This is a genomic window from Streptomyces humicola (genome assembly GCF_024436035.1).
Lineage (GTDB): Bacteria > Actinomycetota > Actinomycetes > Streptomycetales > Streptomycetaceae > Streptantibioticus_B > Streptantibioticus_B humicola.
In genome coordinates this window covers 1-101,942 of sequence record NZ_JANFNG010000022.1, presented here as the reverse complement: position 1 = coordinate 101,942, position 101,942 = coordinate 1, and the positions used below count along the sequence as shown (strand labels likewise).

General features: G+C 68.6%; 83 protein-coding genes, 14 pseudogenes and 1 riboswitch. Of the genes and pseudogenes, 48 read left to right on the top strand and 49 right to left on the bottom strand.

The window, feature by feature from the left end:
* Positions 1 to 201: 201 nt before the first annotated feature.
* Positions 202 to 972, top strand: coding sequence for a G1 family glutamic endopeptidase (locus NGB36_RS23915; protein ID WP_255922498.1), 771 nt, complete (start codon positions 202 to 204; stop codon positions 970 to 972).
* 418 nt (positions 973 to 1,390) lie between these two features.
* On the opposite strand, the gene NGB36_RS23910 is transcribed toward NGB36_RS23915, so the two are convergent.
* The 4 genes from NGB36_RS23910 to NGB36_RS23895 all read right to left on the bottom strand — a co-directional run bounded on the left by NGB36_RS23910 (position 1,391) and on the right by NGB36_RS23895 (position 6,403).
* A complete protein-coding gene (locus NGB36_RS23910; protein ID WP_255922497.1) occupies positions 1,391 to 2,677 on the bottom strand; it encodes a Dyp-type peroxidase in 1,287 nt (428 codons plus the stop codon).
* The gene (locus tag NGB36_RS23905) at positions 2,674 to 4,002 is read right to left on the bottom strand and encodes an EfeM/EfeO family lipoprotein (protein WP_255922496.1); all 1,329 of its coding nucleotides are present in this window, start codon (positions 4,000 to 4,002) and stop codon (positions 2,674 to 2,676) included. The genes NGB36_RS23910 and NGB36_RS23905 overlap by 4 nt, the downstream gene beginning before the upstream one ends.
* A 115-nt stretch (positions 4,003 to 4,117) precedes the next feature.
* The gene (locus NGB36_RS23900; RefSeq protein ID WP_255922495.1) at positions 4,118 to 4,984 is read right to left on the bottom strand and encodes an alkaline phosphatase family protein; all 867 of its coding nucleotides are present in this window, start codon (positions 4,982 to 4,984) and stop codon (positions 4,118 to 4,120) included.
* Between the two features lie 426 nt (positions 4,985 to 5,410).
* A complete protein-coding gene (locus NGB36_RS23895) occupies positions 5,411 to 6,403 on the bottom strand; it encodes a phospholipase D-like domain-containing protein (RefSeq protein WP_255922494.1) in 993 nt (330 codons plus the stop codon).
* A 253-nt stretch (positions 6,404 to 6,656) separates the two neighbouring features.
* Here NGB36_RS23895 and NGB36_RS23890 point away from each other — a divergent pair, with 253 nt between their 5' ends.
* The 3 genes from NGB36_RS23890 (at position 6,657) to NGB36_RS23880 (ending at position 9,048) form a co-directional block, all read left to right on the top strand.
* Positions 6,657 to 7,733: a hypothetical protein gene (locus tag NGB36_RS23890; RefSeq protein WP_255922493.1), complete on the top strand. Its 1,077-nt coding sequence runs from the start codon at positions 6,657 to 6,659 to the stop codon at positions 7,731 to 7,733.
* Between the two features lie 126 nt (positions 7,734 to 7,859).
* Positions 7,860 to 8,684: an alpha/beta fold hydrolase gene (locus NGB36_RS23885; protein WP_255922492.1), complete on the top strand. Its 825-nt coding sequence runs from the start codon at positions 7,860 to 7,862 to the stop codon at positions 8,682 to 8,684.
* Positions 8,685 to 8,745: 61 nt separating this feature from the next.
* Positions 8,746 to 9,048, top strand: coding sequence for a phage tail protein (locus NGB36_RS23880; protein WP_255922490.1), 303 nt, complete (start codon positions 8,746 to 8,748; stop codon positions 9,046 to 9,048).
* 129 nt (positions 9,049 to 9,177) lie between these two features.
* Here the strand turns inward: NGB36_RS23880 and NGB36_RS23875 are convergent, their stop codons facing one another.
* On the bottom strand, positions 9,178 to 9,654 hold the full coding sequence (locus NGB36_RS23875) for a hypothetical protein (protein WP_255922489.1): 477 nt from the start codon (positions 9,652 to 9,654) through the stop codon (positions 9,178 to 9,180).
* A gap of 490 nt (positions 9,655 to 10,144) precedes the next feature.
* Here NGB36_RS23875 and NGB36_RS23870 point away from each other — a divergent pair, with 490 nt between their 5' ends.
* The 3 genes from NGB36_RS23870 to NGB36_RS23860 all read left to right on the top strand — a co-directional run bounded on the left by NGB36_RS23870 (position 10,145) and on the right by NGB36_RS23860 (position 12,131).
* The gene (locus NGB36_RS23870; RefSeq protein WP_255922488.1) at positions 10,145 to 10,267 is read left to right on the top strand and encodes a hypothetical protein; all 123 of its coding nucleotides are present in this window, start codon (positions 10,145 to 10,147) and stop codon (positions 10,265 to 10,267) included.
* Positions 10,268 to 10,756: 489 nt separating this feature from the next.
* Positions 10,757 to 11,155: a peptidoglycan-binding domain-containing protein gene (locus NGB36_RS23865; protein ID WP_255922487.1), complete on the top strand. Its 399-nt coding sequence runs from the start codon at positions 10,757 to 10,759 to the stop codon at positions 11,153 to 11,155.
* A 553-nt stretch (positions 11,156 to 11,708) separates the two neighbouring features.
* Positions 11,709 to 12,131 (top strand): hypothetical protein, encoded by a 423-nt coding sequence (locus NGB36_RS23860; RefSeq protein WP_255922486.1) that lies wholly within the window; start codon positions 11,709 to 11,711, stop codon positions 12,129 to 12,131.
* A gap of 527 nt (positions 12,132 to 12,658) precedes the next feature.
* Here the strand turns inward: NGB36_RS23860 and NGB36_RS23855 are convergent.
* The 3 genes from NGB36_RS23855 to NGB36_RS23845 are packed head-to-tail and all read right to left on the bottom strand — an operon-like array spanning position 12,659 to position 13,929.
* On the bottom strand, positions 12,659 to 12,997 hold the full coding sequence (locus tag NGB36_RS23855; protein WP_255922485.1) for a PH domain-containing protein: 339 nt from the start codon (positions 12,995 to 12,997) through the stop codon (positions 12,659 to 12,661).
* A 16-nt stretch (positions 12,998 to 13,013) separates the two neighbouring features.
* Positions 13,014 to 13,241, bottom strand: coding sequence for a hypothetical protein (locus NGB36_RS23850; protein ID WP_255922484.1), 228 nt, complete (start codon positions 13,239 to 13,241; stop codon positions 13,014 to 13,016).
* 58 nt (positions 13,242 to 13,299) lie between these two features.
* Positions 13,300 to 13,929, bottom strand: coding sequence for a DUF3887 domain-containing protein (locus NGB36_RS23845; RefSeq protein ID WP_255922483.1), 630 nt, complete (start codon positions 13,927 to 13,929; stop codon positions 13,300 to 13,302).
* A 533-nt stretch (positions 13,930 to 14,462) separates the two neighbouring features.
* Between NGB36_RS23845 and NGB36_RS23840 the strand changes: the two genes are divergently transcribed.
* The 4 genes and pseudogenes from NGB36_RS23840 to ectB all read left to right on the top strand — a co-directional run bounded on the left by NGB36_RS23840 (position 14,463) and on the right by ectB (position 18,781).
* Positions 14,463 to 15,698, top strand: a complete 1,236-nt coding sequence (locus NGB36_RS23840) for an epoxide hydrolase family protein (protein WP_255922482.1) — start codon at positions 14,463 to 14,465, stop codon at positions 15,696 to 15,698.
* A 121-nt stretch (positions 15,699 to 15,819) separates the two neighbouring features.
* Positions 15,820 to 16,091, top strand: a pseudogene (locus NGB36_RS33880) (DUF4158 domain-containing protein); the annotation flags it as partial.
* Positions 16,092 to 16,210: 119 nt separating this feature from the next.
* Complete coding sequence (locus tag NGB36_RS23830) at positions 16,211 to 16,789, top strand: hypothetical protein (protein ID WP_255922479.1); 579 nt, start codon at positions 16,211 to 16,213, stop codon at positions 16,787 to 16,789.
* A gap of 687 nt (positions 16,790 to 17,476) precedes the next feature.
* Positions 17,477 to 18,781, top strand: coding sequence for a diaminobutyrate--2-oxoglutarate transaminase (gene ectB, locus NGB36_RS23825; protein ID WP_255922478.1), 1,305 nt, complete (start codon positions 17,477 to 17,479; stop codon positions 18,779 to 18,781).
* A gap of 26 nt (positions 18,782 to 18,807) precedes the next feature.
* On the opposite strand, the gene NGB36_RS23820 is transcribed toward ectB, so the two are convergent.
* From NGB36_RS23820 to dpgA, 14 genes are all read right to left on the bottom strand, one after another.
* Positions 18,808 to 19,728 carry a 3-oxoacyl-[acyl-carrier-protein] synthase III C-terminal domain-containing protein gene (locus tag NGB36_RS23820; protein ID WP_255922477.1) on the bottom strand — a complete coding sequence of 307 codons (921 nt, stop codon included), beginning with the start codon at positions 19,726 to 19,728 and terminating at the stop codon, positions 18,808 to 18,810.
* Positions 19,725 to 19,952 carry an MbtH family protein gene (locus tag NGB36_RS23815; RefSeq protein WP_255922476.1) on the bottom strand — a complete coding sequence of 76 codons (228 nt, stop codon included), beginning with the start codon at positions 19,950 to 19,952 and terminating at the stop codon, positions 19,725 to 19,727. Before NGB36_RS23815 ends, NGB36_RS23820 begins: the two co-directional genes overlap by 4 nt.
* A gap of 31 nt (positions 19,953 to 19,983) precedes the next feature.
* Complete coding sequence (locus tag NGB36_RS23810; protein WP_255922475.1) at positions 19,984 to 26,715, bottom strand: non-ribosomal peptide synthetase; 6,732 nt, start codon at positions 26,713 to 26,715, stop codon at positions 19,984 to 19,986.
* A 66-nt stretch (positions 26,716 to 26,781) separates the two neighbouring features.
* Positions 26,782 to 30,723: a non-ribosomal peptide synthetase gene (locus NGB36_RS23805; protein ID WP_255922474.1), complete on the bottom strand. Its 3,942-nt coding sequence runs from the start codon at positions 30,721 to 30,723 to the stop codon at positions 26,782 to 26,784.
* Between the two features lie 60 nt (positions 30,724 to 30,783).
* Entirely contained in the window at positions 30,784 to 32,565 is a 1,782-nt protein-coding gene (locus NGB36_RS23800) for an ABC transporter ATP-binding protein (protein ID WP_255922473.1), read from the bottom strand.
* Positions 32,562 to 34,319, bottom strand: a complete 1,758-nt coding sequence (locus tag NGB36_RS23795) for an ABC transporter transmembrane domain-containing protein (RefSeq protein ID WP_255922472.1) — start codon at positions 34,317 to 34,319, stop codon at positions 32,562 to 32,564. The genes NGB36_RS23800 and NGB36_RS23795 overlap by 4 nt, the downstream gene beginning before the upstream one ends.
* A gap of 79 nt (positions 34,320 to 34,398) precedes the next feature.
* Positions 34,399 to 35,829 (bottom strand): NAD(P)/FAD-dependent oxidoreductase, encoded by a 1,431-nt coding sequence (locus NGB36_RS23790; protein ID WP_255922471.1) that lies wholly within the window; start codon positions 35,827 to 35,829, stop codon positions 34,399 to 34,401.
* A 145-nt stretch (positions 35,830 to 35,974) separates the two neighbouring features.
* On the bottom strand, positions 35,975 to 36,721 hold the full coding sequence (locus tag NGB36_RS23785) for an O-methyltransferase (RefSeq protein WP_255922470.1): 747 nt from the start codon (positions 36,719 to 36,721) through the stop codon (positions 35,975 to 35,977).
* 94 nt (positions 36,722 to 36,815) lie between these two features.
* Positions 36,816 to 37,826: a ParB/RepB/Spo0J family partition protein gene (locus NGB36_RS23780; RefSeq protein WP_255922469.1), complete on the bottom strand. Its 1,011-nt coding sequence runs from the start codon at positions 37,824 to 37,826 to the stop codon at positions 36,816 to 36,818.
* Between the two features lie 112 nt (positions 37,827 to 37,938).
* Entirely contained in the window at positions 37,939 to 39,126 is a 1,188-nt protein-coding gene (locus NGB36_RS23775; RefSeq protein ID WP_255922468.1) for a cytochrome P450, read from the bottom strand.
* A complete protein-coding gene (locus NGB36_RS23770) occupies positions 39,123 to 40,424 on the bottom strand; it encodes an aminotransferase-like domain-containing protein (RefSeq protein WP_255922467.1) in 1,302 nt (433 codons plus the stop codon). Before NGB36_RS23770 ends, NGB36_RS23775 begins: the two co-directional genes overlap by 4 nt.
* Positions 40,421 to 41,764, bottom strand: coding sequence for a (3,5-dihydroxyphenyl)acetyl-CoA 1,2-dioxygenase DpgC (dpgC, locus tag NGB36_RS23765; protein ID WP_255922466.1), 1,344 nt, complete (start codon positions 41,762 to 41,764; stop codon positions 40,421 to 40,423). The genes NGB36_RS23770 and dpgC overlap by 4 nt, the downstream gene beginning before the upstream one ends.
* On the bottom strand, positions 41,761 to 42,492 hold the full coding sequence (gene dpgB / locus NGB36_RS23760; RefSeq protein WP_255922465.1) for an enoyl-CoA-hydratase DpgB: 732 nt from the start codon (positions 42,490 to 42,492) through the stop codon (positions 41,761 to 41,763). The genes dpgC and dpgB overlap by 4 nt, the downstream gene beginning before the upstream one ends.
* 20 nt (positions 42,493 to 42,512) lie before the next feature.
* Positions 42,513 to 43,562, bottom strand: coding sequence for a 3,5-dihydroxyphenylacetyl-CoA synthase DpgA (dpgA, locus tag NGB36_RS23755; RefSeq protein WP_255922464.1), 1,050 nt, complete (start codon positions 43,560 to 43,562; stop codon positions 42,513 to 42,515).
* 389 nt (positions 43,563 to 43,951) lie between these two features.
* Between dpgA and NGB36_RS23750 the strand changes: the two genes are divergently transcribed.
* The 3 genes from NGB36_RS23750 to NGB36_RS23740 are packed head-to-tail and all read left to right on the top strand — an operon-like array spanning position 43,952 to position 46,610.
* Positions 43,952 to 44,989, top strand: coding sequence for a methyltransferase (locus NGB36_RS23750; protein ID WP_255922462.1), 1,038 nt, complete (start codon positions 43,952 to 43,954; stop codon positions 44,987 to 44,989).
* Between the two features lie 51 nt (positions 44,990 to 45,040).
* Entirely contained in the window at positions 45,041 to 45,394 is a 354-nt protein-coding gene (locus NGB36_RS23745) for a hypothetical protein (RefSeq protein ID WP_255922461.1), read from the top strand.
* On the top strand, positions 45,387 to 46,610 hold the full coding sequence (locus NGB36_RS23740) for an ATP-grasp domain-containing protein (protein ID WP_255922460.1): 1,224 nt from the start codon (positions 45,387 to 45,389) through the stop codon (positions 46,608 to 46,610). Before NGB36_RS23745 ends, NGB36_RS23740 begins: the two co-directional genes overlap by 8 nt.
* A gap of 18 nt (positions 46,611 to 46,628) precedes the next feature.
* On the opposite strand, the gene NGB36_RS23735 is transcribed toward NGB36_RS23740, so the two are convergent.
* Positions 46,629 to 47,525: a 3-oxoacyl-[acyl-carrier-protein] synthase III C-terminal domain-containing protein gene (locus NGB36_RS23735; RefSeq protein ID WP_255922459.1), complete on the bottom strand. Its 897-nt coding sequence runs from the start codon at positions 47,523 to 47,525 to the stop codon at positions 46,629 to 46,631.
* A 35-nt stretch (positions 47,526 to 47,560) separates the two neighbouring features.
* A complete protein-coding gene (locus tag NGB36_RS23730) occupies positions 47,561 to 49,210 on the bottom strand; it encodes an LLM class flavin-dependent oxidoreductase (RefSeq protein WP_255922458.1) in 1,650 nt (549 codons plus the stop codon).
* Between the two features lie 520 nt (positions 49,211 to 49,730).
* Here NGB36_RS23730 and NGB36_RS23725 point away from each other — a divergent pair.
* From NGB36_RS23725 to NGB36_RS23705, 5 genes are all read left to right on the top strand, one after another.
* Positions 49,731 to 52,235: an amino acid adenylation domain-containing protein gene (locus NGB36_RS23725; protein WP_255922457.1), complete on the top strand. Its 2,505-nt coding sequence runs from the start codon at positions 49,731 to 49,733 to the stop codon at positions 52,233 to 52,235.
* On the top strand, positions 52,229 to 53,602 hold the full coding sequence (locus tag NGB36_RS23720) for a preATP grasp domain-containing protein (RefSeq protein WP_255922456.1): 1,374 nt from the start codon (positions 52,229 to 52,231) through the stop codon (positions 53,600 to 53,602). The genes NGB36_RS23725 and NGB36_RS23720 overlap by 7 nt, the downstream gene beginning before the upstream one ends.
* A gap of 51 nt (positions 53,603 to 53,653) precedes the next feature.
* On the top strand, positions 53,654 to 53,893 hold the full coding sequence (locus tag NGB36_RS23715; protein WP_255922455.1) for a phosphopantetheine-binding protein: 240 nt from the start codon (positions 53,654 to 53,656) through the stop codon (positions 53,891 to 53,893).
* Positions 53,894 to 53,911: 18 nt separating this feature from the next.
* Positions 53,912 to 55,813: a condensation domain-containing protein gene (locus NGB36_RS23710; RefSeq protein WP_255922454.1), complete on the top strand. Its 1,902-nt coding sequence runs from the start codon at positions 53,912 to 53,914 to the stop codon at positions 55,811 to 55,813.
* 294 nt (positions 55,814 to 56,107) lie between these two features.
* Entirely contained in the window at positions 56,108 to 56,737 is a 630-nt protein-coding gene (locus NGB36_RS23705) for a TIGR03086 family metal-binding protein (RefSeq protein ID WP_255922502.1), read from the top strand.
* Positions 56,738 to 56,894: 157 nt separating this feature from the next.
* On the opposite strand, the gene NGB36_RS23700 is transcribed toward NGB36_RS23705, so the two are convergent.
* Positions 56,895 to 57,197, bottom strand: a complete 303-nt coding sequence (locus tag NGB36_RS23700) for a GH36 C-terminal domain-containing protein (protein WP_255922501.1) — start codon at positions 57,195 to 57,197, stop codon at positions 56,895 to 56,897.
* Between the two features lie 194 nt (positions 57,198 to 57,391).
* On the opposite strand from NGB36_RS23700, the gene NGB36_RS23695 reads away from it, so the two are divergent.
* Positions 57,392 to 57,517, top strand: coding sequence for an ArsR family transcriptional regulator (locus tag NGB36_RS23695; RefSeq protein ID WP_255922453.1), 126 nt, complete (start codon positions 57,392 to 57,394; stop codon positions 57,515 to 57,517).
* A 199-nt stretch (positions 57,518 to 57,716) separates the two neighbouring features.
* Here NGB36_RS23695 and NGB36_RS23690 read toward each other — a convergent pair.
* From NGB36_RS23690 to trxA, 4 genes and pseudogenes are all read right to left on the bottom strand, one after another.
* Positions 57,717 to 58,269, bottom strand: a pseudogene (locus NGB36_RS23690) (transposase); the annotation flags it as partial.
* Position 58,270: 1 nt separating this feature from the next.
* On the bottom strand, positions 58,271 to 59,965 hold the full coding sequence (locus NGB36_RS23685) for an FAD-dependent oxidoreductase (protein ID WP_255922452.1): 1,695 nt from the start codon (positions 59,963 to 59,965) through the stop codon (positions 58,271 to 58,273).
* A gap of 33 nt (positions 59,966 to 59,998) precedes the next feature.
* Positions 59,999 to 60,259 carry a UBP-type zinc finger domain-containing protein gene (locus NGB36_RS23680; RefSeq protein WP_255922451.1) on the bottom strand — a complete coding sequence of 87 codons (261 nt, stop codon included), beginning with the start codon at positions 60,257 to 60,259 and terminating at the stop codon, positions 59,999 to 60,001.
* Positions 60,260 to 60,275: 16 nt separating this feature from the next.
* Positions 60,276 to 60,752 (bottom strand): thioredoxin, encoded by a 477-nt coding sequence (gene trxA / locus NGB36_RS23675; protein ID WP_255922450.1) that lies wholly within the window; start codon positions 60,750 to 60,752, stop codon positions 60,276 to 60,278.
* A gap of 464 nt (positions 60,753 to 61,216) precedes the next feature.
* On the opposite strand from trxA, the gene NGB36_RS34135 reads away from it, so the two are divergent.
* The 3 genes and pseudogenes from NGB36_RS34135 (at position 61,217) to NGB36_RS23670 (ending at position 62,795) form a co-directional block, all read left to right on the top strand.
* Entirely contained in the window at positions 61,217 to 61,381 is a 165-nt protein-coding gene (locus NGB36_RS34135) for a DUF8825 domain-containing protein (RefSeq protein WP_505016748.1), read from the top strand.
* A 123-nt stretch (positions 61,382 to 61,504) separates the two neighbouring features.
* Positions 61,505 to 61,585 (top strand): annotated as a pseudogene (locus tag NGB36_RS33875) (integrase core domain-containing protein); the annotation flags it as partial.
* A 61-nt stretch (positions 61,586 to 61,646) separates the two neighbouring features.
* A complete protein-coding gene (locus NGB36_RS23670; RefSeq protein WP_255922449.1) occupies positions 61,647 to 62,795 on the top strand; it encodes a glycoside hydrolase family 76 protein in 1,149 nt (382 codons plus the stop codon).
* Between the two features lie 665 nt (positions 62,796 to 63,460).
* Here the strand turns inward: NGB36_RS23670 and rpmF are convergent.
* The 5 genes from rpmF to rpmB form a co-directional block, all read right to left on the bottom strand.
* Positions 63,461 to 63,631 carry a 50S ribosomal protein L32 gene (rpmF, locus tag NGB36_RS23665; protein ID WP_255922448.1) on the bottom strand — a complete coding sequence of 57 codons (171 nt, stop codon included), beginning with the start codon at positions 63,629 to 63,631 and terminating at the stop codon, positions 63,461 to 63,463.
* 248 nt (positions 63,632 to 63,879) lie between these two features.
* Positions 63,880 to 64,329, bottom strand: a complete 450-nt coding sequence (locus NGB36_RS23660; protein WP_255922447.1) for a Fur family transcriptional regulator — start codon at positions 64,327 to 64,329, stop codon at positions 63,880 to 63,882.
* A 70-nt stretch (positions 64,330 to 64,399) separates the two neighbouring features.
* Positions 64,400 to 64,585 (bottom strand): hypothetical protein, encoded by a 186-nt coding sequence (locus NGB36_RS23655; RefSeq protein ID WP_255922446.1) that lies wholly within the window; start codon positions 64,583 to 64,585, stop codon positions 64,400 to 64,402.
* Between the two features lie 149 nt (positions 64,586 to 64,734).
* Entirely contained in the window at positions 64,735 to 65,040 is a 306-nt protein-coding gene (gene rpsN, locus NGB36_RS23650; RefSeq protein ID WP_255922444.1) for a 30S ribosomal protein S14, read from the bottom strand.
* The gene (gene rpmB, locus NGB36_RS23645) at positions 65,040 to 65,276 is read right to left on the bottom strand and encodes a 50S ribosomal protein L28 (protein WP_255922443.1); all 237 of its coding nucleotides are present in this window, start codon (positions 65,274 to 65,276) and stop codon (positions 65,040 to 65,042) included. The genes rpsN and rpmB overlap by 1 nt, the downstream gene beginning before the upstream one ends.
* A gap of 86 nt (positions 65,277 to 65,362) precedes the next feature.
* On the opposite strand from rpmB, the gene rpmG reads away from it, so the two are divergent.
* From rpmG to rpsR, 4 genes are read left to right on the top strand one after another with little or no spacing between them, the layout of a single operon-like run.
* Entirely contained in the window at positions 65,363 to 65,527 is a 165-nt protein-coding gene (gene rpmG, locus NGB36_RS23640; protein ID WP_255922442.1) for a 50S ribosomal protein L33, read from the top strand.
* A 6-nt stretch (positions 65,528 to 65,533) separates the two neighbouring features.
* A complete protein-coding gene (locus NGB36_RS23635) occupies positions 65,534 to 65,785 on the top strand; it encodes a type B 50S ribosomal protein L31 (RefSeq protein WP_255922441.1) in 252 nt (83 codons plus the stop codon).
* The gene (locus tag NGB36_RS23630; RefSeq protein WP_255922440.1) at positions 65,782 to 66,936 is read left to right on the top strand and encodes a CobW family GTP-binding protein; all 1,155 of its coding nucleotides are present in this window, start codon (positions 65,782 to 65,784) and stop codon (positions 66,934 to 66,936) included. Before NGB36_RS23635 ends, NGB36_RS23630 begins: the two co-directional genes overlap by 4 nt.
* A gap of 31 nt (positions 66,937 to 66,967) precedes the next feature.
* The gene (rpsR, locus tag NGB36_RS23625) at positions 66,968 to 67,213 is read left to right on the top strand and encodes a 30S ribosomal protein S18 (RefSeq protein WP_255922439.1); all 246 of its coding nucleotides are present in this window, start codon (positions 66,968 to 66,970) and stop codon (positions 67,211 to 67,213) included.
* 271 nt (positions 67,214 to 67,484) lie between these two features.
* On the opposite strand, the gene nicT is transcribed toward rpsR, so the two are convergent.
* Positions 67,485 to 68,624: a Nickel transporter NicT gene (gene nicT / locus NGB36_RS23620; protein WP_255922438.1), complete on the bottom strand. Its 1,140-nt coding sequence runs from the start codon at positions 68,622 to 68,624 to the stop codon at positions 67,485 to 67,487.
* A gap of 289 nt (positions 68,625 to 68,913) precedes the next feature.
* On the opposite strand from nicT, the gene NGB36_RS23615 reads away from it, so the two are divergent.
* The 3 genes and pseudogenes from NGB36_RS23615 to NGB36_RS23605 form a co-directional block, all read left to right on the top strand.
* Positions 68,914 to 69,300 carry an ArsR/SmtB family transcription factor gene (locus NGB36_RS23615; RefSeq protein ID WP_255922436.1) on the top strand — a complete coding sequence of 129 codons (387 nt, stop codon included), beginning with the start codon at positions 68,914 to 68,916 and terminating at the stop codon, positions 69,298 to 69,300.
* Positions 69,300 to 69,629: pseudogene (locus NGB36_RS23610) on the top strand (3-hydroxyacyl-CoA dehydrogenase family protein); the annotation flags it as partial. The gene NGB36_RS23615 and the pseudogene NGB36_RS23610, both read left to right, overlap by 1 nt.
* A 197-nt stretch (positions 69,630 to 69,826) precedes the next feature.
* Positions 69,827 to 70,048, top strand: a riboswitch (cobalamin riboswitch).
* A gap of 153 nt (positions 70,049 to 70,201) precedes the next feature.
* Positions 70,202 to 71,229: pseudogene (locus NGB36_RS23605) on the top strand (5-methyltetrahydropteroyltriglutamate--homocysteine S-methyltransferase); the annotation flags it as partial.
* Positions 71,230 to 71,898: 669 nt separating this feature from the next.
* Here the strand turns inward: NGB36_RS23605 and NGB36_RS23595 are convergent.
* The 3 genes from NGB36_RS23595 to NGB36_RS33870 all read right to left on the bottom strand — a co-directional run bounded on the left by NGB36_RS23595 (position 71,899) and on the right by NGB36_RS33870 (position 74,806).
* Positions 71,899 to 73,869, bottom strand: coding sequence for a tetratricopeptide repeat protein (locus tag NGB36_RS23595; protein WP_308288915.1), 1,971 nt, complete (start codon positions 73,867 to 73,869; stop codon positions 71,899 to 71,901).
* Positions 73,870 to 74,051: 182 nt separating this feature from the next.
* Positions 74,052 to 74,462: a hypothetical protein gene (locus tag NGB36_RS23590; RefSeq protein ID WP_255922435.1), complete on the bottom strand. Its 411-nt coding sequence runs from the start codon at positions 74,460 to 74,462 to the stop codon at positions 74,052 to 74,054.
* 167 nt (positions 74,463 to 74,629) lie between these two features.
* Positions 74,630 to 74,806 (bottom strand): winged helix-turn-helix transcriptional regulator, encoded by a 177-nt coding sequence (locus tag NGB36_RS33870; RefSeq protein ID WP_372509512.1) that lies wholly within the window; start codon positions 74,804 to 74,806, stop codon positions 74,630 to 74,632.
* A 131-nt stretch (positions 74,807 to 74,937) separates the two neighbouring features.
* Here NGB36_RS33870 and NGB36_RS33865 point away from each other — a divergent pair, with 131 nt between their 5' ends.
* A complete protein-coding gene (locus NGB36_RS33865; protein ID WP_372509511.1) occupies positions 74,938 to 75,186 on the top strand; it encodes a hypothetical protein in 249 nt (82 codons plus the stop codon).
* 367 nt (positions 75,187 to 75,553) lie between these two features.
* A complete protein-coding gene (locus NGB36_RS23575; protein WP_255922433.1) occupies positions 75,554 to 76,423 on the top strand; it encodes a PhzF family phenazine biosynthesis protein in 870 nt (289 codons plus the stop codon).
* Between the two features lie 128 nt (positions 76,424 to 76,551).
* On the opposite strand, the pseudogene NGB36_RS23570 reads toward NGB36_RS23575, so the two are convergent.
* Positions 76,552 to 77,586, bottom strand: a pseudogene (locus NGB36_RS23570) (IS256 family transposase); the annotation flags it as partial.
* Positions 77,587 to 78,051: 465 nt separating this feature from the next.
* Between NGB36_RS23570 and NGB36_RS23565 the strand changes: the two are divergent.
* Positions 78,052 to 79,827, top strand: coding sequence for an MOSC and FAD-binding oxidoreductase domain-containing protein (locus NGB36_RS23565; RefSeq protein ID WP_255922431.1), 1,776 nt, complete (start codon positions 78,052 to 78,054; stop codon positions 79,825 to 79,827).
* A 355-nt stretch (positions 79,828 to 80,182) separates the two neighbouring features.
* On the opposite strand, the gene NGB36_RS23560 is transcribed toward NGB36_RS23565, so the two are convergent.
* Both NGB36_RS23560 and NGB36_RS23555 read right to left on the bottom strand, forming a co-directional pair.
* Positions 80,183 to 80,989, bottom strand: a complete 807-nt coding sequence (locus NGB36_RS23560; protein ID WP_255922499.1) for an SNIPE associated domain-containing protein — start codon at positions 80,987 to 80,989, stop codon at positions 80,183 to 80,185.
* An 18-nt stretch (positions 80,990 to 81,007) separates the two neighbouring features.
* A complete protein-coding gene (locus tag NGB36_RS23555; RefSeq protein ID WP_255922503.1) occupies positions 81,008 to 81,142 on the bottom strand; it encodes a hypothetical protein in 135 nt (44 codons plus the stop codon).
* On the opposite strand from NGB36_RS23555, the pseudogene NGB36_RS23550 reads away from it, so the two are divergent.
* Positions 81,132 to 81,443 (top strand): annotated as a pseudogene (locus NGB36_RS23550) (DUF4097 family beta strand repeat-containing protein); the annotation flags it as partial. The gene NGB36_RS23555 and the pseudogene NGB36_RS23550 sit on opposite strands and share 11 nt — an antisense overlap.
* A 60-nt stretch (positions 81,444 to 81,503) precedes the next feature.
* On the opposite strand, the pseudogene NGB36_RS23545 reads toward NGB36_RS23550, so the two are convergent.
* Positions 81,504 to 81,773 (bottom strand): annotated as a pseudogene (locus NGB36_RS23545) (hypothetical protein); the annotation flags it as partial.
* Between the two features lie 658 nt (positions 81,774 to 82,431).
* Between NGB36_RS23545 and NGB36_RS23540 the strand changes: the two are divergent.
* The 6 genes and pseudogenes from NGB36_RS23540 to NGB36_RS33475 all read left to right on the top strand — a co-directional run bounded on the left by NGB36_RS23540 (position 82,432) and on the right by NGB36_RS33475 (position 86,003).
* Complete coding sequence (locus NGB36_RS23540) at positions 82,432 to 82,719, top strand: hypothetical protein (RefSeq protein ID WP_255922429.1); 288 nt, start codon at positions 82,432 to 82,434, stop codon at positions 82,717 to 82,719.
* Between the two features lie 81 nt (positions 82,720 to 82,800).
* A pseudogene (locus NGB36_RS23535) lies at positions 82,801 to 83,184 on the top strand (transposase); the annotation flags it as partial.
* Between the two features lie 407 nt (positions 83,185 to 83,591).
* Positions 83,592 to 83,939, top strand: a complete 348-nt coding sequence (locus tag NGB36_RS23530; RefSeq protein WP_255922427.1) for a DUF1330 domain-containing protein — start codon at positions 83,592 to 83,594, stop codon at positions 83,937 to 83,939.
* 463 nt (positions 83,940 to 84,402) lie between these two features.
* Positions 84,403 to 85,353 carry an SDR family NAD(P)-dependent oxidoreductase gene (locus NGB36_RS23525; protein ID WP_255922425.1) on the top strand — a complete coding sequence of 317 codons (951 nt, stop codon included), beginning with the start codon at positions 84,403 to 84,405 and terminating at the stop codon, positions 85,351 to 85,353.
* Positions 85,354 to 85,516: 163 nt separating this feature from the next.
* Entirely contained in the window at positions 85,517 to 85,855 is a 339-nt protein-coding gene (locus NGB36_RS23520) for a DUF6000 family protein (RefSeq protein WP_308288916.1), read from the top strand.
* Positions 85,740 to 86,003: a DUF6000 family protein gene (locus tag NGB36_RS33475; RefSeq protein ID WP_308288914.1), complete on the top strand. Its 264-nt coding sequence runs from the start codon at positions 85,740 to 85,742 to the stop codon at positions 86,001 to 86,003. The genes NGB36_RS23520 and NGB36_RS33475 overlap by 116 nt, the downstream gene beginning before the upstream one ends.
* Before the next feature lie 57 nt (positions 86,004 to 86,060).
* Here NGB36_RS33475 and NGB36_RS23515 read toward each other — a convergent pair.
* The 5 genes and pseudogenes from NGB36_RS23515 to NGB36_RS23490 form a co-directional block, all read right to left on the bottom strand.
* Positions 86,061 to 86,834, bottom strand: a pseudogene (locus tag NGB36_RS23515) (IS256 family transposase); the annotation flags it as partial.
* Positions 86,835 to 87,565: 731 nt separating this feature from the next.
* Positions 87,566 to 89,012: pseudogene (locus tag NGB36_RS34075) on the bottom strand (IS701 family transposase).
* A 112-nt stretch (positions 89,013 to 89,124) separates the two neighbouring features.
* A pseudogene (locus NGB36_RS23500) lies at positions 89,125 to 89,577 on the bottom strand (transposase); the annotation flags it as partial.
* Positions 89,578 to 89,834: 257 nt separating this feature from the next.
* Entirely contained in the window at positions 89,835 to 90,566 is a 732-nt protein-coding gene (locus NGB36_RS23495) for an alpha/beta hydrolase (RefSeq protein WP_255922421.1), read from the bottom strand.
* 1,253 nt (positions 90,567 to 91,819) lie between these two features.
* The gene (locus NGB36_RS23490; protein ID WP_255922420.1) at positions 91,820 to 92,044 is read right to left on the bottom strand and encodes a ferredoxin; all 225 of its coding nucleotides are present in this window, start codon (positions 92,042 to 92,044) and stop codon (positions 91,820 to 91,822) included.
* 91 nt (positions 92,045 to 92,135) lie between these two features.
* Between NGB36_RS23490 and NGB36_RS23485 the strand changes: the two genes are divergently transcribed.
* Positions 92,136 to 93,305 (top strand): integrase, encoded by a 1,170-nt coding sequence (locus NGB36_RS23485; protein ID WP_255922419.1) that lies wholly within the window; start codon positions 92,136 to 92,138, stop codon positions 93,303 to 93,305.
* Here the strand turns inward: NGB36_RS23485 and NGB36_RS23480 are convergent.
* Positions 93,190 to 94,023 (bottom strand): PIG-L family deacetylase, encoded by an 834-nt coding sequence (locus tag NGB36_RS23480; protein ID WP_255922418.1) that lies wholly within the window; start codon positions 94,021 to 94,023, stop codon positions 93,190 to 93,192. The genes NGB36_RS23485 and NGB36_RS23480 overlap by 116 nt on opposite strands.
* 461 nt (positions 94,024 to 94,484) lie before the next feature.
* Between NGB36_RS23480 and NGB36_RS23475 the strand changes: the two are divergent.
* From NGB36_RS23475 to NGB36_RS23455, 5 genes and pseudogenes are all read left to right on the top strand, one after another.
* A pseudogene (locus NGB36_RS23475) lies at positions 94,485 to 95,114 on the top strand (class I SAM-dependent methyltransferase).
* A gap of 178 nt (positions 95,115 to 95,292) precedes the next feature.
* Positions 95,293 to 96,021, top strand: a pseudogene (locus tag NGB36_RS23470) (helix-turn-helix domain-containing protein); the annotation flags it as partial.
* Positions 96,022 to 96,627: 606 nt separating this feature from the next.
* On the top strand, positions 96,628 to 98,064 hold the full coding sequence (gene ltrA, locus NGB36_RS23465; RefSeq protein WP_255922417.1) for a group II intron reverse transcriptase/maturase: 1,437 nt from the start codon (positions 96,628 to 96,630) through the stop codon (positions 98,062 to 98,064).
* 19 nt (positions 98,065 to 98,083) lie between these two features.
* On the top strand, positions 98,084 to 98,335 hold the full coding sequence (locus NGB36_RS23460) for a hypothetical protein (protein ID WP_255922416.1): 252 nt from the start codon (positions 98,084 to 98,086) through the stop codon (positions 98,333 to 98,335).
* Between the two features lie 374 nt (positions 98,336 to 98,709).
* Positions 98,710 to 99,045 carry a hypothetical protein gene (locus NGB36_RS23455; protein ID WP_255922415.1) on the top strand — a complete coding sequence of 112 codons (336 nt, stop codon included), beginning with the start codon at positions 98,710 to 98,712 and terminating at the stop codon, positions 99,043 to 99,045.
* A 216-nt stretch (positions 99,046 to 99,261) separates the two neighbouring features.
* On the opposite strand, the gene NGB36_RS23450 is transcribed toward NGB36_RS23455, so the two are convergent.
* Positions 99,262 to 100,968: a multicopper oxidase family protein gene (locus tag NGB36_RS23450; RefSeq protein ID WP_255922414.1), complete on the bottom strand. Its 1,707-nt coding sequence runs from the start codon at positions 100,966 to 100,968 to the stop codon at positions 99,262 to 99,264.
* Between the two features lie 344 nt (positions 100,969 to 101,312).
* Between NGB36_RS23450 and NGB36_RS23445 the strand changes: the two genes are divergently transcribed.
* Complete coding sequence (locus NGB36_RS23445; RefSeq protein ID WP_255922413.1) at positions 101,313 to 101,516, top strand: hypothetical protein; 204 nt, start codon at positions 101,313 to 101,315, stop codon at positions 101,514 to 101,516.
* On the top strand, positions 101,513 to 101,776 hold the full coding sequence (locus tag NGB36_RS23440; RefSeq protein WP_255922412.1) for a hypothetical protein: 264 nt from the start codon (positions 101,513 to 101,515) through the stop codon (positions 101,774 to 101,776). Before NGB36_RS23445 ends, NGB36_RS23440 begins: the two co-directional genes overlap by 4 nt.
* Positions 101,777 to 101,942 lie beyond the last annotated feature (166 nt).

Here is a 101,942-nt window from a genome sequence, read left to right as displayed (position 1 = left end):
CCTCTCCGCACTCGCGGGCCAGACGGTGACGCTGAAGTTCACCGGAGCCGAGAAGACCGGAGCGCAGACCTCCTTCGTCATCGACGACACCGCACTCAACGTCAGCTGAGTATCCCGGCCATACCGTCGAGCGGGACCGGACCGATCCCACACGACCGCGGCCGCAGAATCCAGGACCCCCACATCGAAACGAGGAGAGCCATGTCTCCCTTCCGCCGCTCGTTATTCCTGGCAGCCCTCTCCACGGTGCTCGGCGCGCTGCCCCTGACCTCCGCCACGCTCCCCGCACCGGCAGTCACCATGGCTCAAGCACCAATGCACCACATCCCCGGATCCACGCCGTTCTTCATCAGCCACGGACTGAAGAACACCACGACCACCAGTGACAACTGGTCCGGCTACGCGGCCACCGGCTCCACCTACAACCAGGTGTCGACCACCTTCACCCAGCCGTCCGTCAACTGCTCCAAAGGCGACGGCTACTCCAGCTTCTGGGTTGGCCTGGACGGTTACAGCTCCAACTCCGTCGAACAGACCGGCACCGAGGCCGACTGCTCGGGTGGCGTAGCCCAGTACTCGGCCTGGTACGAGATGTATCCCGCCAATCCGGTGACCTACAGCAACCGGGTCAGACCCGGAGACGTGATCATCGAGACGGTCAGCTACGCCTCCAGCACCTACACTCTGACCCTCAAAAACACCACCGAGGGCTGGACGAAAACCACCACCAAACGGCAAAGCGGTCTTTCCCGCTCCTCCGCCGAGGTCATCGCCGAGGCACCCTGGTCCGGCAGCGTCCTACCCCTCGACGACTTCGGCACCGTCCACTTCAGCAACTCCACCGTGAACGGCTCTTCCCTCAGCTCCACCAACCCCGTCGGAATCAACATGGTCTCCGACTCCGGAACCCCGGAAGCCACCATCTCCTCCCTGTCCGGAGGGTCCTTCTCGATCACCTGGAACAGCCTGTAATGGGCCCGTCCGATCGCCTTGACCAATCCCTGGGGCCGTGGGTCGCAACGAAGCCGATCGGCTCGGCCTGACCAGCGATAGCAGGTGCCGCGCCGTATGGCGAGTCCATGGCACGCACGCTCAACACCGGCGGTCGGACATAGGGGCGGGGGCCGTTCGCGGCACCCGCCCCTCTCAGCGTTCGTGCATCCCCGCTCCAGGAGAAGACCGCCATGGGAGCGAGAGGTCGGCCTCAGGCGCAGCACCAGGGCACACAGCACTTCGCCCGCCCGCATCAGGGCGGAGCCGCAGCAGTGGGGGAATCAGCGCGTCGGCAGGTCGAGTGACCAGCCGTGCGGCAAACAGCCCTCACTTGGTTGGCACGCCGGGCGGTTGAGGGTGGCAGAACGGCCGGCAGCCTCAGTCCGCTGGCGCGGATTCAGGCGAACAGGCCGGAGGCCAGGTGGTCGTCGCCGGGACCGCGGACACCGGGGAGGGCGAAGAAGTAGCCGCCGCCGGTGGGCTGGATGTAGTCGGTCAGTGGCTCCCCGGCCAGGCGCTCCTGGACGGCCTGGAACTGCCGCGCGACGTCCTGCTGGTAGCAGCAGAAGATCAGGCCGATGTCCAGGTCGCCCGTGGCGTCGAGGCCGCGGTCGTAGTTGTAGCCGCGGCGCAGGATCTGCTGATCGGCGGTGGCCCTGGTACGAGGGTTGGCGAGGCGTATGTGCGAGTTGAGGGGGATCATCACACCCTGGGGGTCGGCGGCGTAGTCGGGCTTGTCGGACTCCTTGTCCCCGTCGAGTGGGGCACCGGAGTCGCGCCGCCTTCCGATCATGGTCTCCTGCTCGTGGAGTGACACCCGGTCCCAGAACTCGACGAGCATCCGGATGATGCGGATGACCTGGTACGAGCCGCCCTCGGTCCAGATCGGCTCACCGGAGACTCCGCCGCGGGTCCAGATCAGCGCGTCGGCGACCGCCGGATCCGAGACGTCGGGGTTGGCGATGCCGTCCTTGAAGCCCAGTTGGTTGCGCTGGGCGCCGGCGGGGCGCGGCGGGGACTGAAAGCCGTCTGCCTTCCAATCGGCCTGTATCCCCGCGCGGGTGTGCTTGGCGATGTCGCGCAGCGCGTGCATCACGGTGTCGCGGGAGTCCGCGCAGATCTGGACTGAGATGTCGCCGTGCAGTTCGGTAGAGCTGGCCAGGTGGTCGTCCGGGAAGACCGGCATGGGAATGAGGCGGGCCGGCTTGCGGGGGCCGAGTCCGTAGCGGTCGTCGAACAGGGAGGCACCGACGCCCACGGTGACGGTCAGTCCGTCGGAGGGGATCACCGGGCCGAGGGTGCTGCTGTCTGTGGGCGCGGATGCGATGTCGGTCGCGGGGGCGGGGCCGCCCGCGGTCAGGAGGCGGATCCGCTCGGTGAGGGTACGGAACGTCTCGCGAAGGGCCGCCCGGTCGGGGGCGATGGCGCGGAAGGAGACGAAAGCCGCGGCGGCCTGCGCGGGCGTGGTGATACCGGCCTGGTGCGGTCCCTCGAACGGTATCCGGCGCCCTGAAGCCGATTCCGGGGACGCGGCGGTGGCCAGCGTCACGCCGCCGAACGCGGCGGCGCCTGCGGCGCCCACCGTCGCGCCCCGCAGGAACGCGCGCCGGCCGAGCGGGTGCCGGGGGGAGCCGTCCGCCTCCGGGGACGACGCGTCCGATCGGGGGGTGTGCGGATGCGTCATGCGGAAGTCCTCGGGGCGAGCAGGTTGGGTACCGCGGACAGCTGCTCCAGCAGCTCTCCCATGTCACCGTCGATGCGCTGGCGGCGGTCGGCGCTGATACGGCGCAGTGGCGTCCAGGTGCCGTCGGGCGTGCGGAAGGCCGTCACGTCCGCGTCCACGCGCGACAGGTCCTGGTCGATGACCGCCAGCAGGACGGGATCGCGCGGCCGGATCAGCGGCTCGAGGACGTCCAGCACCTGGCGGGTGCCCTGGATGTTGGCGTCCACCGTGGCGAGCGCGGTACCGCTGCCGTAGTCGTCGGCACCGGTGAGCTGGAACTGGAGGGCGTTTTCCAGGATCTCATGGGCGCGCAGCGGCAGGTCGCCCGGATCGACGTCCTCACTGGGAAAGTCCCGGATGAGAGAGGAGACATCGGATACCAGCCGCCGGGTCAGCGGGCGGAGCCGGGAGGCGGCCTGACCGTGCCACAGGCCGTACTCGATGCGGAAGAAGCCGGTCCAGTCCGGCGAGTCCACGCCCTGCGGGTGTCCCTCCGCCGTGCCGTCGATCGCGTCGTCGAAGTCGCCGAAGGCGTTGTACGCGGCGCCCAGCCGCTCGTAGTCGAGGTGGGCGGTGAGCCAGTCGGCTCTGGCGGCGCGCAGGTCGTTGCGGGCGGTGTCCGCGTCCAGGGTGCGGGCGGCCGCGAGAAGCGTGGGCAGCGCGGCGCTGATCCAGCGGCGGTAGGCGTTGACCGGGGCGGTCATGTCCAGGTCGGGCAGCGGCTGGTACCCGGCGACGGCGGTGGAAGTCGTCCCGGTGACGGTGATCCGGCGCGAGGTGCGCACGGTGCCGTCGGAGAACACGCACCGGAAGGCGTAGTGCCCGCCGTTCAGCGTGGTGGTCAGCGGCAGCGTGTGGCGCGGCGCGAGCCACGGGATCTCGGCGTAGACGTCGCCCTTGTCCGGATCCGTCAGGTAGACGCTGACGAAGGCGGCGCGAGCGCGGTCGGTGACGGAGAACGCAAGCGGGCCCGCTGGCAGCTGCGCGGCGGGTGTGCCGCATGCCGTGGTGTCGACGGCGAGGGACCTACCGTCCGGTGCGGATCCGTCGAGGGCTGCAGCCAGTCCCGCACCCGCTGCAATGGCGGCCGCCACGAGCCCGGCCAGTCCGGCGCGGCCGCGCAGCCAGGCGCTTCGTCCGGCGCTACGCCGTACGCTTCGCCACACGCGCGAGAGGCCCCGGGTGCGCTCGGGGCCTGGGCCTGGGCCCGCGTCCGCGGCGGCGCCGTCCGCCTCGGCCGGGCGGCCGTCGGCGGCCGGGGGCTCTGCCGGCGCTGGGGTGCGCATGGCGTTCGTCGGTTCCTCTCGGGGCTGCGACTGCAATGGCGGGTGTGTGGCAGGGGGCCGGCCCGCCCCACCTCGCGATGGGTGGGGTGGGCCGGGTGGTGCGGAGTGCTTCGGGTCAGTTCCAGATGTCGTTGATCGTCGCGGCGCCGTTGCTGTTACCGACCTTGGCGAGGCCATACCACTGCTCCAGGGTGGCGAGCATGTTGTAGTGGTTGATGGTCTCGCTGTACTGGCCGGTCTTGACGTTGGCGCCATAGAAGATCGTGGGGATCTGGTTGTTCTCGGTGCTGTCGTCCTCGTCCCAGTCGACGATGAGCAGGCTGTTGTTGTTCTTGGCCCACGTCGCGTACGCCGACATCTTGTTCTGCAGCCAGGTGTCGGCCTGGGCGATCGTGCCGTCGTGCATGTCGTCGTTGAGGTTCGGGATGACGAACGACAGCGTCGGCAGGGTGCTGTAGTCCGTCGGGAACGACGTGAAGGGCACCGAGTCCGACGCCGGGACATTGCTGTAGTTGATCCACGGTGAGTGCTTGCGGGCGTACGCGCCGGAGGTACACACCGTCGAACCGGTGCTGGGCAGGTCCTCCGAGTAGCCCTTGAAGGTGTAGCCGGCGCCGAGCAGTTCAGAGCCCAGGTTGGCGGTGGTCCCCTCGCTGACGGGGCACTTGTCGGACGTCAGCCCGAAGGTGCTGCCGCCGAACAAGGCCATGTAGTTGGGCTCGCTGGGGTGGGTCACGGCGAACGACGACGTCATCAGCGCGCCCTGCTGAGCGAGCGAGTTCATGTACGGAGCACTGGAGTTGCCGATGATGTCGGAGTACGAGTGGTTCTCCTCCATCACCACGACCACGTGCGAGGGAGTGGTGAAGGCCGCGGGCCGGGCCTGGGCGGTGGAGCTGTGCGGGTACAAGGTGGTGGCGACGATGGCGCCCACTGCCACGAGCGCAGCGAACGGCAGGGTGAAGCGCGGCCTGATACGCATCAATTCTCCACAGACGCGAGAGGAAGCCGGATGGGAGCGCACTCCCACCACGGCAGGACGGCTACAGCGGTGGAATATTCCGCGTCCCAGGGGCAGCTGGGCCGTCTCCTCGGCGGCGTGAACGTGAACTCTTGGTCAACGATTGCCCTGTTGGATGCCTGTCCTGCGTAAAAGCCCGGATTCGGGCCCCTTATCTGCGCTGTTCGCTGCGGGACGGTCCCCGGCGGCGCCTCGCCGTGCGCGAGCTGGTCACCCCCAAGGCGAGCAACCCCAACCACGTCGCGGCACACGGTAAGAAGGCACTGGACCAGCTCTCCTTGTTCTTCGAGGACCGGCTCAATGGACGGTGAACTCAAGGCACTTACACGAAGTCACTGACACGTCCCGGCCTCCGTACCGGTCAGCAGCCGGCGCCCCAGTGGTCGGTCACGACCAAACCGTGCCGCCCGAGAAGTCGTTGGCTATTACCTTCTGGACACCGTCGGCGATCTTGGTGTCGTTGAGGATGATGCCCAGCTCGCGGTTCTTGTTGAGCGAGGTGTCGGAGAAGTTCTCCGATCCCACGAAGACCTTTTCGTTCGACGTGCCCTGGTCGGCGACGATGGCCTTGGCGTGGATGTACAGGGGCGCCGAGGCCGCGTACGTGCTGACCTTCACGCCTGCCGAGGTGAGGGTGTTGAACTCGCTTGCGTAGGTATTGCCGGAGTTGGTCATCACCACCTCCACCTTGGCTCCGCGCCGGACGGCCGCGGAGAGGGCGCAGACCACGTTCGTGTCACCCATCTCCTGGTTCTCCACGTACAGGTTGCTCTGCGCGCCCTTGATCAGGGCGAGGAGCTGGGACTGGGAGTCGGTCGGGGACCACACCAGGTGGTGGCCGTCGCCGGGGGTGACGGACTTCGTAGCGTAGTCGGCGTTGAAGACCTTCACGATCGCCGCGACATCGGCGCTGTCGGTGTCGGTCACGCTGTAGTTGCGGTCCGCCGTGTAGTACTGCGACGTCATGTTGCCGCTCATGATGACGGCCTGGGTGCCGTCGATGACCATGGTCTTCTCGTGCGTGAAGTAGTACGTGCTGCTCGACCACACCACTCCGACGCCGTTGTTCTTCAGGTACGTGTACGTGCTGGAGTTCGTGGACCTCCTGCGCTGATCCAGGATCACACGGACCTTGACGCCCGCCTTCTCCTTGGCCACCAGGTCTTTCTGAGCGGTGGTGTCGACCAGTTCGTACATCGTCAGGTCGATGCTCTGACGGGCCGAGTTGATCAGGTCGTAGATCGGCTGGATGCCCTGATCGGGCTGGACGATCAGGGAGTACGTGCCGGAGGCGGCGTGCGTTGTTGGGGCGATCAGGACGAGGGCCGCGGAGGCGGCGACGGTGCCGGTTGTCAGCCGTGCTAACGGGATACGGCGCATGCTTCCTCCTGTGTGGGGGGTGAGGAGCCTTGCGTACAGCGCGGACATGACAACCGTATTGCTGGACGCCGACATGTAAATGACGCGCGTAGAGTCTTGGCTCGGGCTTTACCCGACTCTCCGGATCGTTCCGCGCCCCTAAGGGCGCCTTAGCTAAGGGACTCGACCACCGGCTCCGGCGGCCCGGCCACTGTGTGCACGTGGAGGCACCGGCCTCCCGGCAACAGCGGATTGCCGTAGATTGGGGGCTCCCATGCAAACGCGACGCGCACTCACCGCGGCCCTCACCGCCGCAGCCCTGGCCCTATCGCTTCTGCTCTTCATCGCGATAGCCAGCACCAAACCCCGCGTCCCCGCCTCCGGCGGCGTCAGCTATACCATCCCCACGCTTGCGGGAGCCGCCAACAACCTCGCGGACGGCTTGGATCTCGCTGTGAACATCGGCGCCGGCCCGAACAAGAGCGTCGAAATCGACACCGGCTCGCTCGGGCTCGTCGTCGCGCGCAGCGCCATCGGTCCCAAGGCGGTCGACACCGGCAAGAAGGGCTACATCGAGTACACCAGCAGCGGAAAGATCCTGTCAGGCGAGTACTTCATCGCATCGGTCACCTTCCAACGACCCCAGGCAGCAGTGACGACCATTCCCATCCGGATCCTGGGCGTCACATCCAGCAGCTGTGCAAGCGGCTACCACAGTTGCACACCCGATGACGACATCAACCGGATCGGCATGCTCGGGGTCGGCTACAGCGAATACGCCAAGACCGACAGCCCCGCGCCCACGGCAGCGGACAACCCGTTCCTCCAACTCACTGCCATGCACGACGGCATCGCCCGGCCCGGCTACATCATCACGCGCAACAACGTCACACTGGGCCTGACGCCTAACGAGCGCGCCTCGTTCCACACCACGCGGCTGGCGAAGGCACTCCCGCCGAACGGCACGGGCGCCAGAATCTGGTCGATGCCAGGGTGCTTCGCCATCCCCGACTACGGTGACCACGCCCACTGCGGCTCCATCCTGTTCGACACAGGAATCAGCAGGATGATTGTCGGCCTGCCCGCGGCCGAGCGACCAACGGCGCTTGCCACGGCTATCCGCAACCGCACCAGAATCCGGATCGACATTCCGAGCCTCACTCACCCGGCCTTCGGCTACATCACCAGCGTCGGCGACCCGAGTGAACCCATCGCGCCGCAGGGGGAACCGGCCGCGTCATGGGCCGCCGACACGGCGTTCGTCAACACCGGACGCGAGCTGCTCGCCGAGTACGACTACGCGTACGACGCACCCAGCCACAGAGCCGGCTTCAGAAGCGATCCCGAGTAGCCGGCGGCACTCCGGCCTGGCGTGTGTCCGCACACGATCTTTCCGAATGATTCCGCGTCAACCATGCTGGGCAGCACGCTGGACGACAAGACTGACAGACGGTTACCCGCACGAGGGAGAGTCCCGATGCCGACGATCGATGTCAACGGTGCAACGATCGCCTATAGCGACACCGGTGCACCCGCAGACAGGCCGGACGCCCCCACCATCGTCTTCGGGCACGGGCTGCTCTTCAGCAGTTGGATGTTCCGCCCGCAGATCGCGACGTTGCGAGCACACTACCGCTGCGTCACCCTGGACTGGCGAGGCCAGGGTGACACGCCTTCTGCCGAGGGCGGGTACGACATGGACACCCTCACCGCCGACGCCATCGGCGTGATGGAGTCGCTCGGCGTCCCACCGGTGCACTACGTCGGGCTGTCAATGGGCGGCTTCGTCGGACAGCGCATCGCCGCCCGCCACGGCACGTTGCTGCGCTCCTTGAGCCTGTTGGACACCAGTGCGGACGGAGAGGACCCGGACAAGGCGGGCCGGTACAAACTCCTTGCCCAGATCTACCGGTTCACAGGCGTGAGACCGGTGCGCTCGCAAGTGGAGAAGCTGATGTTCGGACCGGCCTTCCGAGCAGACCCAGCGAACGCGGCCGTGATCGAGGAATGGGCCGCCCGGCTCGCCCGTTGTGAGCGGACCGGGATCCGCAAGGCCGTCCTAGGCGTCGCCGAACGCCAGCCTGTCGACGCCGAGCTCGCAAGGATCACGACGCCCGCCCTCGTCATCGTCGGCGCCGACGACATTGCCACTCCGCCCGACAAGGCCGCCCGCATCGCCGCTCGCATCCCCGGTGCCCGCCTGGAGATCGTTGCCGAGTCGGGCCACTCAAGCACGCTTGAACAACCACAGGCGATTACCGAGTTGCTGAGCGAGTTCCTGGCCACCGTCGACCGGGGGTGAGTCCTGCCGGCGGCGGACAGGGGTCCCGTGGGCGGATGACAGCACGAGTACCGGGCAGCTTTTGAACACCAAGCAGCCCGGAGCGGCCCGGTCGGGCGAGGTCACGATCACGCGAGGCGTGGACAAGAGCAAGGCATTCACTGACTGGGTCAAGCGATCCTTGGTCGAGGGGAATGTTGACGGGGCGCGTCAGAACGTCACCATCACGGTGATGGATCGAGCGAAGAAGCCGGTGAAACGGATCCACCTGAGCAATGCCTGGGCCAGTGGATGGGATGGCCCCTCACTTGAGGCTGGGGCGAATGACCCGGCAACGGAGACCGTGACCCTCGCCTACGAAGACATCAAGGTCGAGTCAGTCTGAGCACGGGCACTCCCTGCCGCGACTGTCAGTGGCCGCCCGTACCATGACGGTCGTCCCGCTGGCTGGCTGCCCGGACACACGAGAGGCCGGACCTGTGTAATACAAGGCCCGGCCTCCGCCAGGCGAGGGTCACAGCACGGCGCGACGTGGTGACGGCAGCACGTAGACGCCGAGCGTGTAACACAGCGCCGCAGCCAGGGACAGCAGGGCCATCAGCAGCGAGTGGAGGGGGTGGCCCCCGGCGTCGAGGAAGGAACCGCCGAACATCGCCGACGCGATCACGAACACGGCGCCGAGGAGCGCCCAGAACGCGGTGGCCCACCGCCGGCGCCACACCGTGTAGGCGAGGACGGCGACCGAGATCGGGATCAGCGCCAGGCCGAGGGCGATATGGACGGCGAGAAAGCGCTGCCCCTGTCCCCCAATCGCCCAGCCGAGCCCCGCGGCCGCCCGGGACGGGATGGGAAACCACTGCTGGACCTGCGTCCCGGGGTGGCTGGCCGGCAGCGAGACGTAGAGGTTCACGACCATGCCGATCCCGGCCTCCACGAGCACAAGGACGGCGGAGACGAGGAGGACGGGCCGCAGGAAGCCAGAAGCGGGCACGCACGGCACTGTACTCACAGTCACAGGTCGAGAGGGTAATGCGCTGTCCGCCATATGGGGGGCCGGGCTGTCGAGGGTCTCGGTCTGGGCGGACCCTTCTTGGTCGCTCTGCTGATGCCCGCAACGTGATCTGGCCGGTAGCGGGAAGATCAGCGCCCGGGGTCCTCGTTGACGAGGACCCTTCCGGCCGTCACGCGTCCGCTAGCGGAACGCCCTTCTCCACAATCGGGGCGCGCGCTGCTCGCCAACCGGGTGCGCCACACAGGGTGGAGGGACAGCATGCGGCAGCCGATGGGCCAGGACGGCACCGACGAGCCGACCGGCCACGGCACGCCGTACATCGCTCCCGCAGCCGGGATCGATGCCATGCGCGACGCCACCGCGGTGATCCGCTGCCCTCGCCGCCGGCGACAGCGAGGGATTCCACGCGGTCCCGTTCGGCACCGACCAGCCGCGCCACGTCGCGTGCGCGCTCGCCTCCGTCGCCTACATGGTCATGGCCGGCGCGGGACTCGACCAGGCCGGCATCGCCAAGGTGCTTGACGAGATCAGCACCAGCATCACCGACAGCATTCTGGATCAACCGCGGCCTGACACGCCGCGAGGGAGGTGATGCCAGGATGCCCGAGGGCTTCCGCTAGCGCATCGCTAGCGCGTTCGTCTCGGTCTCTCCCGACACCGAGGGCTTCAAGGAGGAGCTGAAGGCTCAGCTCGATGAGGCCACCGCGGCCCTCGAGGGCAAGGCCAGGGTCACGCTCGACGCCTCCGACGCCTTTTCTGCCTCTGGCACCGTCACGCGCTTCTGCCGTGCTTGGCGCGCGTCCCGCACCGTCGTCATCCGCAAGGCCATTTCCGCAGGTCAGCGTCGGCGGCGGTCCAGGCACACGTCATTTCGCGGGTTCTCGTGGTGCCGCGCACTCCCGTCGGGCAGCCTGGTGGCACCTCGCACGGCACCACTTCGTCTGCTCTCCGCCACAGTTGACGGCGCTACGGGTGTCGGGCCGGGGAGGCCACTCCGTCCATGCCCCGGCCCGGCCATCGCGCATGCATGGCCAATGGGCGGCCGGCGCAGGACAGAACCCATACAGAACCCGGAGTCTTCATGAGACGACGTATCGTCACCACTCTTGCGGCAACTCTTCTCACCGCCGGAGTCGCACTCAGCACGCCAGCGGTGGCCGAGGCAGCCCCGGCCCAGGCGGCCACCGCGAACGCCTGCAGTTACAACTCCACCATCGGCTGGCATTGCGGCTACTACAACGGAACCGCGGAGACCGATGAGTGGAGCACCAATACGGCGGCTGTGAAGGAGATCCAGGACCTGATCAACCAGGAAACGCTGTACTGGGAGAACGGGCACGCGCAGTTGGCCGTGGACGGAAGCTTCGGTCCCGCGACGAAGGCCGCGGTGGAATGGCTCCAGGAGAACTACGGCATCTGCGGCGGGGTGAACGGCAACGTCGGACCCTGCACGTGGAGCTTCCTGCGCTGGAACCCGTGACGGCCGGTCCTTGAAGCCGCTTTGGCCGCGTCGGGGCGCAGACCTGTGATCGGCCCCCAGCGCGCCGACCTGCGCAGTGCAGGAAATGCTGGAGTCGGCGTTTCACCGGGGCCGGGATGTGGATCTTGCCAGGGAGAACCCCCGGCGCGGGCCACGTGGTGAACTTGCGTCCTCCATGCCTTGCGATACGAGTCGAAGGTGTGTGGAGGACGGCCAACAGCCGGCCCTGTCACCGGAATCCGGGACCGCGAGGGCGGGAGCAGTTCAGCACCGACACGGGGCGGTAGCAATGGCCTGGTGATCTCCCGCAGGCTGTCGAAAACAGCTGAACCCACGTGGTCGCTGAGCGTGCGGTCTTCATGGCCGTTGACGTGCGCCACGGTGGCGGAAAGTTTCAAGCGGTGACTATTTTCCGCCAATTGGTGATGAGAGCAAGGCCAATTGGCGGCGAGAACAGGGCGGAATTCTTGTCAGCTCCAGAGCTGTCTGATCGTGATCGCGGGGGCCGATCGTGGCGCCCTGCGGCGCGCACACGAAGGAGGATCATATGAGGATGCCCCAGCGACTCGTGACCGGGGTGGCGGCCTTCGGACTGATCGGGGGCGTGACGGCCGTCGTCGCGGCCCCGGCCGAGGCGGCCGCGGCGACGCCGGCCACGGCCGCCTGTGTATTCGTGAACGGCACGACGGGCGCGGAGGGCACCAACGCGCACGGTCTCCCCGAAATCTCCGGCGGCTCGACCTTCACCAAGCCGGGTACGTCCACCTGCCATGATTTCAACCTGTGGTCGGGCAAGGTCGGCGTCAGCTATGAGGGCTGGCTCTATTACGGCAACGGGAACTGGGGCGCGTGCTCAGCCGGGTATGTCAGGTACTCCGGCGGCTCCATCGTGCTGTGCACCAACGTGGAGGCCGGCACCATCGAGGCTGTGACCTCGACCAACGGTTCCGGCCAGAGCATCGAGATCATGGACTGACCTGATTCAACACGCTGCTCTGGCAGGCCCCGGCCTGCCAGAGCATTGCCTCTCTCTGATCTTCCGCGAACTCAGGTCGCGCTCCACAGTTCGCGGTCGGCCCGCGGCGGCAGGAGTGAGCGCGGGGCCAGCCTTACCGGGGTGCTCCCGGCCAGGCCACCTGGTCGTGCTCGCCCGGACTGAAGTCCGAGTGGTGTCCTACGCGACCTTCTACCAGCGGGACGAGGGATCGCCCGGCAGGGTGAACTCGCGACACGATGCACCGGCTGACCGCAACACCGGGCAAGGACGCTGCCTCCATGTAAAGCGACACATCGCCGTGGGACACGGCCTTTGCCGCGACTCTGAGTGCTGTTCCGGCACATGAGGCATGTGAGCCACTGCCCATGCGGGCTGGGGGCCAGGGCTGGTGCCCTTCCGTCGACCGGCCCCCGGGCTGAGTGGTTCGAACCAGACCACCAACGGGACCGCCCCCGGCCGCACCACCCGCACCCCGTGCCCGGCAAGGCACCCGGTGGCCGGTCGGATTACCTGTCCGTGCTGCGTTCGGCGAGGATGCGCTCGACGGCACCTGGGTCATCTGGGGTGATCGTGGGGCGCACGCGGTGTCCGATATCGATCACGAGCGCCACGTCCTTCCGGGGGCGTTGCGGATCGAGGTTCCACCAGTGGAGGAAGTCGCCCGAGCCCCAGATCCGCCACTTGCGCACCTTGTTCACGCCGGTCAAGGGGAGCTTTTCGACGCCTTGGATCGAGCTGTAGCGGATCCGCTTCGCTCCCCAGGGGTAGTAGCGGCGGATGGTCAGCCCCTGGTCGTCGCAGAGGATCCCGCCGTCCTCGTAGGCGGTCGTGATTTCGTGGTTCATCCGGACCTCCTGGTGTTCACTGTGCGTCCGTTCGTGGAGTGGTGTTCTGACGCCGCCCGAACAGCCAATAGGAGGCTGAGCCGAGGGTGTTCAGGGCGCTGGCCGTCCGCCAGATCCGCTTGTCGCCGCGCACCTGCCAGGCTGCCCTGGTGCGCAGGTCCCGCCACGTGAGTACCGCGGCTGCGGCATGGAGCGTCGCGATGGCGGCGAGGATCCGCTTGTCTGGTTTGCCTTCTGCGGTCATTGATCCTCCGCTCGGTCGGCTGGCCCCGCCTTTTCTGGACCTGGCCCGGGGCGCCGTTTCACGGGGTTTCGGGGGTGAGGATGAAGATTCCGGCGACCTTCTCGTCCGCGTCGAACGCGACCCGGGCCTTCATGTCGCCGGCCTCGTAGCGCAGCGGGATGTCGACGACCGTGTGGTCGCCGATGCGGCGGACGAACGGCTCGCCCTCGCCGAAGCCCTCGAACGCGCCGACGAGGCCAGTGACCGTGGCCAGGCCGTCGCCGCGGACCTCGTCGGTGAAAGCCTCCAGGACCTGTGCGTTGAAGGACTGCCTGGCTTCGTCCATGCGTCCGCCGAGGACGGCCGCGGCGATGGTGGTCGCGCGCTCTGCGGCGTCGGTCATGCGCACAGTCTTGTCCATGGGTTCTCCGGTCCGGGGGTCGATGGGCTTGCCGAACCGCTGGAAGGCGGCTTGGCGGGTGACGCCCAGCAGGTCTCCGATCTCCTGCCAGGTGTGGCCGGCGTCCCGACACTGCTGCACGCACAGCTTGAGCACCCGTTCCGCCAGGTCGTCGACGCTCTGGGCGCGCTGGACCAGGTCGAGGTAGGCAGGTGACGCCAACGGGCTGCCCAGCGCCCGGGCCAGGACCGAGGCATGCTCGGCCAGCAGGGCGCTCAGGGCAGTGAGGGGCGGGGGGGATTCGGCCATGTGTAAAGGATGCCTTTACGGCACCCCCTCTGTCAAGGAGTCCTTTACGTCCGAGTGACTCTCGCGACTCGGGCATGCCGGCTCTGACTTGGATGGCCTGCAGGTCATCCAAGTCCCTGCAGGTCATCCAAGTCACAGACAGAGCCGGGGTTGAGCAGCAGCGGTACAGTGGTTTAACGCTGAGATTGATCACGGTCTAGTCGTGGCCGGATGGCGTTGACACGGTTCGCATACTCACGACAAGCCTTGCGCTGCGCGGGGATTGCCGAGGCGTCGCAGGTTCGTCATCGGGGTCCCTTCCGTGCGGAGGACGGGAGCGTATCTGTCGTTAAACCCTGTCATGAATCGGCATCGGATGTGATTGCGTCGGCGACGCACTTTCGCACCGGAATGTTCTGGTTCGTCGGGCGCTCGCCGTGCCTGTCGTCATTCGATCGTTGCCGACGGGCCGGGCGGCCGGATAATCCTGGCGGAAGCCCATCACGGCTCGGCGCCCAACAGGCCGACGGCACACCCCAGTAAGGAACCACGCGATGAGCATCCCGCTCGCCTTCCCCCTGAAGCCCGTTCCGATCCACGTGTCCGACGAGGTCCTCGATGACCTGCGCGCCCGCCTCACATCGACCCGTCCGCCGCTGGACGAGGGGAATGGGGACTGGTCCTACGGCGTCCCCGGCAGCTATCTCCGTGAGCTGGTCGCCTACTGGCGGGACGGCTACGACTGGCGCAAGGCCGAGGCCGCCATCAACGTCTACGAGCACTACCAGGTGAGCGTCGCCGGTGTCCCGGTGCACTTCATGCGCAAGCCCGGCCGCGGCCCCCGTCCGATCCCGTTGATCCTCACCCACGGCTGGCCGTGGACGTTCTGGCACTGGTCGAAGGTGATCGACCCGCTCGCGGACCCGGGCGCGTTCGGCGGTGACCCCGCCGACGCCTTCGACGTCATCATGCCGTCTCTGCCCGGCTTCGGTTTCCCCGGCCCGCTCACCGGCTTTCCGGACGTCAACTTCTGGAAGGTCTCCGACCTCTGGCACACCCTGATGACCGAGACCCTGGGGTACGAGAAGTACGCCGCCGGGGGCTGCGACATCGGCGGGATCGTCTCCAGCCAGCTTGGCCACAAGTACGCTGACGAGCTGTACGGCATCCACATCGGCTCCGGGCTGCGGCTCGACTTCTTCACCGGCCCCCGGGCCTGGGACTTCGCCCGGAATCGGCCCCTCACCGACGACCAGCCCGCCGATATCCGCGCCCGGATCATCGAGCTGGACCACCGCTCGGCGTGCCACCTCGCCGTGCACATGCTCGACGGCGCCACCCTGGCCCACGGGCTGAGCGACTCACCCGCCGGACTGCTCGCCTGGCTGCTGGAGCGCTGGAACGCCTGGAGCGACAACGGCGGTGACGTCGAATCCGTCTTCACCAAGGACGACCTGCTCACCCACGCCATGATCTACTGGGTGAACAACTCCATCGCCACGTCGATGCGTTACTACGCCAACGCCAACCGCTACCCCTGGACCCCCGCCCACGACCGCACCCCGGTCGTGCAGGCCCCGGTCGGCCTCACCTTCGTCACGTACGAGAACCCGCCCGGCATCCACACCGCCAACGAGCGCGTCCAGGCATTCAAGACCGGCCCGCAGGGCAACTGGTTCAACCACGTCAACGTCAACGCCCACGACCACGGCGGCCACTTCATCCCCTGGGAGAACCCCGACGCCTGGGTGAACGACCTGCGCCGCACCTTTCACGGCCGCAGGCCCTGAACGACCCTGCGGGCTCCTGTGGCGACGGGCCAGGCGAACGTTGCCTGGCGGGGGCGTGTGCGTCGCCTGACCGACCCCTACCACCCGCCACGCCACCTGCCTGCGCACCTCCGCTCGCCGCCTGGCCGGGCAGCTCGGCATCGAGGACGCCTCGTGCGTGAAGCGGTATCGGGAGCGCCGCAGGACGCCGTACGAACACGCCGATGAGGTTCAGCAGCGGTTCAGGCGGCGTGGACGCACGACGAGGGGCCGGTGGCGCTGTTCAACCACGTGGTGACGTGGCTGCGCAAGAACCGGGTGCTGCTGTCGGGCGTCTCGGTACTGGCCCGGCAGGTGTCGGAGGCCCGTACGGCGGCGGAGCGGCGTCTGTACGAGGCGGTGACGCGGGCGGCGCCGCTGACCTGTGACACCGAAGCTTGATGGTTTGCCACTTAAGTTTGACCGGTGTCGTTGTGGCCCCTATGAGTAGAAGGACTCATGACGCCTGCCCCGATGCGGGGGAGGATCAGCGCATGACAATGATCAGGACGACGGGGGTCCGGCGCGGGATGCTGCTGATAGCAGTGCTGGCCATGCTGGCGGCGGGGTGCGGAACACATCGGCCAGGGGACAACGCCGGTGCGGACGGGCCCTCGCGGACCGCGGCGGCGACACCGAGCACGCCGGTGGACTTCCCGTGCCCCGGCGAGAGCCCCACGCTGGCGCCACCGACGACCGCAGACGCCCCGGGCCCGGCCGCGCCGCCCACCGACCACTACGCCGAGAACCACGGCTTCATGGTTCCCTTGCCGCTGCACGGCCGGCACCGCTGCGACGGGCTCGCGGCCGCCGGGCGCGTCGAGGGCGCGCTCGAACCGCTGCGTGAACGCGGTGATTTCGACCCGGAGAGCACCCGCAACGCGCTCACCCAACTCGGCTACCCCGCCAGGAAAGTGCAGACGTACCAGAACGGCCCCACCGGGGTCAGCTTTCTCATCGACGCCTTCCCCCTGTGCGTGGAGGGCACGATGAACCGCGCCTCCACCCTGGCGGACGCCTTCGCCGGCTACCCCGACCACTCCGGCTGCGACCGTCCCACCGGAGGCCACTGACCATCAGCAGCCCCACCAGTCAAACTTCGCCGGCAGGGGCATCCGCCCGCGCCCCGCGGGCTCACGACACCTGGGCCTCCTTCCTGCGGGCCCAAGCCGCCCGCCTGTTGGCTTGCGACTTTTTCCATGCGAACACTGCGTTCGGCCGACGGCTGTACGTGCTCTTTGTCATGGAGGTGGCAACGCGCCGGGTGCACACCCTCGGCATCACTGCACACCCGAACCGGGACTGGGCGACCCAGCAAGTGCGGAACTTGATGACGGACCTCGAAGACCGGCTGGACCGGTTCCGATTCGTCCTTCGTGATCGGGTCGGGAAGTTCTCCGACGCCTTCGACGCGTGCTTGTCGGCGCAAGCGTGCAAATCCTCCTCTCACCGCCGAGATCGCCGAAGGCGAACGCCTTCGCGGAACGCTGGGTCGGCGCCGTCCGCCGTGAGTGCCGTTCGAAGTGGGGAGCCCCACAGGATGAGTTTTTCGGCAAGGGCAACCTCGACGCAAGGAGCTTCGTCACGTCACGGCCCCTGCGCCACCCGATCCGGGCGCGATCGGAAGAGCTCGCTGACAATGCATCGATCCGGTGATCGGCCGAATCACCAACTCTTCGGTACGCTCACCACGTTACCGAAGAGCGGTGAAGCGAGCGGTCTTGGTGGCGGGCGCCGCGCGCCAGGGGGAGGTATCGGAAATGAGTGGCACAGACACGGACTTCCCGGTCGCTGATGCTTCGGGGAGCGCGATTCCCGCAGACCTGGCCAGCCTGGAGTCCGAGGTCCGCAGCTACAGCCGGGCGTGGCCGGCCGTCTTCAGGTCGGCGTCCGGAAGTCGGCTGCGAACCGACACGGGAGACTCGTATCTGGATTTCTTCGCCGGCGCCGGATCCCTCAACTACGGTCACAACAACCCAGTTCTGAAGCGGGCGCTGCTGGAGTACCTCGATGCCGACGGGATCACTCACGGCCTGGACATGATGACCTCGGCCAAGGCGGATTTTCTGCGCGCCTTCCAGGCGAAGGTGCTCGATCCGCGGGGGCTCGATCACAAGGTCCAGTTCACCGGACCCACCGGCACGAACGCGGTGGAAGCGGCGCTCAAGCTCGCCCGCAAGGTGACCGGTCGGCACGCCGTGGCTGCCTTCACGCACGCGTTCCACGGAATGAGCCTCGGCTCCCTGGCCGTGACCGCCGGGCCGAAACAGGCCGGAGCCGGAATACCCGTCGGCCACACCCTGCGCCTGCCCTACGACGGCTTCGGAACTTCCGGAGGATCCGGCCTCGACCTCTTCGAGGAACTGCTCAAGGATTGCGGCAGCGGCGTCGAGGTCCCCGCCGCGGTGATCGTGGAGACCGTCCAGGGTGAGGGCGGAGTGAATGTGGCCTCGGTCGACTGGCTCCAGCGTCTTGCCTCGTTGTGCGAGCGCTGGGAGATGCTCCTCATCCTGGACGACGTGCAAACAGGTTGCGGCCGTACCGGCCACTTCTTCAGCTTCGAGTCCGCCGGGATTCGCCCCGACCTTGTCTGCCTCTCGAAGTCGATCAGCGGCTACGGTCTGCCCATGGCCCTGCTGCTGCTGCGCCCGCAGTTCGACGTCTGGAAGCCGGGCGAGCACAACGGGACCTTCCGCGGCAACAACCCCGCCTTCGTCACAGCGACGGCCGCGTTGGCGAACTACTGGGCAGACAGCACGCTGACGGAGGCGACCGAGCGGAACTCACACCGGATCGGCGAATTCCTCGACCGCATCGCGCGCGCCCATCCGGAGTTCGGCCTCCGGTCCAGAGGCCGAGGCCTGATGTGGGGAATCGCCTTCGACCGGCCGGATCTGGCCCGCTTGATCAGCCGTGAGTCCTTCGCCCGTGGTCTCGTCATCGAGACCTCCGGCGCGCAGAGCCAGGTCCTCAAAATCCTTCCGCCGCTGACCATCACGGAGGCCGAACTGGATGAGGGGCTCGGCGTCATCGGCGACGCGATCGACAAACTGGCCGCGTTCTGAGACCTGCCGGACCGGGCTTCAGCCGTTCATTCGGGGGGATTCGCAGCCGGCAGCCGTACGCATTCGGCGGTCATCATCGACAAGGAGTGCGTTCCCGTTGCGGATGCGATGATCCGGTCCCCGAGTTCGAGCCGACCGCCGGCCGCGCTCTGGACCAGTGTGACGAGGCAGTCCGCGGAGAAACAGTGCCCGAGCTCTCCGACCTGGCCCAGAAGAAGCCGTTCCGCCGGAAATCCCATCGCCGAGGCGAGGAACTTCTGAGAGGTGATCCGGTAGTTTCCGAAGACGAGATATCTGACGTCATCCGGCTTCCCGTCGTCCTGCGCGGCGATGTCGGCGAGACCGTCCACCGCCAGCTTGATGATCGACAGCAGTCCGGGCTCCGCGGTCGCCTTCCCATCGGGCCCGATGTCGGTTCTGGTGGTCATCGCCCCCACCTTGAAGTGGCTGCCCGCCGATTGCTCGAGTTCCCGGGTGACCAGGCAGGACACAGCGCCGTCGCTCAGTACGGACAAGCCGCTGAGCATCATCCGTTCCTTATCGGGTGCCCGGTCGGCCAGGACCAGGAGAACCCGGTCGTGCCGGCCCGAGTACAGGGCGTCCTTCGCCATCTGCAGCGCCGGGATCATATTGCCGCAACCGTAACCGCACACGGCCAGATACGCGATCGTGCTGAGCCCGAGGCGACGCGCGATCTTCTCCAGGGAGGCGGCAGGAGACCGGTCGTTCTCACTCACGTAGACCAGGAGATCGGGCGGGCCCGGGGACTTGGCGAGAGAGCGCTCGCAGACTGCGGCGGCCATGTCCCAGATCTCCCGGTCGCTGACCAGGTAGTCGGCGAGGCCGGAGTCCGGCAAGGTCAACTGGGCGGCCTCGTCCCCGAGTTCCGAGACGGGACGGGGCTCGCCGTGCTCGTAGCAGATGGCAGACAGGTGGATCGCGCTCAACTCGGCCGCCCGGCACTCTCGTCCGACATCGCACGAACCAGGCTCTTCGGTCGCATATCGGTCCAGGCCTGGTCGACGTGCTCCAGGCATTCCGGGCGGCCAGCGGGCCCGAACACCGCCTCCCAGCCGGCCGGCCGCGCCAGGTCCGCGGGCCACAGCGAGTGCTGCCCCTCGGCGTTGACCACGACCAGGTACTGACCGTCGGGATCGTCGAACGGGTTCATCGAATCAGCTCCTTCTCCGACTGCGCGTCTCTCACTGGCCGGCATCTCGCATGCGGCGCAGGCGCGGCTTCGCCGGCGCCGGCTGCGCGGCGAGTGCGCTGCTGAGGCCGGCCACGCTGGGTGTTTCGAACACTGTGCGGATGTTCAGCTCCCGGCCCATCGCGGAACGGATCCGGTTGATCAGCCGGACCGCCAGCAGCGAATGCCCGCCGAGGTCGAAGAAGCTGTCGTCGATGCCGATCCGCTCGACTCCGAGCACCTCCGCGAAGATGCCGCACAGCGCCTCCTCCTCCCGCGTCCGCGGAGCCCGTCCCGGCCCGGTCCTGCGGTACTCGGGCCGCGGCAGCGTCGACCGGTCCAGTTTTCCGTTGGCCGACAGCGGCAGCCGGTCCAGCACCATGACCGCCGACGGCACCAGGTGTTCCGGCAGCAGCGAAGCGGCATGCCGGCGCAGCTCCTCCCCGTCCGTCCCCGCCGCGTCCTTGGGTGTTACATAGGCGACCAGCCGCGGGTCGCCGGGCTGGTCCTCGCGGACGACCACCGCGCACGCGGCGACGTCCGGCCGGCCGGCGAGCACGGCTTCGACCTCGCCGGGTTCGATCCGCATACCGCGGATCTTCACCTGCTGATCCGTCCGGCCGACGAACTCCAGCCTGCCCGCGGTGGTCCACCGCACCATGTCGCCGGTGCGGTACATCCTGCGGCCGGGGAGGTCGGCGAACGGGTCCGGCACGAAGGCCTGGGCGGTGAGGGCCGGCCGACGGAGGTAGCCCCAGCCGACCGCGGGTCCGGCCACGTAGAGTTCGCCAGGTACCCCGGCCGGAACCGGCGACAGGAACTCGTCCAGCACATACAGACCGGTGTTCCTGATCGGCCGGCCGATGGGAACCCTGTTGTCGGCGATCAGGTCCGGCTCGTCGATGACCGCGAGCGTGACGTCGTCGGCGCATTCAGCCGGGCCGTAGGCATTGACAACCGGGATCGAGGGGAAGCGGGCAAGCCAGCGCCGACACAGGTCGGCCGGCAGCGCCTCGCCGGTGACGAGCAGCCACCGCAGCGCGGTCGGTGCCGGCACCGGCAGACCGGCGTCCCACCCGTCCAGCGCTCCGCGCAGCAAGGAGGGCACCACCTGCAGCACAGTGACACCGGCCGCGGACACCCGGGCGAACACCGCCTGCGGATCCCTCACGGTGTCCTCGTCCGGGATGTCCACCCGGCCGCCGACCAGGAGGGCACAGAGCATCTGCCACACCGAGATGTCGAAGGTGACCGGCGCGGTGAACGCGATCCGGTCCCGCTCGGACAGGTCCAGCTCCTCGACCATGGCCAGCAGATGGTTGTGGGCTCCGGCGTGGTCCACCATTGCGCCCTTCGGCCGACCGGTTGAGCCCGAGGTGAAGATCACGTACGCCAGATCCTCTGGGCGATGCACCGTCGGCAACGGCCCGTCGCCGATCGAACCGGCGGGCTCGTCCGGCACGATCAGCCCGGCCGGATCGCCCAGTTCGGCGATGATCTGCTCCGCCTGGGGACGGCGGATCTGTTCCGTCAGCAGGAACCGCACGCCCGCCTCGGTGCACAGCGCGGCGTTGCGCGCCCCGGGTGAGCGGACATCCAGCGGCAGGTAGGCCGCACCGGCGGCGAGCACGCCGAGGAAGCAGGCGATCAGGGGCGCGCCGCGGGGCGCGAGCACCGCGACCGGCTCGCCGCGGCGGACCCCATATGCCGCAAGGTGCCGGGCCACCGTGTCGGCCATGGAGGCCAGTTGCGCGTAGCTCGTCGCGCCGTCGGGGCCGGCGGCGGCCACCCGGTCCGGCGCGGTGGCGGCCAACTCCCTGACTCGGGTGACCACATCCGGCCGCGCCGGCTCGTCTGCGGTAGACCGCCCTTCCGCGAACGGGCGCCGGTGCTCTTCGGGCGTCAGCACGTCGATCCGGCTCAGCCGCAGCCCGGGGTCCTCCGCCACGGACTGCAGGATCTGCTGGAACCGGACCGTCATGGCCTCGGCGGTGGCCTTCCCGAAGAGGTCCGCGCTGTAGCCGAGTTCGCCACGCAGTCCGGCGCATTCCCCGTCGTGGCGGGTGTCCTCGACCAGATCGATCGAGAGGTCGAATTTGGCGTGGGGGTAGGCCATGGGCTCCGCGCTCACATCCAGGCCGGTCAACTCCGGCAGCGCATCGGGAGCATTCTTGAATCCGACCATCGTCTGGAACAACGGATGCCGCGACAACGACCGCGCCGGATTGAGCACCTCCACCAAGTGCTCGAACGGCACATCCTGATGCGCAAAAGCCGCCAGATCCGTCTCCCGCACCCGCCCCAACAACTCCCCGAACGACGGATCCCCCGACACATCAACCCGCAACACCAACGTATTGACAAAGAACCCCACCAGCCGATCCAACGCCTCATCCAGCCGACCGGCCACCGGCGTCCCCACCGCAATATCCACCCCACCACCCAGACGCGACAACAACGCCACCCACGCCGCCTGCACCACCATGAACATCGTCACCCCATGCGCACGCGCCACCTCCCCCAACCGCGCATGCACACCCGCACCCACCACAAAACCAACCACCCCACCCCGATAACTCGACACCGCCGGCCGCACCCGGTCATACGGCAAATCCAACTCCTCCGGCACACCCTCCAAAACACCCCGCCAATACTCCACCTGCCGCGACAACACACTCCCCACATCACCCCCATCCCCCAACAACTCACGCTGCCACACCGTGTAATCCCCATACTGCACCGACAACCCAACCCACCCCGGAACCACACCCCCCACCCGCGCCCCATACGCCTCCGCCAAATCCCCCATCAACACACCCAACGACCACTCGTCGGCGGCAATATGATGCACCACCAACACCAAAACAAACTCACCCTCACCCACCCCCAACAACCACACCCGAACCGGCACCTCACACGCCAGATCGAAGCCCTCGTCGGCTACCGCCGCGATCCGCTCGGCAAGGCCGGATTCCGGGACCTGCTCGACGTGCACGAGCGGAACGGATGATTCGGGGGCGAGCACCTGCTGATACGGTCCGGTATCGCCTTCCGGGTACACGGTTCGCAGGACCTCGTGGCGTGCGCTGAGGTCCGCGATGGCGGCCTGCAGCGCGGCCTGGTCCACTTCTCCCCTGAGGCGCAGGGCGATGGGAATGTTGTACGTCGCGCTGGGGCTCTCCAGGCGGTTGAGGAACCACAGGCGGGACTGCGCGTAGGAGAGCGGGACCCGGTCCGGGCGCATCGTGGGGGCCAGCGCCGGACGGGTCAGGCCGGCGGCACCCGCGGCCCGCTCCGCGAGGGCGGCCGGCGTCGGCGCCTCGAACAGCACCCGTATAGGCAGCTCCAGGCCCAGCTCGGCGCGAATCCGGCTGACCAGGCGGGTGGCCAGCAGTGAGTGCCCGCCCAGCCGGAAGAAGTCGTCGTCGACCGCGACCGCGGGCAGTTTCAACAGCTCGGCGAAGAGGAGGCAGAGTGCCGCCTCGAGCCCCGTGCGCGGGGCGGTGCCCGAGGACTCGATGACAGGCTCGGGCAGTGCGCGCCGGTCCAATTTGCCGTTCCTGGTCAGCGGAAGCCGGTCCAGTTCGACGAATTCGCCCGGCAGCATGTAGTCGGGCAGGCTCGCGGCGAGATGCCGGGTCAGCGCCGACCGGTCCAGTTCTCCGCGCGGCACGACATAGGCGACCAGGCGCTTGAGCCCGAGACGGTCCTCGGCGCCGACCACCGCGGACTGCTGGACGCCGGGGTGCCGGCCGAGTGCCTGCTCGATCTCGCCCAGCTCGACCCGGTTGCCCCGGATCTTGACCTGCTGATCGGTCCGGCCCAGGTATTCGAGCAGGCCGTCGGGCCGTCGGCGCACCAGGTCACCGGTGCGGTACATCCGGGTTCCTGCCGGGCCATAGGGGTCGGCGACGAAGCGTTCCGCGGTCAGGCCGGGCCGGTTGTGATAGCCGCGGGCCAGCTGCGCGCCGGCGATGTAGAGCTCCCCGCGCACGCCCGTCGGCACCGGCTGCAGCCTCTCGTCGAGCACGTAAACCGCGGTGTTCGGGATCGGGCTGCCTATCGGCACGTTCCATGGCCACTCCCCGGGATCCGCGGGGAGCGTGTAGTGCGTCACGAGGTGGCTCTCGGTGGGGCCGTAGTGGTTGTGCAGCGTGCAACCTGGGCGGGCCTCGAAGAACCGCCGCAGTGCGTCCGTCGGCGTCAGCGCCTCCCCTGCCTGGGCGATGTGCCGCAGCCCGGCGAGCGGGAGCCCGGCCGACTCCGCGGCCTCGCAGACCGCGGCCACCACCAGGTTCGGCGCGAATAGCTCGGTGATCCCGCGCCGGTCCAGCCATCGCGCGAACCGCTCCGGGTCCCGCCGCAGGTCCTCGTCCGGGATGGACAGCCGGCCGCCGCCGAGGCCGGCGGTGAGCAGTTCCTGCGCGGAGACGTCGAAGCCGATCGACGTGAACTGGGCCACCCGACCGGTCGGCAGGGCGCTCCCGTGCCAGGTGGTCAGGTTCACCAGCGCCGACCCCGGCATGGTGACGGCCTTCGGCGTTCCCGTAGAGCCAGAGGTGTACATGACGTAGGCCGGATGGTCCGGCCGCAACAGGGCGGTCCGCTCGGCGTCGGAGAGGTCCCAGTCCGGGAACCGGGCCGACTCCGGAGCGTCGACGAGCAGCACCGGGACCGGCGTGTCCCCCAGGCTGGCCGCGGAGGTGCAGCTGAGCACGGCCGAGGGGGATGCGTCCTGGAGCATGAAGGCGATCCGGTCGGCCGGAAGGCTCAGGTCCAAGGGCAGATAAGCCGCCCCGGTCTTCAGCACCGCCCACACCGCGACGACGAGCTCCGGCGAGCGGGGCAGGGCCACCGCGACGATCCGCTCCGGTCCCGCCCCGAGTTGGACGAGCTGACGGGCGAGTTGGTTGGCCCGTGCGTTCAGCTGCGCGTAGGAGACCTCGGTGCCGTCCGACTCCACGGCCGCCGCGGCCGGTGTCCGGGCCACCTGCTCCTCGAACAGCGCCGGCAGGGTAGCGTTCGGGCGATCACCGACGGCACCGCCGACCTCCCCGGCGGTCAGTTGCCGTTGCTCCTCGGGCAGCAGGACGTCGATTCGGGAGACCGATTGACCGGGGTCCGCCGCGACCACCTCAAGGAGCCGGACCAGCCGAGCAGCCATGAGGTCGACGGTGTCGTGGTCGAAAAGGTCGGCGGCGTACTCCAGGAGGCCCTCGATGCCGGCCGGCCGCCCGTCCGCGTCGCGCTGCTCGGCGAATTCGGCCATCAGGTCGAATTTGGCGTGGGGGTAGGCCATGGGCTCCGCGCTCACATCCAGGCCGGTCAACTCCGGCAGCGCATCGGGAGCATTCTTGAATCCGACCATCGTCTGGAACAACGGATGCCGCGACAACGACCGCGCCGGATTGAGCACCTCCACCAAGTGCTCGAACGGCACATCCTGATGCGCAAAAGCCGCCAGATCCGTCTCCCGCACCCGCCCCAACAACTCCCCGAACGACGGATCCCCCGACACATCAACCCGCAACACCAACGTATTGACAAAGAACCCCACCAGCCGATCCAACGCCTCATCCAGCCGACCGGCCACCGGCGTCCCCACCGCAATATCCACCCCACCACCCAGACGCGACAACAACGCCACCCACGCCGCCTGCACCACCATGAACATCGTCACCCCATGCGCACGCGCCACCTCCCCCAACCGCGCATGCACACCCGCACCCACCACAAAACCAACCACCCCACCCCGATAACTCGACACCGCCGGCCGCACCCGGTCATACGGCAAATCCAACTCCTCCGGCACACCCTCCAAAACACCTCGCCAATACTCCACCTGCCGCGACAACACACTCCCCACATCACCCCCATCCCCCAACAACTCACGCTGCCACACCGTGTAATCCCCATACTGCACCGACAACCCAACCCACCCCGGAACCACACCCCCCACCCGCGCCCCATACGCCTCCGCCAAATCCCCCATCAACGCACCCAACGACCACCGGTCGGCCGCAATATGATGCACCACCAACACCAAAACAAACTCACCCTCACCCACCCCCAACAACCACACCCGAACCGGCACCTCACACGCCAGATCGAAGACGCAGGACACCGCTTCGCGCACGGCCTCGTCCAGGCCGTCCGCACCGACCTTGCGCACATGGATCTCGGGGTGGGCGTCGTCCGGGTCCACTATGTGCTGCCGGGGCTCACCATCGACGGTGGGGAACACCGTCCGAAGCGACTCGTGCCGGGTCACCAGGTCGCGCACCGCGTCGGCGAGTGCCCCCGTGTCCACGGCGCCGCGGAGCCGTAGCAGGACCGGCACGTTGTACACCGGGTTCGGCCCTTCCAGCTGGGTGAGGAACCACAGTCGACGCTGGGCGTACGAGAGGGGAAGCGGCTGCGGCCGGTCCACCGGAAGCAGCCGAGGCCGCTCCCCGCCCTGGGCCTCGATCGCCTTGGCGAGCGCGGCCACCGTCGGCGCCTCGAACACGGTCCTGACCGTGATGTCCACGTCGAAGGCGGCCTTCACCTGACTGATCAGCCTGATGGCGTCTATCGACTGCCCGCTGAGATCGAAGAAGTTCTGCTCCCGGCCGATCCGGTCCAGGCCGAGCACCGCGCACCAGATCTGGTGCAGCAACTCCTCGGCGGGCGTCTGCGGCAGGTCCGAGGGGGCGTTCGGGCTGTTCCCGGCCTGCCCAGCGGTGAACTCAGGTATTGCGCGCATCGTGCTTCCCTCGTGTTTCCCCGATCGACCGCTGCGTGGGCCGGACCGGCTCAAGCCGTGCGGACGTCATGGTTTCGGTGGAGTGACGCCACAGCGTGCGGGCGCCGCGGCGGGCCGGGACAGCCGGCCGGAGAGAATCTCGGCGATCACCGCCAGGGCGTCCGGCTCCAGCATCTTGTGGTGACTGCACGGGACCTGCACGGCGTCGATCCGTCCGCCGACGAAGGGCCGCCAGAACCGCTCGGGGTCGAGCGGCTCCGAACGGTCCAGCGTCGCCCCGAAGAAGAGCAGGCTGCCGTGGTACCGGGGCGGCCGGTGATCACGTCTGAGCCTGCGGTGGTGCCGCAGCGACTCCAGGATCCGCCCCAGTTCTTCCGCGGAGAAGCCGTCGAGGCTGCCGAGGGCTTCTTCGAGCATGGCGGTGTGGTCCACCTCGCCCGAGTCCTCGTCCCAGTCCTCGCCCCACTCCGGCAGGCGGTCGCCCCGGGAATCGAAGCCCGGCGAGCTGTCGAGCAGGCACAGCAGGTCCACCTCCTGCCCCGCCGCCTCGAGCCGTGCGGCCATGGCGTGGGCGACCAGGCCGCCGAACGACCAGCCAAGCAGCCGGTACGGTCCCGTGGGCCGGATCGCGCGGATCTGCTCGACATAGCGGTACGCCATCTCCTCGACAGTGGCCGGCCTGACCTCCTCGGAGAACAGGCTTCGGTCCTGAAGGCCGTAGACCGGGACGTCCGGGTCGAGGTGGCGCAGAAGGCTGGTGTAGCCCCAGCTGATGCCGGTGCCCGGGTGCACACAGAACAGCGGCGGGCGCGTCCCGGAGGGGCGCAGTGGCAGCAGGGCGCCGCTGACGGCCGGCCCGGCCCCGACGTCAAGCCGCCGGCCCAGCCCGGCCACGGTGGGCTGTTCGAACAGGTCCCGCAGCCGCAGTTCCACCCCGAGAACCGTCCCGATCCGGGCGATCAGCCGGGCGGCAGAGAGCGAGTGACCGCCGAGCTCGAAGTAGCCCTGGTCCACGCCGACCTGCTCCAGTCCCAGCGATTCGGCAAACAGCTCGCTCAGCAGCTGCTCGACCGGGGTGCCCGGAGCCCGGTAGGCGCCCGGACCCGGCCGGGCCGGATCGGGCAGGGCCCGGTAGTCGAGCTTGCCGTTCGGGGTCAGCGGCAGGGCGGGAAGCACCGTCACCGCCGTCGGGACCATGTACTCCGGCAACTGCTGGCTCAACCCCTCGCGCAGCACCGCGCCGTCCGGCTCCGCGCCGTCCGCGGGAACCACGAAGGCCGCCAGCCACGGGTCTCCCGCACCCTCGTCCCGCGGCACCACGCAGGCCTGGCTCACGGACGGATCGGCGGTCAGCGCGGCCTCGATCTCGCCGGGTTCGATCCGGAACCCGCGAATCTTCACCTGCCGGTCGGCCCGGCCACCGAACTCGAGCACTCCGGAGGACCGCCACCGGGCCAGGTCGCCGGTGCGGTACATCCGCTCGCCGGGCGGCCCGAACGGACAGGCCACGAACCGCTCCGCGGACAGGCCGGGACGATTCAGATAGCCGCGGGCCAGGCCGGCGCCCGCCACGTAGAGCTCACCCAGCACCCCGGGCGGGACCGGATTGAGCCGATGGTCGAGCACGTACAACCGCGCATTGGCCTGAGGCCGGCCGATCGGCACCGGACCGGCCGGCAACTCGCTGTGCGGCTCGACCCGGAACTCGGCGCAGTTGACCGTGGTCTCGGTCGGCCCGTAGACGTTGCGGACCAGGACGTCCGGATACCTTCGGCGCCACGCGTCCAGCATCTCGGCGGTGAGCGCCTCACCGCCGAGCAGCAGTTCACTGCTCGGCGAGTACGCATCGGGCAGCTCGGCCAGCAGCGCGAGATGACTCGGCGTCGCCTTCATGAAGGTGGCGGGGAAGGCACCGATGCGGGCCGTTTCCTCGGGATCCGGGTCGGTGAGCGAGGCCAGCACGATGCAGCCGCCGAGGGTCAACGGGGTCCACAACGCGGTGACCGTCATGTCGAACGAGGGCGACGAGTGCACCAGCGCGGTCCCGGCCACCGCAGGGTAGTTGCGACCGCACCAGGTCAGGTGGTCGACCACGGCCGATTGCGGGACGACCACTCCCTTGGGACGGCCGGTGGAACCGGATGTGTAGATGACATAGGCCGGCAGACCGGGATCGAACAGGACTTGGGGAGCCGTGTCCGGTAGCCCGGTCAGGGTCGCGCGCAGCTCGTCGCCGTCGATGCACAGCTGCGGGACTCCGGCCACGGTCCCGTCTGCGGCGGCGCCCTCGACCTCCTCGACCGTGAGGACGAGTTCCGGACGGGCGTCACGCAGGACGAACGCGATGCGCTCGGCCGGGTACTCCACGTCCAGGGGCAGATAAGCGCCGCCGGCCTTGAGCACGGCCAACTGGGCGACGACCGCCTGGGCCGACCGGGGAATGCGGATCGCGACAAGTTTCTCCGGGCCGACGCCGTGCGCCACCAGCACGTGCGCCAGCCGGTTCGACCAGGCCTCCAGCTCGGCGTAGCTGAGGATCACGGCCCGGTCGATCACGGCCGGCGCCCCGGGCACGCGGGCGGCCTGGGCCGAGACCAACTCGGGCAGCGGCCTGAGCGGGACCGGCGCGGTCGGGCCGTTCCACTCCTCCAGCAGCAGGTGCCGGGTGCCCGGGTCGAGTATGTCCACCTCGCCGATCCGGGTCTGGGGCTCGGCGGCGAAGGCTTCGAGCAGCCGGCTCAGCTGCGCCGCCATCCGTTCGACCGTCTCCCGGTCGAAAAGGTCCGTGGCGTAGCGCAGTTCGCAGTCGAGACCGGCCGGAGCACCCGAGGCGTCGGTCTGCTCGGCGACCGCGAGGGTCAGGTCGAACTTCGAGGACTGCCATGTGACGCGTTCGAAGTCAACCTGGAGGCCGGGCAGGTCGAACCCGGTCTCCTGCACCGCTCCGTCGAAGACCAGCATCACCTGGAACAGCGGGTGCCGGGCGAGTGAGCGCGGCGGGTTGAGCACCTCCACCACCTGGTCGAACGGGAACTCCTGGTGCGCGTATGCGTCCAGGACCCGCCGTCGTACTCCGCCGAGCAGCGCTTCGAAGCCCGGGTCTCCCGATGTGCCGATGCGCAGCACAAGGGTGTTGGTGAAGAAGCCGACCAGCCCCTCAAGCGCCTCGTCGTCGCGAGCGGCGACCACGGTGCCGATGGGGATGTCCGGGCCGGCGCCCAGCCGAGTCAGCAGCGTGGCAAGCCCGGCGAGCACCACCATGAAGGTGCTCGCCTGCGCGCGGTGCGCCAGCCGGACCAACCCATGGTGCGCCTGCGCGCCGATCTCGAACGGGACGCCCTCCCCACGAAAGCTGCTCGCCGTCGGCCTAACGCGGTCCGTCGGCAGGGTGAGCTGGTCCGGCACTCCGGCAAGTTCGTCCGCCCAGAACTTCGACAGCCGCGCGTACTCGCTGTCCGGGGAGGACTCGTCCCCGAGCACCTCCCGCTGCCACAGGGAGTAGTCCGCGTACTGCACCGGCAGGGGCTCCCAGGCAGGGGCCGCGCCGGAGCACCGGGCGGCGTAGGCGATCCGCAGATCGCCGAGCAGGGGTGCCGTGGACCAGCCGTCGCACGCGATGTGGTGGATGACCAGTGACAGCACCGCGTCGCCCGGGGCAAGCAGGAGCAGCTCCGCATGGAACGGCAGTTCCGAGCGCAGGTCGAAGCGGTGCTCGGCGAGCTGTGCCAGCTGCGCGGCGAGGTCGGCCTCGGCCACCGCCCGCGCGGGCACCGGGAACGGCGCCGCCTCCGGGGCCAGCACGTGCTGCTGCGGGACGCCGTCGGTCTCGGAGTAGACCGTGCGCAGGATCTCGTGCCGGCGGACCACGTCGCCCACTGCCGCGATCAGCGCGTCCTGGTCGAGCGCCCCGGTAAACCGCAGGGCCATGGGGACGTTGTAGAGCGCGCTCGGCCCCTCGATCTCGTTGATCAGCCAGAGCCGCCGCTGAGCATAGGACAGAGGAATCACGCGCAAGCCCCTTCACTGCTGATTCTTCCGGTGAGGGCAGAAGCACACTGATGTGCTGGGCTATGCCACACCCGGCGTACTGGGCAGGGCCCCGGTACCCTGCCATGAGGTCCACAACGCGGCGTAGGAGCCGGCCGCGGCGAGAAGTTCCTGGTGCGAACCCGTCTCCACGATGCGCCCCTTCTCCATCACGATCACCCGGTCCGCGTCGTGCGCGGTGTGCAGCCGGTGGGCGATCGAGATCACCGTGCGCCCCGATAGCAGGGCGGCCAGGGAGCGTTCGAGGTCTCTGGCCACCTTCGGATTGAGCACCGATGTCGCCTCGTCGAGCACCAGCGTGTGCGGGTCGCTGAGCAGCAACCGGGCCAGGGACACCTGCTGCGCCTCGGCGGGCGAGATCTCCCTGGTGCCGGTACCGAGCCGGGTGTCGAGGCCCAGTTCGGACACCCAGGTCCACGCGGCGACCGCCTCCAGGCACTCCCGCAGTTCGTCGTCGCTCGCGGAAGGCTTGGCCAACAGCAGGTTGTCCCGGACCGAGCCGTTGAAGAAGTGGTACTCCTGGGTCACCAGGGCGATCTCCGACCGCAGTTCGGAGCGTGGGATGTCGGTCAGCGCCACGCCGCCCCGCGAGACGGAGCCCTTGCGCGGTGGATCGATCCCGGCGAGCAGGCGGCCCAGCGTGGTCTTTCCGGCGCCGGACGGGCCCACGATGGCGATTCGCTCGCCTTCGCGCACGGTGAAGCTGACATCGTGCAGGACGTCGTGGCCGGCCGAATACCCGTAACAGACCTCCTTCACCTCGATGTCCCTCGACGGAACGGCCGGCGCGCGGCGCGGTTCGGCGGAGGCGGCGGACACCCGGAGCTCGTCGGTCCGCTCCTGGGAGACGCCCAGCAGGCGGGCCACGGAGGCGCCGGCGAGCTGAAGCTTGTCCTGGTTGTAGAGGAGCAGATCGATCAGGCCGGCGAGCTGCTGGGTGTAGAGGGTCGCCGCGGTGATCCCGGCGAGCGACACCCAGCTGTGGTCGTAGAAGTAGCCGCCGAGGACGATGGTGGCGACTGTGGGGATCGCGATGGCGGTGTCGGTGACGGGCAGGAACACGGACCGCAGGCTCAACGTGTAGCGCTCGGCTTGGTAGGCGACTCCGATGTCCTCGCGAAGCCGTTGCGCGCGCCAGGAGTTCAGGCGCAGAGACTCGACGGTCCTGGACCCGTTGATCGTCTCGGCCAGGGACTCGGTCGCTTTGGCGTAGGACGCCCGCTCGCGCAGGTAGCCGTCCCGCGCACGGGACAGGTACCAGCGGGCGATCGGCCACAGGATCGGCACCGCCAGCAGGCAGGGGAAGATCATCAGCCAGCCCACCAGCAGCAGTGCACCGAGCATCACCACCATGGTGGTCAGCGTGACCAGCGTGCTGGGCACGTTCGTGCGGGCGGCCTGGGTGAGTGCCTGCACGTCCCGTGTCGAGCGGGTGATCAGATCGCCGACGCCGGCGCTCTCGATCGTGGCCAGCGGCAGGCGGAGGACGTCGCGGACGAAGTCCTCGCGCAGCTCGGCGACGACCTTCTCGGTCAGCCGGGCGGTGTGGTAGTTGGCCAGACTCAGCGTCCCGGCCTGGAGGAGCAGGAAGACGATGATCAACAGCACCATCACGGTGACCCGGTTGATCCCGGACTGCACCTGTTCCACCAGGCGGCCGAGGAGCCACGGAGCGACGAGCCCGCACCCTGCCGTCAGCGCCTGCAGCCCGAGGGCCAGGGAGAGCTGTTTCGGATGCTTGAGGACGACTTTGCGGGCATAGCTGCGCACCGCCTTCCTCGAAGCGACGGGCAGTGCGGTCACGCCAGATCAACCCCTCTTGTCACCAGCGACTCATAGCGCCTGTCCGCCAGCAGACTGTCGTGCGTGCCGGCCGCGGCCACCGTGGAGTCCTCCACGTACCAGACGTTGTCCGCCAGGCTCAGGACGGCCGGGCTGGTGGTGAAGACCACAGTCGTCCGGCCCGCGCGGTTCGCCCGCACCCGCTGTGCCACCTTCGCCTCGGTCAGCGCGTCCAGGGCGCTGGTCGGCTCGATCAGGACGAGGATCTGCGGATCGGCCAGCAGCGCCCGCACCAGCCGCAGCCGCTGGCGCTCGCCGCCGGAGAAGTTCCCGCCGCCGGCCTGCAGTTCGCTGTCCAGGCCCGCCGGCAGTGCCTCGATGATCTCGAGCGCCGAAGCGGCCGCGGCGGTGTCCATCACGCGCTCGGGCGAGGCCTCGTGGGTGGGATCAAGCTCGTCGCTGAGCACGCCGGCGAACAGGTAGTCGTCGTTGCGCACGATCAGCACCCGCTCGCGCACGGTCTCCAGGTGCAGTTGCGACAACGGGGTCCCGGCGATTGTGGCCCCTGACTCGACGTAGCGTCCGAGCCGGTCGCCGAGGGCCGCCGCGTCGGCCGAGGAGGCGCAGGCCACCACGTTGAACGAGCCGGCGGGGAAGGCCAGTCCGGACTCCGGGTCGGCCAGTTCGGCGCGCGCCGCGGGCTCCAGCCCGCCCAGGCCGCCCAGGCCGCCCAGGCCGCCCGGGCCGTCCGGGCCGTCCAGGCCGTCCAGGCCGTCCAGCAGGTTCCGTCCCAGGGCCAGGAACTGTCTGACCCGGTCGGCCGAGACCCTGCCCTGGTTCATGAAGTCGACCGAGTCGGTGATCCAGCGCAGCGGGGTGGCGAGGAAGACGGTGTAACCGTAGAACGCGACCAGCTGGCCGACCTGAAGCTGGCCGGTCAGGACGAGGTGGGCGCCGAGCCAGACCACGGCCAGGGAGAACAGGCCGGTGAGGATGGTCCGCACGCCGGCGACCCCGGCCTGCAGACGTGCGATGTCGGTGGCCATCGCGCGGGTGCGCTGGGACTCCGACCGGAAGAGCCGCGCGTAGTGCTCCTCACCGCCGATGCCGCGCAGCACCCGCAGCCCGCCGGCGATGTCGATGGCGATCCCGGACAACTCGCCCTGCTGCTTTCGTACTTCCTGCTGCTTCCGCCGGACCGGGAGCAGGATCTTGGTGAGCAGCCAGACGATCAGCGGCGTGCCGATCAGCACGATCAGCCCGAGCTGCCACGCGGAGGTCAGCATGATGACGGCGACCACGACGACGGCGACGGCAGCACCGGCGCCCCGGGAGGTCGCTGCCAGCGCGGCACCGATCGGCGTGATGTCGCCGATCCCGATGTTCATCACCTCGCCCGCCGAGATCCGCTCCCGCAGCGTCGCACCCAGATGGGCGGCGTGCCGGTTGACCAGCTGCATCGTCCGGAAGGACGCGCCCATGTTGTTGGCGAAGTCGCAGCGCTCCTGGAGCGTGGTGGTCATCGCCTGGAGCACGACGAGGCCGAACATCACCGCGCCCCAGGTCAGCAGCTCTGACCGGCTGTGGCCGAGGATGCCTCGGTCGATGACGAGACCGGTCACGAGCGGCACGTAGGAACGCGCCAGCATGGTGATGATCCCGTAGACGACGCCGAGTGCGATCGGAGCGCGCAGTTCTCGTGCGAGCCATAAAAAGAGTCGGGAAGGGGCACGGCAGTCTGGTTTCCCCGTGTCACTGAGCGGAATATCACGCATAGGGCCACCAAGATACGTTGTCAAAGCCTGTCATGCCACGGTCGAAAAACCAGCCACACCCCGCTTTCCGGCCCGGCCCTCATCGCCACGCGGCGTAGTAGCGCCGCAGCGCCTCCCACTTCTGGTCGCTCATCGTCACAAGGAATTCCGCGGGAGGCGTGAACTCCGCATCGAGGTCGTTGGCTGTCTTGAGGTACTTCTCGGTCAGCGCTTCCTCGATGATCCCGGGCCACTCGCCGGTGATGTTCCACTTGCGCTCGTAGCCGGTGGCGACCATGTGCGACACGGCGCTGGCCACCACCTGCTCGCGGGTCCCGGGTGCGAGCGGCGCGCGCACGGGGGCGAAGGCGATCAGCTCCCTGACCTGGCCGGCCCCCTTCTCGATCATGTCCGCCATTTCCCGGGCGAGCAGCGGCGACTGGTTCAGGCCGTCGCGGTAGGTGCCGCTCGCCATCCACAGCCCGTCCACGCCGGTGGCTCCGAACAGTGGGTAACCGTCGGCGGGGATCGGCCGGTTGCCGACCTGCGTGGCCACCAGGGCCGCGTCCTCCAGGCCCGTGTGCAGCTGGTCTATGGCGCAGTCGACCAGGAACTTCAGGTCCTTGAGGTCAGCGTTTTCGCGCGGGGTGTCGGAGATGATGTTCGTCGCGCCGAGGTAGAGCATGCCGTCGCCGCGGGGCACGCAGTGCAGGCCGCAGGCGAGCGCCCGGTTGGGCGTCCGCAGAACCGAGCGGGGCAGCGACCGGTCCTTGGTGCGAACGAGCGCGGAGACGCCGTAACCGCTCACCATCGGGGGGACCTTGCGGTGGAGGTCCTCCAGGCCCGCGAGCAGGTCCACCGAGTGCGCGCCCGCGGCCACGATCACATGCCGGGCGGTGAGCGTCTCGCCGTTGGCGAGCACCACGCCCGCCACGGAGTCGCCGTCGGTCACCAGCGAGGTGACCTGCTCCTCGACCACCACGCCCTGAGCCTTGATCAGTGCCGCATCCAGCTTCTCGAAGAGCCGGGCGGTGTTGACGGCGTGCTCTCGCGGCATGAAGAGAGCGCGGAGTGGGCGGAACAGCTCGTTGGGCTCCATCCAGTCGATGCTCTCCGTATCGACCAGCTCGTAGGGCTCGTGATGCTGGGTCAGGGCGGCCTCGATGACCGCGAAGTTGGTCGTGTCGATCGCCGATGTGCCGACGGAGTTCAGGATGACGAAGGTGCCGTCCGCGGTGACCAGTTCGGATTCGTCGCCGGAATAGGCCGAGAGACCCTCCAGCCAATCGGGCCACAGCTCCCGGGCCTGATAGTCCAGGGACAGTTTGTAACGCCCGTGTTCGGTTGCCATCAGCGGCTCGGTCACCTCGCCGAAGCAGCCGAGCATCGCACCCGCCGCGGTCGACGCCGCGTGCCGCCGGGCCCTGCCCCCGATCCGGGCCACGTTGTTCCCCCGGCGGGCCAGCTCGAAGGCTATGGACGAGCCCAGTGCGCCGTTCCCGATGACGATGACGTCGTTGCTCCTCGGCATGGTTGACTGCTCCTCAACTCGATTGCTTGGCTGACGGATCGAAACGCGCTGCCGAGTCGGCACGCCGGGGGCGACCACGCGGGCATGCGCGCACGCGGGCAGTCGGCCCGGGCTGTGGGATGTTCTCGCCTGTCGCGTCGGCGCCTCACGCCTGTGTGAGGACGCCGACCGGATCGTTCGCGGTCCCCTGCGGCCTGAGGTCCTCGGGATCGACGTAGTCCCGGATCCGGCGGATGAGGGTTGTGCTGTTCTGTCCGAACCGGTGCGGCTCGCGGAGATTGGTGACCTCCAGCTTCCCGCCGTCCGGGCCGGCCAGCGATTTCGCGTATTCGAGGACGGCGCGCCCCTGGGGGTAGGTCATCAGGTAATGGATGGCGAGCACCCCGCCGGCCGGATTGATCAACTGCCAGTACTCGCGCAGGAACGCGAGGGTGTCCCACGTGTCGATCCACGCGAAGTCCACCATGCCGAAGCGCTCGCGGACCAGCCCGCTCGAACCGCGCAGATCGGCCTCGACCACCGAGGTGATGCCGGTGAGTCCGCGGTCTTCCAGGACTTCGAGGACTCGCGGCGCCGAGGACGTCGGATCCGTCATGCGGTCGATGCAGACGAGGTGGGGCCGGTAGGGCTCGTCGTAGTACGCGCGGTGCGCCATCGGCTGGAGTTCGGCGCCCCGCGGGTCGTCGAGAAGCGACTTCTCCGACTCGTACGCCGCGAGGTTGTCCGCCAGAGCCTGCGCCAGGAAGGGAGTCGTATAGCCCATGCCCACTTCGAGGACCCGTTGCGGGCGAGTGGTCCGGATGAGCCAGTAAAGGAGGTTCGCGGTGGCGTCCGTGCCCATTTCCGGGACGATCAGTCCGGAGACAGCCCGCATGAACTCGTCGTCGATCACGTGCTCGAACTCCCGCCTCGCAAGACCGATCAGAACACGAACAAGGACACTAATGCGCCGCACGTCGCGGGGACAGTGTTCGCCGGACAGCTGCTCAGGAGGCCGAGGACTGGCGGGTGCCGCGCTGGGCCGTGCGCACTTCCCCGGCCATCGAGCGCCAGCGCTCGGCGCAGGCGAGCAGGAGTTCGTGGACCGTCTCGGCACGGTGTGCGGGCAGGTCGTGCACGATCTGGTCGCGCTGCCTGTCGACGCGGGCGCAGGCCTCGAACATGCGCAGCAGCGTCCGGCCCGACTCGCTGAATCGCAGTGACGGATCCCGGCACAGCGTGTCGAACAGCGCTGCCATGCCCTCGGCGGAGGGGGCCTCGTCCCGGCGCGCCGGGCCGGGGCCCTGGCCGCCGCGCATGCGCGGCGGCAGCGGGTTTGCGTTGCGCAGGATGCGGGTTTTGACATCCGCCGCCGTCGAGGGCGAGATCGCGGCGCGGCGCGCCACTTCCCGGATCGAGTACTCGGGGTTGCCCAGGAACAGCTCCGCGGCCCGCCGCCTGCCCTCGGAACCGTCGACCGGCCGACTCCTGCCGTCCAGGCCGATCGTGGTTGCCGGGGCGGCCGTCCCGCCGCTGCGCCGGATCTCGGCGACCCGGTGCGGCGAGATCCCCGCCACGGCCGCGATCGCCCGGTTGGACCAGTCGGGGTGCATGGCGGCGACCTGCCGGGCGGCATCATGGCGCTCGCCTGCGTTCAGCGGCAGACCGTGCTTCACATTGGCCGCCACCGCGAGCAGGAACGCGTCGTGCTCCGGCCCGTCGAAGAACTTCACCTCGATGGTGCGCCGGCCGTTGAGGACCGCCGCGCGCATCCGGTGCAGGCCGTCGATGACTCTCAGGGATTCCCGGTGCACCAGGATCGGCGGCACCTCGTCGCCGGAGTCGGCGAGCCGCCGGGTATGAGTGACGTCCTCGAGTTGCGTGCGCACCGACAGCGACTCGCCGAGCCGGGCGACGAACACCGTCTCGACCGGGAGCCGGTCGACCGTCTCGAACAGCGCGGCGATGTATCCCGATCCGGTCCGGGCAGGCTCTCCCGATGGCGCGGCCATCCGCATGACAGATTCCCCCTGATGCGTTGTCTGGAAGCGACGGTTCTTGTCAACTTCGGTCTGTGCAGCGGTGTCCAACTGAGCCCGCGCGCCCAGTTGGACACCCGTTTATCCGCGGTCACCACATGACCGGGAGCCGGTGAACGCCGTAGACGCCCATGTCCAGGGCGAGGGGCACCTGCTCGGCCGGGACGGCGAGGGACAGGGCCGGGAAGCGGCGTAAGAGTGCGGGCAGGGCGACGCCCATCTCCACCCGGGCCAGGTTCTGTCCCAGACACTGGTGAACGCCGTATCCGAAGGCCAGATGAGAGGAGGTTCTGCGGCCGAGATCCAGACGGCCGGGGTCGTCGAACACCCGCGGATCACGGTTGGCGGCGGGCAGTGACACGGTGACCGACTCGCCAGCCTTCAGCAGCCGGCCCGCCAACTCCACGTCCTCCAGTGGGGTGCGCGGCACACCGAAGTGGAAGACGGTCAGGTAGCGCAGCAGCTCCTCGACAGCGTTGTCGACCTCACCCGGGTTGGCGACGAGCCGGGCCAGCTGCTCGGGATGGGTCAGCAGCGCGAAGACGGACAGGCTCAGCATGCTCGACGTCGTCTCGTGCCCGGCGGTCAGCAGCAGGGTGCCGATGCCGGCGATCTCCTCCGGGTCCGTCCCGTCCGCGGCGAGCGCGGCGAGCAGACCGTCCGCGGTGGCGGCCGCGTCGCCCTTCGCCAGGCGCCGCAGCAGCACGTACAGCTCGTCCATCGCCCCGGCCGCGTCCTCGGCGCCGGAGGAGAGGCTGAAGAGCACCTCCGTGTAGTGCTGGAAGGCGGCGCGTTCCGCGTAGGGGACCCCGAGCAGCTCGCAGATCATCACCGACGGGACCGGCAGTGAGAAGCACTCCACCAGGTCGGCGGGGCCTGCGCGGCGTTCCATGGCGTCCAGCAGGTCCTCGACGACGGCCTCGATCCGCGGGCGCAGCTCCCGCATCCGGCGCAGGGTGAACCTGCCCGTCAGCAGCCGGCGCAGCCGCGTGTGCTCGGGGGCGTCCATGTCGACCATCCAGCCGGGCAGGGCTGGTGCGCCATAGAAGGGCTCGATGCTGGGCCGGGCGACGGGCGGGCGCTTGAACTCCGAGCGAGCGCTGAAGCGCCGGTCGGCGAGCACGCTGCGGGCCAGCTCGTGACTGGTGACCAGCCAGCCCACGTGGCCGTCCGGGTAGCGCATCCGGCGGATCGGTTCGTCTTCGAGGCAGGCGGTCAGTTCCGGTGGCGGGTCGAACGGGGCGCGGCGCGCAGTGGGGTGCCCGTCGATGCCGGTCATGAGCCGACCTCTCCCTTCACGAATGCGGTCAGCCGCCGCACCCCTTCGTCGATCTGGTCGGGGTCGAGGTAGCTGCACGACAGCCGCAGCTGCCGTTCGCCCGAGCTGTCCAGGTAGAACTGCGCCATCGGCGTCCACAGGACCCCGTACTTCTGCGCCGAGACCTCCAGCAGCGCGGCGTCCGCCGGGACCGGCAGCCGCATGCGGACGAAGAACCCGCCTCGCGGCCGGTTCCATGTGATGCCCGCGGGCGGCAGCTCGCCCAGGTGGTGGTCGAGGGCATCCGTCAGGTGTGTCAGATTACGCCGGTAGAGCGCCGATTTGCGCCGGCCCAACGCAACAAGAGAGCCGCCATGTTGCAGAAGCAGGCCGCCGATGACCGCCTGGCACAGCGGTGAGGTGTTCACCGTGACCACGGTCTTGAGCGTGGCCAGGTCGTCGGCGAGTGGATGCGTGCCGACCTCTCCGGCGACCGGCTGGTCGGCGACCACGTAGCCGACCCGCGCGCCGGGGAAGGCGATCTTGGCGAATGTGCCGATGTGCACCACGCGCCGGTCGGTGTCCAGCGCCTTCAGCGGCGGCAGCGCCTGGTCGGTGGCCGCGGTGAATCCGTAGGTGTTGTCCTCGATGACCAGGAAGTCCTCCTGGCCAGCGAGGTCGAGTAGCTGTCGGCGGCAGGCCGGCGACATCGTCGTGCCACCCGGGTTGGAGAAGTCCGGGGCCACGTACAGCGCACGCACCGACCGGCCTGCCGCCCGGCACGCGCGGCAGGCGGCGGCCAGGCCGTCGAGGTCGATCCCGTCCGGGCTCTCGTCGATGCTCACCAGGTCCAGGTCGAGCAGACGGGCTGACCCGGTGATGCCCACGAAGCAGGGATTGGCGACCGCCAGCACATCGCGGGGCGACGCGAACAGCGCGCGCAGCACCAGCAGCATCCCCTCCTGCGCCCCGGCCGTGATGACCAGGCTCTCCGGGCCGGCTTCGATCCCGTGGTCCCGGCGCAGCGCCTCGCTGACGAGCCCGTTGATGAGACCGCGGCTCGGCCCGTACTCGTACACCCTTCGCCGTGCCTGGCCGGGGGTGGCGCCGAGGGCCACCTCGTGGTCGACGAACCGGTCGACGCAGGCGGTGAGATCGACGCTCTCCAGGGTGTCCGGATGCGGTGCCCCGGGCGCGAAGGAGATGGCCTCCGGGTAACGGCCCATCACCTCGTTGAGGAAGCCCAGCGATCCGAGGAGTGGGTCGCGCAGTGAGCCGTGCAGGTCGGCGGCGTCGAACAAGGCCGTGTCCTCCGTCATCCGCGAGCCTGTGACCGCTGCCAGCGCCGCTCGACCTTGGCCAGGACATCGTCGCTGTACGCCCGGGCCACCTGGGCGACCGCGAACTCGGCCAGATACTCGCGGAAGAGATCCACCGGCTCCTCGGCGAGGTTGAGCATCCGGCGGTTGGTCGCGACGGCCGGAACGCCGAGTTCGCGCACCGCGCGCTCGACTGCGCCGGCCATCTCCCCGGCGGACACGACCTCGTCGCACAGCAGGTCCGCCTGTGGGTCGCCGGCCGCGATCCGTGCGCCGCCGAGGATGATCCGGCGGGCCGGCCGGGCTCCGGTCAGCCGGGTCAGCCGCAGATTGCCCAGGCCCGGCACGATGCCCTCCTCCGCGGCCGGCAGGCTGAAATAGGCGTCCGTCTCGGCGATGACCCGGTCCATCACCAGCAGGAGCTGCATCCCGCCGCCGATGGCGAAGGAGTCGACCGCGGCTACCCACGGCTTGCTGACCGTGCGGTCCGACCAAGCGCCCGGGGCCGGGTCCACCAGCAGACCGCGCAGCATCTTGTGGATGTAGCCGAGTTCGCGGCCCAGCAGGAAGTCGATGAGGGAGATCGCCCCGTTCCGCAGGTCCTTGAGGTTGATGCCGGCGCTGAAGACCCGTCTGCCGTGGTAGCGCGGATGGTCCACCTCTCCGCCGCGCAGCACACCGACCCGGACCTCGTCGTCCAGCAGCGCGAGGTCGACCGCGGTCTCCAGGTCGCGGATCAGCCGGTTGTCCTCGGCGTTGAGGCATCCGGTGTTGCGGAACGTCAGGTACGCGCCATGTCCGATGCGCTCGACCTCGACGGTCCCCAGCTCCACCCGGCCCGTGCGCCGGAAGGTCTCCAGCAGGTCGAGGGCGCACTCCGTGGGGGTGAGCATCGTCTCGACCAGGTGCCGGCCCGCCACCGGCGAGCGCAGCACGGCGCCAGCGAAGACACCCTGGTCGATCTCCCTGCCGTCCTTGTCCGCCTGGATACGGGCGAGTTCTTCGGCCATCTGCGCGCGGGTCGGCACGAGCCCCGGGAACCGGTCGGCCGCCGTGTACACCAGCTCCGGGAGCCGGACCTGGCGGGTGCGGCCGTCGGTGAGCAGGTCGTAGACGGCTTCGGTATGCCGCCCCAGGAAGTCGCGCCTGCAGGCCCGGCAGGCCGCGAGGACCGCCTCGGCCGAGCGCCGCTGAGTTGCATCGCGCCCGGGCCGGGACGGCAGGGCCGCCAGCAGTTCCTCGCCGGCGGCCGCGTACCGCGCCAGTGCCGCGCGGTCGCCGTCCAGGTCTCCGTCGAACTCGGGCGCCCGCGCCCCGAACGCCTCGAACCTGTCGCTCACGACCCGGACCTTTCCGTGGCAGCCAGCGGCAGCTGGCCCGCGGAGCCGCGCAGTCGCCGCAACTCACGGTCGCAGGCGGCCAGATGCGTGCCCACCGCGTCGTCGTACTCGGCCGACGCAGCCTCCAGCAGCAGTTGGCGGCGCACGGCCATCTCCCGGCCCGACAGCCGGCCCGTGAGCACGGTGGCGGTGCGCACCGCCTCGGCTACGTCGTCGTCGACGTGGTCGATGAGGCCCAGGTCCAGCGCCTTGTCCAGCGGGATGTCGGTGCCCCACAGGACGATCTGCCGGGCGCGGGCCACGCCGAGATGCCGCACCAGCCGGTAGACGGACATGCCGGGCCAGAAGTGCTCGTCGTTGACCGGCAGCAGCAGCCGCAGGTCGGAGGTGCCGATGCGGAAGTCGGCTGCGAGCAGCAGGTCCAGGGCCGGCCCGCCGCACGTGCCCTGAAGCATGGCGATGCTGACCGCCGGCAGCCGCTCCAGCCGGCGCACCGCGCGCTCCCACCGGTTGACCTGCTGGACGTCCACCTCTCCGGGCCACTGGCGGCAGTCCGCCGACATCGCGTCGAAGCAGAGCACCACGACGGTCTGCTCGTCACCGCTCTCCGCCCGCGCGCAGACCGTGTTGACGGCCGATGTCAGCTCCGCGACGGACCGCTGCCCGTCGAACCGCACCATCAGGCCGAGTCCGTCGGGCAGTTCGCTGAGTTCCAGTTCCGTTGCCATCGCGGCGGCGATTCCTTCCGTCACCATCCCACCAAGGCCATCTCGATGGTTGATCCCGGTCCCATGGTCATCAGGACGCCGTAGTCGCCCGGTTCGATGCATCCCTCGTCGAGCAGCCGACGGTAGGAGAACAGGAATGACCCGCTGGAGACGTTGCCGTGGTCGCGCAGCACCCCGATGGTGTGCCGCACGTCGTGACGGGTCAGTCCGAGGTTCACCCGAACCGAGTCGATGACCTTCTTCCCCCCGGAGTGCACGATCCAGTGGGCGATGTCGGAGGGCTGCAGACCGGTGCCGTCCAGGAGCCTGGAGAGGGAGAGTTCGGCGTGCGCCCCGACGACGTAGGGCACCTGCGGGTCCAGAGAGAAGCTGAACTTGCCGTGGTCGTCATCCCAGTCGTAGCGCATGGCGTCGATGGCGTCCGGGATGATGCGGCTGGAGAAGCGCAGGATCGCCGCACCGGCCGGATCGCTCTCGGGGTCGGCGGGTGCCGGGGCCGCGCGCACGGCGACGGCCGCAGACCCGTCACCGAAGAGGCTGTTGACGACGGAAGAGCGCATGGTTCCATCGAAGACATAGGCGGCGGAGCACGCCTCGATGCAGACCATCAGCGCGAGATCGCCGGGGTGCGCGCCGGCCCAGCCGGCCACGGCTGTCAGGGCGTTGAGCCCGGCGTTGCAGCCCATGCCGACCACGTCCAGCCGCGCGCAGTACGGTTCGATGCCCAGGGATTTCAGCAGCAGGGCTGAGAAGCCGGGCGTCGCGAACCCGGTCGAAGTGACACAGCACAGGTAGCGGATGTCCGCCACCTCGGCTCCGGCGTCCGCGAGGCATCTGGTGACGGCCTCGCGCCCCATGGCCAGACCGCTGCGCACATGCTTCCGCAGCAATTCCCCCTGGGTCTCGACAACCGGCGAGCCGTCCGCGGCCAGCGGGGGCAGGGTGAGTCCGCGCCGTTCGATGGCGCTGTTCAGAAATACCGATCTCACCCGCGGGTCGGTGATGCCAAAAGTGTCCAGCATTTCCTGCTGGGTGTAGGAGGTATCCGGCCAGGCCGTGCCGACACCCATGATTCTGGGGAATAACTCCCCGGTCTCTTCACCGATTCCCACTGGTGCCGTGCGCCGCGAGTGAACCATCTGTGCCACGTCTCGTCCCCCGCAAAACTCCGTGTCAAGGAGCCCATCGTATTCCCCGAAACGATGCCCGCGCCGGCCGCCGGCAGCCAGGAAATAATCAATTCCGGATCGGGCATCACAACCGCTCATTCATGCAAGCACACGGATTTGACCGTCGCAACGAGTGGCCCATCGTGACCTGCGTCACAGAGGGGCGCCGTTGACGCCCGGCACGCCATTTTCTTAAGATCACGAACGGAGTCCTTTTCGTTATGGCATGACCTTCGCGGCATGGCGGCATGGAGACCGTCATCAAGCCCAACGTTCGATTAAGGACAAACGTGACCAATCCGCACGGGGACGACGATCCCGTTCTGGACCGGTTTCATTTCCTGGTAAACGCACCAGCCCTGTTCAACGCGGTAACCACGGCGGTCGAACTCGGCATCTTCCGCCTCCTCGCCGAGCAGCCAGGCTGCGACGCGGAGCGGATCGGCTCGGCGACCGGCGTCCCGGCCCACCAGCTGCGCGTCCTGCTGCAGGCGGTCTGCACCACCGGGCTGGTGCGCCGCGAGGACGGCGGGTACGTCAACTCCCCGGTCGCGAGCGACCTGCTGGCCTCGGACGCGGAGGACAGCTGGGCGCACATACTGATCGGCTGGAAAGAGATCTACTACCCGGCCTTCGGCCAGATGACCACGGCCCTGCGCGGCGGCACCAACACCGCCCTCGCCGACCACCCCGGCGACGAGCCCACGCTCTATCAGCGGCTGGCGCACAACCCGCAGCTGGAAGCGGTCTTCCACCGGGCGATGAGCGCCTTCACGCTGCGCTCGGTCGACTCGCTGGTCTGTCAACCGGAGTTCGCCTCGGTGCGGCACCTGCTGGACGTGGGCGGCGGCGACGGCACCACGTCGGCCCGGCTCGCCGCGCGCTACCCCGGCCTGAAGTGCACCGTGTTCGACATGCCGAGCGTCTCCCGACTCGACCGGGCAGCGACGAGCTTCCCCGACCGGGTCGATCTGCACCCCGGCGACATGTTCCAGGACGACTTCCCCGGCGGCACCGACGCCGTGCTCTTCAGCCATGTGCTGGAGATCTTCTCCGAGAAGGAGATCATGCACCTGCTGGGCAAGGCGTATGACGCCCTGCCCGCGGGCGGACGGGTCCTCGCCTACGGCTACAACGTCTCCGACGACGAGACCGACGGCATCTTCGGCGCCCGCCTCGGCCTGTACTTCAACGTGCTGGCCAGTGGCCGCGGAATGGCGTACCCGGCCCGCGACTACGAGGAGTGGCTGCGCCGGGCCGGCTTCAACGACGTGCGGACGACCGCCGGACTCTCGTACGAACACGGGCTCAGCACCGGGACGAAGTAGCGCCGGATCGGCCACGGCAGTGATCTCGACAGAGTGACGGGGGCTGACGGGATGCCTGACACATCTTCGCACGACCGCAAGCGAGTGCTCATTGTCGAACCGACGACCTCGGCGTTCGACCTGATGTACGCGGCACACGACCTCGGGCTGGAAACCGTGGTCGCCTTCTACAACCGCGAGGAGCGCGTCCTGCCGGACCGGGTGCTGACCGCCGTCGACGTCCTGGAACGCCTGCGAGAGGCCGACTTCGTCCAGGAGGTGAGCATGACCGCCGGACCGGGCGACACGCTGCAGCCGTACGGAGACTTCCGCTGCCGGCTCGGCTGCGCGCTGTTCGTCGCCGACGCCTACCCCGAGGCCCTGGAGCGCCGGGCCCGCATCGAGGACATGGTGCGCTGTGTCTGACCACCGCATTCCCCAGTATCTGGTGATCAACCGTTTCGACGATGAATGCGGTCACTACCAGAGGTTCGCCGCCGGTATCGACTGCAGGCTGGCCTTTGTGACGCTGCCTGCCGGGCTGCCGGTCATCGACCGCTCGGCCGCGCTCGACACCGTCGTCGTCGACAGCCTCGGCCACGACACGCTGCTGGCCAAGGCGGAGGCGTTGATGGCCAAGCACGGGCCGTTCGACGGCGTGGTCGGCATCTCCGAGCGCGACGTGATCGCCACCGCCCGGCTGCGCGCGGACCTCGAAGTCCCCGGCTGGCGTGAGGACTTCGTCCGCCGGTTCAAGGACAAGCCGACGATGAAGCAGGCGGTCGCCGCGGCGGGGCTGCGGGTGCCCGCCTTCGTGGCACTGGACGAAGGCAGCAGCGCCGAATCCGTGGCCGAGGCCGTCGGGCTCCCCCTGGTCCTCAAACCCAGGGCGGAGGCGGCCTCCCGCGGCGTCGTCGTCATCGAGGACCTGGAGGAACTGCGCACCGCGTTGAAGGACGTGGACCGGGCCGACCACCAGTGCGAGGAGTACGTGTCCGGCACGGTGCTGCATATCGACGGCATCCGCCGCGGCGGCGGCTTCCACTTCGTCAGCGCGTCCGCCTACCTCAACACCTGCCTGGACTTCGCCCACGGCCTGCCGATGGGCTCCGCCGTCATCGACCCGGGCCCGCGCGCCGACCGCGCCGTGGCCTTCACCGCCGGGTGCCTGGACGCGCTCGGGCTCGACGACGGTCCATTCCACCTGGAACTGATCGAGGCGGACAGCGGCGAACTGGTCTTCCTGGAGGTGGGTATCCGCCCCGGCGGTGCCGACATCCCGACGATCCACCGTGACCTGTTCGGCATCGACCTGTTCGCCGAGGCCTTCCGCGTCACCCTCGGGCTGCCCCCGGCGACCGACCCCGCCCGACTGCCCCAGCCCAGGGGTGGCGGCTGGGTGGCCGTTCCGGAACCCCGCCCGCTGCCCTCCCGGGTGGTCTCGCGCACACCGCTGCTCGACCTGGTCCCGGAGGTCTACGGGGAGATCCTTCCCGAGGTGGGCCGGGTCTTCACCGGGGACGGGGGCTACGACCACATCGGCGGCCGCTTCCTGCTGCGCGCCGCCGACAGCGCCGGCGTGGAGGCGGCGGCGGCCGAGGTGATCAGACGTTACCGGCTTGTCGCGGAACCGGCACGCTGACGGACGGGTCCGGGCACGTCACAGGGTGCGAAGGGCGATCGTCGACCAGGAGGACGGGCCGGTCGCCGCGGCGAGCAGCCGGCTGCCGGGTGCGAGCCCACCGGTCGTGTACTGCTCGTCCAGGGTGACCAGGATGTCGGCGGAGAAGCAGTGCGCAAGCCGGCCGACGGAGCCGAGCAGCAGTCTCTCCGGCGGGAATCCCATGGCCTGGGCGAGGAACTGCTGTGAGTCCGTACGGTAGTTGGCGAACATCACGTGGTCGTACTCCATGACCGCCAGGCCGGTGATCCGTGCCAGGTCGGAGACGCTCCCGCGGGCCAGTTCCACCGTCGCGAGAATGCCCGCCTGGGCGCCGTCGCCGGCGTCCGGCCGCACCCGGGTGCGCGTCGCGACCGCCTCCACGGCGAATCGCGGGCCGCCGCCCCCGGGCTCCCGCGCGGTCACCAGGCAGGCCGCCGCACCGTCGCTGAACACCGACATCCCGTTGGCCATCACCCGGCGACGGGCGCTGCCGGCCCGGTCGGCCAGCACGAGGAGCACCCGCTCGCGGGCCGGATCGCGCAGCAGATCCATGGCGACGCGCAGTGACGGGCCAAAGTTGCCGCAGTCGTGCCCGGCGACCACCAGGTGCTCAACGTCCAGCAGGCCGAGCCGGTACATCAGGCGGGCCAGCGAGTCGACGGTGTCGGCGTCGTTCTGGGTCACGTACAGCAGGACGTCGGGGGAAGACGGGCAGCCGAGCAGGGTGTGTTCGGCGGCCAGCGCCGCCAGCTCCCAGGTGTCCAGGTCGCTGGCCCGGTAGGTGGCCAGTCCGCCGCCGGCCGGAGCGGGCGCGGGCAGCAGCGCGTCGAGTTCCGACACCTCACGCGGCTCGCCGTGGACGTGGCCGATGGACGACAGGTAGACGGTCGGCATGGTCTGGTCGGGTCCCTGAGTGTTCGGCGGATGGTTCACATCGAACCCGCGGCACGTTCGACCGCCCGGCGGATGTGCGGATAGTCCTCTTCCAGCCCGCCGTTGAGCAGCACATGCCCGACCCCGGCGCCGACGTACTCGGCGAGCCGCTCGGCCACCTCGTCATAGGCGCCCACCAGGAACGGCGCGCTGGCCCGGCCGCTACGGAAGGCCCCGAGCCAGTACGGCTCACGCGCCGCGGCGGCCGTCTGCGGGCCTTCCTCGACTGCCCGCAGGGCCAGTTGGCGGGACCAGACGTTCTGCGACCGCGTCTTCAGTAGCGTCTCCTGGCGTCCGGCCCACGACTCGGGGAAGCGTTCCTCGGCCGTGCGCCACGCCACGTCGCCGTCCGCTCTGCACAACAGGCCGATGCGAATGCCGATCCGGCCGGTGTAGCCACTGGCCAGCAGCGGTTCCAGGAACGACTCACGCCACTCGTCGAACGGCGCGGGGTGCGTGACGACAACGTCGGCGATCTCCCGGGCGGTCGCCAGGCTCGCGGGCGACGAGCCGGCGACGAAGATCCGGCACTTCTCCAGCACCTGCGGTCGCGGCTCCAGCCGGAAACCGCGGTAGGTGTAGTGGGAGCCGCACTCGTCGACCTCCTCGCCGTTCAGCAGCGCCCGCAGGATCCGCCCGTACTGGCGCATCCGGTCGTAGCGCTCGTCATGGCTGAGGGTGTCCCCGATCCGGCGCATCTCGTCATCCCGGGCCCCGGCCACCAGGTTGAAGTCCAACGGCCTCCCGTAGAGCCTCGCGTACGCCGCGGCGCAAGCGGCCGCGGTATGCGGCGGCGTGCAGGCCGGCTGCACCGCGATCAGCGGCACGAGCGAGGTCGTCACGGCCCCCAGGTACGTCGCCACGATCCAGGGGTCCACCTCGTGCAGGTTGTGCGGGACCAGGATGCCGGACCAGCCGGCCTCCTCCGAGGCCTGGGCGGCGTGCGTCAGCCGCTCGAGGAATCCGGTTCGGAACTGCTGGTGTTCGCTGACCGACTCCGGGGTGACCGAGTGGACCTCCACCCCGGTCGGGTCGCCGCCGGCGGCCTGCGGCCGCAGCTCCTGCGGATCGGCGTGGTCGCGGATGCGGCTGATCAGCGTGGCGCCGTGCCGGCCAGTGCGGTGCCGTGCGCGCAGGTTGGTCACCTCCAGCAGTTCGCCGTGCGGGCCGGCCAGGATGCCGCCGGCCGGGTTGAGCAGCGGCCCGTACTCGCGCAGGAACGCGGGCGTGTCCCATGTGTCGATCCAGGCGAAGTCGATCAGTCCCAGCTCGTCGCGGACCGTGTGGGCCGCCCCGCGCGGGCCGCTCTCGATCACCGTGCACAAGTCCCGGACGCCCAGCCGGTCGAGCACCTTCAGCGCCTGGGGCATGCAGGAGGCGGGGTCGGACGTCCGGTCGACGCACACCAGCCGTGGCCGGTGGGGCACGTCGTCGTGGCCGGTTTCGGACGACGGCTGCGGTTCGGCCGTGGCATTGTCCTGCAGCGCCATGGCCAGAAACGGGGTGGTGTAGCCCATGCCGATTGCAAGGACGCGCCGCGGGCGGACCGATCGGATGAGCCGATACAGCAGCGGGGCGGTGGAGTCCGTGCCCGTCTCGGGGACCGACAGCGTCGCCACGGTCTCCATGAACGCGTCGTCAATCACTGGTGTTCACCTCATGTCCGGGAACGGGAACGTACACCCAGTCGTGCGAGGTGTAATTCGGCACGGCACGTCACCGCAGTAGCGGCGGGCACAAAAACAATCGGAGCATTCAATGGGTCCTGTGAATTCCAGCGAAGCAACGCAGGTCAACGTGGCCCGACGTCAGATGAATCCCCCTGGGCACGACAGCACGATCCCCAAGCGCCAGTCAGGCTATGGTCCGAGGCAGGGGGTGTCAAGGATTCCCAGACGCACTTGGACACGGCCGACCGGCGGGTCGAATTCCTTGGTGCCGCGGTGCACCGGTCGACATCGGCGACGGACGGTATTGCTTGACGCTCTGATCGACCCGTGTCACAGTGGCCGGGCTCGGCGGGGTGAAGTCGAATGCGTGGTACACGCACCATGAGGGGACCCCCTGAAACGGTTTACGTTGTGCGGTCCAATGCGGCGCGTACTGCGGCCAAAGCTGACCGGTCCACCGGCTCCGCGATGACGGACACGAGGATCAGGGGGAAGCATGGGGAGCACGCCCAGCCGGGACACCGGCTACTGGCCGGAACGCCTCGCCGGCGCGGCGCCGGTCGAACTGGCGACGGACACGCCCCGGCTGACTGCCCGCGAGTACCGTCGGGCGGTCGAGGAGGTCTCGCTCGGCGGTGGCGCGGCCGCACTCCTCGGCCCGGACGACACCTCGGGCGGTGACGGAACGGCGGCCGCGCTGCTCACCGCGTTCGCCGTCGTGCTGCACCGGCACACCGCAGTAGCCCATCCGGTGATCGGCCTGGACCACCGGACACCAGGCGACCCGGCCCCGACCGCCGGGCCACTCCCGGTACGGGTGGATGTCGAACCCGACTTAACCTTCGCCGAGGAGGTCGAACGGACGGCGCGGACCGCCGGCCGTGACCTGCGGCATGCCGCCGAACTTCCCGCGACGGACCTGGTCCCGGCCGGCTTCGGGCTGGTCCGCGTGGTCCTGCTGGCACCCGGCGCGGGGCCGGACCCGGACGCCGAGCCGGACCTGGATCTGTCCCTGGAACGCCGGGACGGGGTCGCGGTGCTGTGCCTGGGCTTCAACGCGAGCCTGTTCGCCCGCGCGACGGCCGCCTGGATGCTGCGCCACCTGGTGACGCTGCTGACCGAGGCCGCTCGCAGGCCCGAACTTCCCCTACGTGACCTCCGGTTGCTCGACGAGCCCGGACCACCGCCGCTGTGGGCGCCGCCAACCCCGCCGGGATACCGGCCACTCGCCCCCGCCGGGCCGCAGGAGTCGTTGCCGCAGCGGTTGTCCGCGGTGGCCGCCGAGCACGCGGACCTCCCCGCGCTCAGCGGCGCTGGCGGCGACTACAGCTACGCCGCGCTGGACCGGGTCACCACGGTCCTGGCCCATCGGCTGCGGCGGTCGGCCGGGCCGGGCACCCGGCTCGCGCTGCTCTGTGAGCACGACGTGGACGCCGTCCTCGGGGTGTGGGCAGCCCTGAAGTCCGGCGCTGCCTATGTACCGTTGGACCCGCGGATGCCGGATGGCCGGCTGTCGCGGATCCTGGCGAGCGCTGATGTGACCGCCATCGCCTGCAGCCCGGCGCTGGCCGGTCGTGCCTGCGTACTGGCAAAGGGCCGACAGGTGGTTCCGCTGTACCCGGTGGGCCCGACCGCCGACGCGCCGGCTCCGGCTCCGGTCGCGGCCGGCTCCCCCGCGTACCTGCTCTTCACCTCCGGCTCCACGGGCCGGCCCAAGGCGGTGGAGCAGACGCACCACAATGTCCTGGAGCACGCGCTGGCCTACGCCGATCGAATACGCCTGGGCCCCGGGGACCGGCTGCCACTGCTGGCCCGCTTCACCTTCGACGCGGCAGTCATGGACCTGTTCGGTGCCCTGCTGAGCGGCGCGAGCCTGCACGTCGTCGACCCGCTGCTGCCCGCGCCGGCCCTGCGCGAACGGCTTGCCGCGGTCGGCACCACCGTGGTGCACTGCACTCCGACGCTCTTCCGCCACCTGGTCGGCGACCTGCCGGAGTCGGGCCCTCCCACACCGCAACTGGCCACGGTGCGCATGGTGGTGCTCGGCGGTGAGGAGGCCGGCCGGCAGGATTTCCGGCGGTTCCTGGCCGCGTTCCCGCCGGACAGTGCACTGGTCAACGGGCTCGGGCCCACCGAGTGCACAGTGGCGCTCCAACACCTGGCCGGCCGTGCCGACCTGACCGGCGCAGTGCTGCCGGTCGGTCACCCGGCCAACGGCGTGCGGGTCCGCCTGCTCGACCCGGACGGGCACCCGACCGAGGTGTACGGCGAACTCGAGATCGTCAGCGACCGCGTGGCGGCCGGCTACTGGCGGCAGCCCGAGGCGACCGCGCGGGCCTTCGGCACCGGCCCGGACGGTGTCCGCTTTCACCGCACCGGCGACCTGGTGCGCCGCCGGCCCGACGGATCCCTGGTCTTTCAGGGGCGCAAGGACCGGCAGCTCAAGGTCCGCGGCCACCGGCTGGAACCGGGCGAGATCGAGGCCGCGCTGCGCGCGCACCCCACCGTGGCCCAGGCGGCGCTCATCGGCGACGAGCGCTCCGGCGGGGACCGGCTGCTCGCCTATGTCACCGCCGCGACCCCGTTCCCGCCCGACGTCGAGCAGCTGACCAGCTATCTGGCCGGGATCCTGCCCGACTACGCGGTGCCCTGGCGGATCACGGTGCTGGACGGCTTTCCGGTCGGTCCCACCGGCAAGCTCGACCGGTGCGCGCTCCCGCTGCCGGAAGAGCTGCCCCGCAGCGGTGACGACGCCCCGCGGACGCCCGTCGAGCAGTCGGTGGCGGACATCTGGTGCCGGGTCCTGGGCGTCACCGCCGTCGGGGTGAATGCCAGTTTCATGGTCAGCGGCGGCGATTCCCTCCGAGTACTGGAGATGCTGTCGGCCGTCCGCGACGAGTTCGGGGTGGACATCCCGCTGATCGACTTCCTCAAGAGCCCGACCGTGGCCGCCGTGACCCGGGCCATCGGTGAGCACGTCGAACAGGAGCAGTCGTGTTGATCCTGACGCGCGACCGGGCCGAAGTCCCGGACAACGGATGGGGGACGCACCCCACCACCCGGATCCTCGTGGGCAACGACTTCAGTGAGGACGTGCGAGACGACCGGGGATGGACCGGGTGGTGGGTGCAGCGTCTGGTGTGGTTCGCCCGGGACGGCGACGTCCTGGTGCTGCCGACCGCGCCCCAGGCCGACTTCGTGGCCTACGTGACCGGGCTGACCGGCACCGATCCTGCCTCCCTCGCCTTCGTGGCGCCGCCCGCGACGCCCGGCACCGAAGGCGCCCTGACCCCGGAGCGGCTCGCGGACCCCAAGTGCGCGGCCGCCATCGCCGATGCGGTCGGCGACCGCGAGGTCGTGCACCTGTCGGCGCTGTGGCCGGACCCGGCGGTGGCCCGGCTCGCGCGCTCGCTGGGCGTCGAGCGCGCCATGCCGGGGCACGGATTCGTCGCCCAGGCGGGAGGGATGCTCACCAACAGCAAGTCGATGTTCCGGGCGGTGGCCGGCGGGGTGGGTGCCGCCGTGCCGCCCGGTCAGGTCTGCACCGGCCGGGAGGTCGCCGAGCAGGCCATCCTCGACCTGCTCGCCGGCGGCGAACCGGTCGTGGTCAAGCACGACTTCCTCTCTGGCGGCCACGGCAACGAGATCCTCGCCGCGGGTCGGCCTGTCCGGCCGATCGGCGCCCGCCGTGTGGTGACCGTCCACGGCCGCGCGGACGTACGCGGCTACCTGGAGGACCGCTGGGAGTGGCTGACCGCCCAGGGCCGCGGCCGCCCGGTGGTCGAGCGCTATGTGCCGGACAGCTCGGCCTTCTTCGCCGAGTATCTGGTCGACGACGACGGCCCGCGGCTCGCCGGCACCGGTGAACTGCTGTCCGCCCCCTATGCCGTCGGCCAGGTGATGCCCGCACCCGGCCTGGAGCCCGAAGTGTACGCCGCCCTCATCGACGGCGCCGAACGGCTGGCGCGCGGGCTGTACGCCATCGGCTACCGCGGCGTCGTCTGCCCGGACGCGATCGTCACCCCTGAACGGGAGGTGCTGTTCACCGAGTTCAACGGCCGGGTCACCGGCTCGACCCATATCTACGGGGTGATCGGGGAGACAGTCGTCGGTCCCGGCTACGGCAAAGACCGGATCATCCTCGAACGGGTCTGGCCGGAGGGCTGGTCGACCCCGTCGTTCGCCACGACGCTGGCCCGCCTGACCGAAGCGGGCCTGGCGTACACGCCGCAGAACCGAACCGGCGTGGTCCTGACCAACGCCTTCGACGGCACCAACGGCGTCATGTACTGCGTGGTCGCCGAGGACCTGGACCGGGCATGGGCCTGCGACCGCGCGCTCGCCCCGCTGTTCACCGCGGCCGGCTGAGCAACAGCTCATCGCACCACATTCCTGCATGACCGAACCGGAGGGCGAACCGTGCACGACGCACAGACGAAGCTGGCCGCGCTGTGGGCCGATCTGCTCAACTGCGAGGAGGTGACCGGCGACACGGACTTCTTCGACTGCGGCGGTACCTCCATCACCGCCGTCCACCTGGCCGCGCGGATCCAGGAGACGTTCGGCGTCTCGGTGGACGCGATAGAGGTGGTGGTGGAGAAAGAGTTCGGCAAACTCGCCCGGCTGCTCGACTCCCGGCTGGCCGCCGCGGCCTCCTGACCGACGGCGCGACCAACCATGTCGAGTGTCATCCGCAGCGGACCGCTCACCCCGGCGCAGCAGCGCATGTGGCTGCGGTCCTACTGGCGCGGTCAGGGCGAGCTGTTCCCCTCGTGGAGCAAACTGTGGGAGATACCCCGCGGCATCGCCGTCGACACGGCCACCGCGGCGTTCTCGGCACTCATCGCCCGGCACGAGATCCTGCGCACGCTCTTCGTCGTCGGACCGGACGGCCTGCCCTGCCAGGCCGTCCTGGACCCGGCGGCCTTCCGGCCTCCGGTGTCGGTCGCTCCTCTGGCCACGCTGGAGGAGTACCAGCGCCGGTCGACGTCGCTGTCCGTGGGGGCCGACTCGCCGCGGCCGCTGTGGGCCGTCCGGTTCTTCGCCGAGCAGGGCGAGGTCCGCTTCGTCAGCCTGGTCTTCGACCACATCATCAGTGACGGCGCCGGCCTGCGGAACTGGCAGGAGCAGTTTCTCGCCTTGTGCCACGGCCGCGCGGCGCCGCTGCCGCTCCGGCAGCCGCTGGACCGAGTCGCGGACACGGTGCGGCCGCTGCCCGCCGCCGCTGCCGGCCGGGCCCGGACCGACCCGTCTGTCCGGGCCCCCCAGGTGCCCGCGCCACGTGCCGCGGGTGACGTTCCCGAGCCGCGCTACCTGTTCACCTCTGCCCGGTACGAGGGGCTGCTGCCGCTGGTGGACCGGATCTGCGCCGCGAGCACGGCGACCCGCCCGATGGTCTTCATGTTCGCCATCGCGTGGCTGCTCTCCCGCTACTCCGGGCGGCGCGAGATGCTCTGCTCCAACTACGTAGCCCACCGGGTCGAACCGGACCACGGCATCGAATGCCAGATGCGCCCCGTCGACATGCTGGTGGAGATCGACGACGACGCCGGCTTCGACACGGCGCTGGGCACGATGTGCGCGGCGACGCTCCGTTCCTACGAGGAGGATCTGCGCCATGGCCACACCCCGCCGGAGTCCCGCTCGCGGGCCGCCGCCGCGCGCGGGGTCGGTTCGGTGGTCCCGGTTTTCTTCAACTTCCAGGGCCCGTCCAGGCCCGCCGCTCCCGGCGACGCCGCCACGTCCGGTCCGGCGCTGCTGACCGGGTGCACCGATGAGTGGGACCGCACCGGTCGCCCGTGGTGCTGCGTGGTCTACGTCTATGTACAAGGCACCCGCGTCACGGTCGACTTCGACGTGGACGCGCTGATGCTTCCGGAACGGACCGTCCACGCCTTCGTCGACGTGCTGCCACGCCTGCTGGAATTCATGGCGGACACACCGCGGGCGCCGGTCCGGGAGGCCGATGTCCTCTTGCCGGACGGGTTCGCGGCCGCCACGCGGTGCCGGCCGGTGGCCGGCAGCTGGGTTCACCCGGGCTCGGTCGAACGGGTGCTGCGGTCGGCCCCCGGGGTCCGAGCGGTGCGGGTCGACACCGACGACCGGGAGGTGGTGGCCCGACTGGCGGTGGCTCCGGGTACCTCGCTGTTCGACGTGCACGAGCACGTGCTGGCCCACCTCGGTCACAACCTGGACGTCGTTGCCCCGCACCGCTACCTGCCGCTGCTCGCGACCGACGCCGGCGGCGATACGACATGGTGGCCGGCCGACGCCCCGGCGGACGGCTGGCGGCCCGCGCACGCCAGTCCCGTGCTGGTCCCGTCGACCGCCGAGGAGCGGGAGCTGTCCGAGGCGATCCGGGAGACGCACGGCCACCCGGTGGAGAACATGGCACTCAGTTACGTCGCCGCCGGCGGCCTGGCCCTCGCCGCCCCCGCCGTAGTGGAGACCCTGCGCCGCCGCGGCCTGGTGGGCCTGCGTTCACACCACTTCTCATCCCCGTGCACCCTGCGCTCGGTGGCCCGCGCCCTGCGGCCGGTGCCCACCGGTCCGGTGGACGGCGCGAGTTACCTCTGGTGAGCGACGAAATTCAAACGGTGCCGACTGAGTGCACGACAGATCATGATGCCGCCCGCCGCTGCCTACGTGAAGAAGCGGGTTGATCGGCGGGCGCAGCCAGACATGGTGATCAAGGCCGTCACCTGGGCGGATGATTTATCGGCACCCGCAACGTCGCTGCGTGATAATTGCACCCGCGGCCAGCATTATTCAGACTTTCTTACATTCTTGTCTTCGGTGTGGGCCGGACAACTCTCAAACCGGAATCCGGACACGGCCGCCAGTGGCTACCGGCATTAGCCGCCCGTGGCCAGCATGCTGGTCCGCATGGTCATTCTCTTCGACGGGCTCATCGATCGATTCCTCCTGACCAGCAGCGGATTTGAGAAAATGCTGCGAGCAGTGCAATCCGAGCAGTGGACCTGGCCAACTCCCTGCACGGAGTGGACCGTGCGGCAGTTGGTCAACCACGTGACTCGGGGCAACCTTAACTACGTCCGCCTGTTGCACGGTGGTGACGGTGCGGGCTTCCTACGACTACGGGATGCTGACGCGCTGGGTACCGATCCGACTTGCGCGTACACCCGATCCGTCCAGGAATGCGCACGAGCCTTCGGAAGGGCCGGCGCCCTGCAGCAGGTTCTGGATTATCCCCTGGGCCCGGTGACCGGCCAGCAAGCACTAGCCGTGAGGATCACGGACACCACGGTCCACACATGGGATCTCGCCCGGGCTGTCGGTCTGGACGACACCCTCGATCCCAGCCTCGTCGCATGGATCGACGAGCACCTCGACGACATCTATCAAGGACTTCCTGAGACGCCCACCGCTGTTGAAACTACCCACCGTTTCTTTGCCGTTCCCCCGGGAGTACTCGACCACGACGCATCGCAGCAGATGCGACTACTGCACCGAATGGGAAGGACGCCTCGACGCGATCACTGAGGTCGTGTGCCCTCATTACCGACCGGTCTCCGGCACTGGCATGACGCTCCTAATGCTGCAACCGCACTCGGGAAATCGCAGAAGGTCAAGCAGTGTGCGCGGTCTCCCGTGAGGTGACACGCCTTCAGTTCTGCAGAGGCGCTGACCTGCGGGGCCGCTACGTGGCCGGGTGCGGGACCCGACATCGTCTGCCGACTTCGCTCGACCAGTCCCCGGCCGGCAGCTCGGGTGCGATCCCGTGCCCGGTCAGTACCGACGCGTGGTGCACGGTACCGGTACGGGTGTCCCGGTACCGTGCGTCGGGATCCAGGCCGGCGAGCCTGAGAACGGGGCGCGGCGTGCCGTGGCGGGGGACCTGCTGCCACACCAGCGCGAAGACCTGCCTGCAGTGTTTCGTGCACGGCTGCCTCCGCAGCGCAGCACCTACGACGAAGTCGCCGCCTGGGCGCCGCAGACACACCAACACCAAGCCGCAGCTTGACGCCCACCGCGTATGGGATGTCTAACCCTGGCCAGACAAACGCCCGGGTCAGCAATCCGAACCGGGATTTTCACGCCGGACAGGCCAGCTCCACGCGATGCCGACGCCGAGGGAGCCTGCCACAACGGATACCCGCTACGAGCGAACGCTCGGCGCGGGACATCGCACGTGTCATGCACCTGGAAGGCTCCCGGGTCTGCGGGCAACTCGACTACCCCATCGCCAAGTCGACGCTCTCGCACCATCTGAAGGTCCTGCGGGAGTCGGGAGTGATGGCACGCACAGCGACGCTTCGATGAACAAATCAAGCGCATCGAACGCCAGCAGAAACTCCTGGCTCAAGCCAAGAAGCTGCTCCAGGAACTTCGCACCGAGGGTGCCACGGCGACCCCCCTCCCTGAGAATCCGATTCGCGCAGTGACGGCAAACGTCACGGTCGGCCTGCAAGCGGCTCGGGCATAGAGGAGAGTGCCGACGCTGCCCCAGCCAGTGAAGCCGTCAAGAATCAACGTGTTGCTTCGCAGGAACGATCTCGCTGACGTGGTACGCGAATTGGGCGTCGATGCGGGCGAGGTTGATCGCGGCGCCGGTGAGCTGGTGCTGGAGGCTGTCTTCGCCAGGCCGCGGTAGCGGGATCTGCGCAGACCGCACCGGAACACGCCCCGGCCATGGTGCCCTCGACTCCGTCCCGGATCTTGTAGCGCTCTTTCCACTCGTCGGTCTGCTGCTCAGCGCGGGCCTCGCGGACAACTTCGTGTTCGTCCCGGCGCCGCAGGTTCAGCTCGCGGCGCTTGGCCTTGGGTGGGTTGGCGCAGTCTCGCAGGTGAGGGCAGGGGCGGCAGTCGGCCGGGGTGAAACGGACCCGGATGACGGGCAGGCCCTGCTGGGAATGCCGCTCGGCCCACTGTGTGCTGACGGCGCCGATCGGGCAGGTCACCTGCTCGCGATTCCAATCGATGGTGAACGCGTCCTGCCCGAAGGGGCCGCCGGCCGTAGCGGCGGTGCTGGCGGCGATCGGCCCGTGCAGGTCGATGCCGTGCTCGCGCCGGGCATCATCTAGGTACGGTCGCTCCCACCTCCCTAAGACGCTGGTGAAGCAGGCGTACGGCCATGGCGCCCTCGCCGATGGCGGAGGCGACGCGCTTGATCGATCCGCTGCGCACGTCACCCACGGCGAAGAGTCCCGGGTGATTGGTCTCCAGCGCCATGGGGATACGGTCGAGGTGTCCCCACTCGTCCTCGTCGCAGGCAGGCAGTGCGTCCTGGCCGGTGAGCACGAAGCCGCGCGAGTCGAGCGCCACCACTCCCGCGAGCCAGGATGTGCACGGGACGGCCCCGATGAAGACGAACAGCGCGCGCACGGGAAGGGTGCGGCGCTCCCCGGTGCGGTTGTCCTCCACGATCACGAACTCGACCCAGTTGGTGCCGTTCACCTCGCGTACCTCGGTGTGCAGCAGCACGTTGATCCGCGGATGCCGCTCGATCCGGTCCACGAGGTAGCGCGACATGTCCGCGCCGAGATCGCCACCGCGTACCAGGAGGTAGACGGGCAGTGACTGCCGGGCGAGGAAGAGTGCGGCTTGCCCCGCCGAGTTCCCTCCGCCCACCACCGCGACCGGGTCGGCACGACACCTTCTCGCCTCCCAGATCGTGGCCGCGTAGTGCACGCCCAGTCCCTCCAGCGCCTCGATGCCCGGGGCGTCCAGCCGGCGGTAGCGGGCGCCCGTGGCGAGAACGACGGTACGGGAGGCGGCCGACGCGCCGTCGTCGAACCGGACGACATAGTGGCCGTCCCGCCGTTCCAGCCCGACGGCGCCGGCGGGGACGTTGATTTCGGCTCCGAACCGGCTGGCCTGCACCACGGCGCGCTCGGCGAGTTCCGCCCCGGAGATTCCCGCAGGAAACCCGAGGTAGTTCTCGATGCGGGACGAGGTGGCCGCCTGGCCTCCGGTTGCCTCGTCGTCCACCACGGTCGTCTGCAGGCCCTCCGAGGCGGCGTAGACGGCGGCAGCCAGGCCGGCCGGTCCGGCGCCTATCACCAGCAGGTCACGGGTGTCCGCCTCCGGCGCCGGACGGCGCAAGCCCAGCGCGTTGGCCAACTCGGCGCTGTCCGGGTTGCGGAGTACCTTGTCGCCGCCCAGGATCACAACGGGCGTCTCGGAGGGAGCGATGCCCAGCCGGTTCAGCAGTGCCTCGGCCTGGCGATCCTTCTCCAGGTCGATCCAGTGATGGGGAAGCCGGTTGCGGGCGGCGAACTGGAGCAGACGACAAGTGTCGGGAGAGAATTCCGAGCCCACGATCCGGAAACCGGCTCCCCGTCCCACCAGCTCTGAGCGGCGCATCAGATATGCGCGGAGGATGAGGTCGCCGAGGGCGGGTTCGCTGGCCAGTAGTCCGCGCAGCTCGGAGACCGGGACCGCGAGGATCGTGCCGTCTTCGGTAACCACGCCGGTGAAGAAGGCGGTCTGGCCTTCCAGGAGCCCCATTTCTCCGAGGAAACTTCGCGGGCCGTGTACGTGTACGACGCGTTGGTCCACCCCGTAGCCCTCGACGATCGCCACCTTGCCGCTGAGCACGACGAAGAAGTGGGAGCAGGGCTGACCTTCCATGAAGAGGACTTCACCGGCCCGCACCTTCCGCTGTTCGCCGCATACGCTGAGCACCTCGATCTGCTGATCCGAAAGCCGTGGGTAAGCACCGTGTGTGTCGGGTGTCTCCTCGTGCTGCACGGCGTCGTTGCTATCCATGACGACTCCTCCGCCAAGCCTGCGGTCGGCGGCTCATACGAACGCCTCGTGCGCGAAGCACCAGCGCCAGTTCTCTCCTGGCTGCAGTGAACGGACGATGGGGTGTCCGACGGCCGCCGCGTGCGCTCTGGCGTGGCGTCCCGGTGAGGAGTCGCAGCAGCCCACATGGCCGCAGGTGAGGCACAGGCGCAGGTGCACCCAGCCCATGCCGGTGCGCAGGCACTCCTCGCAACCCGGGGTCTTGGGCCTGACGTCGCGGACCAGGCTCAGGTGAGGGTCGGGCATGACAGTCATGGCTGGCCTCCGGAGCTCATGTCGGCCGGGTGCGGCCTGCGAGGGCTCTTTCCGCCCAGTCCCGCAGTACGTGGGGTGGCGCTGCGCCCGCCTGCCGTGCGATCTCCTTTCCTCGGTCGAGGATCAGCAGGGTCGGTACGGCTTGCACCATGAACCGCTGCTGCAACCGCGGTGACCTGTCGACGTCTACTTTGACGAGTTTGATCCGGCCGGCCATTTCCCGCGCGACCTGTTCCAGGGCAGGGCTGACCATCCGGCACGGACCGCACCAGGTCGCCCACATGTCCACCAGGACGGGCAGCGAAGCCTGTTCGGCGATCTCGGCGAAGTCCTGGTCGGTGGCGTCCACGACCCACGGTAGTAGGCTGTGACAGTTGCCGCATTTGGGGATGCCCTCGGCGGCGGCCGGAATCCGGTTCCCCTTGCCGCAGCTCCCGCACCTGACCGTGTACGTCCGCGCGCGTGCCGCCACCCCGCGCCTGCTGTCACCCATGGCACCTCCTCCAGGCCGTGATCAGGCGGCCCTGGCTTGTGGCCGCTGACTGCGGACACCGTGCCCGGCGGTATGGACGGCACCCTGTCAGCCTGCGCGAGGTGGGTAGCCGATGGCGTGGACCCGAAAGGACGAAATACGCCTTCCCAGTCGGACCCTGCAGGCCCAGGCGCCAGCTGACCAGCAGCTTGGTCGCTTCGGGACCTGGGCCCCTCCGTGGTGGTGTGCTCGCACGCCGCGGGGAAGCCACCCCGACGCGCTGCTGAACCGCCTCGGCGTCAGCAGCGGTGCCCGCGACGACATCGCCCTGATCGTCGTCCGCTTGGACCGCACCATCCGCCGAGCGACCGCTCCCGCCTTGTAAGGCGTACCCGGCTGTCCGCCGGGCCCGGTCAGTCGGCTTCCTTCAGGTCGGGCACAACCTCAGGCAACTGTGCGGCGCCGATCGCGCTCAGGTCGACGAGCTGGTCACACAGGAACAGAAGCTTGCCGCCGCCGTCGGCGCCCACGGCTTCTGGCAGACGATCGATGCCGGCGCCAGGATGGCGGCGCGAATGTGGCTGAAGGACCGCCCGCCTCGTCACCGAGCTCGTCAGAGTCCATGGGCTCATGATGCGCGGCCGAGGTAACGGCCGCTCAGAGCTTGGCTGGGACGTACCGGAATTCTGGGCCGCAGCTTTCCTCCCGGTCCTTGGGAAGGGGCATCTTCATCAGCTCCAGCGCGTCCCCGTCAAGGTCCTTCGTGTGGCCTCACCGGCATCCAGATAGCGGGCATGAACTCTCTCATGGAGCGCTGGATACAAACGTGCCGACGCGAGCTGCTGGACCGGACCGGCAACCGATCCAGAGGCCGGCCGACTCGCCGACCGCCGTCGGCGGAGGCAGAGTGGAGGGGTGGGTCCAGGGGCGCAGCGGAACGCGGCGCGGGCGGCGGATGCCTACCGGGCGCTGCAGTGCCATCTCGCCGTTGGTGACGGCTCCGGTCTGTACCGCGAGCGGTACCCGGTCGCGCCCGGCGACAATGCGTACTCCTATGAGTGGCCGTTCTCCCAGGTGCACGGCGCCACGCTGGACCTGGCCGGGCTCCCCGGCAGCCAGGGCACCGCCTACCTCGACGACCTCGCCGCCCGCGCGGTGGGCCAGGAGCGGTACTGGATGGCGTCAGGCGGCGCGACGGGGCGGCCCGGCTATGCCTCGTATCCGCTGCGCCCCTACGGGCCCGGCGGCGACCTCTTCTACGACGACAACGAGTGGGTGGGGCTGCTCGACGTCCAGCGGTACCTGATATGCGGCGACCGCCAGGCGCTCGCCCGCGCCGAGGAGATCTTCGAACTCGTGGCGTCCGGCTGGGACAGCGACCGCCACCATGCCTTCCCCGGAGGCGTGTTCTGGACCCAGGCGGGGTGGAGCCGTGACCGCAACACCGTATCCAACATGCCGGGAGCATTCCTCGGGCTGCGTCTGTATCTGATCACCGGCCGGGAGCCGTACTTGACGGGGGCTCGCGCGATGTACGAGTGGACCAACGGCTGCCTGTTGAGCCCGCAGGGCCTGTACTGGGACCACATCAGCCTCGACGGCGCTGTGGAGACCACGTTCTGGTCGTACAACCAGGGCGTGCCCGTCGGCGTCAATGTACTGCTCCTCGAGGCCACCGGCGACAAGGTGTATCTCGACCGGGCGGCGCGCCTCGCGGAGGCGTCCCTCGCCCACTACACGACCGGCACGGGGCTCCTCTCCCAGCCCCCGTACTTCAATTCGATCTACTTCAAGAACCTGCTGTTGCTCGACGCGGCGACCGGGGGCCACACCTTCCGCGACTCCATGTCCCGATACGCAGACGCCGTCTGGGATCGCTGCTACGACACCAGCACCGGGCTCTTCCGCTTCACGGACGGCACGGACGGCTCCGGCGGCAACGACGCTCGGACGCGATCGCAACCCGCCCACTCCATGCGGACGCAGACACTTGAGCAGGCCGCGATGGTGCAGATCTATGCCGTCCTCGCATGGGACCCCGCCGACTACCGGTTCCTGTACTGACGTCCCCAGGCTCCCTCGCGGTGGGCACGGGCCGGATCAGAGGCGGTCTCCTCCGCCCACCCGCCTCGCCGATCCCGACGGTCCGGCACGGACTGCCGGTACAGGCAAGCCCGGTGACGCATTTGCCGGGAACGGTGGTAGCGCAGCAGCATGACTCTCCTTTGCAGCTCGATGAGCGTCAGCAGACGGCGGCGCGCTCGGTAGCAGAGACGGCGGACGCCGGAACGCACACGGGCGGCCATGGCCGACGCCCTCGCATGTACACGGAAGCCGCGGCCGATGACCGAGGACGTACATGTCCACGACGAGCCATACCGGACCACTGCCTGGGCCCTGCTGGAGCGCAAGTGTCCGACTGGTTCCGGTATCTGCTTCGCCTCGATGTACGGACACAGGATGGGGCGCGCCATGAAGCCAACCCTATATTGAAATGGTTTTCATTTCCAGCTGCGCCCGCGCATCGCCCTCCGACGGCCCGAACCCTGTGCTGCTCGAGGAGTCATACACTCACGTCGCTACGGATCGTCAGCAGCTCGGGCCGCGAGGAATTCCGTCCAGCCTCGGCCGACGAAGGTGCCCCAGCAGACCGCAGTGGTGCCGTGCATGCCGAGGAGCCGAGGAACCCGGACAGGACCGTGACCGGCAGCCGTTCACTCATGACGCGATCAGCCTTCGGGAAGCAGCAGGCCGCGCTCGTAGGCGCGTACGAGCCGGCGCGGGACCTGGTATTGCCGTCCGTCGATGGTGATCGGTACGAGGTCGGGCGTGCTCGCCTTCCATTGGGCTCGCCGGTGACGGGTGTTGCTGCGGGACATCTTGCGCTTGGGCACGGCCATGACGCGGCTCCTCGGCTGAAATGGTTTCCGCCCCAACGCTACATGCAAGTGGATTTCATTTTCAAACTGGTTGGGGTTCTGTGCTGCTCGAAGAGGCATCGCAGGTGACCGACAGGTGCGGCCGGCTCACTGGGATCACGGCAGCGTGATCATGTCCTTGCGGTACAAGGTGGCTCGGAGGTCGCTCTCCATGCCGTCGGTGCTGCTCCACCCCGAGACAACGAATGATGCCGAACGGCATGCATTCCTCATTGGGCCTGGGGTCGCCGCTGGGCGCTGTCCGGGCAGACGCCGCTGAGTTCCACGGCGTGACGGACGTTCGCGAATCCGGAGGTCCCCGCGATCTTTTCTACCCAGCTCTCCACAGGGTCGGAATCGACGGGCAGGCTGAGGCTGCACTCCGTGCACAGCAGGTAGTGACGATGGTCAGGGCCAGGGCGATAACGGAAGAGGCGTTCACCTTTGATGTCCCGCACGACGTCGGCGCGCCCGGCCTTGGCCAGGGCGGTCAGGGTGCGGTACACCGTGGACAGCCCGACAGACGACCCATCGGACACCAGGCGTTGGTGCAGAGCCTGGGCGCTGACGAACTCCCCCGCCGCGACCAAGGCGCGCAATACGACTTCGCGTTGCTGCGTCGGGCGTCCGATCACCGCCACTTCCTGCGATGGCCCGATGTCAGGTCGGTTGCTTGCCATCACCGGGCTTTCCCTAAGGTCTCCGCGGGGACTGCGGTACGGATGGGCGAATGGGTCGAGGGCCGGGCAGTTATGCCGCTTCTGCAGCGGCAAGCGGTTTTTGGGCCTGGGTCTTGCGGTATGTCTCGCGCGCCCAGCGGACCGCGTGGGCCAGGACATAGGCGGCGAAGGCAAAGGCGGTCACGAAGAAGCCGACGGGCCAGTTCGCCTGATAGGCCGCGGCGATCGGATGGACGGCCGCGCAGCGGTCGTCCATCGGTGGGGTGATGCCGGAAACAGTAGATGGCAATGATTTTCACATCGATCAGAGATGAAAATCATTGCCACCCCTTGACCCGGCAGACGGCTCCGCGGCTACCGCCTCCCGCAACCGGCGGCAGCCCCAACTGACGTTGCGCGCAACTGTTACCAGCTGCTCTTGCGGACGCCGGGCAGCTCTCCCGCGTGCGCCATCTCGCGCAGCCGGATGCGGGAGATGCCGAAGGCGCGCAGGTGGCCGCGGGGGCGGCCGTCGACGGAGTCGCGGTTGCGCAGGCGGGTAGCGCTGGCGTCGCGCGGTTGCCGGCGCAGTTCCCGCTGGGCTGCTGCGCGCTCGTCGTCGGTGGTGTGGGGGCTGGCGGTGATCGCCTTGAGCTCCGCTCGGCGCTCGGCGTGGCGGGCGACGATGGCGCGGCGCTGTTCGTTCTTCGCGATCTTGCTCTTCTTCGCCATCAGACCTTCCCTCCCCGGGCGCGGATGCGGGCGACGGCCGCCTCGATCCCGATGCTGTCGACGGTCTTGATGCCCTTGGCGCTGAGTGTGAGCCGGACGTGACGGCCTTCGCTGGGCAGCCAGTAGCGCTTGTGCTGGATGTTCGCATCGAAGCGGCGCCTGGTGCGCCGGTGCGAGTGGGAGATGCTGTTGCCGAATGCGGGCTTGCGGCCGGTGAGCTGGCAATGGGCTGACACGGTTTCCCTCCGGTGGGCGGTCGAGGTAGAGGTCCTCACCTTAGCCCTTGATGAAAATGAAAACCAGTTCTGTGTATCGTGGCGTCATGGCCCGCAACGAACTCCGCCCGATCATCAAGCTCAAGTCCACCGCCGGAACCGGCTACACCTACGTGACCCGCAAGAACCGCCGCAACGACCCCGACCGGCTGGTCCTACGCAAGTACGACCCCGTCGCCGGCCGTCACGTCGACTTCCGAGAGGAGCGCTGACCACCCATGAAGCCCGGCATCCACCCCGAATACCGGCCGGTCGTCTTCCGCGACCGCGCAGCCGACTTCGCCTTCCTCACCCGCTCCACCGCCACCAGCGACAAGACCATCGACTGGGAGGACGGCAACACCTACCCCGTCATCGACGTCGAGATCTCCTCGGCCAGCCACCCCTTCTACACCGGCACCCAGCGCGTACTGGACACCGCCGGACGCGTCGAACGCTTCGAACGCCGCTACGGACGGAGGACGCAGTGAGCAGCTCCGCGCGGCTGCCCGTGGCGATCGTCGCCGGCCTGTGCGAAGGCGCCCGCCGCGCCGCGGTCGGCGACATCCTGCGCACCGTGCCCGGCACCGTCGTCCTCCACCACGACCTGTCCGCCGCGCCGGCAGGGTCCGTACACCGCACCATCCGCGACGCACACGGACCGGTCAGCAGCGGCCACACCCCACTGGTCAACGACTGCGCCTGCTGCGCCCTGCGCGAAGACCTCGTCCCCGAACTGCTGCACCTTGCGGACTCCGGCACCTACCGGCTCGCCGTCGTCGAACTGTGGGACTCCGTCGAACCGCAGGCCATGGCCTCCGTCATCGCCGCCGAAGACGAAGCGCTGGAGGTGACCGGGGTCGCCACCGCGGTCGACCCCGCCCTCGTCCTGCCATACCTCGCCAACGGCGACGACCTCGCCGAGGCCGGCCTCGCCGCAGCCCCAACCGACCAGCGCACCATCGCAGACACCTACGCCCGGCAGATCGAATACCCCACCCTCCTCGCCCTCGCCGACGGCGAACAGGACGCCGACGACACCGACCACGCACTCCTCGCCCAACTCACCCCCGCCGCACGGCGACTCCGCGTCGGCGACGGCACCTTGGGCCCCGCCCTACTGGCCGGCTTCGACCTCGCCGCGGCAGCCGCACGGCAACACCCCGCCTGCGCACTCCTGCCGCAAGAGGCCGACGAACACGGCGTGACCACCCTCGTCTGGCGCGCCGACCGCCCATTCCACCCAGCGCGGCTCTACGCAGCGCTGGAGGACCTCGCGTGCGCCGCCGCCCGCAGCCGCGGCCGCTTCTGGCTCGCCGACCGCCCCGACACCCTGCTGAGCTGGGACGCGGCAGGCGGCGCCCTGTGCGTGGAGTCGGCAGGCCCCTGGCTGGCCGCACTCCCGGACGCCGCCTGGGAGATGGTCCCGCCCGAACGCCGGGCAGCCGCCGCCCTCGACTGGCACCCCGAACACGGCGACCGCCGCCAACACCTCACCTTCACCTCACCCGGCCTCGACCACGACGCCCTGGCGGAGCTCCTCGACTCCTGCCTGCTCACCGACGCCGAATACACGGCCGGGCGGGACGCCTGGCAGCACCTGCCCCACACCTTCGACGAATTCCTCGACCCGGTCCCCTGACCCCGGCAGATCCACCGAGAAAGGTTCTGGCATGTCCCCCCGTACGTACTCCAAAGGCCGCGACCGCGCCCCCCGCAAGCGCGCCAACCCTCTCGATGCAGCAGGCATCACCTACATCGACTACAAGGACACCGACCTGCTGAGGAAGTTCATCTCCGACCGCGGCAAGATCCGCAGCCGCCGCGTCACCGGCGTCACGCTGCAACAGCAGCGCCGAGTCGCCCAGGCCATCAAGAACGCCCGCGAGATGGCACTGCTCCCCTACGCCTCACGATAGGCCCGCACACACATTCGGCCGCCGTCGACCCGATGTGGTCGACGGCGGCCGAACCCTTCAGCTCGGCAGTCCCGCAGCAACGGAGACCGGTTGAGCGGTGCCCCGTATCGAAGTAAAGCGATCACACGCCTCGGCGTCTGCACAGTTCTGTCCGCAAACGGAGACGATTCGCAGGCCAATTCGCCGACCCTGAGGCGATCATCCAGTGCACATACGGAAGTTGTTGAAGGCGCCTGGAGCGTCTCAGGCCGACTGGGGCGGCGACGGCGCGTCAGCCAGCGGCCTGCGGCTGTTCGGGGGCGCAGGGGGCGGAGGGTTCTGCCAGGTCGGCCTGCCATCGGGCTTCGAACTTGCCGAATCGCCAGAAGAGGAGGGCCGCGACCCAGGTGGCGGCGAAGAGCCCGGCGATCACGAAGCCGGCGCGGTTGATGTCGAAGTTGGCCATGAAGTCCCAGAAGGGACCGCTCAGGTGCAGTTCGCTGGTCAGCACGCCGAGGACCTCGATCGTGCCGATCAGGAAGGCAGCGGCGATGGACAGGCCCGTGATGACCAGGTTGTAGTAGACCTTGCGCACCGGCCGGGCGAAGGCCCACCCGTAGGCGAAGTTCATGAAGCAGCCGTCGAGGGTGTCGAACAGGATCATGCCGCCGGAGAAAAGGAGGGGCAGGGCGAGCACCGCGTAGAAGGGCAGTCCCGAGGTCGCGGCGTACGCGGTCGCCGCCAGCAGGACGACCTCGGTGGCGGTGTCGAAGCCGACACCGAAGACCATGCCGACAAAGAACAGCTGCCAGGTGTGGTTGATCGAGCGCATGAACCGGCCGAAGAAGCGCCACATCAATCCTCGGGCCTGGAGTTGGCGTTCGAGTTCCTCCTCGTCGAACGTGCCGCGGCGCATGTCGCGGAACACCTTGGCGATCCCGCTGAGCACCACCAGGTTCAGCGCCGCGATCAGATACAGGAACCCCGCCGACGTCAGCGTTCCGAGCATGCCGCCCAGCGTCTCGTAGGTGGAGTTCGGGTCGACCATCGCCCCGAACACGGCCTTGGCGGCGATCGTGATACCCACGCCGACGGCGACCACGATGGTGGAGTGGCCCAGCGCGAAGAAGAAACCGCTGCCCAGCGGCCTCTTCCCGTCCGCCATGAGCTTGCGCGTGGAGTTGTCGATCGCGGAGATGTGGTCCGCGTCGAAGGCGTGCCGGGCGCCCAAGGTCCACGCGGTCACCGCCACGCCGAGGCCGACGCCCAACTTGTCGTAGCGGAAGTGGTGGGGCAGCACCGTGAAGATGAAGATGCCCCAGCCGAAGCCGTTGAGCGCCAGGATCACCAGGGTCATCGCCCCGAGCCTGCCCCACTCGGCGGGGTGCAGCGCGTGCACGATCGTTCGGGCCTTGGCCGTCAAAGCTGACACTGGGCATCCTCCTCGGGATGCTCACAGGCTCGGGGCCTGGCCAGCAACCCGGAGGACCTGGGCCGGACCGACCTTCCTGCGAGGCTGGTATCCGTGGATGCGGCAACAGGCGACCGGACTCATCCCCCATCACAGGGGCTTCACCGTTGCGGGACAGTACCGGGTTCACACCGGGTTTCGCTGAGGCTGCACCATCACCGCGGTCGGCGGAGACCACGTCAGCGTAGAGCCAGGCGGACCTCCCCTTCAAGTCTGCGCAATTGATGAGGTGATGTGGGAGAGTTGTCACATGCACCTAGTCCCAGCCGAGCGGGCTCACCAACCGTCCATCGACGACCACCGGGTATGCGAGGCCATCGAGGCACTCGGCGATCCGGAACACCTCGCCACATGGGCCGACCGCTTCTCCCTGCTCAGCGACCCCCACCGGCTGGCGATGCTGCTCTGCATCAGCCAAGCGGGACCCATCAGCGTCACCGACCTCGCCCTGGCCACTGGCATGAACGCCACCGCGGTCTCCCAAGCCCTCCGGCTCCTGCGTGCGGCGGGCGTGGTCACCGGAACACGCGACGGACGGGTGATCCGCTACCAACTGGCCGACGAAACCCTCCTCCCCCTGATCACGATGGCCACCCCGACACGCGCGGGCGCAGCCGCCCGCGGGGGCAAGCGATGACGCTCGTCCACTCCCGGGACCGGGCAGGCTTCGTCGTCAACGCACTCCTCATCCCCTGCCTGCTGGCGGCGATCCGCATGACGGAGTCCGGCTTCGCCACCGCCGCCGACATCGACACGGGCATGGAGCTGGGCTGCGCCCACCCGATGGGACCGCTCAGGCTCGCGGACCTGATCGGGCTGGACACCGTGGCCTCGATCGCCGAGTCGCTCTACGACGAGTTCAAGGAACCCCTCTACGCCCCTCCCCTGCTGCTCCAGCGGATGGTGGCGGCGGGACTGCTGGGCCGCAAGACCGGCCGGGGGTTCCACGTATACGGCCAGGGCTGAGGAGCCTGGCGCGTCCGGGCTGAGGGGCCCCGGGCGGGACCGCCGGTCGATGGATCCGGCGGCTCCTCGCAGGGGAAGGGCGGGAAGCGCAGGTGTGGCGCTTCCCGCCCTCGGCCCGTTCCAAGCACGTCGACCGCGTGTCTCACCTCGCTTTACGAATGCTGGACATGACCCGACAGACAACCGGACGGCCCCCTAGGGTGGCCGGTGCAGCTGGTTCGCCCCGTCCGCCAGGCGGGAGCGTCGCAAGAGGGAACCCGGTGAGAATCCGGGACTGCCCCGCAGCGGTGAGCGGGAACGACCGCCGTCATACGCACTGGGCCCGAAGAACAGGGCCTGGGAAGCGACGGCCAGTAGGTGTCCTCCCCTGTGAGGACGTGCCCGCGAGTCCGAAGACCTGCCAACTGCCCGTGCGCGAACCACTCGTGCACGGACATCCCGGTGACCTCGAGGGCGGGTCGGCGTACACAACCGAACGGACGGCCAGGGGCCGCTGCCGTCCGGTCCGTCACCCTTCGCGTTCTCGTCCCGTCCCCGGGACCTCAGGGATTCATCTCGCGAAGGAGATCTCCGTGACCACCACGCCCGCAGCCGCGGCAGCACGGGCCACGTGTACGGCTACCCACGCCAGGGACGGAACCGGGAACTGAAGAAGGCGATCGAGGGCTACTGGAAGGGCCTCGTCACCGCCGACGCCCTCCGCGCCACCGCCGCCGACCTGCGCACCGCCAACTGGCGGCAGCTTGCCGAGGCCGGTATCGACGAGGTGCCGACCGGCGACTTCTCGTACGACGACCACGTCCTGGACACCACCATCATGGTCGGCGCCATTCCGGAACGCCACCGGGATGCCGTCGCCGGCGACGCGTTGGACGGGTATTTCGCCATGGCGCGCGGCACCCAGGACGTCGCGCCGCTGGAGATGACCAAGTGGTTCGACACCAACTACCACTATCTGGTCCCGGAATTGGCCCCGGACACCGTTTTCACGGCCGACTCCGCCAAGCAGGTCGCGGAACTCAAGGAGGCCCTCGCTCTGGGCCTGACGCCCCGGCCCGTCCTCGTCGGCCCCATCACCTACCTCCTCCTCGCCAAGCCCGCCTTTGGCGTGGCCGCCGGCTTCGACCCGCTCACCCTCCTCGACCGGCTGCTCCCGGCGTACGCCGAGGTCCTCGCCGACCTGCGCGCGGCCGGCGCCGAGTGGGTGCAGTTCGACGAGCCGGCCCTCGTCCAGGACCGCACCCCGGCCGAACTGAACGCGGCCGAGCGCGCCCACCTCGGTCTGCCCCTACGGCCGACGACCACCACCGGCTCCTTCCCGCAGACCGCTCAACTGCGCACCGCCCGCGCCGACCTGCGCGCGGGCCGAATCGACACCGCCGCGTACGAGCACCGCATCAAGGCCGAGATCCAGGAGGTGATCACCTTCCAGGAGACGGCCGGACTGGATGTCCTGGTGCACGGCGAGCCTGAGCGCAACGACATGGTCCAGTACTTCGCCGAACAGCTCACCGGCTACCTCGCCACCCAGCACGGCTGGGTCCAGTCCTACGGCACCCGCTACGTCCGCCCACCGATCCTCGTCGGCGACATCTCCCGCCCCGAGCCCATGACGGTGCCGTGGGCTGATCACTCGACAAAACAGCAGGCCAAGCCCTGTGCAGCCATTCTGGAGCGGTACGGGCCTGGGCGGCCCAGCACGGGCAGGGTGGTGAGGAGCATGGATGAGTGGCATGTGGTCCTGCCCGGCCGGATGCCGGCCTACCTCACCCCGGAGCGCTACGAGACCAACTTGGCTCGGATGGAAGCCAACCGGCAGATCGCTGCCGTTGCCGGCGCCGCGTGCACTGGGTCAGCGTTGCTGGCCGGGCTGTTGCGGTGCGGTCTGTGCGGCGGCCATCGGATGACGGTCAGCTACCATTCGCCGGCCAGCCCTTTTCCCTCGCACAACTACCACTGCGGCTATCTGCGTGCCAGCTACGGGACTGGTCAGCTGTGTCAGCACATCGCAGGCCCCGCTCTGGATGCGTATGTGGTCGACCAGGTCATGGCAGCGATCGCACCGGCTGCGTTGGAGGTGTCCTTGCGCGCCGCCGAGCAGGCCGAAGCGGAGCGAACGGCACTGGACCGGCTGTGGCAGCAGCGGCTGGAGCGCGCCCGATACACAGCCGACCCCGCCCGACGCCAATACCAGCTGGCAGACAATGACGGACCGGGAGGAAGGCACGCGGACTGTCTGCCGGGGCCGGGCGCAGGCCGGGGTTCCAGGTCAGGGATCGACAGGTGTCCGGCCGGCCGCCGCCGTGGCCCGGAACTCTTCCACGAGCCGACGACTGTAGGCCGTGTACGGATGCTCGGCACCAAGGCTCCGCTCGCGTCGGTCCGATACATCCGTCATCATCTCGATCGCTGAAACAAGGTTGCCAAGTGAAGCCTGGATCCGTGCGCAAAGAGTCCGGGCCGAGAGGGTGATGGGGTAGTCAGGACCATAACGTCGTTGGAATTCGTCGGCGACCCGATGGGCCTGTTCCTCGGCCGGCTGGAAGCGGCCCAGCGTGTGCAGCGCCAAGGCGTAGTTGAGTTGTGCTTCCAGGGTGATCGAGTGTTCCGGGCCCAGTAGTGAGGCGCATTCTTCGGGAAGCGGCATCGCGGCGCCATCGATCACGGCGCCGAGTTCGGAGGCGGGCAGGCATTCAAGCAACATGACGCGGGAGCGTAGGGTGAGGGGGTGGTAGTTGCCCAGCACCCGCTGTTGGCGTCCGATGGTCTGCTTCAGGAGTTCGGTGGCCTCCTGGATCCTGCCGAGTTGTTCCAAGGGGAATTCGAGACCGAAGCTACTGTCCAGTGTGTCGGGATCGTCGGGACCGAAGAGTCGCTCTCGATCCGCAAGCACGCGGCGGTGAAGGGCTTCGGCCTCCTCAAACCGGCCAAGACGGCATAGAGCTCGGCCGGTTCGTGCGTGTGCCTGCAGTACCAGCCGATGGTCCGGTCCGAGAGCAGGTTCTGTGATGGCCGCCGAGGTGGAGGCGACCTCCAAGGCAGTCAGGTAGTCGCCGGTGCGATGGAGTGCGATGGCCAGTCTCACGGCGGCATCGAGAGCCTCAACGGCGACTGACACGTCAGTGGCGTGCCGCAGCAGGGTGAGGGCGTGCGGCGCGAGCAGGCGCAGCCGCAGATCCGGCGGCCCGACGTCAGGAATGGCGGGGATGACGGCGCCGAGCAGCCGAGCCGCCGTGGCCATGACCGTCGTGACCTGCTGGGCCGGGCTGCCTGCCGCGACGCTGGCGAGCAGCACTCCGTGGGTCTGCACACAACGCAGGCCGACATCGACCAGCGTGGTCAAGGATTGGTCGAGCAGTCCGCGCAGCGCGGCTTCGACTCGTGCCGGCGGTAATACGGCGGACAGTTGGGGGCCGCTCAACAAAGACAGTGGCAGCGGGTCGGACCCGTAACAAGCAAGCAGCCGTAGCAGGGCCGTTGACTCCGGAAGCCCCTGCGCGGCAAGTGCGTCCAAGGAGAATTGCCACGTGCTGCTCACCAAGTGTCGGGCATCCTCTCGTCGAAGTGCGACTGCGCCTTGGTCGATGAGGTCTACGTGACCGCACTCCTGGAGCCGATGACCGTATTGCGCCATCGTCCATGGCTCGATCACCTGGTGGGCAAGGAAGCCGCCCGCGAGGGTGAGCGCCAGCGGCAGCCGTCCCAGCCGGTCCGCGATCTCGGCTGCCTCCTCCACGGTGCCGCTCTCCGGGGCAAGGTCGCACAGCACCTGCGCTGCATGTTCACGCGGCAACACGCCGACGTGGTGCAACTCGGCGTATGGCCACCAGCGTGCGGCTGCCTGTCGAGTGGTGACCAGCACCGTCCCGCGAGGACTGGCACGGAGCCATCCACCGTCTTGGAGGACGGCGGGGTCGTCAGCGTTGTCGAGCACGAGCAGCCATGGCACGTCGGACTGATCGAGCCGTCCCCACACCAGGTCCGCAGGGGCCCGCAGACCACTCCTCGCGGCCAGGAGTTCGCTTCCCTGTGCACCTCGGTCCGCGGCGACGGCGAGCATTCCGCCGCGCAATGTGGCAGCGTCGGACGCGTTGACCCACAGGCCGATGCGGCGGCCCGCCGCTGTGACGCGCTGAAAGAGCGTGTAGGCGACGGCCGTCTTGCCGCAGCCTCCCATGCCATGAAGCACGTACACCTGGTTGCCGGTGCCGGACTCGACGGCCTCCTGCAGGTGGTTCATGAGCTCCGTACGATCCCGGAGAACCGTCGGGGCACGGCCGACGGCCGGTCGGCGTATCGAGTCCGGACTCGTCCAGGCATGTGAGCCCGCATCGCCATGGTGGTGATGCTCGATGATGTACTGGTCGCGGGAGGCCTGGTACACGCGGCCTTGGCCGTCAGCGCGGCCCTGCATCACACCGCTCACCGTTCCGCGATGTGTTGGTCACGACCAGCCTGATAGATCCGTGCCTGCCCGGAGGCGATGGCATGCTGAGTGATGGCCGAATCGGTCACCGGCTGAGGGCCCAGCTCGTCCAGAAGGGCCCGCAACTCCAGGGCTATCTCTGGTCGGGCCGCGAGGAGCCGCCGCACCCGCCCTTGCCACTCCCTTTGAAGCTCAGGCTCGACGTTCTCGTCGCCAGCCGAGCGCGCGGCGATCACGTCCTCGCGGGTGGCATCGAGTTCGGCCGCGATGGACTCGGCTCGCTCGGGATGTACCCGCCTCCACAGAGACACGATTCCGTCCCGAGTACGGTGCCAGGCATCGGTAGCCATAAGTGTGACGACCGTAGTACCCGCGCTGGTTGCGAGTGCGGCGATCTCCGGTTCCATGAACCCCCCGTCAGTACGGTGACTGTGCCTTGCGCATCCTACGCTTTGAAGAGACACGTTCTCCTGCCGTGTCGGTGGAGGTTTCGTTCGCCCATCGTCGGCTCCAGGCGTTCAGCGGGCGAAGCGCCTCGACGAGACCCTCACCAAGCGGGGTGAGGTGATAGCCGTCACGGTGCAGGGTGAGCAGGCGGGTGTCGGCCAGCTCGTCGAGTCGGGTGCTTGAGCACGCTGGAGGACATGCCCTCGCAGCGGCGCTGGAGTTCGCGGAAGCCCGCCGGGGCTTGGCTCAGCTCCCACAGGATGCGCAACGTCCAGCGCCTGCCGAGCAGGTCGAGCGCGGCCATCACCGGACGGCCCGTCTCGGATCCTCGCCGGCACGCCCGGCCGAGGCGCTCTGGCTTCCATATCCGCTCGTTGCGCTTCGCTTGTCGAAGCATCATAGTGATGCGAAAATCGAAGCACCATGGAGCGTCGCATGCCGCGCATCGAACCGCTCAACCCGCCGTACCCTGCTCCCATTGGTCAGGCACTCCGCCGCTGGATGCCTCCCGGCGTCACCCACGAGCCGCTCACGCTGTTCCGGACGCTGCACCGCAACCCCGAGCTGACCTCACGGACGTTCCCCCTGGGCGCCGGGCTGCTGGGCCACGGACTCCTGCCCACCATCGACCGCGAGATCGTCATCGCCCGGGTGACCGCGCGCTCCGGCTGCGCCTACGAATAGGGAGTGCACGCCGCGGCCTTTGCCCAGAAGGTCGGACTCAGCCCACAACAGCATCGGGCGACCACCGGAACCAACAGTGCCGCGGACGCCGGATGGCTGCCCCGCCATGCGGCACTGCTCGACGCAGTCGACGAGCTGCACGACACCGCGCAGCTCTCTCAGCCTGCCTGGAACGCCCTGCGCGACCACTACGAGGACGCCCAGCTCCTTGAGTTTCTCGTGCTGGCCGGCTGGTACGAACCATCAGCTACCTGGCCAACGGGCTCCTCCTGGACCAGGAATCCTGGGCGACCCCGTTTCCGTCCCGCTGACCATCTCACCCACCACCGACCGAAGCCCCATCCCGGCACGATGCAGGAGCAATTCCGTGAGTCTCCACGTCACGATCGTCCACGCCTGCCGGCGTGCTGGGCGGGGCGGGAGCCCGACCGCGGTGGTCGATGAGACGCTGCTGACTGCCGCCGACCGTCGTACGGTCCCGGTCGCGGCGGGCACGTCACATGCCGTGTTCACCTCGGTCGAGGAACACGGGCCCGGCCGTCCGGCTGCGTCGCTGCGCTTCTTCACCGCTGCCGGAGAACTGCCCGCCTGCGGTCACGGCACCGTGGCCGCGCTGGCGGTACTCGCCGAACGCGCCCAGGCGCGGGAGTACGAGGCAGTACTGCGCGCTGGGAGCCGGACCTTCCTCGGTCGGGCCACCGGCGGCGACAACCGGTACGAAGCCGTATTCGATCCCGGCCCCGTCCGGCTACGCACCCCCGCCGCGGCCGAGAGCGAACCGGTCCTTGCCGCCTTGGGCATGGATCCCGCAGAAGCGTCGGCAGGTTGCCGTATCGCCTCGGTGGGACGCCCACGGATGCTGGTGCAAGTCGCCGATCGTCATGCCCTGGCAGATCTGGCGCCCAGCATGCCCCGCCTTCGCGCGGCGTGCGACCGGCTGGGACTGCTGGGCTGCTACGTCTACAGCACGCCGTCACCTGACGGACGAGCCGCGGCCCGCATGTTCGCCCCCTCGATCGGTGTCCCCGAAGACATCGCCAACGCCAACAGCACCGCCTGCCTGGCCGCACACCTCGCCGGCCACGGCCTCTCCGCGCTCGACGTCGACATGGGAGACTCGCTCGGCCAACCCTCCACCATCGCCACCATAGCCACCAGGACCCGTCCCGGTCCCGCAGGTCCGCTGATCCGAGTCGGCGGCACCGCGAGTATCGCCACGGGCATCTCCCTCATCTGACCGACTCGCGGCGCAGACCGGCGTTCCCCTGGGCTGTCCTACGGCTTGGCCGCGCTGACGATGAGGAGCGGGGGCCTGCGGAGGTGATCAGCGAGCCCCGGTGGTGTCCCCTGTCGTGGTGTAGCCGATCAATCGGCCGTTGTGTTGGTGGTGTTGGGTAGTCCGGGGGCACTTTCGCGAAGCTCGGCGGGGTAGATCTGGTCCATGCTCCCCTCGGGGACGAACGGCGGGGGGATGCGATCCACTCGTCGTGCATCTCGAAGAGCACTGCGGTGACCAGCCGCAGCAGCGAGTCGTCGTTGGGGAAGACCTGGACGACGTCGACGCGACGCTTGATTTCTCGGTCGACCCGCTCCAGCGGATTTGTGGACTGGATCTTCTTCCAATGGCGTTCCGGGAAGGCCGCGAAGGCCGTCAGGTCGTCTTTGGCTTCCAGGAGCATCTGCTTGACCTGCGGGAACTGCGCGCTGAGCATGTCTGCGACCGTATCGAGCTGGCCGCGGACAGGCGGCCTGGTCAGGCTGGGCAAAGATGGTGCGGATGGTGGCGGCGACCATCTCGGCGGCGTCCTTCGGGATCACGCCGAAGACGCTGCGCAGGAAGTGCACCCGGCAACGCTGGCAGGAGGCGCCGATCATCACCTCGCGGATCGCCTTGACCAGGCCCGAGTGGTGGTCGCCGAGCACGAGCCGGACCCCGTTCAGGCCACGTTCGCGCAGGTGGCGGAGGAACTGGGTCCAGAACACCTCGGTCTCGCTGTCGCCGACCATCACCCCTAGCACCTCTCGGCCGCCGTCCTCGGTGATACCGGTGGCGATCACCACGGCCCGGGAGACGATCTGGTGCGCGACCCTGGCCTTGCAGTACGTCGCGTCCAGGTACATGTAGGGGAACCGGACATGGCCCAGGGGCCGGGTGCGGAAAGCGGTCAGCTGGGTGTCCAGACCGGCGCAGATCCGCGAGACCTCGCTCTTGGAGATCCCGCTGTCCGCGCCAAGGGCCTTGACCAACTCGTCGACCGAGCGGGTGGACACTCCGTGGACGTACGCCTCCATGATGACGGCGAACAGGGCCTGGTCGATGCGGCGGCGCTCCAGCAGGCTGGGGAAGAAGCTGCCCGAGCGCAGCTTGGGTATGGCCAGGTCCAGGTCGCCGGCCTGCGTGGTCAGCGCAAAACCGACAAAGGCCGCCTCCGTTACTCACGGAAATGGCCTTCGCCCTGCGAAAACGCTGGTCGGGACGACAGGACTTGAACCTGCGCCCCCTTGATCCCCAGTGGCGTCGCGACCCTCCGTAGCCAGCCGTGCCGCACCGTAGCCGTCAGCTCGGTGCCCGTATGCCGCCGTACCAGGTTGTTGGAGCCCGTATCGCGCTCTGATCGCGCCTATTCGAGGAAGCTCCAATGGGCGACGGACTGCGAGGCCGTGTAGGCCGGTCCTGAGCACGACGGATTAAGACGCGCTCACGGGGCCCGAGGAGATCCAGGTTGCACTCCAGACTTCTGAGGCGACAGGCGCTGCCCCTCCCCCGCCACCCCGCCCGGACCACCCGTACACCGGTTTGCGTGGTACGTCCGCGGTATTAGCGTGGCAGGAGTGGGGACGCAGCCCGATGAGGGAGATGGGCACGTGGCCACTTTGATCTCCGTGAACGTGGGCCTGCCCAAGGGTGTCCCTTGGCACGGAAAGACAACACACACTGGGATCTGGAAGCAGCCCGTCACCGGGCCTCGCACGGTCCGGCGGCTCAATGTGGACGGCGACGGCCAGGGCGACCTCGCCGGACACGGCGGTGAGCAGCGCGCCGTGCTGGTCTACCAGATCGACTCGTATCGCTACTGGCAGGAACAGCTGAATCGAAACGACTTCACGCTCGGCCAGTTCGGCGAGAACTTCACGGTCGACGGACTGCCCGACAACGAGGTGTGCATCGGCGACCGCTACCGCATCGGAAGCGCGGTCTTCGAGGTCACCCAACCCCGCGTGACCTGCTACCGGGTAGGGCTGCGGATGGACGAGCCGCAAATGGCCGCTTTGCTCGTCTCCCACCACCGTCCGGGCTTCTATCTGCGCGTACTCACCGAAGGCCAGGTCGAGGCCGGCGACGAGATCGCCAAGATCGCTTCAGGCCCCGAAGAGATGACCGTCACGGAGATCGATGCCCTTCTCTATCTGCCGGGCCACGAGCGAAGCCAAGTCGAGCGTGCCCTGCGCATCCCCGCGCTGAGCCCGGGCTGGAAGGCCTCCATGCAGTCCCTCCTCGAAGAGGAGGACCGCCAACCGGGCGCGACTGCCGGCAACGCCGGCCTCACCTCGGCCGCCGTCAGCCCGCCGCCGGCCTGGCCCGGATTCCGTTGGCTGAAAGTAGCCCGCATCGACGCAGAAACCAGCAGCGTCTTCTCCCTGACCATGACCTCAACCGACGGCCGACCGCTTCCGGCGGGACTGCCCGGCCAATTCCTCACGGTGCGGCTGCGGCCGGACACCGACAGCCCGCCCTTGATCCGCAGCTACTCGCTGTCCGGCCGGCCAGGCGCCGCGGCCTACCGGATCAGCGTCAAGCAGGAGCCGCGCGGCGCCGCGAGCACCTACATGCGCCAGCATCTGAAGGTGGACGACCTCCTCGAAGTGGCTGCGCCGCGAGGAACATTCACCCTCACCGACGGTGATACACCTGTCCTACTGCTGTCAGCCGGCATCGGCGCGACTCCCGTCCTGGCCATGCTGCACGCACTTGCCGACGCACGCCCCCGACGCCCCGTGTGGTGGCTGCACGCGGCACGGGACGGCCGCAACCATCCTTTCGCTGACGAGACGCGCAACCTGCTGGCACGTCTGCCCAACAGCCGCACCCACATTGCATACAGCCGTCCGCGCGACAGCGACCGGATAGGCATCGATTACACAATGGCCGGGAGGCTCTCCGCCCAGAAAATACGCGACCTGGATCCCCCGCAGGACGCGGACGCCTACATATGCGGACCGACCGCGTTCATGCAGGACATGACCAGCGCCCTCGCAGCCCGCGGGCTCGCGCCCAACCACATCCACACCGAGACCTTCGGCGCACTGTCGCCCATCACGCCGGGCATGGTGCCGCAATCCGGCAAAGTCCCCCACCAGCCCGCTCACCCTCCCGGCCAGGAGCCCGGCCCCACCGTCTCATTCGCCCGCAGCGGCCTCGCCGTGCCGTGGCATCCCAGCTACGGGACACTGCTCGAACTCGCTGAAGCGTGCGACGTACCCACACGGTGGTCCTGCCGTACCGGCGTCTGCCACACCTGCGAGACCCCCGTACTGTCGGGCCGCGTCGACTACTCGCCAGAGCCGGTCGACGCACCGGCAGAAGGCAACGCCCTCATCTGCTGCTCGCAGCCACCGGCAGACCTGGTCCTCGACCTGTGACCAGGCGCAACAGCACGGGACACCATGCTGCCAGGCCGCCCTCCTCACCCCCTGGGCCGATCGCGCCCAACCGCCGATCATGCACCTGAACAGACTCGTTCCGGGCGGACCAGTACTTCGCAAAGGGCGAGCGGACGGATCTGCGTGAACGCCACCAACGCCTCAGCTTCGAGGCCTGATTCCTTGGATCACCAGCACTCCATACACGATCACGCTGCTCAGGCGCACGGCAGTTGGATCCCAGCGATGCCGCAGCCTCCTGACCCCACGCCGCTCCGGAACGCTGAACGGGCGGTGCCTCGTTGTGAACATGCACATCATCTCGGGCACCCGCGAGGCCTGAGCGCGTGTAGCGTTATTGCAAGCGTCCGCCGGATGCGCGCCACTCGGGTGCCTCGGCTTCCTCGCGGAACTGCAGCAGGTGCTGGCCGGCGAAGCGCTGGAGCGCCTCGCGGACCTCGGCGGGTCGGACGTAGAAGAACTCCCGACGCAGATTGACCCGGTTCACCCGTCGGTCGTCGAACTCCTGGTGCAAGGTGCGCTCCAGGCCTACCGCGTCTTCGGAGAAGATCAGGGCATGGACATCGAAGCGGAACGGCACTGAGGCGTCGCCCAGCTCATTGACCCGGTCCATGGGCTCGAGTCGACGTGTCAAGCCGATCTTGACGATGCTTTCGCCGAAGGCGCCGATGTTGGAGATGACGTATACGTAGCCCGCGCGGATGTTGGCTTCGCGTGCGTCGACCGCTGCCATCGCCGCATCGTGCTCGGCAAGCTGCTGTTCCAGTTGCGCCACCTCGGCCTCATCGACTGCCCCGCCTTCTGAGGCAGCGCGCAACCGCTGCAGTGCGCCGCGGTAATGGGCCTGTTCCTTGGCCAGGCGGGCACGTTCGCGCTCGACCTCGCGTTGCAGCTTTTCTTCCTCACGCTGGCGCTCGCGCAGCTCGCGTCGGCGTTCCTTCTCCTCTTCCTGCTTGGCCAGGTAATCAGCGGTGAGCTCCAGTTCGCGTACCCGTAGCCGGTGATAGGAGTCGCTGATGCGGATCTGCATGGTGGCGCCGAGCCGAGCCACCGTCGCCCGGGACTTGTCCAGCCGGTCCACCAGCGAGGCCAGCCGGTGGGGCCGCATCGATCGGCCCGCGTAATCGGCCTCGGCGTTGATAGATGCCAGCCTTCGTGTTCAGGGCGCCCTGTGCCGGTAGGCCTCGATCCACTCCGCTCCGGGCGGGGCGGGGTCGGACAGCGGAAGGTCGATGATGCCGATGGCCTGCCGGTGCCGGCCGCGAGTTCTGCGGCGAAGAACCAGTAGATCCATCGAGGTGACGGTCAAGCTGCCCGCCGGTTCCCGGGTCGAGGCCAAGGCAGCCAGCGCCGAACTCCGGACCGTCGGCCGCCTCGGCGACGTCGCTTTCGAAGGCGCGTACCGCCAGATCAAGCTGGACGAGGCCGCGAGCATCCATCTCACCGCGGTCGCCGGCGACATCGAGGTCGGCCGGCTGGGCGGGGCCGCGGAGATCAGCACCGCACAGGGCGACATCACCATCGCCGAGGCCATGGGCGGCACGGTCGTGCTCAGCACCCAGTCCGGCGACATCACCGTCGGCGCCGCCCCCGGCCAGGGCCCGGGCCAGACGGTCGTCGTTGAGCAGAACCGGCTCGATACCGAAGACCTCCTCAACCGCCCAGGTACGGGCCCAGTCACCAACCCGCACCAGCGGCGCGGGCGAGGTCAGCCGATTGGCCACCAGCGCCTCAATCACCTGCCCGTGCGTCAGGTGTCCGCTCGCACCGCCCAGGCACAGCCCGTCGACGATCCCCGCCACATCCAGCCGGCGCAGAAACTCGGCAGCGACAGGCAGAGCGCCCAGACGCTTCTCCACCACGGATGTCACCACCACATCAAGGCGCTGACGCTGAGACCGTGGCCGCGGGGACCGGGAAGTCATCGACACACCCCACCCAACGCCACACCACCGGCCGGGGACACCCCCACACCGGTCACACCATACGAATCAACGACCCGCGAAGTACGGGACTAGACGGGGCCAAGCAGCACGAACCGGGCCACGCCAAGCTCGCTGGGCTCGGCGTGGCCGGTCCACATGCGCGGACGCCGGGCCGAGCGGGCACAGGACCCGATCTGCCTGACGGCCACGAGGAAACGTCACGCCGTGACGTTTCCTGAGCCCCTGTTCGAAACGCGTCCGTATGTCGGGGCCAGGACGGACGGCCACGCTCACCGGCTTACGTGACGCCTCCATCGCCCACCGCGGCACCGCAGTGGCTGACGACGGAGGCCGGCTACGGAAGAGGTGCAACCGTGGCGACGGCCGGACGCCGATCCTCCCGGGGCATGTGGGCGGCGTGCGCGGCGTTGCGATTCTCGGCCGCCAGGATCGCAACACCAACGGAGCCGTCCAGCCACGCGAAATGCTTCGAGGTGGCGGCCGCCCTTCGGATCGATACCTATCTGCAGACGTTTCCGCCGCGTAGCCCGGGAACCGACTGGGCCACCACTAGGGCGCGTATCGAGTCGTGATCAAACTGTCTGCTGCATAAGCGGGTGGCGGCCGCCTGCGGCGACTCGCGTGAGATCATCCGTCCATGAACAGCGACCTGGAAGTGAGTGCTCTGGCGATCAATGTCACGATCCCGCAGGCGCTCCGCTGGACTGGCACTCGACGCGGTGAAGCGTTCACGCTGACCACACTCAACGTCCGGCTTCTCCCGGACGGTCACCTCGCCGTAAAGGCCTATGGCCGCCCAGTCGGTGGTGGTCGGGGCGCGTACGTCTCGTTCCCCGTCCCAGACAAACCCGAACTGGCGGCCCTGGTCGCCGAAGCTTCCAGCCGTGCCGGGGAGTTGTGGGCCGCGCATCGTGGTCTCGGCTGAACCCAGTTCGCCTCGATGGCGGATGGTGGCAGTCCCAGATTTCGCCCCGCGGCGTGCCCGGGGGTGGATAGATCTTCTTGTGTGACGCGAGTGCAACTGACAGACGGTGAGTGGGAGTTCATCGGGCCGTACCTGCCTATCGGCGAGGTCCGTACCCCGGGCGGCTGCGGGAGCAGTTCGAGGGCGTGATTGGGCGGTTCAAGACCGGCGGACAGTGGCGGGAGATGCCGCAGGAGTTCGGTGCCTGGTCGACCGTGCACAACCGTTTTCGGCAGTGGCGTGACGCAGGCGTTTTCTGCCTTGTTGGAGGGCGCCATCGCAGAAGCCGCGAAGCGGGGCGAGGTGGACCTGTCGCTGGTCAGTATCAATTCCACCACCGCGCGCGCTCACCACGACGCCGCCGAGATGCACCTCAGCGAGGACATCCTTTCCGCTCCTGCAGATCCGGCCTCATGGGATGAACAGGGATAATTGCTTTGAACCATCGCGACTTTCGACCAGGTCTCCCGTACGTGGTACGCGTTCGTCGGCGCACTGGACCCCCGAGCACTGGAATTGTTGCGGCGACTGTTTGAAGCCGCTCGCCGGTTCGGAACCGAGGTGGACCTCCAGGTCGTCGCCTCTCCGTCGAATTGGGAGGGGCCGAGCTTCGAGGGGATGGGTGAACTCGCCGTACTGGCTGCTTGGCGCCCCGCGGAAGCCCGACGGCTCGGCGAAGTTCCGATCTCTTGCCTTCCCGGGTCAAGCCGCCGCGGCTCATAGCTTCATAGATCCGCGCCGCGGGCTGGGGCGCTTACCTGTCGGGTCATAGACCCTGACGCGTCCAAATGCCATGATCGTCGGGTCGAAGCCCGACCGGCCGGAAGGACTCCATGCCCGCCTACGCCATAGCCCACTTGCAGGATGCCGCACCACACCCGGAGATCGCTGAGTACATCGAGCGCGTCACTGCCACCTTCGAGCCGTACGGTGGCCGCTTCCTCGTGCACGCTACGCAGCACGAGGTGAAGGAGGGCAGCTGGCCCGGGCACGTCGTGGTGATCAGCTTCCCCGGGATCGCCGAGGCGCGGGCCTGGTGGGACTCACCCGCCTACCAGGAGATCGCACCGCTGCGCGCGCGGCACATCGAAGGCGACATCATCCTGGTCGAAGGCGTTGCCGAGGACTACGACCCGACTACCACCGCAAAGGCGATGCGGGAGGCCCTGCCTGCCGAGTAGCCCTCGGGCTCGGGCTCGGGCCTGGCCCAATAGCGGCGCCGGGCCCTCCACCAACTCGCGGAAATGCTCGCCCGCGTGTGGCCTTTACGACCATGGTGAGCTCGCCGTCCGCCGCGCATACAGCCCATACCTACGCCGCAGCTCGACTCCACCCCACTGTGCCCTGCGCGGCCTCCCGCGAGACCGTCAAACGCTCCTAGCTAGGGACTGTGTGCGGTTGTGATCAACCGAAGTGACTGAGCGCCCGAGTGACCACTGGGTGCCTCACCCTGCGGGGTTCGCGCTCAGTTCTGCGCGGGGCAAGGCGTAGCGGCCTTCTGGCTCTCTGTAGTTGTCCGGAGGGGTGTCGGAAGCTTGTCGGCGGTGACCGTGATCTGTCGGCGGTATGTCGGTGGAGGTTGCGACCTTGGGTGGGTTGGTGCTCCCCATGAGCACGCTGCCCGAGCGCAAGGAGCCTGTCATCGTGTCTTTCGCATCTCAGAGCCGGCCGTGGGACGTTCACCGGCTGCCGTCTGCCGAGGGCAGGACCTTCCTGGTCACCGGCGGTAACGCCGGGATCGGCTACTTCGTCGCGGAGCAGCTCGCCGCCACCGGCGCCTTCGTCGTACTCGGCAGCCGGGACGCCGCGAAGGCCGAAGCCGCCATGGCCTCGATCCACTCGCGCGTCTCCGGCGCGCACGTAGGGCACCTTCAACTCGACCTCGCCGACCTGTCGTCCCTCAAGACCGCCGTGGACAGGCTGGACCTCGATCATCTCGACGCGGTGGTCTATAACGCAGGGGTCGCGCTCGACGACCCGCCGCGTCGAGAGACCGAAGACGGCCACGAGCTGATGTTCGGCACGAACCACCTCGGCCACTTCGCGCTCACCCAGCAGCTGGCCCCCCTGCTGTCAGCGACGCCAGCAGGCCGCATCGTGACGGTGGGAAGCTTCGCGGCGCGGTCCGAGCGACTGGACCTGGGCGATCTGCAGTCGACCCAGGACTACCGGCCCAAGCGCACCTACGGCCGATCGAAGCTGGCGCAGATGTGCTTCGGCTTCGAACTCGATCGCCGCCTGCGTGCCGTCGGCAGCACGGTGCTCAGCGTGGTGGCCCACCCCGGCGGCGCACTGGACTCTCTCACCCCGTCCCGCCCGCCGGTGCGCGTGACCACCCCCGGCGAGCGACTGCGCGCCTTGCCCGCAGGGCTCTTGGTACAGGGCAAGGACGCCGGAGCATGGCCCGTCGTCCGTGCCGTCCTCGACTCGGGGGTGCGGGGAGGGCAGCTGTGGGGGCCGAGGGTCTTCGGCCTGCGTGGCACACCACGGCGTGAGCACGTCCCCTCTCATATGGCCGATCCGGCTATCGCTGCTCGCCTGTGGGCCGCCAGCGGTGAGCTGGCCGGAACCGATCCGCACCTCGGCTTCCGGTAGACGCAGAGCCGCGCCCAGGGCAGCCATTCTGGGGCCAACTGCGGTGCCCAGCCCACCAACCGGGACGCTCAGTCGCAACCGGTTCCCTGCAGGAGGTCGTTGATCCAGATCATCGAGGCGCGGAGATGGAGGTCGGCGAGGTAGCTCTCGGGCGCCTTGTCATATCGAGTCGCGATGCCCCGCCAGGCCTTCAGCTTGTTACGCGCACCAGATCACCGACCACGAGCTGGGCGTCCTGCTCGACTGCGAGTGGCGGTCGCGCATCACCGCCGCCTGGCTGATCGGGATCAGCCGCCGCGAGCAGTTTCGCGAGCGCCTCGGCACGATGCTGCTGGCGAGCGAGCTGGTCTACGCCGGTCAGGGCTACTGCTTCGCCCTCGCCCGCCTTGGCGCCGAACAGGACGCCGAGATCCTCACCGCCTACCTGGACCACTACCTGCCGCGGGACGACTGCCAGTACGACCCAGCCCTGGGCACTCGGCGCCCTCCTGCACATCGATGAACTTCGGGGAACCAACCACGCGGGCCGGTTTCTGCAGCCCGACGGCCTCTGGCAGCAGTGGGCCAAGGGCCGATTCGATGCCGCAGTCCTAAAGAAACGCATCGACGAGCTCAGCTCCTACGTCGACAAGGGCCCTGACCTCGCCTGATCGAATGACACACGCCCGAGGGAAAAGGCCCCCAAACAACCTCGAACTGTCCAGATAAAGGAAGTAGACCCGGCAGCGCTGGTAGGCCGCGCCGATCATCACCTTGCGGATGGCCTTGACCAGGCCGGTGTGGTGGTCACCGATCACGAGCCGGACGCCGGTCAGACCGCGTTCGCGCAGGTGGCGCAGAAACTGGGTCCAGAACAGCTCGGTCTGCCTGTCCCCGACCTTCACCCCCAGCACCTCACGGCCCCCGTCCTCGGTCACGGCGGTGACGATGACCACGGCCCGGGACACGATCTGGTGCTCGACCCGGGCCTTGCAATAGGTGGCATCGAGGTACAGGTAGGGGAAGCGCACATGGTCCAGCGGCCGGGTGCGGAACGCGGTCAGCTGCCGGTCGAGGTCAGCGCAGATCCGCGAGACCTCGCTCTTGGAGATCCCGGTGTCCGCACCGAGGGCTTTGACCAGGTCGTCGACCGAGCGAGTGGAGACACCGTGGACGTAGGCCTCCATGATGACGGCGTACAGGGCCTGATTGATCCGGCGCCGTCGCTCCAACAAGCTCGGGAATAAGTTCCCCGACCGCAGCTTGGGGATCGCGAGGTCCAGGTCACCGGCCTGGGTGCTCAGCGTCTCGTCCCGGTGCCCGTTACGCAACGCGGTACGGGTGTCGGTGTGCTCGTTCCACCCCGCGCCGATCTTCGCGCTGGCCTCGGCCTCGATCAGTTCCTGGAGCATCCGCTCGGCCACTGACCGGACGAGTTCGAGTCCGTCCGACGAGCGTAGTGACTCCAACAGGCGGAGTAGGTCATGCTGGGAGTGGGCCACCACGCACCTCCCGGGTTGAACTGGCCGTTCACCAAGGAGAGTTGCATGGTGGCCCACCTCGCGGGCAGGGAGCGGAGGTTACACCCCGATACGGAGGCGCTTGCGCAAGTTCTCGGCCGAGATGGGCCGTTGATAGGTCTCCCAGTGCCACACATCTTCTCGACGGGCGCGCTCTAGGAGGTCGTCTTCCGAGTTGGGCTCCCGATCGGGCTGTTCGGCGGGTGGCTGAAGGGGCGAGCCTGAAGCCAGCGCGTCCGGCTCTCTAGCCTCGTACTTCGCAGGTCACCCGATCGTGAAGATCAAGCGGTCGTAGCTGATCGCTCGCTGATCGGAACCGTGGCGGGAGTGGCTGCCTCGGTCCGGCCCGGTCGAGATCGGGCGCCGGGATGCCGCTGCGGCGAACCTTTTCGGCGACCTGCGAAGTACGGGTCTAGCGCTGGTCGGTCGCGGTGCCGCCTTAACCGGGTGTTGTTCGACGGTGAGAGGGTCTTCCACAGTCGGCTCTCCCCCATGGACTCCGCTGATGGCCTGGAGCAAGCCGTGTCCCACCTCAGCCCATCCGATCAGCAACAGCGGCCCGACCGTGCCGAACGCGGCCTTACCCATCTGGTCGGTGATCAGCGGATCCGCCACATTCAGCGCCAACGTCATCACGCTGGAGAAGACCAGAAGCCGCCGCGCCGGACGAAGCTGCCGAGTCTGGGCCCCATGAAGGGCGAGATACCGAGTGCCTAGCGGTAGTTTGTTAGGCCGGGCGGTAGAGATCGATGGGTCTGCCGGTGCCGAGGGCGTTGAGTAGGGACTGGAGTTCGGTGGGCGGGGGCTTGGTTGACCATGCCCGCCAGTAGCGTTGCAGCGTGGCCCAGGGCGTCAGCCAGCCACGGACGGCCCGTAGTGCCCGGGGCCAGCAGGCCGGCTGGGGCTGGTGGGACGGTGGAGTGCCCCCTCTCTGGCCGGCTGGGTACCGGCTCCTCCTCGTCAGCGGCGGGTATGGGCGGGGCGAACCAGGTGTCCCAGCAGAAGCTGAACGCGCAGTTGACCAGGGTCTGGTGGCGGCGGATGGCGGTGTCGGAGCGGACCTGGAAGTCGGCGCAGCCGAGTTCGTCCTTGACCTGCGTGTAACTCTGCTCGACCCAGTGCCGCAGACCGTAGATCCGTACGATCTCGGCAAGGCCGGCGGGTGGATAGGGCGATTCGGCGGCGCGCGGGGATCCGGGGCGGGGCAGGTCGGTGGCCAGGTACCAGGTGGCCTTGGCGGGCAGGGTGGCCGGGGCGGTGGTGGCCACGACCAGGCGGACGTTGCCGTTTGGGCCCCACCAGCCGAGCCGGGCCTCGGCGGCCCACCAGGTGACGGTGTGCCCGTCACGGAAGGTGCGCTCGATGCGCGTCCAGTCCCCGGGATGGTCCAGGTCCCGCCAGGTCAGCGCGGCGCGGCAGACGGGCTGCGTCGACCGGGGTATGCGCATCACGCCCGTAGGCCCAGGTGCCGTGCCGGGGTTTGAGGGCCATCACGAACGGCAGGCCGGCCTCGTGTAAGTCGGCGCGGAAGCTGTCTCGGTCGCCGTAGGCGCAGTCGGCGGCCACTGCCCGGAAGACCAGTCCGGTCGCCTTGGCCTGCGCGGCCAGTTCGATCGCGATCGGCAGCTGGTGCGCAAAACCCGGGTCATTCTTGCCTTTCAGGAAGTGGTGGGCTGGTGTGTAGGGGTGAGCGTGCACCGGGTAGTAGACGCGCTCGTCCGCCCAGCAGGTGGTGACGGTGACCACGCCGCGGTCGATCTTCCCGACCGAGCCGAGATACTGCTTGCCCACGTGCGCGGTCGCCGCCCCGTCCTTGCGGTCCCCAGAGTCGTCGACCACCAGCACCCCACCCGGGTGCGGGGCGGTACACGGGTCAGCCAGCAGCAGTTTAAGACGGCGGGCGTTGACGGCCTCGCAGTCCCAGGTCGACTCCGACAGGAAGAACTGCAGCCGCTGGACTGCTGGATGCTGGGCACCGGCCACCGGTTCGGCCCCGGCCAGGCAGGTCAGCGTCTTGTTCCGGTCCCGCGGCAGCAGCAGCCCGGCCAGATACTCACGGAACCCACGCCGCTGAGCCAGCGTCCCGAAGAGATCATCGAAGCGAGCAGCGTACGCTTCCAGCGGACCGGGCGCAGGCGGACACGGCAGCCGCTTCGTCATCTCAAGCCCCCCAGGCCGTAGTTGAAGCCTCCACCTACGACCTACTCCCGCATGAACCCGCCGTCAACAAACCACCGCTAGTGTTGTGATTGCATAGGTTTCGCGGGCTGGGTCAAGCTGCGGCTTGGAGGGGCCGTCCACCCCAGCGGATGCGCTTCTCGCTGCGGATGCGGGCGCGTTCACGGCGTTGGGCTGCGAGGACGTCGGGGTGGCGGGCGTTGGCGTTGCGCCAGCGAAGGTAGGCGTGCAGGGCCCGGGTCTGGATGATGTGGTTGGGGTGGTTGGAGTTGGCGATGGTGAACTGTCGCATCGGGCCGAAATGGGCCTCGATCGGGTTGGCCCAGGACGCGTAGGTGGGGGTAAAGCAGAGCTCGACGCGGTGCTTCTTCGCCCAGCGGCGGATCTTCTCGCCCTTGTGGGCGGACAGGTTGTCCAGGATCACGTAGATCGGGGCGCCGTCGGGGCGGGCGGCATGGATCGACTTCAGTGCGGCCAGGGTGTTCGCGGCACCTTTCTTCCGGTGGTTGACGCCCCAGAGCGTGTCGTCGCGGACCGAGTAGCAGCCTCGGTCGGATGACAACGTACAGCGCTGCTGGATTTGTTCACGAGAACCGACAGCACCTGTCAACGAGTTTGGGCAGCATTCGAAGCCCTGCGGAAATAGAACAGTTCACGGCTTCGGGCAGCGCGGGCCCCTGCCGAGTTGGCAGGGGCCCGCGCTGTAGAGAGCTGAGGAGGGCCGGGGCCTGTCCTCGACGAGCGGCATGCTCGCCGACACCGCCTACCGTCTGCTGCCGGTCTGACGGCGGGGCCGGCCGGCGGCTAGCTTAGATGCCGGGCGAAGAACCGGGCCCCGGCGTCGATCTCGAACGACGGCACGCCGGTGTGCCCGCCGAGATTGGCGTGCAGCGTCTTCTCCTTGGAGCCGAAGGCGTCGAACAGGTCCAGAGCCGACTGACGGTCGTTCCCTTCGTCGTCCCACTGCAGCAGGACCTGCAGCGGAATGGTGACCTCCCGGGCCTCCTCGAACAGAGTGGCGGGCACGAAACTCCCGGCGAACAGATTGGCGGCCGAGATGCGCGGCTCGACTGCCACCAGCCGGATGCCGATGGCGATCACTCCCCCCTCGTACCCGACCGGGCCGCCGATCTCGGGCAGCGAAAGGAGGGCGTCCAGGGTGGTCCGCCATTCCGGGACCGCCTTTTCGACCAGCGGGAGAACGAGAGCGTCGACGATCTCGTCGACCGGTTCGCCGGCCTCCATCGCCCGCCGTAGGTCGGTGCGGGCCTGCTCGGTGGCGGCCGAACGGGGCCGGTCACCGCTCCCGGGGAGCTCGATGGCGGCCGCGGCGAAGCCGTACTCCGCCGCGTAGTGCCGGGCCCGGGCCGCCAGTCGGGGGTACATCTTGTGCAGTCCGCCGGGGTGGCCGACCAGGATCAGCGGCGCCGGTGCGGATGCGGATCCGGGCGTCCACAGGACGCCGGGGATCTCGCCGAGGGTGAATTCGCGTTCGAGGACGCCGTCGTCGAGGCGCTGTTCAGAAGTGAATTGCATGGTCGTGCCTTTCGGGAGTGCTCTTGAACGGCGCTCCCGGACGACCTATCGTCCGACCGTGACCCCGGAGGGGAGCACCCATGTCGATGCTGCGTTCACGGGTACCACCTCCTCGTTCTCTCGCACGGCCTCCGGAAAACTAGCAGTGGTCGCCGCGGTCCGCCAAACGGGCTTTCCCGGAGGCTCCGTGGCCGGATGCCACGGAGTCGGAACACTACGCAGAACTACTCGGGGTCTCAGCGCGGCTTCCCGAGTGGAGGGCCCGCGACGGCGGGGCGCACTGGTGGCCCTATCGTTTCTCATGAACATCGAACACGACGTGCCGCCGACGCCTCCCAAACTCGTCGACAGGTGCTGTCGGTTCTCGTGCACAAGGCCACACTGCAGTCTCTCGACGGAGCTCGCCTACCTTGGCCGATACGACGAAGCTGAAGCGGAATGCCGCACCGTGATCGACGGAGCCAACAGGGTGTTTCCCACCTCGCTCACAACCACACTTCGGCTTGCCGCCAACAACGGCCTGGTCTTTGCCCTCAACGAGCGTTGCCGTCATTCGGAGGCCGAGACGCTCGCGCGCTCCGCGATACGCGAAGCCACCGCAACGGCCGCGGCACCACACTTCCTGCTCTTCCTTCAGATCGGCCTGGCGAAGAGCCTCAACGCCCGGCATAGGTATGAGGAAGCGGAACAGCTCCTGAAGCATGCAAAGGCCACCACCCTGCCATCCGACACAGCTGCCATACGGTTCGCCTCGGCTACAGCGCGGCTGGGCCTGGGGCGCCTCAACGAGGCGGAGATCGATGCGCGCGAGGCGATCACGGTAGGTGAATGGGGCCTCGGCCCATCGCATCACCTCGCCCTTAGGTGGGCACACTGCTCGGCTCAATACTCGTTGCCCAGGGCCGACTGGACGAGGCCGAGCAGAAGCTGCGCGCCAACGCGGCTGCCTGGGCAGAAAATCTCGGCTCGGCCATCCCAAGACCATCGCCCCGCAGGCTGCGCTCGCGGGCGCTATCCCCTCCTGACAGGCGACCGCGAGGGTTGCGGACGGCGGCGCAGAGCGCGAGGCATGGGCCATGTTCGAGGTGGGAGTTCCGTGAGGCGGAGGCACAGGACGCGGTACGCCAGGTGCCGGTGGCCCGGATGAGGGGTGCCCTGAGTGTTGTCCGCCACCGCGGTGTCGTCGGCCTGGGTGTTTCAAGCCAAGGTTGACGGTTGGGGGCACGCTTAGGGAGCTCAGGGTCTCGGAGCACTCAGGGGCGAGGGCCGATCACCTTCTCTGCGTCCCTGACCGTGATCGCACCGGCGGGGCAGGAGTCGGCCGCGTCCAAGACCGTCCCGCCCACCTTACCCGGATCGATCTCGCCATGCACCGGCCGGGCATGCTCACCGGCGAGGACGAACAGCTCAGGGGCCATACCGGCGCACATCCCGGAGGCCATGCACCGCCTGCCGTCGACCTCCACCTGCCAGGCCATCGTCACCACCCCTGTTGGGTGTCAAAAGTCACATGCCGCACCCTGAAGAGCCGCTTTGCGCTCTCGAGTGATCGCGGCAAGCTCGGACTGCATGGCGTTGCGCGTGCTCTACCTGATCTTCCTCCGGCTCCTCGGCTTGCTCCTACTGCTGTCCCGGTCGGAGAAGGCCAAGGACGTCGAGCTGCTCACGCTGCGCCATGAGGTTGCGGTGCGGCGTCGGCAGCTCGGCGTCCGCCCGCGATGTGAATGGCCGGACCGCGTGGTCCTTGCCGCCCTGGCCCGGCACCAGCCAAGCGGGCTGCGCCGGCACCGGCTGGTCAACCCCGGCACCCTGCTCGCCTGGCACCGTCAGCTGCTCCGCTGGAAGTGGAGGCAGAAACCCGCGCGCACCGGACGCCCGCCGATCTGCGAGGAACTCACCGCCCTCACCCTGCGCCTGGCCCGCGACAACTCCACGTGGGGCTATACCAGGATCCAGGGCCAACTACGGCGCCTCAGCCACCGCGTCGGAGCCTCGACCATCCGCCGCATCCTGCGCAGCGCGGGACTCATCCCCGCGCCCCGACGAAGCCCCAACGCAGGGCTCTCCTGGCGAGAGTTCCTGCGTGCTCAGGCCCCGGGCTTGCCCGCCGCGGACTCTTTCCACGTTGACACCGCGATCTTGAAGCGACTGTACGTGTTCTTCGTCATGGAGGTCGGCACCCGCACCGTGCACATCCTCGGCGTCACTCCCCACCCCACCGCGGCGTGGGCCACCCAACTCGCGAGAAACCTTCTCGCCGACCTCGGCGACCGGGCCTCCGGCTTCCGCTCCCTACTGCGCGACCGCGACAGCCGCCACACCCAGGCCTTCGACGCCGTCTTCACAGCCGACGACATCTCGATCCTGAAGAGCGCGCCTCAGGCGCCGAAGATGAACGCCCACGCCGAAAGGTTCATACGCACCACAAGATCAGAGTGCACGGACCGCCTGCTCATCTACAACGAACAGCACGCACGGCTCGTCCTCGCCGAGTACGAGAACCAGCCGACCTGGTCGCGGGCTGCCGGAGCGGAACCCGCGTGGACAAGCCTCCGGATGTGCGAGCGCGCTCGATCACGCCGTGCGGCCGACGAGCTTCCCGGGACCTGGTCTGACAGGCGGATCAGCGCAGTCCGGCGAAGAGATCGTTCTCGGGTACGGCCGTGCCGGTGGCGTCCTGGACACGTACGAAGGTCTCCATGCCCATCAACTCGCCGAACCTCTCCTTGCCCATTTTGAGGAAGAAGATGTTCTCGCCCTGACTGGCGTGCGCGGCCAGCGCGTCGAACTTCTGACCGCTGAACGCGGTGGTGTCCACCCACGTGGTGATCTCATCGTCGGGGAGGCCGATCTCGGCCATCGCGGCGGCCTCGGCAGGGTCCGGCTCCGGCATGTCCTCATGAAACTCGCGCACGATCTCACCGAACCGCTGCATCATCGAGCGGGGCATCGTCGTCCAGTACACCTTCGGTGTCAGCGCGGTCATCTTCAGCGCCGCCATCGTGATGCGGTGGGCCTGGATGTGGTCGGGGTGGCCGTAGAAGCCGTTTTCGTCGTAGGTGACGACCACATCGGGTCGGTAGTGCCGCATGAGTTCCGCGAGTCGGGCGGCGCCTTCCTCCACGGGGGTCTGCCAGAAGGATCCGGGGGCGTCGTTGCTCGGCCAGCCCGTCATCCCGGAGTCGGCATATTCCAGTATCTCTAGATCGCTGACCTTCAGGACGTCACAGCTCGCTTCGAGTTCTTGACGGCGCATCAAGGCAACGGCCGCCGGATCGTGCCCGGGATCGCCCGGCTTGACACCTCCCGGTCCATCACCGCAACGGCCGTCGGTACACGTCACGAGAACCGTACGGATGCCCTCCGCCGCGTACCGCGCGAGGACCCCTCCGGTTCCGGTGGCCTCATCGTCCGGGTGGGCGTGCACTGCCATGAGCGTCAAGGGCCAGTCCGTCATGAAACAGTCCTCCTGCAGAAATACGTCTCGGTCCGAGTGCGCGGCGGGCGTACCGCGATCCCGAGGGCCCGGATCCTGTCGGGGCGACGACCTTGTGGTCTCCGTGTTCCCCGCCCGTGCGGCGCCGGTCCCTCGGTCGATGCAACAGTGCTGGCCGGACCGGCTGTTCCCGGCGCGCACAGAACACCTCGACATCTCGGCTCGCAGGGCGGTCGGGGGCGCCGGAATCAGAAGGTGATCTTCAGGCCGATGACGGGCTTGGTACTGGTGTGATTGCCTGATCAACTGTCGCCAGTTCCCCGGGGAACCCAGCCAGCTGGTGACCGACTGTGGTCGCCAGCGGCGTATCGCGCCACCGGGTGGTGGCCTTGTCGTGGTAGCCGAGCGAGTCCGATACGACGGCGCGGGATTCGGCACGGGGCCGGAGAACAGCTGCGAACGGGGGTGTTAACTTCCTTCCCGTGGCGGAGCACCAGGACGAGCCCAGGGCGGCCCACGACGGGGTCGTCGAGCTGTATGCGTCGATGTTCGCTAATCGACTGGCGACGCAGCCGTTCGCGCGGAACATGATCGGCACCTTCGCCGAGCTGGTGCGTGGAACGGGGAATTCGCGGGTGGCCGATGTCGGCTGCGGGCCCGGACATCTGACGGCCATGCTGCACGACCTGGGGCTGGATGCCTTCGGGCTCGACCTCTCCCCGGCCATGGTCGACCACGCCCGGCGGGCCCATCCGGCGCTGAAGTTCGGCGAGGCCCGGATGGAGGCACTCCCAGTTGAGGACGGGGCGCTCGGCGGCGTGCTGGCCCACTAGTCAATGATCCACATCCCTCCTGGGGAACTACCTGCGCTGCTCGCCGAGCAGGCGCGTGTCCTGGCGCCGGGGGGCCTTCTCCTGGTCTCGTTCTTCGGGACCGACGCGCCCGAGCCGGTCCAATTCGACCACAAGGTGACACCCGCCTATAGCTGGCCGGCGGACCGGTTCGCCGAGTTGCTGGCCGGGGCCGGGTTCGTCACATTCGCGCGGCTGCTCCACGACCCGGCCTCCGAGCGGGGCTTCCTGGACGCCCACTTGCTGGCCCGTCTCCGCTAAAGCATGGCCTTTTGCTGTGTTGAGTCGGCCTGGGGCGCGGTTTCAGCGTTGCCGCCGACCCGTTTCCCCAGGCCGCTCGCCGCACCCGGCGTGCGGCTCTCACCGCTGCCCCTGCCGAAAACCTCATCCGCCCAGGTAGGAGCCGGGGCGCCGGGGATGCGGGGTCTCGGGCGCGGGCGTGCTGGTGCGTCCGGACACGGTGCTGCGCTGGCACCGGAACCTGGTCGCACGGCGCCACGCGGCCGCCTCCCAGCCGAAGCGCTCGGGAAGGCCGCGTACCGTACGCTCCATCCGAGCCTTGGTGTTGCGGCTCGCCCGGGAGAATCCCAGCTGGGGCTACCGCCGCATCCACGGCGAACTGCTCGTTCTCGGGGTCAAGGTGGCCGCCTCCACCGTCTGGGAGATGCTCAACGAGGCCGGGATCGACCCGGCGCCCGAACGGGCCTCCAGTACGTGGGCGGACTTCCTGCTCTCCCAGGCCGACGCCCTGCTGGCGTGCGACTTCCTTGAAACGGTCACGCTGTCTGGGGCGCGCCTGTATGTGTTCGCGGTGACCGAGCACGCCAGTCGCCGGATCCGGATCCTCGGTACCACCGCGCACCCGACCGGATCCTGGGTGGCGCAAGCCGCGAAGAACCTCGTCACGGACCTGGAGGACGTCAGCTGCCGGGCGCGGTTCATGATCCGGGACCGGGACGGGAAGTACCCCGCCCTGTTCGACACCGTCCTCAACGACGCGGGGATCGAGGTGGTGCTCAGCGGGGTGCGGATGCCGAGAATGAACTCGATCATGGAAAGGTGGGTGCAGACCTGCCGGCGCGATCTGCTGGACCGCACCTTGATCTGGAACCAGCGGCACCTGCTGCACGCGCTACGGGAGTTCGAAGACTTCTACAACTCCCACCGGGTGCGCCACGAGGCGCCATATGACCGTACGGAGGTGAAAGACCACCGTGGCCGGGCCGTCGCAGCGGCTCGGTGAAGCTGGGGGCAGCCTGATCCGGGGGACACCGGGGAGGGTGGGAAGCAGCCCCGACAACGACGGGACGGTCCGGTACTGCCAGACGGGTCGGGCCCGGCAAGCGAGATCAGAAGGTGTAACGCGAGTGAACCAGCGGCTGAAGTCCCGTAATCGTTGTGCCGGCTCGAACCTGGCGGATCTGGGCCGGTGTGCAGCGCTCGTACCCCTGCATCCTCGAGGGGACGTCTCCGACGCCGGTTGCGGTGGCCGGTCCGGAGGCCGCGGTGAAGGTCTGCGGCGTAGCCGCGGCGATGCTGCCGGGATAGAGCTGGGCACCGCCCTGGTCGAGCGGTCATGTGGTGAACGTGGGAACCGTCCCCGGTCGCCCCTGGCGCGGGCATCCGGTCCGTGCCTGGGGCAGGTCTGTCGCCGACTGACGGCCGTGGGGCGGGGCGGAGGCCCCGTAGTAGTCCGAGGCCGGGAGAGCCGGTTGCATGGCGAAGGGGGCCAGCAAGTCAGCAGCAAGGACGCTGGAATGCCAGGAGGACGTTGGTGAACACCGACGCACTGGAGGACGCCGCCTTCTCGGCGGAACGCCGGGTACTGAAGATCCAGGCCAAGCTGCACCGTTGGGCCCGCGAGGACCCTCATCGCAGGTTCGATGACCTATTCAACCTCGTTGCCGATCCCGCGTTCTTGCTGACGGCGTGGATGCGGGTGCGGGGCAACAAGGGAGCGCGCACGCCCGGCGTGGACGGCCATACCGTCTACTACGTGGAGAACGTGCGCGGCGTCGAGGACTTCCTCGACGTACTGCGGTCGCAAATCAAGGACCGCACGTTCCGGCCGTTGCCGGTGCGCGAGCGCATGATCCCCAAGGCGAACGGCAAGCGCCGCCGCCTGGGGATCGCCTCCGTGGCCGACCGGACGGTCCAAGCCTCCCTCAAGCTGGTGCTGGAGCCGATCTTCGAGGCGGACTTCCAGCCGTGCTCCTACGGGTTCCGCCCGATGCGCCGGGCCCACGACGCGATCGCCGAGGTGCACTACCTCGCATCGAGACCTCGTAACTACGAGTGGATCGTCGAGGGCGACATCACGGCGTGCTTCGACGAGATCGACCACACGGCCCTGATGGACCGTGTGCGGTATCGGATCGCAGACAAACGCGTCCTGGCCCTGGTGAAGGCGTTCCTCAAGGCAGGCATCCTCTCCGAGGACGGCCAGCTGCGAGAAACCGACACCGGCACCCCGCAAGGATCGATTCTCTCGCCGCTGCTGAGTAACGTGGCCCTGTCGGTTCTGGACGAGTACTTCGCCCAGATCCCCGGCGGTCCCGGCTCGTCCCGAGCACAGCGGAGTAAGCGGCGGCGGCACGGGAAGGCCAACTACCGCCTGGTGCGGTATGCCGACGACTTTCTCGTGCTGGTCTGCGGCACCCGGGAACACGCCGAGCAGATACGCGGCGACGTCGCCGAGGTGCTGGCCCCGATGGGTTTGCGCCTGTCGGAGGAAAAGACGCTGATCACCCACATCGACAACGGCCTCGACTTCCTCGGATGGCGCATCCAGCGTCACCGGAAGCGGGGAAGCAACCGGCACTACGTCTACACCTACCCCTCGCGCAAAGCCCTGAAGGCCGCGATGGGCAAGGTGCGCAAATGGTGCCGGGAGTTGGACACCAACCAGCCGCTCGACGCCCTGCTGCTCCAGCTCAACCGGCTGCTGCGGGGCTGGTGCGCGTACTTCCGCCCCGGGGTCTCGCACGCTGCTTTCCAGTACCTGAGCCACTACACATGGGGACGGGTCATCGGATGGCTGCGACGCAAGCACCCCAAGACCAATTGGAAGGACCTCCGACGCCGCTACTGCGGCGGACGGTGGTGGCCACGCGGCCAAGAGCGTGAGCTGTTCGACCCGGCAAAGGTACGCACCACGCGCTACCGATACCGCGGGACCGTCATCCCGACGCTATGGCCGACAGCAGGATGAGGTAACCGCAGGCCCTGGCATGGGACTTGTGGAGAGCCCGTTGCGTTGCAAGGCGCACGGCGGGTTCGGCGAGCGGCCTGGAGAAACGGACTGGCGGCAACGCCAGCACCGCGCTCCAGGCCGACTCAACCCCCATCAGGGCATCGCCAACGCCCGCCCGCTGCACCCGCTGCCGGTGCCGATCACCGATCCGGAGCAGATCACCCGCCTCGACATACGAAGACGCGAACGACTCGGCGGCATCCTCCACGAGTACCAACATGCCGCGTGACCTGCCCGGATGAGGTTTTCGGCAGGCGCAGCGCGGTGCACGAGCCACGCGAGGGCTGGTTGGATGCGTAAGCGGTGCCGGACTAGGGACGGCACGTTCTGTGCGACATCATGGGAGACCGGCGGAGGCGCATCCGACGGTGGCTCACCCCGCCCCCTTCCCAGATGCCCCACCATAAGCCTAATGGTATTATAAAGTAGTAACGTGGCATTAATGCCCTACAAGGGAATAGGCGGGAGTTATTGCTCGTATGGGGCGATAGGCCACGTGACGGAGCAAGGTTTTCCCTCGCTGTCCTGCGCGACCGCTGCCGCGGGCAACGGAGCCGTCACGTCCTACCGGTCGCGCTGGTAGCACCCAAGGGAGGTCGAACGATGATCCGGACACATCGTGTCGCAGCATTCACGTTCCTGGTCGCCCCCGCGCTCGTGGTGGGCCCCGCGGTTGCCGCACAGGCATCGAACACCATCGCGCCCGGTGCCCCGTCCCGCGCGACGTGCAATGTCGAAAGAGATTCGCTCGGCAAGTACCACCTGTGGGGTCTGGGATTCCCCCCGAACACAAAGCTCACCTACTCCGGGTCCAGCTCAGGAACCGTCCCCACGGACCGGTCGGGACGTTTTGACATCGGCGGTCTCAACGGGAGCAAGTTCGTCATCAAGTCGAACGGCGGGAAGTCGACGACGACCTGCACCATGGTCTCCCGCTGAAGTTTCCGCGGACTGTGGCCCCACGAACACCACGAAGGCGGCCCGTCGGGTCCTTGGCGAGGCCTCCGACGCCGCGGTCTACTGCCCTGTCGGGCAAACGGCGGACGCGGTACACCTTCACCATCACGGTGCCACCCGCGCGTAGAGGAGACGGGCATCTCCGGTCTGGCTGTGCCCGCCTCCTCTACGCGTTCGTGCTCAGTTGAAGGCTCGGACTCAGTACCGAGAGATCAGCCGGTTGAGCCGTTTCACTGTGCCGACGCGCGGCAGGCGTTTGGGTGCTTTATGTCCGATGACCAGGGGGCGCATCATCTCAATTGCGCCATGCGAGTTGAGGCCGTCTTCATGGATAGCCATATGGCAGTGCCACACCGTGGTTCCCTTGATGGGGAATTTGGTGACCCAGGCGGTGATGTAGTTGGGATCCGAAACGAAGACGTCCTTGGGACCGGATTGGAACGCGGGGGCAGGCTCGTACGGCCCGATGGTGCCGGGCACGGGTTTGCCGTCGGCTGTCCATTGGCCCACGTGCCAGCGCCCGATGAGTTGCGGCTGGTCGATCAGGTGGAGGTGGATGGGGTGAGCATCGGGGCTATGGTTACGGATGGCCCATACTTCCCAAGATCCCTGCTGCGGCGTCTCGGTGGCGGGCTCGGTGTATTTCAGCGGCTGGTTCTTATCTCCGAGCATGGGATTGAAAAGTGCGAATTCCGCGGCTTGGACGATACGCAGGCGGGCGTAGCGCAGTTTCACATGCAGCGGTAGACCGTTGTTGGTCTCCTTGATCGTCTCTGGGATGCGGGAGTGGTCCGGTGAGCTGCTTCTTGGGCCGACATCAAATCGCATGAGCTGCGGGATGTACGGCGCATTGTTCGGCCCGGGGTACGGTGCAGGAGCATCGTTGGCCAGGACCCACCGCTGGTTGCCGTGGTGGTGGAAGTCCACGACGATGCGGTACCGCTCGCCCGGAGCGAGGAGCAGATGGGAGAGCCTCACAGGATGGCGCAGGTAGCCCTGGTCGCTGGCGACCACGGTCATCCGCGGCGGACTGCTGGGAGCACCCGATACCTGCCGCAAAGACAGGCGGTAGAAACGGGCCGGGGATTCATTCAGCAAGGTGAACAGGTAGCGTCGCGGCTCGACCCTCTGCTTGGGGGCGATGGTGCCGTTGACCACCGGTAGGTCACCAAAGGCCCCGTAGCACAGCTGGTAGTTGCCGTCGAACGCCCCGTCCAGGAACGCATAAGTCTTGGAAAAGCGCCCGCGCGGCAGACCGAAAGACCGCTCCTTGCGGTCGGTTTCGGGGGAGTACCCGAGGAGTCCGGCAAAGATATGCGGGCCGGTGTTCCCATCGTCGTGGTCGTGGTAGAACAACGGCGCCGCCGCTTGACGGTTGGGGAAGTGGTAGGTGTACGAGTGGCCGGGCCAGATCTCCAAGGCGAGGGGGGCGGGTACTCCGTCGCTTTCCGCGTCCTGCAGGCCACCGTGGTGGTGCAAGGTGAGAGTGTTGTTGTTGTTCGTCGTCGGGAACGTCGGGAAGATGGGTGTTCCCGGCGGCGGCAGATGGTTGACCAGCTTCAGGTCGACGGGCCGGCCCTCTCGGCTGATGATGGTGGGACCAAGGTAGTCCATGTGGGCGTTGGTCGTGCTGTAGGCCAGAGTCTTCGTCGCCGGCCAAGAGCTGGCGAAGTGATGGGTGTAGTGCACCGCAGCCGTGAACGTGTAGTGGTGCGGCCCATCCGGCTTCGCCACGGGCAGCTGATGCGCATCGTCCACGAAGAACGGCACCGGCGGCGACGCGGGACACTCCGGGTCGGCTACCCTCACCGAATTCGGCACGTCCTGGTTGACAGCCCGCGCTACTGAAGCGGGGCCACCCACCGCCATCAGCGGTCCGCCCGTAACAACTGCTAGGGCGGGCACCACCGCCAACACCCTCCGGCCAGCTCTCCGGCGCCGTCGGCCGACCGGCACTCCCACCATCTCAGACCTCCGACACCACTCGGGGAAATCCTGTCTTCACGTAGGATCATCTGATCACTCTCGTTCCTGACGAATCAGCAGGAACCAGCGATACCTGGACTTGGTTCACCGGAATGGGCCTGCACGCTCAGCCAACCTGAACCTGGCCTGACCAGAGCACGTGCAAAAAGCTCCAGCATGACACTCCGTGCCACCCCGTCCAAAGGCGTCCGGCCGCACCTTGGCCGGGTTCGGCCCCACTCGTAGGTCCAGGAGCGTCCACGTGGAAGCGCCGTTGAAACCGCGTGCACCCCACCGTCGAGCCCACGCGCGCCCCGCACAGGCCGCTACTGCGCGGCGGGGAAGGAATCACCCAGCACCTGGGCAAAGAGACCTCCGACCTCATCGCCCTGTGCAACAAGGCAACGCACCACTCCATCCCCATCCCCGACGCCCGCTCCTTGATAAAGAAGACCGAGACCGCCGCGAAGGGACTGCGCGCGCTGTGACCGCCTCCGCCTTCGACCGCCTCGCCGCCGCCCTCGACCTCCTCGACCTCCTCGACCTCACCCCGGCGCCCGCGGCGCCCAAGAACCCCACCGCTCCCGATTCCGGGCTCGCCCACCCCCGCGCTGCGCCCTTCCTGCTGCGCCGCGCACTCGAGGACCGGCTGGACACCTACCACCTACATCCGGGCCAGGAAGCCGGGCCTGTTGGACTGCCGCGCCGAGACCAAAGCCGTCTGGCTCGCCCAACAGCTCGGCGCTGACTTCGCCGGGCGCCACGCAGCCGTCTGGTCCAGCCTCAGCGCGGCATGCCACTTCCATCAGTACACCCTCCCCCCGACCGTCTCTGAGCTGCGCGCCTGGCACGACGACGTCGAGGCAGTGCTGAGCGCGTTCCCTGGCTGACGCCATCTGACCGGGGCAGCGGAT

Excerpts from the sequence above, each read along its gene's own strand:
- NGB36_RS23595 (WP_308288915.1), bottom strand. The coding sequence starts at position 73,869 with ATGAACCACCTGCAGGAGGCCGTCGAGTCCGGCACCGGCAACCAGGTG.
- NGB36_RS23480 (WP_255922418.1), bottom strand. The coding sequence starts at position 94,023 with ATGACGGACTGGCCCTTGACGCTCATGGCAGTGCACGCCCACCCGGAC.
- NGB36_RS23555 (WP_255922503.1), bottom strand. The coding sequence starts at position 81,142 with ATGGATCTACTGGTTCTTCGCCGCAGAACTCGCGGCCGGCACCGGCAG.
- NGB36_RS23655 (WP_255922446.1), bottom strand. The coding sequence starts at position 64,585 with ATGGACGACCGCTGCGCGGCCGTCCATCCGATCGCCGCGGCCTATCAG.
- dpgA (WP_255922464.1), bottom strand. The coding sequence starts at position 43,562 with ATGGGTGTCGGCACGGCCTGGCCGGATACCTCCTACACCCAGCAGGAA.
- NGB36_RS23830 (WP_255922479.1), top strand. The coding sequence starts at position 16,211 with ATGACAATGATCAGGACGACGGGGGTCCGGCGCGGGATGCTGCTGATA.
- NGB36_RS23890 (WP_255922493.1), top strand. The coding sequence starts at position 6,657 with ATGCAAACGCGACGCGCACTCACCGCGGCCCTCACCGCCGCAGCCCTG.
- NGB36_RS23485 (WP_255922419.1), top strand. The coding sequence starts at position 92,136 with ATGGCGTTGCGCGTGCTCTACCTGATCTTCCTCCGGCTCCTCGGCTTG.
- NGB36_RS23865 (WP_255922487.1), top strand. The coding sequence starts at position 10,757 with ATGAGACGACGTATCGTCACCACTCTTGCGGCAACTCTTCTCACCGCC.
- NGB36_RS23745 (WP_255922461.1), top strand. The coding sequence starts at position 45,041 with ATGCCTGACACATCTTCGCACGACCGCAAGCGAGTGCTCATTGTCGAA.
- NGB36_RS23790 (WP_255922471.1), bottom strand. The coding sequence starts at position 35,829 with ATGCCGAGGAGCAACGACGTCATCGTCATCGGGAACGGCGCACTGGGC.
- NGB36_RS23680 (WP_255922451.1), bottom strand. The coding sequence starts at position 60,259 with ATGACTGTCATGCCCGACCCTCACCTGAGCCTGGTCCGCGACGTCAGG.
- NGB36_RS23845 (WP_255922483.1), bottom strand. The coding sequence starts at position 13,929 with ATGGCCGAATCCCCCCCGCCCCTCACTGCCCTGAGCGCCCTGCTGGCC.
- NGB36_RS23735 (WP_255922459.1), bottom strand. The coding sequence starts at position 47,525 with ATGCCGACCGTCTACCTGTCGTCCATCGGCCACGTCCACGGCGAGCCG.
- NGB36_RS23770 (WP_255922467.1), bottom strand. The coding sequence starts at position 40,424 with ATGACGGAGGACACGGCCTTGTTCGACGCCGCCGACCTGCACGGCTCA.
- NGB36_RS23590 (WP_255922435.1), bottom strand. The coding sequence starts at position 74,462 with ATGGAACCGGAGATCGCCGCACTCGCAACCAGCGCGGGTACTACGGTC.
- NGB36_RS23775 (WP_255922468.1), bottom strand. The coding sequence starts at position 39,126 with ATGACCGGCATCGACGGGCACCCCACTGCGCGCCGCGCCCCGTTCGAC.
- trxA (WP_255922450.1), bottom strand. The coding sequence starts at position 60,752 with ATGGGTGACAGCAGGCGCGGGGTGGCGGCACGCGCGCGGACGTACACG.
- NGB36_RS23530 (WP_255922427.1), top strand. The coding sequence starts at position 83,592 with ATGCCCGCCTACGCCATAGCCCACTTGCAGGATGCCGCACCACACCCG.
- NGB36_RS23905 (WP_255922496.1), bottom strand. The coding sequence starts at position 4,002 with ATGCGCACCCCAGCGCCGGCAGAGCCCCCGGCCGCCGACGGCCGCCCG.
- NGB36_RS23540 (WP_255922429.1), top strand. The coding sequence starts at position 82,432 with ATGAACAGCGACCTGGAAGTGAGTGCTCTGGCGATCAATGTCACGATC.
- rpsN (WP_255922444.1), bottom strand. The coding sequence starts at position 65,040 with ATGGCGAAGAAGAGCAAGATCGCGAAGAACGAACAGCGCCGCGCCATC.
- NGB36_RS33870 (WP_372509512.1), bottom strand. The coding sequence starts at position 74,806 with ATGGCCGCGCTCGACCTGCTCGGCAGGCGCTGGACGTTGCGCATCCTG.
- NGB36_RS23455 (WP_255922415.1), top strand. The coding sequence starts at position 98,710 with ATGATCCGGACACATCGTGTCGCAGCATTCACGTTCCTGGTCGCCCCC.
- NGB36_RS23710 (WP_255922454.1), top strand. The coding sequence starts at position 53,912 with ATGTCGAGTGTCATCCGCAGCGGACCGCTCACCCCGGCGCAGCAGCGC.
- NGB36_RS23870 (WP_255922488.1), top strand. The coding sequence starts at position 10,145 with ATGGTCATGGCCGGCGCGGGACTCGACCAGGCCGGCATCGCCAAGGTG.
- rpsR (WP_255922439.1), top strand. The coding sequence starts at position 66,968 with ATGTCCCCCCGTACGTACTCCAAAGGCCGCGACCGCGCCCCCCGCAAG.
- NGB36_RS23815 (WP_255922476.1), bottom strand. The coding sequence starts at position 19,952 with ATGAACCCGTTCGACGATCCCGACGGTCAGTACCTGGTCGTGGTCAAC.
- ectB (WP_255922478.1), top strand. The coding sequence starts at position 17,477 with ATGAGTGGCACAGACACGGACTTCCCGGTCGCTGATGCTTCGGGGAGC.
- NGB36_RS23685 (WP_255922452.1), bottom strand. The coding sequence starts at position 59,965 with ATGGATAGCAACGACGCCGTGCAGCACGAGGAGACACCCGACACACAC.
- NGB36_RS23850 (WP_255922484.1), bottom strand. The coding sequence starts at position 13,241 with ATGACCGCAGAAGGCAAACCAGACAAGCGGATCCTCGCCGCCATCGCG.
- NGB36_RS23460 (WP_255922416.1), top strand. The coding sequence starts at position 98,084 with ATGGGACTTGTGGAGAGCCCGTTGCGTTGCAAGGCGCACGGCGGGTTC.
- NGB36_RS33865 (WP_372509511.1), top strand. The coding sequence starts at position 74,938 with ATGCCGCGCATCGAACCGCTCAACCCGCCGTACCCTGCTCCCATTGGT.
- NGB36_RS23910 (WP_255922497.1), bottom strand. The coding sequence starts at position 2,677 with ATGACGCATCCGCACACCCCCCGATCGGACGCGTCGTCCCCGGAGGCG.
- NGB36_RS23615 (WP_255922436.1), top strand. The coding sequence starts at position 68,914 with ATGCACCTAGTCCCAGCCGAGCGGGCTCACCAACCGTCCATCGACGAC.
- NGB36_RS23810 (WP_255922475.1), bottom strand. The coding sequence starts at position 26,715 with ATGCGCGCAATACCTGAGTTCACCGCTGGGCAGGCCGGGAACAGCCCG.
- NGB36_RS23660 (WP_255922447.1), bottom strand. The coding sequence starts at position 64,329 with ATGGCAAGCAACCGACCTGACATCGGGCCATCGCAGGAAGTGGCGGTG.
- NGB36_RS23895 (WP_255922494.1), bottom strand. The coding sequence starts at position 6,403 with ATGCGCCGTATCCCGTTAGCACGGCTGACAACCGGCACCGTCGCCGCC.
- NGB36_RS23780 (WP_255922469.1), bottom strand. The coding sequence starts at position 37,826 with ATGCGGATGGCCGCGCCATCGGGAGAGCCTGCCCGGACCGGATCGGGA.
- NGB36_RS23795 (WP_255922472.1), bottom strand. The coding sequence starts at position 34,319 with ATGCGTGATATTCCGCTCAGTGACACGGGGAAACCAGACTGCCGTGCC.
- NGB36_RS23705 (WP_255922502.1), top strand. The coding sequence starts at position 56,108 with ATGCTGGTCCGCATGGTCATTCTCTTCGACGGGCTCATCGATCGATTC.
- NGB36_RS23635 (WP_255922441.1), top strand. The coding sequence starts at position 65,534 with ATGAAGCCCGGCATCCACCCCGAATACCGGCCGGTCGTCTTCCGCGAC.
- NGB36_RS23885 (WP_255922492.1), top strand. The coding sequence starts at position 7,860 with ATGCCGACGATCGATGTCAACGGTGCAACGATCGCCTATAGCGACACC.
- NGB36_RS23495 (WP_255922421.1), bottom strand. The coding sequence starts at position 90,566 with ATGCAATTCACTTCTGAACAGCGCCTCGACGACGGCGTCCTCGAACGC.
- NGB36_RS23900 (WP_255922495.1), bottom strand. The coding sequence starts at position 4,984 with ATGCGTATCAGGCCGCGCTTCACCCTGCCGTTCGCTGCGCTCGTGGCA.
- rpmF (WP_255922448.1), bottom strand. The coding sequence starts at position 63,631 with ATGGCCGTGCCCAAGCGCAAGATGTCCCGCAGCAACACCCGTCACCGG.
- NGB36_RS23725 (WP_255922457.1), top strand. The coding sequence starts at position 49,731 with ATGGGGAGCACGCCCAGCCGGGACACCGGCTACTGGCCGGAACGCCTC.
- rpmG (WP_255922442.1), top strand. The coding sequence starts at position 65,363 with ATGGCCCGCAACGAACTCCGCCCGATCATCAAGCTCAAGTCCACCGCC.
- dpgB (WP_255922465.1), bottom strand. The coding sequence starts at position 42,492 with ATGGCAACGGAACTGGAACTCAGCGAACTGCCCGACGGACTCGGCCTG.
- NGB36_RS23915 (WP_255922498.1), top strand. The coding sequence starts at position 202 with ATGTCTCCCTTCCGCCGCTCGTTATTCCTGGCAGCCCTCTCCACGGTG.
- NGB36_RS23860 (WP_255922486.1), top strand. The coding sequence starts at position 11,709 with ATGCCCCAGCGACTCGTGACCGGGGTGGCGGCCTTCGGACTGATCGGG.
- NGB36_RS23840 (WP_255922482.1), top strand. The coding sequence starts at position 14,463 with ATGAGCATCCCGCTCGCCTTCCCCCTGAAGCCCGTTCCGATCCACGTG.
- NGB36_RS23855 (WP_255922485.1), bottom strand. The coding sequence starts at position 12,997 with ATGAACCACGAAATCACGACCGCCTACGAGGACGGCGGGATCCTCTGC.
- NGB36_RS23695 (WP_255922453.1), top strand. The coding sequence starts at position 57,392 with ATGCACCTGGAAGGCTCCCGGGTCTGCGGGCAACTCGACTACCCCATC.
- NGB36_RS23490 (WP_255922420.1), bottom strand. The coding sequence starts at position 92,044 with ATGGCCTGGCAGGTGGAGGTCGACGGCAGGCGGTGCATGGCCTCCGGG.